At 72.3% G+C, this 113,053-nt stretch carries 104 protein-coding genes, 3 tRNA genes and 3 pseudogenes (2 of these 110 only partly in view); 62 read left to right on the top strand and 48 right to left on the bottom strand.

The window, feature by feature from the left end; all coding sequences use genetic code 11:
* Together BJ965_RS04685 and BJ965_RS04680 are read left to right on the top strand one after the other, a co-directional pair.
* On the top strand, positions 1-545 hold the 3' portion of the coding sequence (locus BJ965_RS04685) for a DUF6250 domain-containing protein (protein ID WP_184907491.1). 172 nt of this gene lie to the left of the window's left edge; the window shows 545 of its 717 coding nt (coding positions 173-717); the start codon falls outside the window, past its left edge; the stop codon is at positions 543-545.
* A gap of 145 nt (positions 546-690) precedes the next feature.
* Complete coding sequence (locus BJ965_RS04680) at positions 691-1,476, top strand: SGNH/GDSL hydrolase family protein (protein ID WP_184916770.1); 786 nt, start codon at positions 691-693, stop codon at positions 1,474-1,476.
* A gap of 139 nt (positions 1,477-1,615) precedes the next feature.
* Here BJ965_RS04680 and BJ965_RS04675 read toward each other — a convergent pair whose 3' ends face one another.
* Both BJ965_RS04675 and BJ965_RS04670 read right to left on the bottom strand, forming a co-directional pair.
* A complete protein-coding gene (locus BJ965_RS04675; protein WP_184907490.1) occupies positions 1,616-2,227 on the bottom strand; it encodes a TetR/AcrR family transcriptional regulator in 612 nt (203 codons plus the stop codon).
* A gap of 96 nt (positions 2,228-2,323) precedes the next feature.
* Positions 2,324-3,502 carry a Glu/Leu/Phe/Val dehydrogenase dimerization domain-containing protein gene (locus tag BJ965_RS04670; RefSeq protein ID WP_184907489.1) on the bottom strand — a complete coding sequence of 393 codons (1,179 nt, stop codon included), beginning with the start codon at positions 3,500-3,502 and terminating at the stop codon, positions 2,324-2,326.
* A gap of 149 nt (positions 3,503-3,651) precedes the next feature.
* On the opposite strand from BJ965_RS04670, the gene BJ965_RS04665 reads away from it, so the two are divergent.
* Positions 3,652-4,917 carry an MBL fold metallo-hydrolase gene (locus tag BJ965_RS04665; protein WP_184907488.1) on the top strand — a complete coding sequence of 422 codons (1,266 nt, stop codon included), beginning with the start codon at positions 3,652-3,654 and terminating at the stop codon, positions 4,915-4,917.
* 255 nt (positions 4,918-5,172) lie between these two features.
* On the opposite strand, the gene BJ965_RS04660 is transcribed toward BJ965_RS04665, so the two are convergent.
* Positions 5,173-5,445, bottom strand: a complete 273-nt coding sequence (locus BJ965_RS04660) for a hypothetical protein (protein WP_184907487.1) — start codon at positions 5,443-5,445, stop codon at positions 5,173-5,175.
* A 165-nt stretch (positions 5,446-5,610) separates the two neighbouring features.
* Between BJ965_RS04660 and BJ965_RS04655 the strand changes: the two genes are divergently transcribed.
* From BJ965_RS04655 to BJ965_RS04605, 11 genes are all read left to right on the top strand, one after another.
* Positions 5,611-7,761, top strand: a complete 2,151-nt coding sequence (locus BJ965_RS04655) for a sensor histidine kinase (protein ID WP_184907486.1) — start codon at positions 5,611-5,613, stop codon at positions 7,759-7,761.
* Between the two features lie 80 nt (positions 7,762-7,841).
* Entirely contained in the window at positions 7,842-8,273 is a 432-nt protein-coding gene (locus BJ965_RS04650; protein ID WP_030840841.1) for a roadblock/LC7 domain-containing protein, read from the top strand.
* A gap of 2 nt (positions 8,274-8,275) precedes the next feature.
* Positions 8,276-8,647 carry a DUF742 domain-containing protein gene (locus tag BJ965_RS04645; RefSeq protein ID WP_184916766.1) on the top strand — a complete coding sequence of 124 codons (372 nt, stop codon included), beginning with the start codon at positions 8,276-8,278 and terminating at the stop codon, positions 8,645-8,647.
* The gene (locus tag BJ965_RS04640; RefSeq protein WP_184907485.1) at positions 8,625-9,260 is read left to right on the top strand and encodes a GTP-binding protein; all 636 of its coding nucleotides are present in this window, start codon (positions 8,625-8,627) and stop codon (positions 9,258-9,260) included. The genes BJ965_RS04645 and BJ965_RS04640 overlap by 23 nt, the downstream gene beginning before the upstream one ends.
* 61 nt (positions 9,261-9,321) lie before the next feature.
* On the top strand, positions 9,322-9,894 hold the full coding sequence (locus BJ965_RS04635) for a GAF domain-containing protein (RefSeq protein ID WP_184907484.1): 573 nt from the start codon (positions 9,322-9,324) through the stop codon (positions 9,892-9,894).
* A 178-nt stretch (positions 9,895-10,072) separates the two neighbouring features.
* A complete protein-coding gene (tdh, locus tag BJ965_RS04630; RefSeq protein ID WP_184907483.1) occupies positions 10,073-11,101 on the top strand; it encodes an L-threonine 3-dehydrogenase in 1,029 nt (342 codons plus the stop codon).
* 36 nt (positions 11,102-11,137) lie between these two features.
* Complete coding sequence (locus tag BJ965_RS04625; protein ID WP_184907482.1) at positions 11,138-12,331, top strand: glycine C-acetyltransferase; 1,194 nt, start codon at positions 11,138-11,140, stop codon at positions 12,329-12,331.
* A 36-nt stretch (positions 12,332-12,367) separates the two neighbouring features.
* Complete coding sequence (locus BJ965_RS04620) at positions 12,368-13,270, top strand: LysR family transcriptional regulator (protein WP_184907481.1); 903 nt, start codon at positions 12,368-12,370, stop codon at positions 13,268-13,270.
* A gap of 46 nt (positions 13,271-13,316) precedes the next feature.
* On the top strand, positions 13,317-13,889 hold the full coding sequence (locus BJ965_RS04615) for a helix-turn-helix domain-containing protein (RefSeq protein ID WP_184907480.1): 573 nt from the start codon (positions 13,317-13,319) through the stop codon (positions 13,887-13,889).
* Positions 13,886-14,413 carry a GNAT family N-acetyltransferase gene (locus BJ965_RS04610; RefSeq protein ID WP_184907479.1) on the top strand — a complete coding sequence of 176 codons (528 nt, stop codon included), beginning with the start codon at positions 13,886-13,888 and terminating at the stop codon, positions 14,411-14,413. The genes BJ965_RS04615 and BJ965_RS04610 overlap by 4 nt, the downstream gene beginning before the upstream one ends.
* 30 nt (positions 14,414-14,443) lie before the next feature.
* Positions 14,444-14,800, top strand: a complete 357-nt coding sequence (locus BJ965_RS04605) for an MmcQ/YjbR family DNA-binding protein (RefSeq protein ID WP_184907478.1) — start codon at positions 14,444-14,446, stop codon at positions 14,798-14,800.
* Between the two features lie 13 nt (positions 14,801-14,813).
* Here BJ965_RS04605 and BJ965_RS04600 read toward each other — a convergent pair whose 3' ends face one another.
* A complete protein-coding gene (locus BJ965_RS04600; protein WP_184907477.1) occupies positions 14,814-15,725 on the bottom strand; it encodes a transketolase family protein in 912 nt (303 codons plus the stop codon).
* A 34-nt stretch (positions 15,726-15,759) separates the two neighbouring features.
* Positions 15,760-16,464 carry a transketolase gene (locus BJ965_RS04595; protein ID WP_184907476.1) on the bottom strand — a complete coding sequence of 235 codons (705 nt, stop codon included), beginning with the start codon at positions 16,462-16,464 and terminating at the stop codon, positions 15,760-15,762.
* A gap of 136 nt (positions 16,465-16,600) precedes the next feature.
* Between BJ965_RS04595 and BJ965_RS04590 the strand changes: the two genes are divergently transcribed.
* Positions 16,601-16,674: transfer RNA gene (locus BJ965_RS04590), tRNA-Pro, on the top strand.
* A gap of 82 nt (positions 16,675-16,756) precedes the next feature.
* Here the strand turns inward: BJ965_RS04590 and BJ965_RS04585 are convergent.
* The 5 genes from BJ965_RS04585 to BJ965_RS04565 form a co-directional block, all read right to left on the bottom strand.
* On the bottom strand, positions 16,757-17,293 hold the full coding sequence (locus tag BJ965_RS04585) for an NUDIX hydrolase family protein (protein WP_142156995.1): 537 nt from the start codon (positions 17,291-17,293) through the stop codon (positions 16,757-16,759).
* 76 nt (positions 17,294-17,369) lie between these two features.
* Positions 17,370-18,509, bottom strand: a complete 1,140-nt coding sequence (locus BJ965_RS04580; protein ID WP_184907475.1) for an amidohydrolase family protein — start codon at positions 18,507-18,509, stop codon at positions 17,370-17,372.
* Position 18,510: 1 nt separating this feature from the next.
* On the bottom strand, positions 18,511-19,914 hold the full coding sequence (locus BJ965_RS04575; protein ID WP_184907474.1) for a glutamine synthetase family protein: 1,404 nt from the start codon (positions 19,912-19,914) through the stop codon (positions 18,511-18,513).
* A 43-nt stretch (positions 19,915-19,957) separates the two neighbouring features.
* Complete coding sequence (locus BJ965_RS04570) at positions 19,958-20,770, bottom strand: SAM-dependent methyltransferase (RefSeq protein ID WP_184907473.1); 813 nt, start codon at positions 20,768-20,770, stop codon at positions 19,958-19,960.
* Positions 20,771-20,922: 152 nt separating this feature from the next.
* Positions 20,923-21,741 (bottom strand): hypothetical protein, encoded by an 819-nt coding sequence (locus BJ965_RS04565; protein WP_184907472.1) that lies wholly within the window; start codon positions 21,739-21,741, stop codon positions 20,923-20,925.
* 305 nt (positions 21,742-22,046) lie between these two features.
* Here BJ965_RS04565 and BJ965_RS39115 point away from each other — a divergent pair.
* The 8 genes and pseudogenes from BJ965_RS39115 to BJ965_RS04530 form a co-directional block, all read left to right on the top strand.
* Positions 22,047-22,238, top strand: a pseudogene (locus BJ965_RS39115) (sensor histidine kinase); the annotation flags it as partial.
* Positions 22,239-22,378: 140 nt separating this feature from the next.
* Complete coding sequence (locus tag BJ965_RS04560; protein WP_184907471.1) at positions 22,379-23,041, top strand: helix-turn-helix domain-containing protein; 663 nt, start codon at positions 22,379-22,381, stop codon at positions 23,039-23,041.
* A 68-nt stretch (positions 23,042-23,109) separates the two neighbouring features.
* Entirely contained in the window at positions 23,110-24,435 is a 1,326-nt protein-coding gene (locus BJ965_RS04555; protein ID WP_184907470.1) for a M24 family metallopeptidase, read from the top strand.
* A complete protein-coding gene (locus tag BJ965_RS04550; RefSeq protein ID WP_184907469.1) occupies positions 24,435-25,412 on the top strand; it encodes a thiamine pyrophosphate-dependent dehydrogenase E1 component subunit alpha in 978 nt (325 codons plus the stop codon). Before BJ965_RS04555 ends, BJ965_RS04550 begins: the two co-directional genes overlap by 1 nt.
* Complete coding sequence (locus BJ965_RS04545; RefSeq protein ID WP_184907468.1) at positions 25,400-26,380, top strand: alpha-ketoacid dehydrogenase subunit beta; 981 nt, start codon at positions 25,400-25,402, stop codon at positions 26,378-26,380. The genes BJ965_RS04550 and BJ965_RS04545 overlap by 13 nt, the downstream gene beginning before the upstream one ends.
* Positions 26,381-26,421: 41 nt before the next feature.
* Positions 26,422-27,783: an amidohydrolase family protein gene (locus BJ965_RS04540; protein ID WP_184907467.1), complete on the top strand. Its 1,362-nt coding sequence runs from the start codon at positions 26,422-26,424 to the stop codon at positions 27,781-27,783.
* Complete coding sequence (locus BJ965_RS04535) at positions 27,780-28,661, top strand: cupin domain-containing protein (protein WP_184907466.1); 882 nt, start codon at positions 27,780-27,782, stop codon at positions 28,659-28,661. The genes BJ965_RS04540 and BJ965_RS04535 overlap by 4 nt, the downstream gene beginning before the upstream one ends.
* Positions 28,658-29,347 carry an SDR family oxidoreductase gene (locus tag BJ965_RS04530; RefSeq protein WP_184907465.1) on the top strand — a complete coding sequence of 230 codons (690 nt, stop codon included), beginning with the start codon at positions 28,658-28,660 and terminating at the stop codon, positions 29,345-29,347. The genes BJ965_RS04535 and BJ965_RS04530 overlap by 4 nt, the downstream gene beginning before the upstream one ends.
* A gap of 66 nt (positions 29,348-29,413) precedes the next feature.
* On the opposite strand, the gene BJ965_RS04525 is transcribed toward BJ965_RS04530, so the two are convergent.
* Genes BJ965_RS04525 through BJ965_RS04510 form a run of 4 tightly spaced genes read right to left on the bottom strand, consistent with a single transcriptional unit; the run spans position 29,414 to position 31,192 of the window.
* Positions 29,414-30,061 (bottom strand): endonuclease, encoded by a 648-nt coding sequence (locus BJ965_RS04525; RefSeq protein WP_184907464.1) that lies wholly within the window; start codon positions 30,059-30,061, stop codon positions 29,414-29,416.
* A 3-nt stretch (positions 30,062-30,064) separates the two neighbouring features.
* Complete coding sequence (locus BJ965_RS04520; RefSeq protein WP_184907463.1) at positions 30,065-30,409, bottom strand: DUF3140 domain-containing protein; 345 nt, start codon at positions 30,407-30,409, stop codon at positions 30,065-30,067.
* A gap of 55 nt (positions 30,410-30,464) precedes the next feature.
* On the bottom strand, positions 30,465-30,941 hold the full coding sequence (locus tag BJ965_RS04515) for a Dps family protein (protein WP_184907462.1): 477 nt from the start codon (positions 30,939-30,941) through the stop codon (positions 30,465-30,467).
* Positions 30,938-31,192 carry a WhiB family transcriptional regulator gene (locus BJ965_RS04510; protein ID WP_184907461.1) on the bottom strand — a complete coding sequence of 85 codons (255 nt, stop codon included), beginning with the start codon at positions 31,190-31,192 and terminating at the stop codon, positions 30,938-30,940. Before BJ965_RS04510 ends, BJ965_RS04515 begins: the two co-directional genes overlap by 4 nt.
* A gap of 184 nt (positions 31,193-31,376) precedes the next feature.
* Between BJ965_RS04510 and BJ965_RS04505 the strand changes: the two genes are divergently transcribed.
* Complete coding sequence (locus BJ965_RS04505; RefSeq protein WP_184907460.1) at positions 31,377-32,564, top strand: thiolase family protein; 1,188 nt, start codon at positions 31,377-31,379, stop codon at positions 32,562-32,564.
* Positions 32,565-32,710: 146 nt separating this feature from the next.
* Positions 32,711-33,484 carry a sulfite exporter TauE/SafE family protein gene (locus BJ965_RS04500; protein WP_184907459.1) on the top strand — a complete coding sequence of 258 codons (774 nt, stop codon included), beginning with the start codon at positions 32,711-32,713 and terminating at the stop codon, positions 33,482-33,484.
* On the opposite strand, the gene BJ965_RS04495 is transcribed toward BJ965_RS04500, so the two are convergent.
* The gene (locus BJ965_RS04495; RefSeq protein ID WP_184907458.1) at positions 33,470-34,270 is read right to left on the bottom strand and encodes an HAD-IIA family hydrolase; all 801 of its coding nucleotides are present in this window, start codon (positions 34,268-34,270) and stop codon (positions 33,470-33,472) included. The genes BJ965_RS04500 and BJ965_RS04495 overlap by 15 nt on opposite strands.
* A 146-nt stretch (positions 34,271-34,416) precedes the next feature.
* Between BJ965_RS04495 and BJ965_RS04490 the strand changes: the two genes are divergently transcribed.
* Positions 34,417-35,157, top strand: coding sequence for a cobalt-precorrin-6A reductase (locus tag BJ965_RS04490; RefSeq protein WP_184907457.1), 741 nt, complete (start codon positions 34,417-34,419; stop codon positions 35,155-35,157).
* Positions 35,158-35,314: 157 nt separating this feature from the next.
* On the opposite strand, the gene cobF is transcribed toward BJ965_RS04490, so the two are convergent.
* A complete protein-coding gene (gene cobF, locus BJ965_RS04485) occupies positions 35,315-36,085 on the bottom strand; it encodes a precorrin-6A synthase (deacetylating) (protein WP_184907456.1) in 771 nt (256 codons plus the stop codon).
* Between the two features lie 128 nt (positions 36,086-36,213).
* Positions 36,214-36,753, bottom strand: coding sequence for a DUF309 domain-containing protein (locus tag BJ965_RS04480; RefSeq protein WP_184907455.1), 540 nt, complete (start codon positions 36,751-36,753; stop codon positions 36,214-36,216).
* A 98-nt stretch (positions 36,754-36,851) separates the two neighbouring features.
* On the opposite strand from BJ965_RS04480, the gene BJ965_RS04475 reads away from it, so the two are divergent.
* From BJ965_RS04475 to BJ965_RS04465, 3 genes are all read left to right on the top strand, one after another.
* A tRNA-Pro gene (locus BJ965_RS04475) sits at positions 36,852-36,925 on the top strand.
* A 134-nt stretch (positions 36,926-37,059) separates the two neighbouring features.
* The gene (locus BJ965_RS04470; RefSeq protein ID WP_184907454.1) at positions 37,060-38,043 is read left to right on the top strand and encodes an aldo/keto reductase; all 984 of its coding nucleotides are present in this window, start codon (positions 37,060-37,062) and stop codon (positions 38,041-38,043) included.
* 55 nt (positions 38,044-38,098) lie between these two features.
* Positions 38,099-38,923, top strand: a complete 825-nt coding sequence (locus BJ965_RS04465; RefSeq protein WP_184907453.1) for a DUF427 domain-containing protein — start codon at positions 38,099-38,101, stop codon at positions 38,921-38,923.
* Here BJ965_RS04465 and BJ965_RS04460 read toward each other — a convergent pair.
* A complete protein-coding gene (locus BJ965_RS04460; RefSeq protein WP_184907452.1) occupies positions 38,889-39,617 on the bottom strand; it encodes a TetR/AcrR family transcriptional regulator in 729 nt (242 codons plus the stop codon). The genes BJ965_RS04465 and BJ965_RS04460 overlap by 35 nt on opposite strands.
* 162 nt (positions 39,618-39,779) lie before the next feature.
* Between BJ965_RS04460 and BJ965_RS04455 the strand changes: the two genes are divergently transcribed.
* Together BJ965_RS04455 and BJ965_RS40090 are read left to right on the top strand one after the other, a co-directional pair.
* The gene (locus BJ965_RS04455) at positions 39,780-40,871 is read left to right on the top strand and encodes a phosphotransferase family protein (RefSeq protein WP_184907451.1); all 1,092 of its coding nucleotides are present in this window, start codon (positions 39,780-39,782) and stop codon (positions 40,869-40,871) included.
* Entirely contained in the window at positions 40,868-41,953 is a 1,086-nt protein-coding gene (locus tag BJ965_RS40090; RefSeq protein ID WP_184907450.1) for a GNAT family N-acetyltransferase, read from the top strand. The genes BJ965_RS04455 and BJ965_RS40090 overlap by 4 nt, the downstream gene beginning before the upstream one ends.
* A 9-nt stretch (positions 41,954-41,962) precedes the next feature.
* On the opposite strand, the gene BJ965_RS04445 is transcribed toward BJ965_RS40090, so the two are convergent.
* Positions 41,963-42,808 (bottom strand): alkaline phosphatase family protein, encoded by an 846-nt coding sequence (locus BJ965_RS04445; protein ID WP_184907449.1) that lies wholly within the window; start codon positions 42,806-42,808, stop codon positions 41,963-41,965.
* A 222-nt stretch (positions 42,809-43,030) separates the two neighbouring features.
* Between BJ965_RS04445 and BJ965_RS04440 the strand changes: the two genes are divergently transcribed.
* From BJ965_RS04440 to BJ965_RS04430, 3 genes are read left to right on the top strand one after another with little or no spacing between them, the layout of a single operon-like run.
* Positions 43,031-44,860: a glycosyltransferase gene (locus BJ965_RS04440; RefSeq protein ID WP_184907448.1), complete on the top strand. Its 1,830-nt coding sequence runs from the start codon at positions 43,031-43,033 to the stop codon at positions 44,858-44,860.
* Complete coding sequence (locus BJ965_RS04435; RefSeq protein ID WP_246545838.1) at positions 44,857-46,593, top strand: NAD(P)-binding domain-containing protein; 1,737 nt, start codon at positions 44,857-44,859, stop codon at positions 46,591-46,593. Before BJ965_RS04440 ends, BJ965_RS04435 begins: the two co-directional genes overlap by 4 nt.
* 4 nt (positions 46,594-46,597) lie before the next feature.
* Positions 46,598-47,413 carry a glycoside hydrolase family 16 protein gene (locus tag BJ965_RS04430; RefSeq protein WP_184907447.1) on the top strand — a complete coding sequence of 272 codons (816 nt, stop codon included), beginning with the start codon at positions 46,598-46,600 and terminating at the stop codon, positions 47,411-47,413.
* Positions 47,414-47,420: 7 nt separating this feature from the next.
* Here BJ965_RS04430 and BJ965_RS04425 read toward each other — a convergent pair whose 3' ends face one another.
* Genes BJ965_RS04425 through BJ965_RS04405 form a run of 5 tightly spaced genes read right to left on the bottom strand, consistent with a single transcriptional unit; the run spans position 47,421 to position 52,679 of the window.
* Complete coding sequence (locus tag BJ965_RS04425; protein ID WP_184907446.1) at positions 47,421-48,245, bottom strand: polysaccharide deacetylase family protein; 825 nt, start codon at positions 48,243-48,245, stop codon at positions 47,421-47,423.
* Entirely contained in the window at positions 48,242-49,222 is a 981-nt protein-coding gene (locus BJ965_RS04420) for a glycosyltransferase family 2 protein (protein WP_184907445.1), read from the bottom strand. Before BJ965_RS04420 ends, BJ965_RS04425 begins: the two co-directional genes overlap by 4 nt.
* Complete coding sequence (locus tag BJ965_RS04415; RefSeq protein WP_184907444.1) at positions 49,219-50,583, bottom strand: lipopolysaccharide biosynthesis protein; 1,365 nt, start codon at positions 50,581-50,583, stop codon at positions 49,219-49,221. Before BJ965_RS04415 ends, BJ965_RS04420 begins: the two co-directional genes overlap by 4 nt.
* Positions 50,584-50,598: 15 nt before the next feature.
* The gene (locus tag BJ965_RS04410; protein ID WP_184907443.1) at positions 50,599-51,885 is read right to left on the bottom strand and encodes a glycosyltransferase; all 1,287 of its coding nucleotides are present in this window, start codon (positions 51,883-51,885) and stop codon (positions 50,599-50,601) included.
* Positions 51,882-52,679, bottom strand: a complete 798-nt coding sequence (locus BJ965_RS04405; protein WP_184907442.1) for a glycosyltransferase family 2 protein — start codon at positions 52,677-52,679, stop codon at positions 51,882-51,884. Before BJ965_RS04405 ends, BJ965_RS04410 begins: the two co-directional genes overlap by 4 nt.
* A gap of 160 nt (positions 52,680-52,839) precedes the next feature.
* Here BJ965_RS04405 and BJ965_RS04400 point away from each other — a divergent pair, with 160 nt between their 5' ends.
* On the top strand, positions 52,840-54,654 hold the full coding sequence (locus tag BJ965_RS04400; RefSeq protein WP_184907441.1) for a glycoside hydrolase family 15 protein: 1,815 nt from the start codon (positions 52,840-52,842) through the stop codon (positions 54,652-54,654).
* Between the two features lie 21 nt (positions 54,655-54,675).
* Here BJ965_RS04400 and BJ965_RS04395 read toward each other — a convergent pair whose 3' ends face one another.
* The 8 genes from BJ965_RS04395 to iolC all read right to left on the bottom strand — a co-directional run bounded on the left by BJ965_RS04395 (position 54,676) and on the right by iolC (position 66,002).
* A complete protein-coding gene (locus BJ965_RS04395) occupies positions 54,676-57,822 on the bottom strand; it encodes an EAL domain-containing protein (RefSeq protein ID WP_313666713.1) in 3,147 nt (1,048 codons plus the stop codon).
* Between the two features lie 6 nt (positions 57,823-57,828).
* Positions 57,829-58,926, bottom strand: coding sequence for a UDP-glucose 4-epimerase GalE (gene galE / locus BJ965_RS04390; RefSeq protein ID WP_184907440.1), 1,098 nt, complete (start codon positions 58,924-58,926; stop codon positions 57,829-57,831).
* Between the two features lie 85 nt (positions 58,927-59,011).
* The gene (locus BJ965_RS04385) at positions 59,012-59,797 is read right to left on the bottom strand and encodes a GntR family transcriptional regulator (protein ID WP_184907439.1); all 786 of its coding nucleotides are present in this window, start codon (positions 59,795-59,797) and stop codon (positions 59,012-59,014) included.
* A 21-nt stretch (positions 59,798-59,818) separates the two neighbouring features.
* On the bottom strand, positions 59,819-61,312 hold the full coding sequence (locus BJ965_RS04380; RefSeq protein WP_184916758.1) for a CoA-acylating methylmalonate-semialdehyde dehydrogenase: 1,494 nt from the start codon (positions 61,310-61,312) through the stop codon (positions 59,819-59,821).
* Between the two features lie 42 nt (positions 61,313-61,354).
* A complete protein-coding gene (iolD, locus tag BJ965_RS04375; protein ID WP_184907438.1) occupies positions 61,355-63,229 on the bottom strand; it encodes a 3D-(3,5/4)-trihydroxycyclohexane-1,2-dione acylhydrolase (decyclizing) in 1,875 nt (624 codons plus the stop codon).
* The gene (gene iolB, locus BJ965_RS04370; protein ID WP_184907437.1) at positions 63,226-64,119 is read right to left on the bottom strand and encodes a 5-deoxy-glucuronate isomerase; all 894 of its coding nucleotides are present in this window, start codon (positions 64,117-64,119) and stop codon (positions 63,226-63,228) included. Before iolB ends, iolD begins: the two co-directional genes overlap by 4 nt.
* 13 nt (positions 64,120-64,132) lie before the next feature.
* Positions 64,133-65,011, bottom strand: a complete 879-nt coding sequence (locus BJ965_RS04365) for a Cgl0159 family (beta/alpha)8-fold protein (protein ID WP_184907436.1) — start codon at positions 65,009-65,011, stop codon at positions 64,133-64,135.
* A 13-nt stretch (positions 65,012-65,024) separates the two neighbouring features.
* Complete coding sequence (gene iolC, locus BJ965_RS04360) at positions 65,025-66,002, bottom strand: 5-dehydro-2-deoxygluconokinase (protein WP_184907435.1); 978 nt, start codon at positions 66,000-66,002, stop codon at positions 65,025-65,027.
* A 322-nt stretch (positions 66,003-66,324) separates the two neighbouring features.
* Here iolC and BJ965_RS04355 point away from each other — a divergent pair, with 322 nt between their 5' ends.
* The 5 genes from BJ965_RS04355 to BJ965_RS04335 are packed head-to-tail and all read left to right on the top strand — an operon-like array spanning position 66,325 to position 71,279.
* The gene (locus BJ965_RS04355; RefSeq protein ID WP_030840685.1) at positions 66,325-67,344 is read left to right on the top strand and encodes a sugar ABC transporter substrate-binding protein; all 1,020 of its coding nucleotides are present in this window, start codon (positions 66,325-66,327) and stop codon (positions 67,342-67,344) included.
* Positions 67,344-68,420 carry an ABC transporter permease gene (locus BJ965_RS04350; RefSeq protein WP_184907434.1) on the top strand — a complete coding sequence of 359 codons (1,077 nt, stop codon included), beginning with the start codon at positions 67,344-67,346 and terminating at the stop codon, positions 68,418-68,420. The genes BJ965_RS04355 and BJ965_RS04350 overlap by 1 nt, the downstream gene beginning before the upstream one ends.
* A gap of 5 nt (positions 68,421-68,425) precedes the next feature.
* Positions 68,426-69,337 carry an ATP-binding cassette domain-containing protein gene (locus tag BJ965_RS04345; RefSeq protein WP_184907433.1) on the top strand — a complete coding sequence of 304 codons (912 nt, stop codon included), beginning with the start codon at positions 68,426-68,428 and terminating at the stop codon, positions 69,335-69,337.
* A 1-nt stretch (position 69,338) separates the two neighbouring features.
* Complete coding sequence (locus BJ965_RS04340; protein WP_184907432.1) at positions 69,339-70,241, top strand: sugar phosphate isomerase/epimerase family protein; 903 nt, start codon at positions 69,339-69,341, stop codon at positions 70,239-70,241.
* Between the two features lie 18 nt (positions 70,242-70,259).
* Positions 70,260-71,279, top strand: a complete 1,020-nt coding sequence (locus BJ965_RS04335) for a Gfo/Idh/MocA family protein (protein WP_184907431.1) — start codon at positions 70,260-70,262, stop codon at positions 71,277-71,279.
* A 39-nt stretch (positions 71,280-71,318) separates the two neighbouring features.
* On the opposite strand, the gene BJ965_RS04330 is transcribed toward BJ965_RS04335, so the two are convergent.
* From BJ965_RS04330 to BJ965_RS04315, 4 genes are read right to left on the bottom strand one after another with little or no spacing between them, the layout of a single operon-like run.
* On the bottom strand, positions 71,319-72,335 hold the full coding sequence (locus BJ965_RS04330) for a Gfo/Idh/MocA family protein (protein WP_184907430.1): 1,017 nt from the start codon (positions 72,333-72,335) through the stop codon (positions 71,319-71,321).
* Positions 72,332-73,336, bottom strand: a complete 1,005-nt coding sequence (locus BJ965_RS04325) for a Gfo/Idh/MocA family protein (RefSeq protein ID WP_184907429.1) — start codon at positions 73,334-73,336, stop codon at positions 72,332-72,334. The genes BJ965_RS04330 and BJ965_RS04325 overlap by 4 nt, the downstream gene beginning before the upstream one ends.
* Before the next feature lie 46 nt (positions 73,337-73,382).
* Positions 73,383-74,159 (bottom strand): SDR family oxidoreductase, encoded by a 777-nt coding sequence (locus BJ965_RS04320; RefSeq protein WP_184907428.1) that lies wholly within the window; start codon positions 74,157-74,159, stop codon positions 73,383-73,385.
* An 8-nt stretch (positions 74,160-74,167) separates the two neighbouring features.
* The gene (locus tag BJ965_RS04315; protein ID WP_184907427.1) at positions 74,168-75,325 is read right to left on the bottom strand and encodes a phytanoyl-CoA dioxygenase family protein; all 1,158 of its coding nucleotides are present in this window, start codon (positions 75,323-75,325) and stop codon (positions 74,168-74,170) included.
* A gap of 108 nt (positions 75,326-75,433) precedes the next feature.
* On the opposite strand from BJ965_RS04315, the gene BJ965_RS04310 reads away from it, so the two are divergent.
* Together BJ965_RS04310 and BJ965_RS04305 are read left to right on the top strand one after the other, a co-directional pair.
* Positions 75,434-76,465 (top strand): LacI family DNA-binding transcriptional regulator, encoded by a 1,032-nt coding sequence (locus BJ965_RS04310; RefSeq protein WP_184907426.1) that lies wholly within the window; start codon positions 75,434-75,436, stop codon positions 76,463-76,465.
* A gap of 63 nt (positions 76,466-76,528) precedes the next feature.
* Positions 76,529-77,140 (top strand): TMEM175 family protein, encoded by a 612-nt coding sequence (locus BJ965_RS04305; protein ID WP_184907425.1) that lies wholly within the window; start codon positions 76,529-76,531, stop codon positions 77,138-77,140.
* Positions 77,141-77,247: 107 nt separating this feature from the next.
* On the opposite strand, the gene BJ965_RS04300 is transcribed toward BJ965_RS04305, so the two are convergent.
* Positions 77,248-78,411: a Gfo/Idh/MocA family protein gene (locus tag BJ965_RS04300; RefSeq protein WP_184907424.1), complete on the bottom strand. Its 1,164-nt coding sequence runs from the start codon at positions 78,409-78,411 to the stop codon at positions 77,248-77,250.
* Positions 78,412-78,522: 111 nt separating this feature from the next.
* Here BJ965_RS04300 and BJ965_RS04295 point away from each other — a divergent pair, with 111 nt between their 5' ends.
* Complete coding sequence (locus BJ965_RS04295) at positions 78,523-79,521, top strand: LacI family DNA-binding transcriptional regulator (RefSeq protein ID WP_184907423.1); 999 nt, start codon at positions 78,523-78,525, stop codon at positions 79,519-79,521.
* A 13-nt stretch (positions 79,522-79,534) separates the two neighbouring features.
* Here the strand turns inward: BJ965_RS04295 and BJ965_RS04290 are convergent, their stop codons facing one another.
* A complete protein-coding gene (locus BJ965_RS04290) occupies positions 79,535-79,879 on the bottom strand; it encodes a cupin domain-containing protein (RefSeq protein ID WP_184907422.1) in 345 nt (114 codons plus the stop codon).
* Positions 79,880-80,146: 267 nt separating this feature from the next.
* Between BJ965_RS04290 and BJ965_RS04285 the strand changes: the two genes are divergently transcribed.
* The 9 genes and pseudogenes from BJ965_RS04285 to BJ965_RS40360 all read left to right on the top strand — a co-directional run bounded on the left by BJ965_RS04285 (position 80,147) and on the right by BJ965_RS40360 (position 87,524).
* The gene (locus BJ965_RS04285; RefSeq protein WP_184907421.1) at positions 80,147-80,368 is read left to right on the top strand and encodes a hypothetical protein; all 222 of its coding nucleotides are present in this window, start codon (positions 80,147-80,149) and stop codon (positions 80,366-80,368) included.
* Positions 80,369-80,411: 43 nt separating this feature from the next.
* Positions 80,412-80,485, top strand: a tRNA-Pro gene (locus tag BJ965_RS04280).
* Between the two features lie 475 nt (positions 80,486-80,960).
* Complete coding sequence (gene fsxC, locus BJ965_RS04275; protein WP_184907420.1) at positions 80,961-82,289, top strand: FxsC protein; 1,329 nt, start codon at positions 80,961-80,963, stop codon at positions 82,287-82,289.
* Positions 82,286-82,744: pseudogene (locus BJ965_RS04270) on the top strand (AAA family ATPase); the annotation flags it as partial. The gene fsxC and the pseudogene BJ965_RS04270, both read left to right, overlap by 4 nt.
* Positions 82,745-82,927: 183 nt before the next feature.
* Positions 82,928-84,208, top strand: a complete 1,281-nt coding sequence (locus BJ965_RS04265) for an ABC transporter substrate-binding protein (RefSeq protein ID WP_376777899.1) — start codon at positions 82,928-82,930, stop codon at positions 84,206-84,208.
* Positions 84,209-84,278: 70 nt separating this feature from the next.
* A complete protein-coding gene (locus tag BJ965_RS04260; RefSeq protein WP_184907419.1) occupies positions 84,279-85,238 on the top strand; it encodes a carbohydrate ABC transporter permease in 960 nt (319 codons plus the stop codon).
* Positions 85,238-86,071, top strand: coding sequence for a carbohydrate ABC transporter permease (locus BJ965_RS04255; protein ID WP_031103669.1), 834 nt, complete (start codon positions 85,238-85,240; stop codon positions 86,069-86,071). The genes BJ965_RS04260 and BJ965_RS04255 overlap by 1 nt, the downstream gene beginning before the upstream one ends.
* Before the next feature lie 26 nt (positions 86,072-86,097).
* On the top strand, positions 86,098-87,285 hold the full coding sequence (locus tag BJ965_RS04250; RefSeq protein ID WP_184907418.1) for an ABC transporter ATP-binding protein: 1,188 nt from the start codon (positions 86,098-86,100) through the stop codon (positions 87,283-87,285).
* 161 nt (positions 87,286-87,446) lie between these two features.
* The gene (locus BJ965_RS40360; RefSeq protein ID WP_370443954.1) at positions 87,447-87,524 is read left to right on the top strand and encodes a 50S ribosomal protein bL37; all 78 of its coding nucleotides are present in this window, start codon (positions 87,447-87,449) and stop codon (positions 87,522-87,524) included.
* Positions 87,525-87,624: 100 nt separating this feature from the next.
* Here BJ965_RS40360 and BJ965_RS04245 read toward each other — a convergent pair whose 3' ends face one another.
* The 4 genes from BJ965_RS04245 to absR1 all read right to left on the bottom strand — a co-directional run bounded on the left by BJ965_RS04245 (position 87,625) and on the right by absR1 (position 92,163).
* Positions 87,625-89,343, bottom strand: a complete 1,719-nt coding sequence (locus tag BJ965_RS04245) for an FAD-dependent monooxygenase (RefSeq protein ID WP_184907417.1) — start codon at positions 89,341-89,343, stop codon at positions 87,625-87,627.
* A gap of 44 nt (positions 89,344-89,387) precedes the next feature.
* Positions 89,388-90,662, bottom strand: a complete 1,275-nt coding sequence (locus BJ965_RS04240) for a cation:proton antiporter (protein WP_184907416.1) — start codon at positions 90,660-90,662, stop codon at positions 89,388-89,390.
* A gap of 186 nt (positions 90,663-90,848) precedes the next feature.
* A complete protein-coding gene (locus BJ965_RS04235; RefSeq protein ID WP_184907415.1) occupies positions 90,849-91,007 on the bottom strand; it encodes a hypothetical protein in 159 nt (52 codons plus the stop codon).
* Positions 91,008-91,077: 70 nt separating this feature from the next.
* On the bottom strand, positions 91,078-92,163 hold the full coding sequence (absR1, locus tag BJ965_RS04230) for a beta-glucuronidase AbsR1 (RefSeq protein WP_184907414.1): 1,086 nt from the start codon (positions 92,161-92,163) through the stop codon (positions 91,078-91,080).
* Between the two features lie 99 nt (positions 92,164-92,262).
* Here absR1 and BJ965_RS04225 point away from each other — a divergent pair, with 99 nt between their 5' ends.
* Entirely contained in the window at positions 92,263-93,990 is a 1,728-nt protein-coding gene (locus BJ965_RS04225) for a LuxR family transcriptional regulator AbsR2 (protein WP_184907413.1), read from the top strand.
* 610 nt (positions 93,991-94,600) lie between these two features.
* Here BJ965_RS04225 and BJ965_RS04220 read toward each other — a convergent pair.
* Positions 94,601-97,168 carry a CHAT domain-containing protein gene (locus tag BJ965_RS04220; protein ID WP_221513451.1) on the bottom strand — a complete coding sequence of 856 codons (2,568 nt, stop codon included), beginning with the start codon at positions 97,166-97,168 and terminating at the stop codon, positions 94,601-94,603.
* A 172-nt stretch (positions 97,169-97,340) separates the two neighbouring features.
* On the opposite strand from BJ965_RS04220, the gene BJ965_RS04215 reads away from it, so the two are divergent.
* The 3 genes from BJ965_RS04215 (at position 97,341) to BJ965_RS04205 (ending at position 99,918) form a co-directional block, all read left to right on the top strand.
* Positions 97,341-98,771: a S8/S53 family peptidase gene (locus BJ965_RS04215; RefSeq protein ID WP_184907411.1), complete on the top strand. Its 1,431-nt coding sequence runs from the start codon at positions 97,341-97,343 to the stop codon at positions 98,769-98,771.
* Between the two features lie 62 nt (positions 98,772-98,833).
* On the top strand, positions 98,834-99,409 hold the full coding sequence (locus tag BJ965_RS04210; RefSeq protein WP_142156926.1) for an RNA polymerase sigma factor: 576 nt from the start codon (positions 98,834-98,836) through the stop codon (positions 99,407-99,409).
* Between the two features lie 5 nt (positions 99,410-99,414).
* On the top strand, positions 99,415-99,918 hold the full coding sequence (locus tag BJ965_RS04205; protein WP_184907410.1) for a hypothetical protein: 504 nt from the start codon (positions 99,415-99,417) through the stop codon (positions 99,916-99,918).
* Positions 99,919-100,069: 151 nt separating this feature from the next.
* Here the strand turns inward: BJ965_RS04205 and BJ965_RS04200 are convergent, their stop codons facing one another.
* Complete coding sequence (locus tag BJ965_RS04200; RefSeq protein WP_184907409.1) at positions 100,070-100,858, bottom strand: N-formylglutamate amidohydrolase; 789 nt, start codon at positions 100,856-100,858, stop codon at positions 100,070-100,072.
* An 81-nt stretch (positions 100,859-100,939) separates the two neighbouring features.
* Here BJ965_RS04200 and BJ965_RS04195 point away from each other — a divergent pair, with 81 nt between their 5' ends.
* Positions 100,940-101,281 (top strand): DUF5713 family protein, encoded by a 342-nt coding sequence (locus tag BJ965_RS04195; protein WP_184916753.1) that lies wholly within the window; start codon positions 100,940-100,942, stop codon positions 101,279-101,281.
* An 88-nt stretch (positions 101,282-101,369) separates the two neighbouring features.
* Here BJ965_RS04195 and BJ965_RS04190 read toward each other — a convergent pair whose 3' ends face one another.
* Positions 101,370-103,589, bottom strand: coding sequence for an NADP-dependent isocitrate dehydrogenase (locus BJ965_RS04190; RefSeq protein WP_184907408.1), 2,220 nt, complete (start codon positions 103,587-103,589; stop codon positions 101,370-101,372).
* A 187-nt stretch (positions 103,590-103,776) separates the two neighbouring features.
* Here BJ965_RS04190 and BJ965_RS04185 point away from each other — a divergent pair, with 187 nt between their 5' ends.
* Positions 103,777-105,321: a M1 family metallopeptidase gene (locus tag BJ965_RS04185; RefSeq protein WP_184907407.1), complete on the top strand. Its 1,545-nt coding sequence runs from the start codon at positions 103,777-103,779 to the stop codon at positions 105,319-105,321.
* Between the two features lie 107 nt (positions 105,322-105,428).
* On the opposite strand, the gene BJ965_RS04180 is transcribed toward BJ965_RS04185, so the two are convergent.
* The 3 genes and pseudogenes from BJ965_RS04180 to BJ965_RS04175 form a co-directional block, all read right to left on the bottom strand.
* Positions 105,429-106,526: a mechanosensitive ion channel family protein gene (locus BJ965_RS04180; RefSeq protein ID WP_184907406.1), complete on the bottom strand. Its 1,098-nt coding sequence runs from the start codon at positions 106,524-106,526 to the stop codon at positions 105,429-105,431.
* A gap of 234 nt (positions 106,527-106,760) precedes the next feature.
* Positions 106,761-106,913, bottom strand: a pseudogene (locus BJ965_RS39105) (crotonase/enoyl-CoA hydratase family protein); the annotation flags it as partial.
* 164 nt (positions 106,914-107,077) lie between these two features.
* Positions 107,078-108,061 carry a lysylphosphatidylglycerol synthase transmembrane domain-containing protein gene (locus BJ965_RS04175; RefSeq protein ID WP_376777898.1) on the bottom strand — a complete coding sequence of 328 codons (984 nt, stop codon included), beginning with the start codon at positions 108,059-108,061 and terminating at the stop codon, positions 107,078-107,080.
* A 215-nt stretch (positions 108,062-108,276) separates the two neighbouring features.
* On the opposite strand from BJ965_RS04175, the gene BJ965_RS04170 reads away from it, so the two are divergent.
* From BJ965_RS04170 to BJ965_RS04155, 4 genes are all read left to right on the top strand, one after another.
* Positions 108,277-110,172 (top strand): ABC transporter ATP-binding protein, encoded by a 1,896-nt coding sequence (locus BJ965_RS04170; protein ID WP_184916747.1) that lies wholly within the window; start codon positions 108,277-108,279, stop codon positions 110,170-110,172.
* Positions 110,173-110,246: 74 nt separating this feature from the next.
* Positions 110,247-110,750, top strand: coding sequence for a hypothetical protein (locus BJ965_RS04165; RefSeq protein ID WP_184907405.1), 504 nt, complete (start codon positions 110,247-110,249; stop codon positions 110,748-110,750).
* A gap of 97 nt (positions 110,751-110,847) precedes the next feature.
* Positions 110,848-112,476, top strand: a complete 1,629-nt coding sequence (locus tag BJ965_RS04160) for a sensor histidine kinase (protein ID WP_184916744.1) — start codon at positions 110,848-110,850, stop codon at positions 112,474-112,476.
* Positions 112,473-113,053, top strand: partial view of a response regulator gene (locus tag BJ965_RS04155; RefSeq protein ID WP_184907404.1) — the 5' portion only. It continues 121 nt past the right edge of the window; 581 of the gene's 702 nt are visible here — the first part of the coding sequence; it begins with the start codon at positions 112,473-112,475; its stop codon lies off the right edge, out of view. The genes BJ965_RS04160 and BJ965_RS04155 overlap by 4 nt, the downstream gene beginning before the upstream one ends.

Raw genomic sequence — 113,053 nt, 5'->3', positions numbered from 1 at the left:
TCACCGCCTCGCGCGGCGTCCTGGAGATCGACGTACCGAGCGGGGCGACCGTCTGGTTCACACGGCGTCTCGACGGCCCGTACGTCCTCGAGTACACCGCCACGCCGGTGTCCGAGGGGGGAGCCAACGACCGCGTCTCCGACCTCAACAACTTCTGGAACGCGACCGACGTCCGCTCCCCGGATGACCTCTTCGCGACGCCGCGCGGCGGGGCGCTCGACGAGTACGACCACCTCACGACGTACTACGCCGGCTACGGCGCCAACCACAACACCACGACCCGGCTGCGCCGCTACGTCGGCCAACCCGGTGTCCGCCCCCTGGTCTTCGACTACACCGAGCCGCTGCTGGTCCCGGGCGAGCCGAACCGCGTCCGGATCGTCTCCGACGGCTCCACGGTCCGGTGGTGGAACAACGGCCGGCTCGTCTTCGACCACACCGACCCGCAGCCGTACACAGGTGGGCACTTCGCCTTCCGGACCGTGTGGAGCCATTTCCGGATCAGCGGATTCCGGGTCTGGCGGCTCACCCCGAAACATCCCTGACAAGCGGTGTATTCCGGAGTTGGTGAACACTTTAGGAGTGGCTTATCTCACCGCCCGTCAACCCTTTCCTACGGTCGCGTAGGTCACATTCGAAGGTGAATCATGGACCGCTGTGGCAGACGATTCGAAGAGTGACAGCAGAGCAGTGATCGGGTCGTACGTGTCGGTGGGGGACAGCTTCACCGAGGGCGTCGGCGACCCCGGCCCCGACGGGGCGTTCGTCGGCTGGGCCGACCGGTTCGCCGTCCTGCTCGCCGACCGCAGGCCCGAGGGCGACTTCCAGTACACCAATCTCGCCGTACGCGGAAAGCTCCTCGACCAGATCGTGGCGGACCAGGTGCCGCGGGCCGTCGAGATGGCCCCGGACCTCGTCTCGTTCTGCGCCGGGGGCAACGACATCATCCGGCCCGGCACCGACCCGGACGAGGTGGCCGAGCGCTTCGAACGGGCCCTGGCCCAGCTCACCGCCGTGTCCGGCACGGTCATGGTGACGACCGGTTTCGACACCCGTGGCGTGCCCGTCCTCAAGCACCTGCGCGGCAAGATCGCCACGTACAACGGACACGTCCGGGCCATCGCCGACCGGTACGGCTGCCCGGTCCTGGACCTGTGGTCCCTGCGCAGTGTGCAGGACCGCAGGGCCTGGGACGCCGACCGGCTGCACCTCTCGCCCGAGGGGCACACACGCGTGGCGCTCCGCGCGGGCCAGGTGCTCGGCCTCGACGTGCCCGCCGACCCCGAGCAGCCGTGGCCCCCGCTGCCCCCGCGCGGCGCTCTCGACATGCGGCGGGACAACGTCGCCTGGGCGCGGGAGTTCCTGGTGCCGTGGATCGGGCGCCGGCTGCGCGGCGAGTCGTCGGGCGACCATGTGACGGCCAAGGGGGCGCTGTCGCCGGACGACATCAGGATGCGGATCGCAGCGGTGGCGTGAGGGAGCGGCTTCCGCGTGTCGGGGTCGGCTCCCGTGCGGGCCGTGCCGGGTGGGACCCCGGCACGGCCCGCACGCGTCGTGGCCCGGGCTTCCGGAGTGTCCGGGGCGCACCGGGACGGGCGCCGCTTTCGGAGCACCCTCAGGGCGCCGGCCGCTCCTGTGCCGGCCCCAACTCGCGGGCCAGTGCCTCCTCCACCCACTCCTGGGCGCGCGTTCGCGGCACCGCGCCGGCGTAGGACGTCAGCTGCACGGCGAGACCGTCGAGGAGGGCGGTGAGCCGGAAGGCCGTGCCGGCCGGGTCCGGACAGCGGAACTCGCCCGCCGCCACGCCCTCCGCGATGACCTCGGCGAGGGCCGCCTTCCACTGCCGGTCGAGGTCCTGGGCGACCTCCCGCAGCACGGGGTCGCGCAGCGCCGCCGCCCAGCCCTCGATCCACAGCCGCCAGCCCTTGGCCTGCCCGGTGGGGGCGTACCACCGTACGGCCGACCGCAGCCGGCGCAGCGCCGGCGAACGGCGGCCGAGCAGCTTGCGCAGATGCGCCAGGTCGCCCTCCGCCGCGTGCCGGAACGCGGCGGCGACCAACTGCTCCTTCGACGAGAAGTGATAGAGGACCAGCGCGTTGCTCACGCCGAGCGCCGAGGCCACGTCGGCGATCCTGACCGCCGCCACACCCCTCGCCTCGATCTGCTCGATGGCGGCCCGCAACAGATCCCCGCGCCGCTGAGCCACACTCAACCGGACTCTCGTCACGCCGTCACCCTACCCACGCGCGTGCGGCCCTCGACGGGGTGTTTCGGCCTGTCCGGCCGGGCCCGCGACGACCGCCGTCGAGGAGGGGCGGGCGCCTCAGCGGAACCAGCCGAAACGCTCCGCGATCACCGGCAGCCGGTCCGCGGCGATGGCGTGGGCGGCGGCGCGCGGTGTCGTCCCGTCGGCCCGCGCGCGGTCCAGCATCCGCTCGACCAGCGCCCGCATCGAGCGGCGGGTGTACACGAACGCCTCCTCGGCGTCGGCACCGATGTCCCCGAACAGCGTCCACCACCACCAGGCGTTCGTCCCCGAGTTGACCACGACGTCCGGCAGTACGGTCACCCCGCGCGCGGCCAGCAGCGGCTCCGCTTCCGGCCGTACGGGCATGTTGGCCGCCTCCACGACCCACCGGGCGGTGATCCGCTCCTGGTTCCCGGCGTCGATCGCGTACGACACGGCCGCCGGCACCAGCACGTCCGCGTCGGCCGACAGCCAGGCGTCGCCCGCCAGTTCGCGATCGCCGGGGCGCAGCGCGGAGCGGTCCACCGTGCCGTGGGCGTCCCGCGCCGCGAGCAGCGCCTCGACGTCGAGGCCCATCGGGTTGGTGATCGTGCCCCTGAGGTCGGCGACGGCCACGACCGTGAGGCCCGCGCGCGTGAGGAAGCGCGCCGTGGCCCCGCCCATGGTGCCAAGCCCCTGGAGGGCGACCCGCGTCCCGGTGTACGGCACACCGGCCCGGTCCAGGGCGGCCAGGGCCGCCTCCGCCACACCGCAGCCGCCGACCAGTTCGTCCAGGCCGATGCCGTCGACCTCGACCGCGAACGCGTCCCGCAGCCGCCGCCGGGCCTCGGCCTCGTCGTCCAGCAGCGGATAGACGGCCTGGATCGAGGAGACCAGCCCCGCCTCGGCCGCGGCCCGGTCGACCAGGTCCTGGGTCAGCCCCAGGTCCTCGCCCGTCGTCCAGCAGCTCTCTATGTACGGCCGCATCGCGCGCAGGTAGCGCACCAGCAGCGGGTACGCCTCCGGATCCCGGGGATCGCAGTCGATGCCGCCCTTGGCACCGCCGAGCGGGACGTAGCGGTTCGCCGGGTCGTAGTGCAGGGCCTCCTTCACGGTCATCCCGCGGGCGAGACCCGCGACCTCGTCGAGGGTGCAGCCGGCGCGCATCCGCAGACCGCCGCTGGAGACTCCGCGCACCAGCCGGTCGACGACCAGGAAGCCCTGCCGGCCCGTGAGGTGATCGGTCCAGGTCAGGGACAGCAGGGGGGTGGCCATACGGGCTCCTTCGCCGCCGGGATACTGAATCGCTGGTCAGTATCTCCCGCGGATCGCTCCGGATCCTCTCCGGTGGGACCCCTGTGATCCGGTGCTGTCGGAGGGGCCGACCATAATGGAAAGCCTGACCGACTCCACCTGGAGGTACCGTGGCCGGTTTCCGTACCCTGAGCTCCGGGCTCCGCGCGCTGCAGCCCGGGGCGTTCGGCGCGGATCCGCGCGGCGAGCGCATGGCACGCATCCGCAGATCGCCCCACTTCGAGGACGGGGTCTTCCAGAACCCCGGCGGCCCCGCGCGGACCCGGCCCTCGGGTTCGACCCTGGACTTCGCGAAGGTCTTCTTCGACAAGGACACCCGGCCCCGCCGCACCCCGAAGGGCACCGTCCCGGTGCACTCCACCACCCTCGCCGACATCGCCCGGCCCCCGGCCACCGGGCTGCGGCTGACCTGGATGGGGCACTCCAGCGTGCTCGCGGAGATCGACGGCCGGCGCGTGCTGTTCGACCCGGTGTGGGGGGAGCGCTGCTCCCCCTTCTCCTTCGCCGGGCCCAAGCGACTGCATCCCGTGCCCCTCCCGCTCGCCGCGCTCGGCCCGGTCGACGTCGTGGTGATCTCGCACGACCACTACGACCACCTGGACATGCCCACCATCAAGGCGCTCGCCGGCACGGACACGCTGTTCGCCGTGCCCCTCGGCGTCGGGGCGCACCTGGAGCACTGGGGCGTGTCCGCCGACCGGCTGCGCGAGCTGGACTGGCACGAGACCGCCAAGATCGGCGGCCTCACCCTGACCGCCACCCCGGCCCGGCACTTCTGCGGCCGCGGGCTGCGCAACACCCAGCACACCCTGTGGGCCTCCTGGGTCGTCGCCGGGGACGAGCACCGGATCTACCACAGCGGCGACACCGGCTACTTCGACGGCTTCCAGGAGATCGGCGCCGAGCACGGGCCGTTCGACGCCACGATGATCCAGATCGGCGCCTACTCCGACTTCTGGCCCGACATCCACATGACTCCCGAGGAGGGCATGCGTGCCCACCTCGACCTCCAGGGCGGGCCGGAGCACGGTCCGATGCTGCCGATCCACTGGGCCACCTTCAACCTGGCGACCCACCCGTGGGCGGACCCGGGCGAGGGGACCCTCGCGGCCGCCCGGGCGGTGGGCGCCGGTGTCGCCCTGCCCCGGCCGGGCGAGCCCTTCGAGCCCACGGCCGAGACGGTGCCGTCGGAGCCGTGGTGGCGTGGGGTGGCGCTCGCCCCGGCGGGCGGTCGCGCGGCTGGGGAGGTCCTCGCGGGAGCCGGTATCAAGGCCGCGTCGGACGCGGCAGCCGTGGCCCAGGCCGACACGGTGAGTGACGGTTCTCGCGAGGCCGGCAAGGGCACCGAGGACCCCGAGACGCTCCCGGCGGGCTGACCCGGGGCGTACGGCAGACCGACGGCGAGGGCCGGGGAGCGAGAGGCTCCCCGGCCCTCGCCGTCTGTGTGTGACCGCTTCTGACCAGGTCGGATCGAACTCTTTTCGTTCATGGCCGGATGTACTGAGGTGTTTTCGGTCTGTCGTGCGAGACCTCATACCAGAGCAGGACGCTCACCGTATGAGTTTGTCAACTGCCCACCGCACATGATGCGCTGGCGACTACTGTCAGTGGCCGTCGGGAAACAGGGCGGATCAGGGAACGGGGGCCGGCACGTGCAGGCGCAGGGCGGACGAGGAAGTCGACGCGGCGGGGATCCCCGCTGCCCACGCGCCACCGACGCCGGTGCCGGCGCGGTCGAGGACCCGGGTGCCGGTGCCGACCGCGCGGGCACCGCGGCCGACCGCGCGGGCGGCGCTCTCGGTGGCGTGGGCGCCTCCGTCGGTGGCGCGGGCACCTCCGCCGCCGACGCGGGTGCGGCCCCGCCCGGTGCGGGAACCGTAGGGCCCTCCGGCCCGGGACGGCACACCGGCCCCCGAGGCGTCAGTGGTGCCGGCGGTGCCGGAGGCGTGCGGAAGCGGGGGGAGGCCGGGCGCACGGCCCGGGGCGCGCGCAAGCGGCCGCGCGAACCCGTTCGCACCCCCACGAGCTCCCCCGGCACCCCTGCCCGACGGACCAGGACGAGGACACCGATGTCTCACCTCCGCGCTCCGGCCACACGCGCAGACCGCCGTGAGGGCGGGCGGCACGGACGGCCCGCCGTCCGCACCGCGCCCGCGCTGCCCGAGACCCACATACGGTCCCAGCTGCTGCGTCTCGCGGTGCTTCCCCCCGTCGCCGTCGCCCTCAGCGGCTGCGCCGCCGTTCTCTTCACCGTCCGGTCCACCGGCACGCGGCCGGGTCCCACCCTCTGGGCCGTGCTCGGCGGCGCGGTCTTCGTGGCCCTCGTCGGCATCGCCGTCGCCGCGATCGCCGCCAACCGGGCCGCCCGGTCCGTGCACGACCGCCTCGGCGTCCTGCGCCGTGCCACCGCTCGGCGCGAGGCCGACCTGCGCACCCTCGTGGAGACACTGCGCCGCGGCGACGGCCCGCCGCAGCTCGCCCCGCAGAGCCGCCACGGGAGCCCCGAGGACGGCGACGACTTCGACCTCCTCGGCGCCGACCTGTCCCGCGCGCACGACGGCGCCGTCACCGCCGTCGTGCAGGCCTCCCAGCTCTCCAGCCAGACCGGCAGCGAACAGAAGCTCGAGGTGTTCGTCAACCTCGCCCGCCGCCTGCAGTCCCTGGTGCACCGCGAGATCTCCATCCTCGACGAGCTGGAGAACGAGATGGAGGACCCCGACCTGCTCAAGGGGCTCTTCCACGTCGACCACCTCGCCACCCGCATCCGCCGCCACGCCGAGAACCTCGCCGTGCTCGGTGGCGCGGTGTCCCGGCGCCAGTGGAGCAACCCGGTCTCCATGACCGAGGTGCTGCGCTCGGCCATCGCCGAGGTCGAGCAGTACTCACGGGTCAAGCTCGTGCCGCCGATCGACGGGCAGCTGCGTGGCCACGCCGTCGCCGACGTCATCCACCTCCTGGCCGAACTCGTCGAGAACGCCACGGTGTTCTCCGCCCCGCACACCCAGGTCCTGCTGCGCGCCAACCTCGTCACCTCCGGGCTCGCCGTCGAGGTCGAGGACCGCGGGCTCGGCATGCCCCTGGAGGAGCAGACGCGGATGAACGCGCTGCTCGCCGACCCCGACCAGGTGAACGTCGCCCGGCTCCTGGCCGACGGCCGTATCGGCCTGTTCGTCGTCTCCCAGCTCGCCCGGCGGCACGGCATCACCGTCCGCCTCCAGACCAACATCTACGGCGGAGTGCAGGCGGTGCTCGTCGTACCGCAGGCGCTGCTGGGAGCGGAGGCGGGGGCGGGAACGCCCGGGGGAGCGGGGCAGCCGGAGGCAGGCGCGCCCGGTGCGGATCGTCCGGGGGTGCCGGTACGGACGGCCGGGCGGCATGGGCAGAACGGGCAGGACGGCAGGCCGGGGCAGGTTGGTGCCGGTGACGGTGGCGCGTCCAGGGGGCGATCCCGTGCCGTCGACGGCGCTGAGGCCGTGACCTCGGCCGGGGCGCTGACCGCGTCCGGAGCGAGGCCGTCGCTCCCGCTCGCCGCACCCGCCGTACCCCGGGGGCACGAGCAGCAAGCCGAACCGGCCCCGGGCGGGAGCGCACCGGAGAGCCGGCCCGCGCCCCTGCCCATGCGCGGGGCCCGCCGGGAGCGTCCCACCCCGGCCGAGGCACGGCCCGGTATCAGTCCCGACGACCGGCGGATCCTCGCCGAGAACGGCACCGAGCCGCCCACCCCTCGCAACGGCGCCGTCCGCGGCACCATGGGCAAACCCCAACTGCCCCGTCGCCGCGCCCAGGAGCACATCGTGCCCCAGCTGCGCGACGGCCCGGCGCCACGCCAGGACCCCGAGTACCTCGTGGGCCACGACCCCGGTCTGATGGCGGCCTTCCAGCGCGGCATCAGCCTCGCGGAGGCCCAGCAGAGCATGGAGGCCGGCGACACGGGCTGGGGCGACACGTCGTCCGCGCACACGGGGTCCGCCCACGTGGACTCCTCCTACCCGGACTCCGCCCACATGGAGGCCGCCCACATGGACTCCTCCTACGCGGACTCCGCCCACACGGACCCGGCATCCGCGGGTTCCACCCACAGGGACCCGATGCCCGTCCGGCCGGTCCACCTCGAGGCGCTCCCCACGGAGCCGTCCCCCTCGAGCAGGCCGGCGCCCGGGTCCCGTTCCGACTACCGCACGACCACCACCCGGCAGGACGGGAGCGCCCCCGCCGGATGACCACCCCCCTTCCCACCCCCCTTCCCACCCCCACCTCCAGCGCTCCCGCAGACCTTCGTACCCCAAGGAGTCGATCCACCATGGCGAGCGATGCGCCGACCGCCCATGTATCCGATCTCGACTGGCTGATGAGCGGCCTCGTGCAGCGCGTACCGCACACGACCGCCGCGGTGCTCCTGTCCTGCGACGGGCTCGTGAAGTCCGTGCACGGACTCGACCCGGACAGCGCCGACCACATGGCAGCGCTGGCCTCCGGCCTGTACTCACTCGGCCGCAGCGCCGGTGTCCGCTTCGGCGACGGCGGCGACGTGCGGCAGGTCGTCGTCGAACTCGCCTCCACCCTGCTGTTCGTCACCACCGCCGGCTCCGGCACCTGCCTGGCCGTGCTGGCCGGCCGCGAGGCCGACGCGGCCGTGCTGGGCTACGAGATGGCGATGCTGGTCAAGAGCGTCCGCCCTTACCTGGTGACCGCTCCCCGGCAGTCCGTCGAATCCCCGGCGATGAGGCCTTGAGCGTGACGGCGGCCGGTGACGGGCCCTGGCTCGACGACGCGGCCGGGCGGCTGGTGCGGCCGTTCACGGTCAGCAACGGCCGCACCCGTCCGACCGTCGCGCTCGACCTCGTGTCACAGGTGATGGCCACCGGGGCGACCCCCCTCGGCTATCTCGGCCCCGAACACACGCAGGCGCTCGAACGGTGCCGGGTGCCCGTCGCCGTCGCCGAGGTCGCCGCCCATCTCACACTGCCGGTGGCCGTCACCAAGGTGCTGCTGGCGGACCTCGTCGACTGCGGGGCGTTGACCACCAAGCCCCCCGCGTTCCACCACAACCCGACGGACCGGGCCCTTCTGGAGGCAGTGCTCGATGGACTACGACGACAGCTCTGACTACACCGACGGACCGGGCCACCGCCACGGCGCCGACCCGTTCCCCACCGCGCTGAAGATCCTGGTGGCGGGCGGGTTCGGCGTGGGCAAGACGACCTTCGTCGGCGCGGTCAGCGAGATCGCGCCGCTCAGCACGGAGGAACTGCTCACCACCGTCAGCGCCGCAACCGACAACCTCGACGGCATCGAGAACAAGGTCGAGACGACCGTGGCCATGGACTTCGGCCGCATCACCCTCGACCCGCGGCACGTGCTGTACCTGTTCGGCACACCAGGACAGGAGCGGTTCTGGTTCATGTGGGACGAGTTGTGCGAGGGCGCGCTCGGCGCGGTCATCCTCGCCGACACCCGCCGGCTGCAGGAGTGCTTCGCCGCCGTGGATTTCTTCGAACAGCGCGGCCTCGGCTTCATCATCGCCGTGAACGAGTTCGACGGCGCCCACCGCTACGACCCCGAGGAGGTGCGCGGCGCCCTGGACCTGTCCGAGGACGTGCCCGTCGTGTGCTGCGACGCGCGGATCTCCAGCTCCGGGGTCCAGACCCTGTTGACCCTGGTGCGCCACCTCATCGCCCATACACCGGCCCCCGCGACGGGGTATGGCGCCCACATGTGACCCCCTCACACCCACCACGGAGGCCATATATGACGCAAGTCCACGACCCAGGAGCATGCCCATGACCTACGACCCGCCGCGCCCGGCCGGTCGTCTGCTGCTCACACCCGAGGACAAGGAGGCCCCCGCCCGCACCCGCCGACTACGCAGACTGGGGCTGGGGGAGCGCCCCGAACCCGCACTCGACTCCTTCGCGTACCGCCTCGCCGGGCTCACCGGTGCGCCGTACGCCATGGTCAACCTCCCCGACGAGCAGGGACAGTTCTTCGCGGGTCTGCACGTGCCGGCCGTCGCGCCGGTGGTGCGCAGCGACGGCACCAGCCCGCGCCTCAGCCGTGCCCTGCCCCGCGACCACGGCTTCTGCCCCCATGTGGTGGCGCGCCGCAAGGCCCTCGCCCTGGAGGACGTCGGCGACTATCCGCGGTTCGCGGGCAATCCGGTGGTCGACGAGTTCGGCATCCGCTCCTATCTGGGGGCGCCGCTCATCGACGGCACGGGCCTGGTGCTGGGCACCATCAGCGTCGCGGACGTCGAGCCGAGGCCGTGGGGGAAGCCGGGCCTGACGGCGATCAAGGAACACGCCGCGCGGCTCGTCGTGGAACTGGAGAGCCGGGACGGCCTGCCGCCCTACTGAAGCCCGTTTCCCGCGGGGCCCCCGGGGTGTGAAGGAAAGCTGAGGCGGCGCTTAAGAAAACCTCGATGGACCGGCGCGCCCGCCGTACGGCAGATTGCAGTGCGATCCCACTCCTCTCCCGGTCCAGGGGTTCCTTCGGCATGCCCGGAGCCGGGACTCACCCTCAGGAGCCGTAGCGGTGAAGGCGCTGGTCAAGCAGAAGGCGGAACCCGGGCTGTGGCTCGCGGACGTCCCCGAGCCCGCCGTCGGGCCCGGCGACGTCCTCATCAAGGTGCTGCGCACCGGAATCTGCGGTACCGACCTGCACATCCGGGCCTGGGACGGCTGGGCCCAGCAGGCGATCAGCACCCCGCTCGTGCTCGGGCACGAGTTCGTCGGCGAGGTCGTCGAGACCGGGCGGGACGTCACCGACATCGGTATCGGCGACCGGGTCAGCGGCGAGGGCCATCTGGTGTGCGGCAAGTGCCGCAACTGCCTGGCCGGGCGCCGGCACCTGTGCCGGGCGACCGTGGGGCTCGGGGTGGGCCGGGACGGGGCGTTCGCCGAGTACGTCGCCCTGCCCGCCGCCAACGTCTGGGTGCACCGGGTGCCCGTCGACCTCGACGTGGCCGCGATCTTCGACCCGTTCGGCAACGCCGTGCACACCGCCCTGTCGTTCCCGCTCGTCGGCGAGGACGTCCTGATCACCGGCGCGGGCCCGATCGGCCTGATGGCCGCCGCCGTGGCCAAGCACGCCGGCGCCCGCAACGTCGTGATCACCGACGTCAGCCCGGAGCGGCTGGAGCTGGCCCGCAAGATCGGTGTCAGCCTCGCGCTCGACGTCTCCGGCTCCACCATCGCCGACGGGCAGCGCACCCTCGGACTGCGCGAGGGCTTCGACATCGGCCTGGAGATGTCCGGCCGCCCCGAGGCCATGCGCGACATGATCGCCAACATGACGCACGGTGGCCGGATCGCGATGCTCGGCCTGCCCGCACAGGAGTTCCCCGTCGACTGGGCCCGCGTCGTCACCTCGATGATCACCATCAAGGGCATCTACGGCCGCGAGATGTTCGAGACCTGGTACGCCATGTCGGTCCTGCTGGAGGCCGGCCTGGACCTCGCACCCGTCATCACCGGCCGCTACGGCCACCGCGACTTCGAGGCGGCGTTCGAGGACGCGGCGAGCGGCCGCGGCGGCAAGGTCATCCTCGACTGGACCGTGTAACTCCCCCTCTCCGCGAGCACCTTAGGAGCTTCCCCCATGTTCGACTCCGTGCGCGACGACCTGCGCGCCACCCTCGACGAGATCCGCGCCGCCGGCCTGCACAAGCCCGAGCGCGTGATCGGCAGCCCGCAGTCCGCCACCGTGAACGTCACAGCGGGCGGCCGCCCCGGCGAGGTCCTCAACTTCTGTGCCAACAACTACCTCGGCCTCGCCGACCACCCCGAGGTCGTCGCCGCCGCCCACGAGGCCCTGGACCGCTGGGGCTACGGCATGGCCTCCGTCCGGTTCATCTGCGGCACCCAGGAGGTGCACAAGGAGCTGGAGGCGCGGCTGTCCGCCTTCCTGGGCCAGGAGGACACGATCCTCTACTCCTCCTGCTTCGACGCCAACGGCGGCGTGTTCGAGACGCTGCTCGGTCCGGAGGACGCGGTCATCTCCGACGCCCTCAACCACGCGTCGATCATCGACGGCATCCGCTTGTCCAAGGCCCGTCGGCTGCGCTACGCCAACCGCGACCTGGCCGAGCTGGAGGCCCGGCTCAAGGAGGCCTCCGACGCGCGCCGCCGTCTGATCGTCACCGACGGCGTCTTCTCCATGGACGGCTACGTCGCCCCGCTGCGCGAGATCTGCGACCTCGCCGACCGCTACGACGCGATGGTCATGGTCGACGACTCGCACGCGGTCGGCTTCGTCGGCCCCGGCGGCCGCGGCACGCCCGAGCTGCACGGCGTCATGGACCGCGTCGACATCATCACCGGCACCCTCGGCAAGGCCCTCGGCGGCGCCTCCGGCGGTTACGTCGCCGCCCGCGCCGAGATCGTCGCCCTGCTGCGCCAGCGTTCCCGGCCGTACCTGTTCTCCAACACCCTCGCCCCGGTCATCGCGGCGGCCTCCCTGAAGGTCCTCGACCTGCTGGAGGCCGCGGACGACCTGCGGATCCGGCTGGCGGAGAACACGGCCCTGTTCCGCGGCCGGATGACCGAGGAGGGCTTCGACGTCCTCCCCGGCGACCACGCCATCGCCCCGGTGATGATCGGCGACGCGGCGGTCGCCGGACGCATGGCCGAGCTGCTGCTGGAGCGCGGCGTCTACGTCATCGGCTTCTCGTACCCGGTGGTGCCGCAGGGCCAGGCCCGGATCCGCGTCCAGCTGTCGGCCGCGCACTCCACGGACGACGTCAACCGGGCGGTCGACGCCTTCGTGGCGGCGCGGGCCGAGCTGGAGGGCTGACCGCCGGCACGGGGCGTATTTGAGACAATCGATCGCATGATCGAAGCGCGGCGGCTCCACATCCTCCGGGCGGTGGCCGACCACCGTACGGTGACGGCGGCTGCCGCCGCGCTGTATCTCACCCCGTCGGCCGTCTCCCAGCAGCTTGCCGCCCTGGAGCAGGAGACCGGCCACCGGCTCGTCGAGCGCGGCGCCAAGGGCGTACGGCTCACCCCCGCCGGCGAGATCCTGCTCAACCACACCAACGCGGTCCTCGCCCAGCTGGAGCGGGCCGAGGCCGAGCTCGCCGCGTACAGCTCCGGCGAGGCCGGCACCGTCACGGTCGCCTCCTTCGCCACCGGCATCGCCCTCGTCGTCGCGCCCGCCGTGGCCGCTCTCGCCCGCTCGGCGCCCGGGATCCGCATCCGCGTCCAGGACGCCGAGGGCGACGCCAGCCTGCCGATGGTGCTGGACCGGCAGGTCGACGTCGCCGTCGCCGTCGAGTACCGCGGGGCCCCGCCCGCCGACGACCCGCGACTGACCCACGTACCGCTGTACGCCGAGCCCTTCGACGCGGTCGTCCCGGTCACCCACCGCCTGGCCGGCGCGGCCGAGGTGCCGCTCGCCCAACTGGCCAAGGACGCGTGGATCGGCCCGTACCCCGGCAACCCCTGCCATGACGTGGTGATCCTGGCCTGCGAGAACGCCGGTTTCCAGCCCCGCATGGAGCACTCCTCGGACGACTTCCGCGCGGTCGTCGCCCTGGCCTCGTCCGACGCGGGCGTCGCCCTGGTGCCGCGCTCGGCGCTGCGCGGCATGGACCTCACCGGGGTGGTCGTACGCCCCGTCGACGCGACGCCCCCCACCCGCCGGGTCTTCGCCGCCGTGCGCAGGGGAGCCGAGGAGCACCCCTTGATCCGCCCCGTGCTGGACGCACTCGGCGCGGCGGCCCGGCTGTGAGCGGCTCGTAACACCGCTGTCTCACATCCGGGATAGCGTCCCGAATGTGAGAAGCGATGAGACGGATCCCGTCGATGCCCGGCTGGGTGCACGCCTGGCCGAGTTGCGGGCCGAACACGGCTGGTCCCTGGGGGAGTTGGCCGACCGCAGCGGGGTGAGCCGGTCCACCCTGTCCCGGGCCGAGCGGGCCGAGACCAGCCCCACGGCCTCCCTCCTGAACCGCCTGTGCGCCGTCTACGGACGCACCATGTCCCAGCTCCTCAGCGAGGTCGAGGCCGAACCGGAGACCGTCGTCCGCTCCGCCGCCCAGCCCGTGTGGCGAGACCGCGCCTCCGGGTTCGTACGGCGGTCCGTCTCACCCCCGCATGCCGCCCTGCGCGGCGAACTGGTCGAGGCCCGCCTCGCCCCCGGCGCCGACCTCGCCTACGACCGCCCGCCCGTGGCCGGACTGGAGCAGCACCTCTGGATCCTGGAAGGCGCCCTGGACGTGACCGCGCAGGACACCGAACACCGCCTGGGCGCCGGTGACTGCCTGCGGATGCGGGTGTGGGGCCCGACCCGGTTCCGGTGCGCGGATCCCGAGGGCGTCCGCTATCTGCTGGCGGTGGTGCGACCGTGAACCGACTGGACGAGAGGCAACTGCTGCACAGGGCGGCGGAGTTGGCGGAGCTGCTGACCGGCACCGTGAACGGGGGTGCCTCCGTCGGCTTCCTCGCCCCGCTGAGCCGGGCGGAGGCCCTTGCCTGGTGGGAGGGCCGGGCCGCCGACGTGGCCGCGGGCCGGCTCGCCGTGTGGGTGGCGTGCGACGGGGAGCGGGTGCTCGGCACCGTCAGCCTGGCCTTCCCCGACAAGCCCAACAGCCGTCACCGCGCCGAGCTCGTGAAGCTGATGGTGCACCCGGAGGCCCGTGGGCGCGGCCTCGGCCGGAGGCTCCTGGCCACGGCGGAGGCCGCGGCCACGGCGGCCGGTGTCAGCCTTCTGCACCTGGACACCGAGACCGGCAGCCCCGCCGAACCTCTGTACCGGTCCAGCGGCTGGTCCCCGATCGGCGCCATTCCCGACTACGCGGCCGACCCCGGCGGCGTGCTCCGGCCGACGACGATCTACTACAAGCGCCTACCGGCAACCGCTCTCACCAGGTGATTGTCAGTGCGAGCCGATACGGTGCCTGCCATGCCGGATGCCGAAGACGTACGACGGATCGCCCTGTCCCTGCCGGACACGACGGAAAAGATCGCCTGGAGCATGCCCACGTTCCGGGTGGCGGGAAAGATGTTCGCCACGCTGCCGGAGGACGAGACCTCCATCGCCGTGCGCTGCCCCAAGGAGGAGCGCGACGAACTGGTGCTCGCCGAGCCGGGGAAGTTCTGGATCGCCGACCACGAGTCCCAGTTCGCCTGGGTGCGGGCCCGGCTCGACGCCATCGAGGACGAGGGCGAGCTGCGGGACGTCCTCGCCGACTCCTGGCGCCAGGCGGCCCCGACCCGGCTCCTGGAGGCCCACCCCCGGCTCGGCCTGCCCGCGCAGTGACGCCCTCCTGATCTCAGACGCGGACCGCCGCCCCGAGGAACCCCGCGATGCGCTCCCGCAGCGACCGGGCGTCGAGACCGTGGGCGGCGACATGCTCCTCCAGCCGCCCGTACCGCCGCAGTTCGCGGCGGCCGACGCCCAGTCCGAGGAGCCGGTGCGGCACATCCGACAGCGCGTCGTTCGCGGCGGCCGTCGACGTGCCCGCCAGGTAGGGCTCGACGAGGACGACGTCCGTCCCGCCCGCCTCGGTGGCCCGGCGCAGGGCGGCCCCGTCGAAGGGGCGGACGGTGGTCGCGTACAGGACGGTGACGTCCAGCCCCTCGGTGGCGGCGAGTACGGCGTCGAGCATCGGCCCGACGGCGACCACCACGCCGGAGCGTCCCTCGCGGACCGTACGGAAGCGCTCCCCGTCGACCGGCAGCGCCTGCCCGTTGGCCTGCACGGACAGCCGTACGTACACCTTGTCGTCGCCCGCGGCGACCGCGTGCCGCAGCAGTGTCTCGGCCTCGTCCGGGTGCCCCGGCACATGCACGGTCCAGCCGTCCAGCGTGTCGAGCAGCGCCACGTCGCCCGGTGCCATGTGCGTGTAGCCCCCGGCCGGCCAGTCGAAGGAGGCGGCGGCACTCACCAGCACCGCGCCCGCCTCCTGGTGTCCGAGGTCCAGCTTCACCTGCTCGAAGGGCCGCTCCACGAGGAAGCTGGCGAAGGTGTGCACGACGGGCCGCAGCCCGGTCAGCGCCAGCCCGGCCGCCGCCCCGATCAGGAGCTGCTCCCGGATGCCGACGTCGACGACGCGGTCGGGATGGCGGCGGGTGGCCCCGGCGAAGCCGTCCGTGCCGATCGCGGCGAGGACCACGGCCACCCGGGGATCCTCGTCGAGCAGACGGGAGACGACAGGGGCGAAACGGTCACGCATGGTGTCCATGGAAGGGAGACTCCTCGGTCTCGGTGGCGGAAGATCAGGCGGACTTCGGCTCGACCCGGGCCACGACCACGTGCGGGCGGCCCGGGTGCGGCGCGGTGAAGGCGGTGTACAGGGCCTCGTGGTCACGGCCGTCGACGGTCAGCGCGGACCAGCCAGCCGCCTCGAAGCGTGCGGCGATCCCGCCGGGGCGGGCGTATCGGGCGGAGGAGTTGTCGACGACGACGGTGTGCAGCCGGTCGAGCCCGGCGGGCCCGGCGAACGCGATCGCCTCGTGGTTGCTGCCCTCGTCCAGCTCCGCGTCCCCGACCAGCGTCCACACCCGCGGCTCGTCGAGCCCCTGGGCACGCAGCCCCAGCGCGGTACCGACGGCGATCGGCAGTCCGTGGCCCAGCGATCCGCTGCCGATCTCGGCCCCCGGCACGAGCGTCCGGTCGGGATGGTGGCCGAGCGGGGAGTCGTACGAGCCGAAGCCCGGCAGCCATTCCACCGGCACGAACCCCTTGGCGGCCAGCACGGCGTAGTACGCCATCGGCCCGTGCCCCTTGGACAGCAGGAACCGGTCCCGCCCCGGGGCGTCCCTGCCCTCCGGGCTCACCCGCAGCACCCGGTCGTACAGCACCCACACCACGTCCAGCGTGGACGTGGCGGCCGGGCCGTGCTTCTCGTCGCCGGTCATCAGGCCCATCAGGCCCGGCAGATCGGCATGCGTGTACGTGGATGTCCGTGTCGCGTCGGTCATGACGACGAGCGTGCAACCTCAACCGAACTTGAGGTCAAGCGGCTGCCGCACGGAAACGGATGCGCGATCACCGGTACGAGTGCGGTATTGTTTCCCTGCGCGTTCGGCCGGGGGAACTCCCAGGTCAGGCGGGCATCGGGACGTGGCGCAGCTTGGTAGCGCACTTGACTGGGGGTCAAGGGGTCGCAGGTTCAAATCCTGTCGTCCCGACTGTGAAGCAGTCACTCAGAGGCCGTATCGGATTCCACGGATACGGCCTCTTGTCGTTCTCCGACGTGAGAGAGCTCAGGCCTCAGATCGCGCAGCCCGCATGCGCCAGCGCCTGCTTCAGCAGCACCCCGTGCCCGCCCGGCATCTCGCTCTGCACGGCTTCCGAGACGGCATCCTGGGGGCTGAACCAGACCAGGTCCAGCGCGTCCTGCCGGGGCCGGCAGTCGCCCGTCACCGGCACGATGTAGGCGAGGGACACCGCGTGCTGGCGCGGGTCGTGGTACGGCGTGATGCCCTGCGTCGGGAAGTACTCCGCGACCGTGAACGGCTGGAGCGACGCCGGGACGCGGGGCAGCGCGACCGGGCCGAGGTCCTTCTCCAGGTGGCGCAGGAGGGCGTCACGGACGCGCTCGTGGTGCAGTACGCGGCCGGAGACCAGCGTCCGGCTGACCGTACCGTCGGGGCCGATGCGCAGCAGCAGGCCGACGCTGGTCACCTCGCCGCTGTCGTCGACGCGGACCGGGACGGCCTCGACGTAGAGGATCGGCAGGCGGGCGCGTGTCATCTCCAGCTCGTCGGAGGACAGCCAGCCGGGCGTGGTTTCGGTCATGTCAGACATTGTTTGATCATACTTTCAGCCGTTCGGACTTCCTGGGTAGCCGCTCCAGGAGAACTGTGACCGGCCACACGCCTGTTCAATCGTCCTCCGGCCCGTCGGCCTCCAGCCGGTAGACCCGCAGGGCGTTGTCCCGCCCGGTCCACCGCGCGATCCGCAGCGCGTCCGGCAAGGAGAGCTCGTCGGCGTCCACGCGACCCTGGAGCAGTTCCGCGAGCCCCTGCCGGAAGGCGAGCGCCCCGAGGTGGAAGAACTCGGCCACACCGTACGCGTCCGAGCTGTACAGCAGTTTGCGGAACGGCGTGATCTCCAGGGCCTCCGCGAGGACCCCACCGGCCCGGGCGGGGCCGACATGGTGGAGGGTGAGTCCGACGTCGAGGTACACCCGCTCGAAGACCGCGGCGAGGTAGGCCGCCTGCCGCTGGTAGGGCCAGCAATGCAGGAGCAGGACCGGGATCGTCCCGGCGGTGAGGTGCAGCCAGTCCGTGAGGCGGGCCGGGTCGGCGCGGTGCAGCCGGATGTCGCTGTCGCCGAACCCGGTGTGCAGCTGGAGCGGCAGACCCAGGTCGACGGCGGTCCACAGCAGGTGCCGTACGAGGACCGGGTCGTCCAGACGTCCGCCCCTGGCGAACCAGCGCCGGGCCGCTTCGGTGACCTCCACCTCCGACGGGCGGGCCGGGTCCAGGTCGAAGCCGGTGCGGTAGGCCGCCACCGACTTCACGGCCACCACGCCGGGCCGCCGCACGGCCTCCAGCGCCGCCGTGCGGAAGGTGTCCGCGTACGCGTCCGGTTCGACCCCCGCGGTCTGCACCGACTCCGCGACGCCCTCCAGCCGAACGACCTCGTACGAGGTCCCGCCCGCGGCCTCGGCGATCTCCCGCGGCGTGGTGAGGGGGTCGGGGGCGTAGCCGGTGTCGACGCAGAAGACGTCCGTGCCCGCGGCGCGCAGGAAGCGGCGCTGCACCTCGCGCCGGCCGAGTTCCGAGCGGCGGGCGAGGTACTCCTCGGCGGGCGTGTGCCGGGGCAGGTCGAGCAGGGGAGCGCAGTGGCGGCGCACGGCCACGCCCGCCGGACTGTCGAAGGGCGAGATCCCCGGCCACGCCTCGCCCTCGGTGAGGAGGGACTCGAAGGCGTCCCGGCCGAGGTCGGCAGCGACCGTGCCGTGGCAGTGGTGGTCGACCAGCCGTACGGCGTCGAGCGTCTCGCGGACCGCACCCATGTCAGTACGTCCAGCGGTACGCCGCCGCCACCTGGTCGTCGTCCAGCCCGGCGACACACTCCTGCTCGCCCCGCCGTACGGCGATGACCGCGTCGGCCAGGACCGGGCCCAGCGCCGTCCGCAGGACGTCGTCGTCGCGGAACTCCTCGACGGCCCGCTCCAGGGAGTCCGGCAGCCGTCGCACGCCCCGGGCCTCCGCCTCCGCCTCGCTCAGGTGGGCCGGGTCGCCGGTGGTCTCGTCGGGCAGGGCGGCGGCCGACGTCAGGCCATCCAGCCCGGCGGCGATCAGGGAGCCGATCGCGAGGTAGGGGTTGGCGGCCAGGTCGACGGGTTTGATCTCCAGGTTGGCCGCCCGGTCGCGCAGCCCCGTGGTGCCGGTGACGACCCGCAGCGCGGTCTCCCGGGTCTCGCGGCCCCAGGCGGTGAACACCCCGGCCCACTGGGAGGGCCTGAGCCTCAGATGGCTGGCGGGGCTCGGGGCGGTGACGGCCGTGAGGGCGGGCAGATGGGCGAGGATGCCGGCCGTGAACGACTCGGCCTCGGCCGTCATGCCGTAGCGGCCCTCGCCCCCGGCATGCAGGTTCGCCCCGGCACGCCAGGCGGACAGGTGGACGTGCCCGCCGTTCCCGACACCCCGGCCCACGACGGCCGGGGCGAACGAGACCCGCAGCCCGTGCCGCTGGGCCACCGCGCGGACGGTCTGCCGGACCAGCACACTGCGGTCGGCCGCCGCCACCGGATCGACGGCACCCACCGAGACCTCGAACTGCCCGGCCGCGTACTCGGGATGGACCTGCTCGACGTCGACGCCCTGGGCCGCGCACGCGGACAGCAGGTCGGCGGTGTAGTCCCCGAGCTCGATCTGCCGGGTCGCCCCGTACGCCGGTCCGGTCGTCGCGGGCACGAACGCGTCGCCGGGGGCATCGCCCCGGGCCACGGTCCACTCGATCTCGATGGCGGCCTTGAAGGTGAGGCCGTGCCGCCCGGCGGCCTCGGTGACGATCCGGCGCAGGAACGTGCGGGTGCAGCCGGGGTGCCGCTCCCCGTCCTGGGTGACGCGGTCCACCGGCGCCCAGGCCCAGCCGGGCTGCCCGGCCAGGACGACGAGCCGGTCGAGGTCCGGGTAGAGGCGCAGATCGCCGTCGGGGGAACCGAGGACGTCGGTGGTGACGATCGAGTCGTTCGCCAGGAACGTGTCGAACACCGGTGACATGCCGACGCCCCAGGCCGCAGCGGACGCGAGCCGGGCCGTCGGGACGGTCTTGACCCGGCCGATGCCCGCGGTGTCGACGTAGGCCAGCACGACGCCGTGCACACCCCGCCCGGCGAGTTCGCCGCTCAGCGCGGTGGCCCGCTCCACGTCGCCGGGGCGGCCACCGGGCACGGGATCGGCCAGGGTGGTCATGCGTCCTCCGCGGTTCTCCGGTGTGCGACGACTGGCGGCGCCGTCAGGGTTTCACGGCCACCGCGCCGTACTGCGGTACCAGCACCGCCGATCCGGGCTCGGCGCGCCACTGCCCGCACGACACCATGCCCGGTTCGAGCACCTCGAGGCCCTCGAAGAACGCGGCGATGTCGGCGCCGCCGCGGGCCGTGATCGGGGGAGTGGCGTTCTCGTTCCAGAACTTCATGGCCGGGATCTGGCCCGCGCCGCCGAGCTCGTCGTCGAAGGTCGGGTGCGTGAGGACCAGGAAGCTGCCGGAGGGGACCGCGGCCATCACACGGCGCACGATGTCCCGGGCCTTCTCCACGTCCAGGACGAAGTTGAGGATGCCCAGCATCATCACGGCGACCGGGCGGCTGAAGTCGAGGGTCTCCCCGGCACGTTCCACGATGGCGTCAGGGTCGTGCACATCGGCGTCGATGTACGCGGTGACGCCGTCTTGGGTGCCGGTGAGCAGGGTGCGGGCGTGCACCAGGACGATCGGGTCGTTGTCGACGTAGACGATGCGCGAGTCGGGTGCGAGCCGCTGGGCGATCTCGTGGGTGTTGTCCGCCGTCGGCAGTCCCGTGCCGATGTCGAGGAACTGCCGCACCCCGCGCTCACCGGCGAGGAACGACACGGCCCGGCCGAGGAAGTCCCGGTCCGCGCGGGCGATGTCCCGGATGATCGGGAACATTCCGGCGACGTGCTCGCCGACCTGCTGGTCGACCTCGTAGTTGTCCTTGCCGCCGATCCAGTAGTTCCACACGCGCGCGTTGTGCGCCACACCGGTGTTCAGCCTCGCCGACCCTCCCGAAGGGGTGTGGCCATCACTCACGACTCGTCCTCTCCTCGCACGCACGACCGAGACCGGTCGCCGCCGCCATTGTGCCGCTCCGATGATCACGCTGTCCCGGGAATCGGTGGAGCGGGCACGGCGGTTGGGAAGGGACGGCGAGCAGGAGTGAGCCGCTTGCCGGGCCGGCCGGTCTAGTCGGTGGGGCTCGCGGCGGGCGACTTCCCGGCCAGGATGTCCTTGAGGCGCTGGGTTCCCTGCTGCACCGCCTGCTTCACGGAGTCGTTCTCGTCCCCGTCGAGCCCGCCCGCCGTGACGGTGATCGCGTCGTCGCCGACGCGTACGGCGGCGACGCCCAGGGTCAGCGTGGCGTCGTCGCCGCCGGCCGAGCCCTGCACCGTCACGCGCAGGCCCTGACGGGCGTCGCCCACCTTGGGCAGCGGGACCTCGATGACCTGGACGGTGCGCTTCTCCTTGCCGTCGGTCACGGTGAACTGGTCGCACTTCTCCGGCAGGGTCGCCATCCAGTTGAGCGAGTCCTGCGGGTCGGTCCGGTCGTAGGAGGCGACCTGGTACAGCAGCCGGGAGTCGCCCTCCTCGAAGCCGCGCAGCTCGGACGCGCCCGACGGCCTGCCCAGCAGATCGTCGTCGAACAGCGAGTCCAGGAGGCGCTGGCAGTCGGACGCCTGGGCCTTGGCGGTGAGGAAGTCGGAGACGTCGACCGTGCCGATGAGCAGGCTGTCGTGCCAGTTCTCGGCCTCCGTGTCCTTGACCTGCGTCCAGTCGTCCTCGATGTCCGCCTCGGTGATCAGCGCGGTGCGGGCGCCGTTCGTGGAGAGGGTGGCGGTGGGGGAGGGGGTCTGCCGCACTTCGGCGACCTGGGACGCGGTGACGCCGGAGAGGCGCGAACCGTCCGTGCCGTCGTCGTCCGAGCAGGCGGCGGTGGAGAGCAGCGTGCCTGCCGCCAGGGCGCAGGAGAGGACGGGGACGAGCCGGGTCGGACGACGGGTCATCGGGAGTGCCTCCTGAGAACGTGGCGCGTGCCCTCAGCGCACCACCGCCGTCGACGGGCCACCACCGGCGCCGGACCGTTCGGGTGAGCACCCGCGGGGCCGTTCCGGGCTCAGGCCGTGGGCCGCACGTGCCCGTTCTGCCAGGCCCGGGCCGCGCGGTCCGGGGCGACCAGCCGCACGACGTCCGGTTCCCGCTCCGTCAGCGGATCCTGCAGCGGGGGCGCGGGCGGGCCGCGGGCGGGGGCGCCGACCAGGGCTGGTCTCGGCGGGTGCCGCGGCGGGAAGGTGCTGGGGCAGCCGGACCGCAGACGCAGGTGGCCCGCGTGATGGCGGAGCGGCAGCAGCCGCAGGACCTGGACCCCGTCCTCGCCGGCATCGAGCGCGCCGCGACGGAGGCGCCGGCGTCCATGCGGCGCACCGTCGGCGTCCTGCGCGGCACCGGGCCGGAGGCCGCCGACCGCCGTCCCGTCGGCGAACGGGCCGGCATCACCGCCCTCGCGGCATCCCGCCCGGTGTTCTCGGCGGGGAAGCAGGCCCGCGCGGCTCCTGGCGCAGGGAACTGTTCGACTCCTGGCGTCAGGGCTCGCGTGCGCTGTTCAATGAAACTGCACAGTCTTCCCGAGCTGAGGAGTCGCCCGTGTCACCCGCCGTCGTGCCGCCCGTGGGCGCGCGCATCCGGCAGGCGCGCCTGGAGCGCGGTACGAGCCTGCGCGCGCTGGCCCGGGAGATCGGCGTGTCGGCGAGTCTCGTGTCGCAGATCGAGACCGGCAAGAGCCAGCCGTCCGTCAGCACCCTCTACGCGATCACCACGGCGTTGGGGATCTCCGTGGAGTCCCTCTTCGACGCCCGGGAGAGTGTCGTCGCGAGCCCGCTCGCCGCGTCCCCCGCCACCGTGCGGCACGTCTCCGTCGCCGTGCCGCACGCCCTCGCCGCCTTCGCCGCCGATCCGGGGCGGCGCATCGGGCCCCTGGTCGGCTCCGGTGCACGCGAGACGCTGGAGCTGGACTCGGGGGTCGTGTGGGAGCGTCTCGGGCGGGTGCCGGGTGTGGAGGCCGACTTCCTGCTGGTGACGTACCGGCCGGGCGGCTCCTCCTCCGGCTCCGGCGGTCTGATGCGGCACGCCGGCACCGAGTACGGCTATCTGACCTCCGGCGAGCTGGTCCTCACCCTCGGTTTCGAGGAGTACACGCTGCGGGCGGGCGACTCCGTCTGCTTCGAGTCGACGACTCCCCACCGGTACCGCAACGATGGAGAGGTACCGGCTGTGGGCGTCTGGTTCGTCTCCGGCGATGTCGGGTGACGGCCTTGTTCAGTGACACTTGACACCCACCGCACTCGGGCGTTCACTCCGAAGTGGGGGTGGTCGCCATGGCGATCCGCACATATGGGCCCAACGCCGTCGACTGGGAAGAGCGCATCGACCTGGACCGGCTGCGCGGGCAGCGGCTGGCCCGGCTGCACGAGTCGCTGAACCGCTCCGGGCTCGGCGCGGTGCTCGCCTTCGACTTCGCCAACATCCGCTACATGACCGCCACCCACATCGGCACCTGGGCGATGGACAAGCTGATCCGCTTCGCCCTGCTGGTGCGCGACGGCGAACCGGTCGTCTGGGACTTCGGCTCCGCCGCCCGTCACCACCAGCTGTACAACCCGTGGCTCGACTACAGCGACGGCAAGGGTGGCCCGCCCACCGGCGCCCGGGCCGGCATCTCCACCCTGCGCGGCGCCTTCCACCCGGACGCCGGGATCGCCGAGGACGTGGCCGCCAAGATCGCCACCGAGCTGCGCGACCACGGGCTCGCGGGCGAACCCCTCGGTGTCGACGTCGCCGAGATGCCGGTCCTCGCCGCGCTGCGCGCCGAGGGCATCGACGTCGTCGACGGGCAGCAGGTCTTCCTGGAGGCCCGCCGCATCAAGACCGGCGACGAGATCGCCCTGCTCACCCAGGCCTGCGCCATGGTCGACGCGGCCTACGAGGAGCTGTACGGGTACCTGCGCCCGGGCGTGCGCGAGAACGAGTGCGTCGGCGTGGTCAGCAAGGTGCTGTACGACCTCGGCAGCGAGTACGTGGAGGGCGTCAACGCCATCTCGGGAGAGCGCTGTTCACCGCATCCGCACGTCTACAGCGACCGGTTGGTCCGCCCCGGCGACCCGGCCTTCTTCGACATCCTGCACAGCCACCTCGGCTACCGCACCTGCTACTACCGCACGTTCGCGGTGGGCAGTGCCTCACGGGCGCAGCGGGACGCGTACGTACGCTGCCGGGAGTACATGGACGAGGCGATCGCCCTGGTCCGGCCGGGCGCCACCACCGCCGACATCGTGCGGGTCTGGCCGCGCGCCGAGGAGTTCGGCTTCGCCGACGAGACCGCCGCCTTCGCCCTGCAGTACGGCCACGGCGTCGGCCTGTCGATCTGGGAGAAGCCGATCTTCAGCCGCCTGGTCTCCCTCGACCACCCCGAAGTCCTGGAAGAGGGCATGGTGTTCGCCCTGGAGACGTACTGGCCGGCCGCCGACGGCTGGTCCGCCGCCCGGATCGAGGAGGAACTCGTCGTCACCGCCGACGGCTGCGAGGTCATCACCAAGTTCCCCGCCGAGGAACTGCTGGTGGCCGGGCGCAAGTACTGGACGGTGGGCGGCGAGCTGAACACCCGCCGCGAAGCGCAGTCCCATCTCAACACCGGGGACCGCTGATGGACGCCGGCGCGCTCCTCGACCGGTACGAGCGGATGGACGTCATCCGCCGGACGGAGAAGGCCGCCCACGACCTGTTCCTCCAGGGTCTCGTGAAAGGCACCACGCATCTGGCCGCCGGGCAGGAGGCGATCGCCGTGGGGGCGAGCGCCGCCCTGCGCCCGGACGACTATGTGTTCGCCACCTACCGGGGCCACCATCACGCCCTCGCCCGGGGCGCCACCCCTGAGGAGTGCCTCGCCGAGCTGATGAGCCGGGCGACCGGGCTGTGCGGGGCCAAGGGCGGCTCCATGCACCTGACCAAGGCGGCCACCGGCATGCTCGGTTCGTACGCCATCGTCGGCTCCCATCTGCCGATGGCGGTGGGCGCGGCGTGGTCGGCCCGGCTGCGCGGCACCGAGCAGCTCGTGGTCGCCTTCTTCGGCGACGGTGCGACCAACATCGGCGCCTTCCACGAGTCCCTCAACCTGGCCGCCGTGTGGAGGCTGCCGGTGCTGTTCGTGTGCGAGAACAACCTGTACATGGAGTACACGCCGATCGCCGACGTCACGGCCGTGCCCCGCCCCGCAGCCGACCGGGCCCCCGCCCACGGCATCCCGGGCGAGGTCGTCGACGGCAACGACGTCGTGGCGGTCGAGGAGGCGGTGGGACGGCTCGCGCGGCGGGCTCGGGCCGGAGAAGGGCCCGCCGTGCTGGAGGCCGAGACCTATCGCCACTTCGGGCACAGCCGCGCCGACCCGGCGGCCTACCGCCCGGCCGAGGAGGTCGAACGCTGGCTGAAGCACGACCCGCTGGACCTCGCGCGGGGGCACCTGGCCGAGCTGGGGGTCGGCGCGGAGACGGTCGCGGAGGCCGACGAGCGGGCCCGGGCCGTCGTGGAGCGGGCCGTGGAGGCGGCGAAGGCGGCGCCGCCACCCGATCCGCGCGAGGCACTGACCGACGTGTGGGCCGACGGAGGTGCCGCATGGCGGACGTGATCACCTACCGGGACGCGGTCGCCGAGGGCATCGCCCGGGAGATGCGGCGGGACGCGTCGGTGGTGTGCCTCGGGGAGGACATCGCCGCGGCCGGCGGGGTGTTCAAGACGACCACGGGGCTGCTGAAGGAGTTCGGACCTGAGCGGGTGTGGGACACGCCCATCTCCGAACAGGCCATCGTGGGGGCGGCGATGGGCGCCGCCATGACGGGGATGCGGCCCGTCGCGGAGATCATGTTCTCCGACTTCCTGGCCTGCTGCTGGGACTACCTCGCCAACGAGATCCCCAAGGTCCGCTACATGACCGGCGGCCAGGTGACCGTGCCCCTGGTCGTGCGCACCGCCAACGGCGGCGGACTCGGCTTCGGTGCCCAGCACTCCCAGGCCACCGAGAACTGGGCGCTGACCGTCCCCGGGCTGAAGATCGCGGCGCCGGCCACACCCGCCGACGTCATCGGCATGCTGGCCGCGGCGATCCGCAGCGACGACCCGGTGGTCTTCTTCGAACACAAGGGGCTGTTCGCGACCAAGGGCCCCCCGCCTCCGCCCGGTCACGTCGTCGAGCTGGGCCGGGCCGCCGTCGTCCGCGAGGGTGACGACATCACACTCGTCGCGCTCGCCTCGATGGTTCCCCTGGCCCTGAAGGCCGCCGACGTCCTGGCCGGGGAAGGCATCGAGGCCGAAGTCGTCGACCTGCGCTGCCTGGTCCCGCTGGACGCCGCGACCGTCCTGGCCTCGCTGCGCAAGACCTCCCGGCTCGTCACCGTCGAGGAGAACCCGTACCAGGGCGGCTGGGGCGCCACCGTCGTCTCGGTCGTCGCCGACGAGGGATTCGGCCTGCTCGACGCGCCCGTACGGCGGGTGGCGGGGGAGTGCGTCCCGCTGCCGTTCGCCGACACGCTGGAGCAGCAGGTCATCCCGACCGTCGACAAGGTCGTCACGGAGGTCCGCAGGCTCGCCGCGTACTGAGCCGCACATCCGCCACCGAACACCCCATGGGAGGAAGCGCGATGACCACAAGGACACTGCTGCGCTCCGGTCACGTGATCTCGATGGACCCGGACATCGGGGACCTGCCCCAGGGGGACGTCCTCGTCGAGGACGGAAGGATCACGGCCGTCGAGCCCGAGATCAGCGCCGACGCCGAAGTCCTCGACATGAGCGGACACATCGTGATCCCCGGCTTCGTCGACACCCACCGCCACACCTGGGAGGCACCCATCCGGGGCGTCGCCCCCGACGCCACCCTCGACGACTACTTCGTCGACATCCTCGACACCTTCGCACCCCTGTACACCCCGCAGGACGTGTACGCGGGCAACCTCGCGGGCGCGCTGGAGTGCCTCAACGCCGGCATCACCACGCTCGTCGACTGGTCGCACATCAACAACACCCCCGAGCACCCGGACGCGGCGATCCAGGGCCTGGCGGAGTCCGGCATCCGGGCGCAGTACGCGTACGGCAGCGCCAACACCTCCCTCGCGGAGTACTGGTTCGAGAGCAGGATCGCCATCCCGGCGGACGACGTACGGCGGATCCGGTCGACGCACTTCGCGTCCGACGACGGCCTGCTGACCATGGGCCTCGCCACCCGAGGCCCCGGTTTCTGCGTCGACGAGGTCGTCGCGGCCGAGTGGGCCATGGCGCGCGAGCTGGGCCTCCCGATCACCGTGCACGTGGCCATGGGACGGCTGGCCGGCCGCTTCGGCATGGTGAAGCAGCTCCACGACCTGGGGCTGCTCGGCCCGGACACCACCTACGTCCACAGCTGCCACCTCAGCGGGGAGGAGTGGCGGATGGTCGCCGACAGCGGCGGCACGGTGTCGGTCGCGCCGCAGGTGGAGCTCCAGATGGGGCACGGCTGGCCGCCCGTGATGCAGGCCATCGAGTACGGCCTGCGGCCCGCGCTCAGCATCGACGTCGTCACCACCGTGCCCGGCGACATGTTCACCCAGATCCGGGCGGCCTTCGGCGCCGAACGCGCCCGCGTCAACGCCGACTGCTGGCAGTCCAACATGCCGGTCCCCAGCACCATGCTGACAGCGCGTCAGATGCTGGAGATCGCCACCCTGAACGGCGCCCATGTCGCCGGTCTCGAGGACCGTACGGGCTCCCTGACCCCCGGCAAGCGCGCCGACATCGTCGCGGTCGACGCCACCGCCCCCAACGTCGCCCCGGTGCACGACGCGGTGGCCGCGGTGACGCTGTGCGCCGACGTCTCCAACGTGGACACCGTCCTCGTCGACGGCGTGATCCACAAACGCGACGGCCGGCTCCTCGGCGACACGGCGCGCGCCCTGCGGCTCGTCGGCGAGGCCCGCGACCGGCTCCTCGCGGCGAAGGAGGCCAAGGGGGCGAAGGCACCGGCATGACGAACCACCTGGTGCGCCACGCCACCGACCTGCCCGAGCCGCCGTACGACGGCCACGGCCACCGGCGCAGGACGCTGGTCGGCGAGGACGACGGCAGCGTCCACACCGGCTTCGGCCTGTGCGAACTGCGGCCCGACGGCCGGGTGCCCGCCCATGTGCACTCCTACGAGGAGGCCGTCTTCGTCCTCGACGGGGCCGTGATCCTCGACCTGCCGGACGGGTCGTACCTGCTGGAGAAGGGCGATTACGGCCTGCTGCCGACCGGCGTCCCGCACGCCTGGCGCGGGGCCGGGAGCACCGGCGGACGCTGGGCGGACATGCTGGCCCCCGTGCCGCGGGCCCGCTACGGACACGACACCCAGGCCGTGCCGGACCTGCCCGCGCGCGAGCCGGCCCGGGTCGACGTCCGCGACCCGCGCACCCGTGCCTTCGGCCACTTCGAGCCGGCCCAGATGGACCCGGGCAAGCAGTCACAGGAGCTGCTGGCGGCCACGGCGAGCATGCGGACCGCGCTGCTGGTATACAGCGGGATCACGGTGAAGATGATGATCGACGGCGACCTGGGCGCGGTCGCCTCGACGATGTTCATGGTGCAGTACGCGTCCGACGGGATCATCGGCACCCACGACCACCCCTTCGAGGAGACGTATCTGATCCTGGAGGGCGTCGCGGAGGCCACCCTCGACGGCGAGCGGTACCGCCTGGAGCCCGGCGATGCGGCATGGGCGGGCACCGGATGCGTACACGGATTCGTCAACGCGGGGCAGGGGCCCCTGCGCTGGCTGGAGACGCAGGCGCCGCAGCCGCCGTCGCGGCACTCGTACCGGTTCACGCGGGACTGGGACTACCTGCGCGCGGCACTGGAGGAGAAGTCATGAGCAGTGTGCTCGTCGTCGGCGGAACGTCCGGGATCGGGCTCGAATTCGCCCGCACATGTGCCGAGCGCGGGGACGACGTGGTGCTCACCAGCCGCGACGCCCAGCGCGCCGACGTGGTTGCGAAGGAGGTGGGCGCGCGCGGACTCGCCGTCGACCTGGAAAGGCCGCTGGAGATCGCGGCGGCCCTGGCCGGCATGGGACGTGTCGACCACCTGGTCATCGCGGGCGTCTCGCGTGACGACAACAAGGTCACCGAGTACGACATCGACGCCGCCCTGCGGCTGGTCACCCTCAAACTCGTCGGCTACACGGAGGTCGTCCACACGCTGCGCGGCCGGCTGCACGACGACAGCGCCATCGTGCTCTTCGGCGGCCAGGCCAAGGAACGCCCCTACCCGGGCGCGACGACGGTGGCGACGGTCAACGCGGGGGTGCGCGGCCTGATGAACTCCCTCGCCGTGGAGCTCGCTCCCGTCCGGGTCAACGCCGTGCATCCCGGTGTCGTGGGCGACAGCCCGTACTGGCAGGCCAAGCCGGAGAAGGTCCTCACCACGCTGCGCACCGAGACACCCACGGGGCGGCTCGCCGGGATGGCCGACGTGGTGGACGCGGTGGACTTCCTGTTGCGGAACCGGTCGGTGAACGCGGTCGAACTGGCGGTGGACGGGGGCTGGTTGCTCGGCTGAGCGCCGGTTGCCCGGGGGAAGGCCGGCTGTTCGGGTGAGGCCCGGCTGCTCGGGTGCCGGGGCCGCTCACCCGGCGCGGCCGAGCGTGTCCCGCACGACCTCCTTGTCCACCGCCGCCCGTACCAGCGCGGCGGCGAGAACGGCCGGGTCGGTGTCCCCGGCCAGTTCGGTGAGGCGCTCGGGGTCCTTCGGCAGATCCAGCCGCTCGGCGCCCTGGAGGGCCTTGGCGTCCAGAAAGGGGGCCGTCTCCGGCCAGACGCCCTGCGCCTCGCGCAGGAAGATGCCGGCACCGGCCGGGCCCATGCCGGGGAACTCCTGGAGCAGGCGGCGCAGTTCGGGTACCTCGCCGTCGGCCTCCCGGCGCAGCCGCCGCAGGTCGCCGCCCCACCGGTCGTTCAGCAGCTCGGCGGCTTCCCCGAGCTGGGTCGCCGTCCGTTCGTCATAGCGCCGGTAGCCGCCGCGGCCCAGCGCGTCGACCCGCTCCTGCCACGAGGCGCGCACCATGCGCCGCGGATCGCGCAGCCCCGCCTCGTGCAGGGCACGGGCGGTGGCCAGCGCGATCGAACCGCGGATGCGGGCACTGAGCAGATGGGACAGCACCAGCAGCCGGTACAGCGGCTGCGGGGTGTCCTTCAGCGTGATGCCCGCCTCCGCGGCGTAGGTCCGGCCGTGCGCGCCGACGAGTTCCCGTACGACGCGCTCCTGGTGGCCCACGGGTCACCCCTTCAGCGGATCGTGCCCGACCGTCATCAGCCGGTGCCGACGGCGGGTGTCCTCCGCCGTGACCTCGGGCTCGGGTTCGTTCTCCAGGTCCACCTGGTCGGTGACCGTCTCCACGACCTTCCGCATCACGCGCAGGTCGTCCTCGGTCAGGTCGGTGCGCCGTTTCTGGAGGATCGCCAGGACGTGCTGCCCGGTCTCGGATCCGGCCTGGTCCGGCAGCGGCTCGGTGGTCTCGTCGGCGTCGCGGACCCGCAGCCAGGCCGCGAGTTCCTGCGAGGTCATGTTCACCACGCGGTGGAAGTCCTCCCACAGCGCGTCGAGTTCGAGGGCGTCGGTCATCGCCTGCCCCTTTCCGTACGTACGTCGGATGATCTGCGCCTCCCCCCCCCGCGGATCAGCGGGGGAAGTTCTCGGCGTCGAACATCCACCGCTGCTTCTCCAGCTCAGCGGTGATGGCGATCAGCAGGTCTTGGGTGACCGGGTCGGCCTTCTCGGTCGCGTCGATGCGCTCGCGCAGCCGGCCCACCGCTTCCTGCAGCGCCTCCACCATCACCTGCACGGCGTCCGAGTCGCGCACCCAGCCCTCCGCGGGGGCGGGCAGCGTGAAGGCCTTGGCGATGGTCTCCGGGCGGCCGTCCGGCGGGACGCCGAGCGCCGCGGACCGCTCCGCGACCGTGTCGGCGAAGTCCCGCGTCGCCGTGACCACCTCGTCCAGCTGGAGGTGAATGGACCGGAACCGCGGTCCGACGACGTTCCAGTGCGCCTGCTTCCCGACCAGCGAGAGCCCGAGCAGTTCCACCAAGGTGTCCTGGAGTGCCTCGCAGGCGACCTTCCGGGCGTCGTCGGGCAGTGTGCTCCTCACAGTCGTCATAGGGCGCTTCTCCTTCTCGCGTCGTTCCTCGTCCGGAGCAGTGCGTCGCGCTCCTCCTCGCCGGTGCCGCCCCACACGCCCGAGGCCCGACCGCTGTCCAGCGCGAAGCTCAGGCACGGGTCGGTCACCGGGCAGCGCGCGCAGACCCGCTTCGCGGCGCTCGCGTCACGCAGGGCGGGGCCGGCGGTGCCGACGGGAAAGAACAACTCGGGGTCCTCGTCCACGCAGGCGGCGCTCCGCAACCACTCCATGAACGCGCGGGTGCCCCGGGCGTCCTGGTGCAAACGCGACGCATGGGGGTCGTCCGGCCTGCGATATGCCACCTGGGGAGGGCAAGGAGGCGCAGAATCTTCACAGGCGGCGGGGTGAGGGTCTATAGTCCGAAACTAGCAGTGCTAATTAATGCGCGTTGTCGCGCGGCGTGAGGAGCCTCTCGTGCGTCCCGTCCACTTCGCGGCCGCCCGCCGCACCCCCATCGGCAAGCTGCGGGGATCCCTGTCCTCGGTACGGCCCGACGACCTCGCGGCGACCGTCGTCCGCGCCCTGGTCACCGGCGTGCCCGAGCTGGACCCAGCCCGGATCGACGACGTCTACTGGGGGGCCGCCAACCAGGCCGGCGAGGACAACCGCAACGTGGCCCGCATGGCCGCGCTGCTCGCCGGCCTCCCCGACTCCGTGCCCGGCGCCACCGTCAACCGCCTCTGCGCCTCGGGCCTGGAGGCCGTGACCACGGCCGCCCGCACCATCGCCGCCGGCGAGGCAGACATCGTGATCGCGGGCGGCTCCGAGTCGATGAGCCGCGCCCCCTTCGTGCTGCCCCGCCCCGACGAGGCCCTGCCGCACCGCATGGAGACCGCCGACACCCGCCTCGGCTGGCGCCTGGTCAACCCCGCGATGCGCGAGCTGCACGGACTGCTGGCCATGGGCGAGACCGCCGAGGAGGTCGCCGCGCGGTACGGCATCCCGCGTGAACGTCAGGACGACTTCGCCCTGCGCAGCCACCAGCGCGCCGCCCTGGCCCGCAAGAACGGCCACTTCGACGACGAACTCCTCCCCGTGGAGCGTCCCGACGGCGTGGTCGTCGACACCGACGAGTGCGTCCGCGAGGACACCTCGGTCGAGAAGCTGTCCCGGCTCAAGCCGGTCTTCCGTGACGGCGGCACGGTCACCGCGGGCAACGCCTCGCCGATGAACGACGGCGCCGCCGGCCTCCTCCTCGTCAGCGAGGAGGCCCTGAACGACCTGGGCCTGGAGTCCCTGGGCCGCTATGTCGCGGGCGCCTCCGCCGGTGTCCACCCCGACGTCATGGGCATCGGCCCCGTCCCCGCCACCCGCAAGGTGCTGACCCGCGCCGGCTGGAGCGTCGGAGACCTGGAGGAGGCCGAGTTCAACGAGGCCTTCGCCGCCCAGGCCCTGGCCTGCGTGGACCAGCTCGGCATCGACCCCGACCTGGTCAACCCCAGCGGCGGCGCCATCGCGCTCGGCCACCCCCTGGGCTGCTCCGGCGCCCGCATCCTGACGACGCTGCTCCACCGGATGCGGCGAACGGGGGCGGGCCGGGGTCTCGCCACGATGTGCGTCGGGGTGGGACAGGGGAGCGCGGTCCTCGTCGAACGGCCCTAGCGGCAGGCGAACGCTCGCTGCGGCAGTCGTCGACGCCCCGCGGGCGGGCGGGCCGGAGTCGCACGCCCCTCGCGGCACAGGCCGCGCCCATCAGGCGAGACAGCGCTTACGGGCACCTGTTCGTTGCACATAGCATCAGTGTTCGCATGAACACCATGACGCTCTGGCACATCACCGGCTGGGAGTTCGCCGCCCTCGCCCTCGCGGCCCTGCTCGTCGGCTTCTCCAAGACCGCCGTGAGCGGGGCCAACACGGTCAGCCTCGCCATCTTCGCCGCCGTGCTGCCCGCCCGCGCCTCCACCGGCGTGCTGCTTCCCATCCTGATCGCCGGGGACCTCCTGGCCGTCGCCACCTACCGGCGGCACGCCCACTGGCCCACGCTGTGGCGGCTGTTCCCGGCGGTCGCCGCGGGCGTCGTCGTGGGCACGGTGTTCCTGCTCTGGGCGGACGACGCGATCGTACGGACCTCGATCGGCGTGATCCTGCTGCTGATGGCCGCCGTGACGGTGTGGCGCCGGCGTACGGCCGACAAGGAGGAGGGACCGGAGTCGGTCACCACCCGCTCGGGCCGCCTCAAGGCCCGCTCCTACGGCGTCCTCGGCGGCTTCACCACCATGGTCGCCAACGCGGGCGGCCCCGTGATGTCGATGTACCTGCTCTCCGCGGGCTTCCGCAAGCTCGGCTTCCTCGGCACCTCGGCCTTCTTCTTCCTGATCGTCAACGTCTCCAAGCTGCCCTTCAGTGCGGGCCTCGGCCTGATCGACGGCCGCTCCCTGCTCCTCGACCTCGCGCTCGTGGCGTTCGTCGTGCCCGGTGCGCTGTTCGGCAAGTGGGCCGTGCACAGGATCAACCAGCGGCTGTTCGAGCAGCTCGTCATCGCGGCGACCGTCGTGGGCGGTCTGCAACTACTGCTGCGCTGACCCCCGCAGCAGCGCCGGAAGGTCCGCGAAGGAGTCGATCACATGGTCGGGCGTGCCGTCGGCGCTCCGCAGCGTCTCCGGCTGGAACTTCCCGGTCCGCACGAGTACGCCGGTGACCCCGGCCCGCTGGGCCGCCAGCACGTCGGACTCGACGTCGTCCCCGACCATCACCGCCTCCTCCGCACCGACGCCCAGCCGGGCGAGTGCCGACGCGAAGAACGCCCGCGCCGGCTTGCCGGTGATCTCGGCCTCCACCCGCGCGGCCCGCTCCAGCCCGGCCAGGAACGCCCCCGAGTCCAGCCGCAGCCCCTCGGCCGTACGCCAGTACAGGTTGCGGTGCATCGCCACCAGCCGGGCCCCTCGCTGCAGATGGCCGAAGGCCCGGTCGAGCGCCGCGTAGCCGAACTCGGGGCCGGCCCCGCCGACCAGGACGACATCCGGCACGGCCCCGGTGTCACCCGCGTCGACGACGGTGACACCGTCGAGGTCCTCCGCGATGTCGCCGCTGTTCAGCAGTGCGCACCGGGCGCCGGGACAGTGCTCGGCGAGATACGCGGCGGTGGCGGCGGGCGCGGTCAGGATGTCCTCGGCGGACACCGGGAACCCCGCCTCCGCCAGCGTCCGGGCGATCGACGCCCGGGTACGGGAGGTGGTGTTGGTGACCAGCAGCACACCGAACCCGGCCTCCCGGACCTCCCGCAACGCCTCGACGGTTCCGGGCAACGGCCGCCACGAGACGGTGAGCACCCCGTCGATGTCGATGAGCACGGCACGCACGGACTCCATGGCAGGACGATAACCACGTGGAGCGGCCTTCGCCGGTCGGCACCGTCGTGCTCCGGTTCTCCGGTCGGCGCCACCCGTCCCGCTGCCGTCAGCCGGTCGGCACCCGTCCCGGCGCCCTCCGCACCCGACCTCGTACGCTCGACGGCGTGTCCCCTCACGTCCTGATCCTCGGCGGCACGGCCGAGGCCCGAGCCCTGGCAGCCGCGCTGTGCGCGCGTCCCGGCGTGCGCGTCACGACGTCCCTCGCGGGGCGCGTGGCCAAGCCGGGGGCGCTCGACGGGGAGGTGCGCGTCGGAGGCTTCGGCGGGGTGCCCGGACTGGCCGGCTGGCTGCGGGAGGAGGGCGTGGACGCGCTCGTCGACGCCACACACCCCTTCGCCGAGTCGATCACGGCCAACGCGGCCCGCGCCGCGGCCGAGACCGGCGTACCCGCGGTGGTGCTCCGCCGCCCCGGGTGGCGTCCCGGCCCCCGGGACCAGTGGCATTCCGTCCCCTCACTGGAGGCGGCCGCGGACCTGCTGCCGCGCCTTGGCCGCCGGGTGCTGCTCACCACCGGGCGCCTCGGCCTGGCCTCCTTCGCCCACCATTCACACCTGCACTTCGTGGTGCGGTCGGTGGATCCCCCCGAGCCGCCGATGCCGACCGACACCCATGTGCTGCTCGCCCGTGGCCCGTTCACCGTCCCCGGCGAGACGGCCCTGCTGCGCGAGCACCGCGTCGACGTCCTGGTGACCAAGGACAGCGGGGGAGCGGCGACGGCGGCCAAACTGACCGCGGCCCGGGACCTCGGACTGCCGGTCGTGGTCGTACGGCGGCCGCCGCTGCCGGACGGCGTGACGGCCGTACCGGACGTGGCGGGCGTGCTGGAACGGCTGGGGCTCGGGTAGGCCGCTCACACCGATCCGGCCGTGAGGGACTTCTCCGGACTGTGCGGCAGCCCCTGGCTCAGGTCATCCACCAGCAGCCGTTTCGCGATCGCGTCGACCGCCACCCGCAGGTCGCTGTCCGCGGAACAGCCGATGTCCCGCCCCAGCCGGTGTCCCGTCAGTCGCGGGGGTTGCGGCGCAGCAGATATGTGTCCATGATCCAGCCCTTGCGCTCGCGGGCCTCGGCGCGCAGCCGCTCGATGCGGGGGGCGGCCTCGGCGATCGGGCCGGAGACGAGGATCTCGTCCGGGGTGCCGATGTAGGCGCCCCAGTAGATGTCGACGTCCTCCTGCGCGTACCGCCGGAAGGTCTGGTGGGCGTCGAGCATCACCACGACGTCGTCCACGCCCTCCGGGAAGCCCTCCGCCAGCCGACGGCCGGTGGTGATCTGCACGGGCCGCGCGACGCGGTTGAGGCCCGTGCGATGCCGGGCGACGAGCGCCGAGACGCTGCTGATGCCGGGCACGACGTCGTACGCGAACGCCACCGCGCCCCGCTCCAGCACCTCCTCCAGGATCCCGAGCGTGCTGTCGTACAGCGACGGGTCCCCCCACACCAGGAACGCGCCGGTCTGCTCCTCGCCGAGCTCCTCGGCGATCAGCCGCTCGTAGATGTCGGCCCGGGCGCTGCGCCAGTCTCCGACGGCGGGGGAGTAGGCCGAGCCGCCGGCGCTCCGGTCCCGCTCCGGGTCACGCGCCTCGACGACGCGGTACGTCCCCTCGGGAACATGCGCGTCGAGCATGTCCCGGCGGAGCCCGGTGAGGTCCGCCTTCACCTCGCCCTTCTCCAGGATGAAGAACACGTCCGTGCTCCGCAGCGCCCTGACCGCCTGGAGGGTGAGCTGGTCGGGGTCGCCCGCGCCGATACCGATGACATGAATCTTTCGCACGCCCCGAGTCTGCCGCACGAGGGTGCGGCCGGGTTCACCGCGGTCGGATCACCGGCCCCCCCCGGCCCGACCGCCGGATGACCGGCCGGGCCCCCGGATGACCGGCCGCCGGATGATCGACCCCCGGCTCAGCGCCCGGGTACCCCGCCCTTCAGCCGAGGCGCTCGCGCCTCCGCGTCCACCGCCCTGCCCTCCCGCTCCACGTCCCCGGCCAGATCCCGTGCCCACGCGGCCACGCTCGCCACGTCGATTCCGTGCGGCCGGGGCTGCCCGGACCCGGACACCCACGCCTCCGCAGCGCCCGCCCCGCGCCGCAGCAGCCGGGCCCCGCCCGTCAGATTGCCCCGGGCCGCATGCGTGAGCCCCACCGCGAGCTGGGCGAGGCCGCGCCACAGCTCGCGCTCCTCGTCGGGCCCCGACTTCCACGCGTCCTCGAAGACCTCGTGCGCGTGGAACGGCTTGCCCTCGTCCAGCAGCCGCTGCGCCTCCACCAGGGTCTCCTCCGGGGTGCGGACGACGCCCTCGGGCTGCCGGGGCACACCGTCCGCGTCGTACGGCAGGGGGCGGCCGAGCCCGTCCCGGGGCCGGGCGTTGCGCGCCCGCCCCTCACTGTCACGGTCCCGTGCGTCGCCCGGCCGGTCCGGGGAGGTCTCTCCAGTGCTGCCCATACGCCGATTGTCCCGCCCGGCCTGTTTTCGGCGCGGCCAGGGGTGTGGGGTAAGGTGCTGTTCGCGCGATCACGCGGTTCACCGCGGGTGGCGCGCACCGGGACGTGGCGCAGCTTGGTAGCGCACTTGACTGGGGGTCAAGGGGTCGCAGGTTCAAATCCTGTCGTCCCGACGGTGTGAAGGGTCTCGCAGGCCGATGTCTGCGGGGCCCTTTTCGTTGTGCGTGCGCCCTTGACCTCGAGAGCGCTCCAAGCCGTTGACTCCCTCCGAGCCCCGGAACCGGGGACCGACTTCGGGGAGCGACCCATGAAGTACCGCACGATCGGCACAAATCCCACGACCCGCCGCGAGGTGAGCGTCCTCGCGCTCGGCGCGATGCTCTTCGGTTCGGTGACGGACGAGGCGACGTCCTTCGCCCTGCTCGACCGCTACGTCGAAGCCGGCGGGAACTTCATCGACACGTCCGACAACTACGCCTTCTGGGCCGACGGCGGCCAGGGCGGCCAGAGCGAGGAACTCCTCGGCCGCTGGCGGCGCAGCCGCGGCGTCGGCGACGAGATCGTCATCGCCACCAAGCTCGGCGCCCGCCCCCTGGCCCCCGGCACCAGCTACGTCGACCACCCCGAGGGCCTGTCCGCGAAGGTGATCCGCGAGTCCGCCGACCGCAGCCGCGAGCGGATCGGCCTCGCGAAACTGGACCTGCTCTACGCGCACATCGAGGACCACGCCGTCCCGCTCCAGGAGACGGTCGAGGCCTTCGCCGCCCTGGTCGCCGACGGCACCGTCGGACTGCTCGGCGTGAGCAACCACGCGGCCTGGCGCGTGGAACGGGCCCGGGCCCTGGCCGCGGCGGCCGGACTGCCCGGCTACGAGGTCCTCCAGTACGCGCACACCCACCTGCGCCCCCGCAGCGACGTCCCCGACGCCCTCTTCCCGGACGGCAGCCTGGGCCACGCCGGCCCCGACCTGCTCGGCTACCTCAGGGCGGAGCCCGGCCTGACCCTGGTCGCGTACTCGCCGCTGCTCAAGGGCGCCTACACCCGGCCGGAGCGGCTGCCCGCGGACTTCGACCACCCCGGCACCCCGGCCCGGCTGGCGGTACTGCGCGACGTGGCCCGGGAGACGGGCGCGACCGTCAACCAGGTCGTGCTGGCCTGGCAGATCGGCGGCGAAACGCCCGTCCTGCCGCTGGCCGGGGTCTCCACGGTGGCCCAGCTGGAGGAGAACCTGGCGGCGGTGGACCTGGAGCTGACCCCGGAGCAGCGCGCCCGGCTGGACGCGGCGCACTGAGACCGTGGGACCGTGGAGGGGAACGGCAACCGGACCTCCGGAAGGAGCACCGGCCATGACCACCCACCCGGCCCACCCCGCCGCCCGCTCGATCCGCACCACCCCGGAAGGCCTGCTGTGGGAGCCCAGTGAGCGCTGGGTGCGCGGCCGCAAGGGCGACGTCACCGTCGTCGACAGCCGGCACCCGGTGCTCGTCTGGGAGCCCCACCTGCCCGTGCCGCAGTACGCCTTCCCCCGCACCGACGTCCGCACCGACCTCCTGCGCCCGGCCAAGAGCCCGCCCACGGGCACCCACACCGGCTCCCGGGTCTTCTACGACCTCGACGCCGAGGGCGAGGTGCGCGAGAACGCGGCCTGGACGTTCCCCGCCGACGATCTGGCCGGCCACATCTCCTTCGAGTGGTTCCTGCGCACCGACACGGGCCTCGACCACTGGTACGAGGAGGACGAGGAGATCTTCATCCACCCCCGTGACCCGCACAAACGCGTCGACGCGCTGCCGAGCAGCCGCCATGTGCGGATCGAGATCGACGGGCAGGTCGTCGCGGACAGCCACGAACCGGTCCTGCTCTTCGAGACCTCCCTGCCCACCCGGTACTACCTGCCGCGCGAGGACGTCCGCCTCGACCTGTTCGACCCCACCGGCCACCACACCGGATGCCCCTACAAGGGCACCGCCTCCTACTGGTCGTGGCGCGGCGGAGCCGACGTGCCGCCCAACCTCGTGTGGACCTACCCCGAGCCGCTGCCCGCGGTGGCGGTGATCCGGGGGCGCGTCGCCTTCTTCAACGAGGTCGTCGACATCACGGTGGACGGTGAGCGCCTGGAGCGGCCCGACACACCGTTCAGCCGGATGCTGCGGAGCCGGAGCCGCGCGTGAAGCTGTCGAGCAGGGCGTCAAGACCGGCCGCGAGGCCCTCCGGACCGCCCTGCTCGGCCAAAGCGGCGGCCGTCTCCCGCAATGTCGGCAGCTCCTTCGCGGACAGCCGGTGCAGTCCGAGGCGGAAGGCCGGGTCGGTCTCCTCCGGGTTGTCCACCATCGGGCGCAGTTCCACGGACACATAGCCCAGCAGCCAGGCCGTGAAGGCGCGGAACACGTCGGCCACGGTCGGCTCGTCGAAGCCGGCCCTCCGCAGCAGGGTCAGCACCCTTTCGTGATCCCGCAGGACCGCGGCGGGCCTGCGGGCCAGCGGGACCGCCAGCAGACGCGTGGCGAGCAGCGGTACCGCCTGCGGATGCGTGAGGCACACGGCGTAGGTCGCACGGGCGATCCGGTGCAGCCCGGCCCGCCAGTCGGAGTCCTTGTCGCCGTCGGCGGCCAGCCGCTCCTCCAGCTCCAGGTACAGCGCCTCGACCAGCCCGTCCAGCAGGGAGTCCTTGCTCGCCGCGTACCGGTAGAGCGCCATGGCCTCCACGCCTAGCTCGGTGCCGAGACGGCGCATGCTCAGGGCGGAGAGGCCCTCACGGTCGACCAGCTCCAGCGCGGTGGCCAGCACCCGCTCCCGGTTCAGCCGGCCGTAGCGGCCGCGGTCGCTGGCGCGGCGTGCTTCGCGTGGCCCACGGCCGTTCGCCATGCTGCCTCCTCGGTGTGCGCAAGGACGGAGCCGGCGAAGCCGGCCCTTGTACGACGTACACATACACGATCCGCGCCGAGTCGCACCTCAGCCGAGCTGCACTGAAGATGAAAGGAGATGATATGGGGCCATTCGTGCGCATCTGGCGGAAAGGAGTGCCGGATGACGTTCACCGAGGAGCTGAGGGGCCTTCTCCCTCTGCGGCCCGCCCCTCTCCTGACGCGTCCCGTAGACGCGCTGGCGGCACGCCGGCTCACGGCCTCCCTCGGCGCAGACGGTGACCCGCACCGGCCCCGGCGGACCTTCTCCGATCTCCTCGTCTTCCGGCTCGACGACGGCGCCACGCAGGCCGCCGTGGTCAAGCACGCCCGCAGCGCCCGCGCGACCGCCTCGCTGGCGCACGAGTGCGAGGCCGTGCGGCAGCTGGCCCGGGACGAGCGCCTCGGCGCGTGGCGGCGGCTGCTTCCCGTGGTGGAGGAACGGCGCCTGGACGGGCCGCTGCCGCTGCTGGTGGAGTCCTGCCTGCCCGGCGTGGAGGCCGACGTGTTGCTGCGGCGCTCGCCGGAGCTGGCCCGCCGGGTCACCCGGTCCGCCCTCGAGACGATCCGTGAGCTGCATCGCGCCACCGGGCGGACCCAGGAGGCGACGGGCCGGGTGGCCGAATGGGTGAAGCCCCGGCTGGCCGTCCTCGCCGAGGAGGTCGGCTGGTGCCGCCACGGGGAGGGTGCGCGGGCCCTGGTGGCCCTGCGCGAACGGGTGGAGCGCGACCTGGCCGGACGCCACCTGCTGGTGGGGTGGACGCACGGCGACTACCACCCCGGCAACGTGCTGCTGTCGGAGCACCGGGGGGACCTGTCCGGGGTGATCGACTGGGCGGGCGCGGTCCCGGACGGTCCCTCCCTGCTCGACTGCCACACCTTCGTGCTGACCATGCGCCACCAGCTCGCGGGGCGGGAGTTCGGCGGCGTCGTCGCCGATGTGGTGCGGCGGGCCTCTCTCCTGCCCGGGGACCGGCGGCTGCTCGCCGACGTGCGGGCCCTGCCCTCAGGGCGCCGGGCGGAAACGGCCGTGACGCTGCTGACCTGGCTGTGGCATGTCGCGGGGAACCTGGAGAAGTCGGCCCGCTACGCGCGCAGCCACCGATGGGTCGCCGACAACGTCGTGGCCGTGCTCGGGGAGGTACTGGCGCGCGAGGGTGAGGAGCCCGCCCGAGAAGCGGCACAGAGCGCACGCTCCCGTGGGAGAAGGTCGTGAACACACCCGCTGAACTGCTGATCGACACAGCCGCCGGTCCCGCGCACGTCACCACCCCGGCCCCCCGCGGGACCTGGTGGGACCTGGCCGCGCGGGACCCGGACACCAGCGTCACCCAGACCCCCACCTGGCTCGACTGCCTGTGCGAGACCGGGCCGTACCGGGACGCCAGCCGGCTCTACGTGTTCCCCGACGGCGGCCGGATCGTCCTGCCCCTCGTCAACAGGGGGCGGCGCCCCCGGCAACTGGACGCGGAGGAGTCCTGGCCGGCCGGCTGGGGCATCGGCGGGCCGCTGACCCCCGGGGATGTGACCCCCGAGCAGGCGCGGGCGCTCTTCGACGACCTGGCACACCGGCCCGCCCTGCGCGTCGGGGTGCGCTTCCGGCCGCAGGGCGCCGAGTTGTGGCAGCGGGCCGCCCCCGCGACCTTCCGGCTGGAACCCCACATGACACAGGCGGTGGACCTCGACGGCGGCTTCGGCACCCTGTGGCAGGACCGTTTCCACTCCCGGGTGCGGCGGGACGTCAGACGTGCCGAGAAGGCGCACGTCGACGTGGAGGTGGACCGCACCGGCCGGCTCGTTCCCGTCTTCCAGGAGCTGTACGAGCAGTCCATCGAGCGCTGGGCCGCACAGCAGCACGAGCCGCTGGCGCTGGCCCGGTGGCGCAGGAGACGGGAGTTCCCCACCGGGCGGCTGGCGGCGGTGGCCGCGCGGTTCGGCGCGTCCTGCGCGGTCTGGGTGGCCTGGAACGCCGGGGAGCCCGCCGCGTCCATCGTCGTCCTGCGGCACGGCCCGCACGCCAAGTTCTGGCGGGCCGCGATGAACCGCGACGTGGCCCATCCGGTCCGGGCGACCCCGCTGCTGTACCGGCTGGCCATCGAGGAGGCATGCGAGCAGGGCTGCCGGATCTTCGACTTGGGGGAGTCCGCCCCCGGCTCCTCGCTGGAGCACTTCAAGGCGGGCTTCGGGGCCGAGAGCCGCCCCTCCCCCCGGTACTGGCGGGAACGGCTGCCCGTCTCCACGGTCGAGCGCGTCCTGCGCACGGCCGTCAAGCGGGCGATCCGGTTCCAGGACGCCTGACGGGGCCGGTCAGCCGCCGCCCTTGAAGATGTCCAGGGGCTCGGCCTCGGAGCTGTGGCCGAGCGGACCGAGGTCGTAGGCGTCCAGGATCGTGCGCAACAGCCCGTACAGGTTGTTGGGCTGGTCGTGGTCGCCCGGCTCCACCTGCTCGCCCACGACGACGGTCGGGATGTGGTTGTCCTCGTCCTCGCCGCCCTCGTCCTCGTCCCAGGTGACCACCAGCAGGCTGTTGTTGGTCATCGCCCAGTCCGCGTAGTCCCCGAGGTTCTCCCGCAGCCAGGCGTCGCCCCGCTTGATACCGCCGTCGTGCATGTCGTTGTCGAGGTTCGGGATGACGAAGGAGACCTCCGGCAGATCCGAGAAGTCCTCCGGGAAGTCCGTCCACGGGCGGTTGACGGAGTTCGGCAGGTTGGTGAAGTTCACCCACGGTGTGTGCCGGCGCACGTAGGGGCCGCTCGTGCAGCCCTTGAAGCCGACGCTCGGCAGGCTCTCCGCGTAGCCGGTGAACCTCAGGTCGGCCTGCAGCAGCTGGGAGGCGAGGTTGCGGGAGGAGAAGTCGTTCGGGCAGTCGTTGTCGACGCCCTGCGTGGAACCGGAGAACAGGGCCAGGTAGTTCGGCTGGCTCGGATAGGTGATGGCGAAGAACTGGGTGAGATTGGCGCCCTTGCGGGCCAGTTCGTTGAGGAACGGGGCCTCGGGCGAGCCGATGATGTCCTCGTAGCCCCGGTTCTCCTCGACGACGATCACGATGTGGTCCGGCCGGGGGACGCCGCCGCCCCGGTCCGATGAGTTGCAGGCCGCCAGCGGGAGGAGCACCGCCAGAGCGGCGCAGGCAGCGACGAGCGACTTCCGCATGCGGTGCACCGGCCGGAACGGCGTCCTCACTCGTGATGTCACTGCTCTCCCCTGACGCTCGGTTCAGCCGCGCTGCCGGTCGCCACAAACGGCAGTAACGTAATTTTTAGCACTTATGCCGCATATTGGTCGGCATGGATCGCTGGTGTGTGCCGATGGAGGAAGCGCCGCGGATGGCGCTCTTGGCCCGGTCGTCGCACCCGCTGTGCGGGAGGCATATCCATGGGCAAGCGTTCGCCGCTGACGATCGGTCAGTGGCCGCCGCGTGCTCCCCTGGAGACGCGGCGACCCGATGGAACGACGGTCGGGCCGTCGGGCCGGCGGCGCACGACGGCACTGCAGTGGGCGGCCCGGGCCGCCCTGCCCGTCGCGCTCGTCCTGTGGCTGCTCTCCCTGCGCCACGTGAATCTGAACGCCATGACCGACCTGGGCCTGCTCCAGGTGCTTCCGGTGCTCTTCTGGGCCGCCCTCGGGCTGCTCGCCGTCGGCTTCTGCGTGGCTCTGTCCGACCGGCGGACCCGGGGCGGCTGGTTCGCCGCCTACGTCCTCGGTCTGATCGCGATCCTGCACGCCACCCCCGCGCTGCTGTACCCGACCCTGCGCTACGGATGGGCGTGGAAGCACGTCGCCGTCGTGGACGCCATGATCCGCAACGGCGGCAGCGTGCCCGGTGCGGAGAAACTCGACGTCTACGACCAGTGGCCGGGCTTCTTCCACCTCAACGCCCTGGTGGTGCAGGCCACCGGCCTGGAGTCGTCACTCGGCTACGCGGTGTGGGCTCCGCCCGTCAACAACGTGCTGCTGCTCGCCCCGCTGCTGCTGATCTACCGGGCCGTGACCACGAACCGGAGGCTGATCTGGGGAGCCGTCTGGATCTTCTACTCCTGCTCGTGGGTCGGGCAGGACTACTTCGCGCCGCAGGCGTTCGCGTTCCTGCTCTTCGTCACCCTGATCGCCCTCCTGACGGGACAGCTGCGGGCCTTCGCCGAGCGGCCACCGGGCGACAAGGCCAGAGCCTGGCCCGTCGGCAGATTCCTGCTCGTCGTGCTGATCATGGGCGTGATCGTCTGCTCGCACCCGCTGACTCCGCTGATGATGGTCAGCGCCCTGGTCGCCCTGTCCCTGCCGCGCCGCAACCGACGGGTGCTGCTGCCGGTACTGGGGGCCGGGGTGCTGCTGACCGTGATCTGGGACGCCACCGTCGCGCGACCGTTCGTCTCGGCCAACCTGAGCGAGTTCGTCGGCGCGCTGCTGAAGCCGGACTCCAACGTGGTCTCCGGGCTGGCGACCCTGGGTACGGCCGCGCCCGGGCAGGTGATGGTCTCCTGGATCGACCGCGGCCTGTCCGCCGCGGTGTTCCTGCTGGCGGCCCTCGCCTTCGTCAGGCGCCGCTGGACCCGCCGTACCGGCATGCCGCTGCTCGTCCTGGCCCCCATGCCGGTCCTGATCGCGAACTCCTACGGCGGCGAGATGATCTTCCGCGCCTACCTGTTCGCGCTGCCCGCCGCCGCCCTGCTCATCTCGGCCCTGCTGTTCGAGTCCCGAAGACACCCACGGCTGCGCGTGTTCCTGGTCGCCCCGCTGCTGCTGGCGATGCTCGGCGGGCTGCTCTTCGGCTACTACGGCAAGGAGTCGGCCAACTACTTCACCAAGGAGGAGGTGGCGGCCACCCACTTCGTCACGGCCACCACGCCTCCCGGGTCCCTCATCGTCTCCCTCACGTCGGACGTGCCCGGCCTGGAGATGAACTACGACAAGCATCCGCGGATCCAGCTCAACGAACAGGACCTCAAGGTCCGTCAGCGGCTCGTCGAGAACCCGATCGAAGGGCTGGACCCGTTCATCGACGGTGCCACCGTGCGCGAACCGGCCTACATCGTGCTGAGCCGCGCCCAGGCCGCCGAGTGCTACCTCAACGGGTCCCTGCCCGCCGACACCATGCGGCGCATGGACAAGGCCATGTCGGAGACCTGGGGCTTCGTGCGGGTGTTCCGCAACGAGGACGCCGTGGTGTTCCGCTACCAGAACCCCGACGCGGGAGAGGCGCCATGACCACGCTCCCCATGAGCCTCCCCGGACGCTGGAGATGGCCGTCGCGCATCGCGCTCGCGCTGTCCGGCTGGCTCGCGCTCGCCGCGACCCTGGCCCTGCCCGACGCGGGCGTCGTGCGCATGCTGGTCGTCTGTGTGTTCCTGCTGCTGTGCCCGGGAGCGGCGGCCACCCGGTGGGCCAAGCCCACGCCCTGGCACGGGAAGGGCTGGCCCCTCGTCGTGGAGACCGCGTTCCTCGCCGTGCTGCTCAGCCTGTGCCTGGCGGTCCTCGCGGTGGAGCCGTTCTACCTCACCGGAACCTTCACCAGCACGCGCGTGATCATCACCCTCGCGGCCTTGACGTCGCTCCTGGCGCTGCTGCCCCCACCGGGCGGTCGCCGGCCCGGCGCGCGGCCCACCGACCCCGACGACGCGCCGCCGGTCCCCGGCACTCGGCCCGCCCCGACGACGGACATCCGGCACGAGCCGGGCACCAGGGCAGGGACGGCACCCCGCACCCCGCACGCGCGGCCACGGAGCCCCGGCCCGCCGAGCGACCGGGTCACCATCGCCGTCGTCGGAGCCGGGCCCTACGGCCTGGCCTCCGCCTGCCACTTGCAAGCAGCCCGAGTCCCCCTACGGGTCTTCGGGCAGACGATGGAGTCGTGGCGGGCCCACATGCCCGAGGGCATGTTCCTGCAGACCGTCCCGGCCGCCTCGGCGATCGCGACACCGCGGCATGGTCACGCCCTCGCGGACTTCCGTGCGGCCCGAGGGCTGGCCGGGGCCGACGACCACCGCCCGGTTCCGCTGGCCGAGTACATCGACTACGGGCGCTGGTTCCAGGAGCACCTGGTGCCCGAACTGGAGCCGTGCCGGGTGCGCCGGATCAGTTCCGCGGAGGGCGGTTTCCGGCTGCTCCTCGACACGGGTGAGGAACTCCTCGCCGCCTCCGTGGTGCTCGCCACCGGTGCGGTGCCCTACGCCTACGTCCCCCGGGCGTTGCGGGCGTGCGTCGAGGAAGGGCTCGCCTCGCACACCAGCCGTCACCGGGATCTGCGTCGTTTCGCCGGTGAGCGCGTGGCCGTCCTCGGGGCCGGGCAGTCCGCCCTCGAGTGCGCGACCCTGCTGCACGAGACCCGGGCCCGGCCCACCGTGGTGGCCCGCACCTCGGCTGTGCTCTTCGACCCCCCGCCGCCGAACGGCTCGGGTGAGCGCTCCCGGCGGCCGGGACCCGGCTCGCCGCTCGGGCGTGGACGCCCGCTGCTGGGCGCCGTCAGCCGGAGCGGGGCGGCCTGCCACCGCCTCCCCGCGCCGCTGCGCATGGAGTTGCTGCGCGCCGTCCCGCGGCCGTCCGGCGCCTGGTGGCTGAAAGAGAGGGCGGCCGGCCGGTTCCCGGTGCTGTGCGGCCGCACGCTGGTCGCCGCCGAGCCGGGGTACGGGGTGGTCCGGCTGCGGCTGCTCGACGAGCACGGCTGGCCGGAGGACATCGTGGTCGACCACGTCCTGGCCGCCACCGGCTACCGGGTCGACATCCGTCGCCTGGACGTCCTCGATCCGGGCCTGCGGCAGTCGCTGCGGGTCTTCGCCGGAGCACCGGTGCTGACCCCCGGGTTCGAGTCGTCGGCGCCCGGCCTGTACTTCACCGGGCTCGCGGCCGCCCCGAGTTTCGGGCCGCTGCTGCGGTTCGTCACCGGCACCGGCTTCGCCGCCCGCCGTCTCACCGCCGCCGTGACGGCCGGGAAGCGGCGGTAGCCCCGTGCGCGCGCGACGGCTGCGCCCCGCCCTGGCCGCCTTGGCACTGGTGCTGGCGGTGGGCTGCGGCGCCACCGAGCCGGACGGGCCGCCGCCCCGACCGGTGCCGCAGGGCTGGAAGATGACGTTCCACGACGAGTTCGACGGCTCGGAACTCGACACCGACCGATGGGCCACCTGTTACGACTGGAACCAGGACGGCTGCACCAACAGCGGCAACGACGAGGAGCAGTGGTACCTGCCCGGCCAGGTGTCCGTCCGCGACGGCCTGCTCAGCCTGAACGCCGAGCGGCGCGAGACACGGGGCAGCGACGACAAGACCTACCCCTGGCGGTCCGGCATGATCTCGACCGGCCGGGACGACTGGTACGGCGACCCCCGGCACGTCTTCACCTACGGATACTTCGAGGCGTCGATCCGCATCCCCGAACAGGCGGGCATGTTCCCGGCGTTCTGGATGATGCCGGCGTCCAAATTCACGCCCCCGGAGCTCGACATCATGGAGTTCCTCGGAGGCACCGACCGGGTCTTCATGTACACGCACTGGCGTGGCCCGGACGGTGACCAGCGGGCCCGCGGCACCTACGGCCCCGTCCCGTTCGCCGAGGAACAGCACGTCTACGGCATGCTCTGGACCCCCGACGAGGTGAGCTGGTACGTCGACGGGGTCGAGCGCTTCCGGGTCACCGAGCCCGAGCGTGTGCCGCATGTGCCCATGGAGATCCTGGTCAATCTGGCCGTCGGGGTTCCGGAATCGCCGCCCACGTCGGTGGACTCGGCCCGGATGACGGTGGACTGGGTGCGCGTCTGGCAGGAGTGACGGGCCGTCAGCGGGCGGATGTGGGCAGAGACGGGTAGGGGTGGTCGATGCCGGCCCGCAGCCGCCGGTAGCCTCGCCAAGCCCTGGTCCTGGCCCGCTCGGGGAACGGGGCCACGGGTGCGCCCGAGCCCTGTGCCCAGGCCAGGAAGCGACCGCGGGTGGTGTCGGCGCGCACCATCAGCCGGGCGATGCGCAGAGGCTCGTCCGCGCCGGAGCTGAAGCCGTACCGTACGGCCGTCGCAGAGGTCCAGCCCGCCTCGTCCACCAGCCGGCGGACCGTGCGGCTGGAGTAGCCGTGGGGATAGGCGAATGCGTCGACCCGGTGTCCGAGGGCGTCCTCCAGACGGATCTTGCAGCCCCGGATCTCCTCGCGGGCGGACTGCCGGGGGAGGGCGTCCAGTTGGGGATGGGTCCGGGTGTGGCCGCCGATCTCGACGAACGGGTCCAGCTCCCGGACCTGACGCCAGGTCAGCATCGGGGCGGGAGGGAGGAGGCTGCCGTGTTCCGGTGGCCAGGACAGGCCGCCCAGCGCGCCCGTGGTGACGTAGAGGGTCGAGGGAAGGCCCCGGGCGGCGAGCAGTGGCATCACGGTGGAGTGGAAGTCGGCGAAACCGTCGTCGAAGGTCAGCACCGCCGACCGGGGCGGCAGCGGCGGTCCGCCCCGCAACGAGGCGACCAGACGCCGCAGCGGGACGACGTCGAGCCCGTTCTCCGCGAGCAGGTCGAGCTGCTCGGCGAAGACCCGCGGGCTCACCGTGAAGGGGGCGATCCAGGGGGGCGGGTCCGCGGACACCGAGTGGTACAGGAACACGGGGACGGGCTGGTACGTCATGCCGGGCGCTCCCTCGCAGGTGTGCGCTGGGCCGATGCCGTGCCGGCGGGGGACGTGGTGCGCCGGGCCCGCACGGAGCCCACGGCGTAGCCCGCGGCGGTGGCGCCGACCCCGAGGGTCAGGGCGAGGACCGTGTGAGCCGGGGCGGGACGGCCGCGCCGCAGGGCCTCGCGGTAGGCGTGCGGGATGGTCGAGGTGAGGTACGTACGCTCGCTGGACAACGCTGCCGCGCCCTCGCTGTAGCGGGCGACCAGCGCTTTGGAGAGTCCCTCGGCGTAGCAGCGCGAGCGGAAGTACGACCAGGTGGCGCGCGCGGCGGGGACGTGGTGCCGGACGGCGGCCGAGGGGTCGTGGAGCAGCAGGGCGTCCGGGCGGCGGGACCTGATGCGCAGGCACAGTTCGGTCTCCTCGCAGCCCAGGGGCCGGGTGCCCACCCGCCCCAGGTCGGTGCGGAAACCGCCGGCTGCCTGGAGCTCCTCCCTACGGAAGGACATGTTGGCACCGATGAAGTTGCGGATCGGCGCGAGCTCCTCCGGCAGACCGCGGTACGAGCAGCCGACCACCCAGTCGAACTCCGGTGGGAACCAGGCCGGCCGATCCGTTTCCCACCAGGGGACGACGAGCCCGCCGACACCGGCGACCCGCGGGTCGCGGTAGTGGGCCAGGAGGCGGGCCGCCCACGACGGATGGGCCGTCGCGTCGTCGTCGAGGAACGCCACCACGTCCCCGACGGCCGCCTCTACTCCGGTGTTCCGGGCACCGGACAGGCCCTTGCGATGGCGGTTGGGCAGCACGCGGACGCCGTGCAGCAGGCGGGGGGCGAGCCGCTGGAGCTCCGGGCAGTGGTCGACGACCAGTACGACCTCGTCGGGCGGACGGCGCTGGGCGTGGACCGAGGTGATGGCGGCCTGGATGTCCTCCCAGCGGTCCATCGTGTAGGCACACACGACGACCGACAGGCTCGGTGTGGTGTTCATGAGGTCCTCCCGGAGCCGGTGACGTCCTCCGCGGAAGCGGAAGTGAGCCAGCCGGAGCGCCATATCAGCAGGGGCGTTGCGATCAGGCACTCCGCCGCCAGCCAGGCGATTCCCGCGCCCGTCACCCCGAACACCGGCAGCAGCAGGTGCACCAGGCCCAGCACCAGCACGCACAGAGCGATCTGCAACCCGACCACCAGGCGCATGCGGCGGCGGGCCCGCAGCACGTCCACGGCCACGCTGAACACCAGGTTGGGCAGTGCGGACAGGGCCAGCAGACGCAACAGGGTGGTGCCGTGCTCGGCGTAGCCGGGTCCGAAGAGCCGCAGGATCCACGGGGCCCCGGCGACGATCACGATGACACCCGCGACCAGCAGCATCCCGGAGTGGCGCAGCACCCGCACCCCGTGCTCGGTGAGCCGTTCGGGCCGGCGCACCACCTCGACGACCAGCGAGCTGCCCATGTTGCGCACCACCAGGAACAGCACGTAGCCGATGATCCAGGCGAGCGAGAAGTAGGCGCTCTGCTTTGCCCCGAGGACGTTCAGCACCATCAGGGGCACGAGGGTGTAGGCGGCCATCCGGAACAGCGAGCCCGTGTAGTCGGCCGCCGCGTAGCTCTTCAGCCGAGGCGGGCGCACGGTCTCGGGGTTCTCCCGCTCGTGGCGCGGCACCGCCCGCCTCAGCAGCAGGTAGTTGGCGACGAGGAGGGAGACCAGCAGGGCTCCCGCCCAGGACAGCAGGATCCCGGTCTTCAGGGCCAGGACGGCACCGCCGGCCAGCAGCGCGATCTTGACGAAGGCGAAGACCATGTTCTCCGCCACCACCCAGCCCGGGCGGCGCATCGCCGTGAGCGCGCCGTCCTGGAGGACGAAGATGGTGTACGCGGCCGTCGCCGCCACGAACCAGGCCGCGACCAGGGGGTCCCGCAGGAAGGCCAGGTCGGGTGACAGGGCGGGCACGACGAGGACGAAGAGGAGGCAGACCAGGGCGCTCCACGAGGCGGTCACCGCGTAGCAGGTGAGCAGCAGTTTGCGGGTCTGGCGCCCCGAGCACGGCAGGAACCGGATCAGGAAGTCGTTGAGGTTGAGCTGGCCGATGTTGGCCAGCAGCAGGGACGCGGACAGGGCGGAGTAACTCACGCCCACGACCTCGTCGTCGTACCAATGGGTGGCGAACAGCCAGAAGATCGCGCCGACTCCCGCGTTGACCAGGGAACTGATCGCCAGCAGATGGCCGTTGCGGACAAGGGGCTCGCTGGGCAGGACACGGGCGATCCCGGTGCGTACCGCCGCGGTCAGCGAACGACCCCGGCCGGATGGGCCCGTGGCCTGCGGCGCTTCGGCTGTTTCCTGGGACACGAACACGGTCTCTCCTCAGCCCGGGCCGCGGACGGCGTGGTTCCGGCGGCGGCTGCGCAGATATCCGAACGGCCCGTACAGCAGCCCGCGCAGCTCCAGGCGCGCGAGCCGTCGGGACCGCGCGCTGTCCGCCTGCGCCTTGCGGTGGGTCTGGGCGACGGCGTACCGGATGCCCCGGGGCAGCCTGCGCAGCAGGGCCGGGATCATGCGCGGATCGCGTGCCAGGGCGCCGGTGAGATAGGCACCCAGCCCTGCCCCATAGCCGAACGCCTGGGCGTCCAGGGCGTCCTGGGTGCGGCGGTGGCGGTGCCAGACGATCGCGCCGGGCTGGTAGGCCAGGGTGTGACCGGTTGTCAGGACCCGGAAGAAGGCGAGCAGGTCGTCGCCACCGCGGGCCGGTGTCCCGGTGCCGGTGGCCGGGTCGAATCCGCCCAGCTCGCGCAGCGTGCCGGTCCGGAACGCCATGTTGGTGCCGGAGCCGAAGCGTCCCGCCGTGAAGGGGAACAGTGGGTCCTGCGGGGGGTGGCGCAGGGACCAGGTGCGCGGCGCGAAGCCCTTGGCGAAGCCGCCGTGCCGCTCCAGTGCCGCCTGGGCCGCGGTCTCCAGCTCGGCCGGGACGATGAGCCCCGTCACACAGCCGACGCCGGGGTCCTGGGCGAAACCCTCGGCGAGCGCGGCGAGCCAGCCCGGGTCGACCAGGGTGTCGTCGTCGGTGAAGGCGGCGATCTCGCCGCGGGCGGCGGCCAGACCCCGGTTGTGCGCGTGGGCCAGGCCCGCCATCGGCTCGAGGACGTAGCGGACCCGGTCCCCGTACGCGTCGCGGACCAGCCGCTCGGCGGTGTCGTCCGCCGGGGCGTTGTCCACGACGATCACCTCGAAGTCCTGGTACTCCACCCGCAGCAGGGTGTCCAGGCACCTTCGGAGCATGTCCGGCCGGTTGTGCGTCGCGATGATCACGCTGATGGACGGCGGGACGACCGAGGTGCCCCGGGCGGGGGTTCCCGCGCGCGGAAGCAGGAACCGCCGCCGGGCCGTGCCGGCCACGGACCGCCACAGATCCTCGGGCGTGCCGTCCGGCCGGCCGCCCGCCGTGACCAGACCCACGGGGCGGCCGCGCAGCCGCACCAGGGCCAGCACCGGCGCGGCCGGACGAACCGGGCCCGGGCCTGCGGGCGGACGGAACTCGTACGGCCGCGTCAGATCGATGTCGACGACCCGGATCGGTGTGTACACGGGCCCGGCCGGACCTGGATCCACCGCCGGAGGGCGGGGTGCGAACGCCGGACGCCGGGTGACGCTCATGCCGCGCTCCCGCCGGTGCGCGCGGCGGTGCGGGCCCCGGGCCGTTCGGACAGCAGCGTGCGCAGCACCCGGCGGCCGTCGGAGACGGCGTGCAGGTTGGAACGCCCGCTGCGCCGGGGCAGTTCGAGGCTCGGGACCTCGGCGATGCGCAGGCCCGAACGCAGGGCGTGGGCGATCATCTCGGTCTCGATCTCGAACCCCGTGGAGTGCAGGTCGAGGTCGTCCAGGAAGTCGCGGCGGAAGGCGCAGAACCCGTAGCAGAGGTCCGTCAGCTTGGCGTCGTAGAGGCGGTTCACGGCGGCCAGCAGTACCTGGTTGCCGAGCCGCCGGATGCGGGTGATGTCCAGTGAGCCGCCGCCCGCGATGAACCTCGAACCCTTGACGAAGTCGAAGCCGTTGTCGAGGAAGTGCAGGTAGTGCGGGATTTCCCCGGGAAGCATGCTGCCGTCGGCGTCCATCATCACGATGTGGTCGCCGGTCGCCGAAAGGAAGCCGGTGCGCAGGGCGTTGCCCTTGCCCGGGCCGTTCTGCTCGACATGACGGACGGTCGGCAGGCACCGGGTCGCCATGTGCACCGTGGCGTCGACGGAGTCCCCGTCGACCAGGATGACCTCGTCGACGCAGTCCGGTATCTGCTCGAAGACCCAAGGGATGTTGCGGGCCTCGTTGCGGGCGGGGACGACCAGGCTCACGGTGGCGCGGGGCGGTGGGCGGTCCCCGGCCCGGCGCATGGGGTGCACGGAGCCGTTGACGTGGGAGGTGGGGAGCTCGGGGAGCTGATGAGTGTGGTTCATGATGCCGATATCTCCGCGTGCGGCGCCTTGAGGATGACGCCATATATTTACGGTGTATACGTACATCTTGCCCCATTTGTTCCTGAGGTCAAGGGTGGTCCTGGTTCGACCGGCGTATCGTGAGAAGTGGCAAAGTGCATGACGGCGTAGTCCCGAGATCATGAATGCACCCATCGAGGATTACGCCCTCATCAGCGATCTGGAGACGGCCGCCATGGTCGGCCGGGACGGGTCGGTCGACTGGCTCTGCCTGCCCCGTTTCGACTCCCCCGCCTGCCTGGCGGCCCTGCTGGGCACCGAGGACAACGGGCGCTGGCTTCTCGCCCCCGTGTCCGGCGGCCGGTGCACCCGCCGCTCCTACCGGCCCGACACGCTGGTCCTGGACTCCGTCTGGGAGACACCCACGGGCACGGTGCGGGTCACGGACCTCATGCCGCCGCGTGCCGACGTGCCGTGCATCGTCCGCCTGGTCGAGGGTCTGTCCGGCACGGTGGACCTGCGCAGCGAACTGCGCCTGCGCTTCCATCAGGGCCGCGTCGTGCCCTGGGTCCGGGAGGTCGGCCACTGCACCGTCGCGGTCGCCGGCCCGGACGCCGTCTGGCTCGGCTGCGACGGGCACGTGCGCGACCGGGGCGACGAGGATGCCAGCGTCTGGGAGTTCACCGTGACGGCGGGGCGCCGACTGGGCCTCACCCTCGGGTGGACGCCGTCCTACCGGTCCGTGCCCCCCTCGCCCATGTCCGTCCCGGCGGAGACCGCGGTGAAGGAGACCGCCGACTTCTGGCGGCGCTGGGCCGCCCGGTGCCGCTACCAGGGGCCGTGGCGGGACGCCGTGACGCGGTCCCTCATCACCCTCAAGGCCCTCACCTACGCCCCCACGGGCGCCATCGTCGCCGCCCCCACCACCTCCCTGCCCGGCCGCATCGGCGGCGGGAACAACTGGGACTACCGCTTCTGCTGGCTGCGCGACTCCTCCCGGACCCTGTCCTGTCTGCTGCGCAGCGGCTACCGCGACGAGGCCACCGCCTGGCTGGACTGGCTGGTGCGAGCCGTCGCCGGCGACCCCGCCGATCTCCAGACGGTCTACGGCCTCAAGGGGCAGCGGCTGCTGCCGGAGACCGAGGCGCCCTGGCTGCCGGGCTACGAGGACTCACAGCCCGTGCGGTTCGGCACCTCGGCGGTGAGCACCTTCCAGCTGGACGTCTACGGCGAGATCATGGACACCCTGTGGCTCTCGCTGCGCGCCGGGATCCCGATGCCCGCCCATGTGTGGGACCTGGTCGAGTCGCTCATGGGGTTTTTGCTGCGGCACTGGCGCGAACCGGACCAGGGGCTGTGGCAGGAGCACGGGGCACGGCGGCAGTTCGTGCACTCCAAGGTCATGACGTGGGTGGCCGCCGATCGTGCCGTGCGCATGGGCGAGCTGCTCGGGCGCAACGGCTCCTCCGGGGAATGGCGGGCGATGCGGGACGAGGTGCACCGGCAGGTGTGCCGGGAGGGCTGGGACACCGCCCAGCGCACCTTCGTGCAGTCCTACGGTGCGCCCGGCCTCGACGCCGCCTCGCTCCTCATCCCCCGGGTCGGGTTCCTGCCCGCCCACGACGAGCGGGTGCGCGGTACCGTGCGGGCCCTGGCCCGCCTCGGGCACGGCGGGTTCGTCCGCCGCTTCACGCCGGACGACACCCGGCCCGAGGCCGCGGACGGCGCCGAGGGCACGTTCGTGTCCTGCTCCCTGTGGTACGCCGACGCCCTCGCCGCCACGGGGCACCGGCTACAGGCCCGGGAGGCCTTCGAACGGGTCCTCGCCGTCCGTAACGACGTCGGGCTGCTGGCCGAGCAGTGGGACCCGGACGCGGGCCGCCAGCTGGGCAACGCGCCCAAGGCGTTCAGCCATATCGCGCTGGTGGAGACGGCGTTCGGCCTGTCGGCGGCCTCCGATTGGAACCGCCCCGGGCCCGGAGCCGGCCGGCGCTGAGGCCGGTGCCCGGGCCGGCCCTCAGCCGTTCTTCCGGCCGCCGTTGTTGCGTTCCCACAGCACCGCCTCGCCCTGCTCCAGAGTCATCGGCCGGGCGAAGAGGAAGCCCTGTCCGTACCGGCAGCCGATGTCCGCCAGCAGTTCCCGCTGCGGCTGGTTCTCGATGCCCTCGGCGATCACCTGGAGGCCGAGCGTGTCGGCGAGATGCACGATGCCCTCGACCAGGGCGACCTGCTGGGGGTCGTGCGGGATGCCGTCGATGAAGGACTTGTCGATCTTGAGGACGTCGATGGGGAAGTCCCGGAGGTAGCGCAGCGAGGAGAACCCGGTGCCGAAGTCGTCGACCGCGATGCGCACCCCGCGCTCCTTCAGGGCGTGCAGCTGTGCGTCGATCTGGTCGGTCCGCTGCATGAGCACCGACTCGGTGAGCTCCAGCTGCAGCGTGCCCGCGGCGAGACCGGTGGCGTCCAGAGCGGTGCACACCTCGTCCAGGAAGTTCGTGTCCCGCCACTGGCGCGTGGACACGTTCACGCTGAGGTACGGCGGGTCGAGCTGCGGTGTGCGGTGCTGGAGCCGGGCGATGTCGGCCGTGGACGTGCGCAGCACCCAGGCGCCGAGCGCCGAGATGTGCCCGGTCTCCTCGGCGAGCGGGATGAACTGGCCCGGCGGGACCGGATCGGGCCCCAGCTCGGGCCATCTGGCCAGGGCCTCGAAGCCCACGACGCGGCCCGCGGCGATGTCCACGACCGGCTGGTACCGCAGTCCGAACTCTTCCCTGCTGACCGCCCGGTCCAGCCGCACCTGCAAGGCGTGGCGCTCCACGACACGGATCCGCTGCTGGGGCTGGAACCGACGCCAGGTGCGCTTGCCGGACGCCTTCGCGGCGTAGAGGGCGAGGTCGGCGAGCGCGAGCAGTTCCCCCGCGTCCGTGCTGTCCTTGGCGGTGGCCACGCCCACGCTGGCCGAGACGCTCACCGACTCCACCGCCAGGTGGAACGGCCGGCTCAGCGTCCGGACCACGTGCGCGGCCAGCACTTCGGCGTCCATGGGCTGCTCCGCGTCCTCGATCAGCACGGCGAACTCGTCGCCGCCGAGCCGGGCGGCGGTGTCGGTGCGCCGCAACGTCCCCGACAGTCGCTCGGCAACGGCGCACAGCAGCCGGTCGCCCACCGAGTGACCGAGCGTGTCGTTGACGATCTTGAAGTCGTCCAGGTCGATGAAGAGCAGGCAGGTGGTCGTCGACTCCCGGTGGCCGCGGCGCAGCGCGCGTTCGGTCCGCTCCAGCAGCAGCGTGCGGTTGGGCAGGCCGGTCAGGGAGTCGTGGAAGGCCCGCTGGGTGAGTTCGTGCTCCAGCTGCCGTTGCTCGGTGACGTCCCGCAGGGTGACGACCAGGCCGCCCACGGTCGGGTCCTGCCGCAGGTCCCGGCAGCGCACCTCCACCTCGATGTCGGCCGTGTCCCGGGACACCCGCCAGTGGTCGTGCGCTTCCTGCCACCCGTCGCCGCGCAGGGCCGTCAACGTGTGGACGACCCGGTCCCGCTCCCGGGCGTCCACCAGATCGGGCAGCCGCGTCCCCGTGAGTTCGGTGCGGCCGAACACGGTCGGCGCGGACGGGCTGGCATAGCGGACGGTGGTGTCGTCGTTGACGATGAGGATGACGTCCGAGGCGTTGTGCACCAGGGTGCGGAAGTAGGCCTCGCTCTCCTTGCGGATGACCTCCCGCCGCAGCACGATGCGTTCCGTCGTGAGCCCCGCGTGCGAGGTGAGCAGCTCCAAAGCACCGCGCATCTCGGCGAGTTGCCGCTCGGAGCCGGCCGCCAGCAGTGCTCCCGGAAGCTCGCCGCCGGCCGGCTGCTCGGAGTGGACCATGGGGCAGAGCAGGGCGGCCGGCAGCTTGCCGAGCCGGGCGGCGAGCTCTGGTCCCAGCGCGGCGGACGGGACGATGACCGTCTGGCCGCGGGCCGCCGCGGGATCCCCGCGTCCCGCGGGACCCCCGTCCCCGGTCCAGGCGAGGCAGCGCTCCAGCCGGGCGTACAGCTCCCGGGCCTCGCCGGCCGACAGCAGAAGGGTCACGTGCCGGCCCTGCGGTCCGAACAGGGACGTGACCGCGGTGTCACAGGCCCGCGCGATCTCCTCCGGCCAGACGGCCCCCATCAAGGAGGCGGCCGCGGTGCGCAGGGCCAGCTCCCGGGTTATGGCCCGGCGATGCGCGACGACCATCAGGGCGAGCCGGAAGATCACCAGCAGGAACAGCGCGCCGGAGAACGCGGCCAGCACCGTCGCGTCGTAGTCCAGGCCGTCGCTCTCCTCGTGAGCGAGGATCACGGGCGGTACCAGGGTCGCGGTGGCGAGCAGCAGCAGCCGCCGCCGGGGCGGCAGCAGGGACTGGGGCGGCGAGTCCGGGGCGGTCAGCCGGGCCATCGAGGGGTGCAGCGCGGCCAGGCCCCAGGCGGTGCAGAAGGCGATGCCCCCGATGGCCGGCAGGGTGCCCGCCTGCCAGGAGCCGTTGAGCCGGAGGACGCCGAGGGCGATGTCGAAGCCGAGCAGGGTGAGCGCGCCCAGGACGAGCAACCGGGCAGCCCGGTTGGTGCCCGGGGAGGGGCACCGCGAGAGCAGCCGGATCAGCAGGGCCAGCACCAGGATGCTCCCGAGCGGACAGGCGACACTGATCGCGCGCTGCTGCCAGGTCAGCCCCTCCGCCCGGGCCAGCGGCTGCACCAGGTAGACCCACACCGGCAGCGCGAGCCCGCCGGTGATGACCAGGCCGTCGAGCAGTCCGGGCAGGTCACGGCCCGTCCAGCGGTAGTGCAGCAGACCGGACAGGCCCAGGGCGAACAACGGGTACACGGCGAGGTGGCAGGCGTCCGCCCAGGACGGGAACGGGTGCGGCGCGGAGAAGTACGTCTCCTGCGCCTGGGCGAAGGTTCCGCCCGCGGTGAAGGCCAGCAGCCCGGCGGCGAGGAACAGCCACGGGCCGGGCCGAGGGGGGTGGTGGACCCGCACTCCGGTCAGGACGGCCGCGACTCCCGCCAGCCCGACGAGGGCCCACAGCGGCGTGCGCAGGACGGGAACGGACAGGTACACGACGGTCAGGATCCCGGCCGACGCGAGGTAACCGGCCGCCAGGCGCCGGGCCGGGCCGCCTCTGCCGCTCGGCGGGGGCCGCACGGCGGCCTACTCCTCGGTCTCCGGCGGCCGCGCGGTGTCCGTGTAACCGTGCGGGTTGTGCCGCTGGAAGCGCCAGGCGTCCCGGCACACGTCTGCGAGATCCCTGGTGGGGCGCCAGCCCCAGGCACGGTTCACGGCCGTCGCGTCGGCGACGAGCTCGGCGACGTCCCCGGGGCGGCGGGGCCCGACCTCGTACGGGATGGGCCTGCCGGAGGCCCGGGAGAACAAGTCGACCACGTCGAGGACCGAACGGCCCGCGCCCGCACCCAGGTTGAACACCTGCATGCCCGGCGCGTCGATCAGATGGTCCAGTGCCACACGGTGTGCTTCCACGACGTCCATCACATGCAGGTAGTCCCGGATCCCGGTGCCGTCGCGGGTCGGGTAGTCGTCGCCGTGGACGGTGAGCTTCTCGCGCCGGCCGACCGCCACCTGGGCGACGTACGGCATCAGGTTCTGCGGTGTGTGGCGCGGCTCCTCGCCGAGGAGTCCGCTCGGGTGGGCCCCGGCCGGGATGGGATAGCGCAGGCACAGCACGGCGTACTCGGGGTGACGGCGGCAGACGTCCGCGAGGATCTGCTCGCAGATCCACTTGGAGGCCGCGTACGGGGTGCCGGGGCGGACGGGGGTGGTCTCGTCGAGCGGTCCCCCGCCCGCGTCGCCGTAGACCCAGCAGGAGGACGGGTAGACCAGCCGGTGCACCCCGTGCTCGTGCATGGTCCGCAGCAGGGCGGTGGTGCCGCCCACGTTGGTGTCGTAGTACGCAACGGGCATCCGTGTCGACAGGCCCCCCGCCTTGTGCGCGGCAAAGTGCACGACGGCGTCCACAGAGTGTCGGTCGAAGACGGCCGAGAGGGCGTGCCGATCACGGATGTCCAGCTCGTACACGGCGCCGACGAAGCGGCCGGCGATCCGTTCCACCCGGGCGAACACCTGGGGTGTGCTGTTGGAGTAGTCGTCGACCACGATCACCTCGTAACCGTGGTCCAGCAGTTCCACGCAGGTGTGGCTGCCGATGAAACCGGCTCCGCCGGTCACAAGGACGGTCGAGGGGGCCCATGAGGGTCCTCCTCGAGCGGTCGGCAACTGGTTCTTGCGGGCCATGCCATGACTCCCGCTTCGGGTGCGGTCGAAGCACCGTATGTTTACGGTGTATATGTACGACTCTGCACCCGACCCTCGAGTCCGGTCAAGGCCGGACCAGCAACTGGAAGTCGAACGTGTACAGCGAGGCCCGGTAGATGTGCGTTCCGTACTCGACCGGGCGCCCCGTGTCGTCGTACGCCGTCCGCTGCATCGTCAGCAGTGCCGCCCCCTCCCGCTCGTCCAGGCGGAACGCCTCCTCGGCGGTGGCCGCCCGGGCGCCGATCGTCTGGCGGGCGCTGTGCAGGGTGATGCCCGCCGAGCGCATCATGCGGTACAGGCCGGTCGACTCCAGGCGGGCGCCGTCCAGATCCAGCAGGGACACCGGCAGGTGGTTGCGGAGCAGCGCCACCGGCCGGCCGTGGGTGCGGCGCAGCCGGTCCAGGACGGTCACCTCGCCGCCCTCCGGCACACCGAGCGCGGCGGCCACGTCGCAGGAGGCAGGGACGACCTCGTTGCGCACGACCTCGGTGGTCGGCGCCTGCCCGGCCGTCTCCAGGTCGTCGTAGAGGCTGCTCAGCTCCAGCGGTCGTCTGACCTGGCTGTGCACCACCTGCGTGCCCACCCCGCGCCGCCGGACCAGCAGCCCCTTGTCGACGAGGGACTGGATGGCCTGGCGGACGGTGGGGCGGGACAGGCCGAGGCGCACGGACAGGTCGACCTCGTTGCCCAGGAGGTTCCCCGGGGCGAGGATCCCGTGCTCGATCGCCGCCTCCAGCTGCTGCGCGAGCTGGTGGTAGAGCGGCACGGGGCTGCCCCGGTCCAGGGCGAAGTCCAGCGAGCCGAGTGCGGCGGTGGCCGTGGGTCGGGCCCGGTCACCTGTCTTCGCCATGGACGAACCCCCCTTCGGGTGTCAGGAGTTGCTCGGGAAACCGAGGTTGATGCCGCCGTCGGACGGGTCCGGCCAGCGGGTGGTGATGACCTTGCCCTGCGTGTAGAAGGCGATGCCGTCGTTGCCGTAGATGTGCAGGTCGCCGAAGAGGGAGTCCTTCCAGCCGCCGAAGGAGTGGTAGCCGACGGGGACCGGGATCGGGACGTTGACGCCGACCATGCCGGCCTTGACCTCCAGCTGGAAGCGCCGGGCCGCGCCGCCGTCCCGGGTGAAGATCGCGGTGCCGTTGCCCCAGCGGGAGGAGTTGATCAGCTGGATGGCCTCCTCGTACGTCTCCGCCCGGACGACCGCCAGCACCGGGCCGAAGATCTCGTCCCGGTACGCGTCCGCCGTGAGCGGCACCCGGTCCAGCAGCGAGACACCGAGGAAGAAACCGTCCTCGTGGCCGTCGACCGAGAAGCCCGTGCCGTCGACCACGACCTCGGCGCCCTGCTCGGCGGCCGACGCCACGTACGACGCCACCTTGTCGCGGTGTTCGCGCGTGATCAGCGGGCCCATCTCGGAGGCCGGGTCGTTGCCGGGGCCGATCTTCAGGTTCTTCGCCCGCGCGGCGATCTTGCCGACCAGCTCGTCGCCGATGTCGCCGACGGCCACGACCACCGACACGGCCATGCAGCGCTCGCCCGCCGAGCCGTACGCGGCGTTGATCGCCTGGTCGGCGGCGAGTTCGAGATCGGCGTCGGGCAGCACCAGCATGTGGTTCTTGGCGCCGCCGAGGGCCTGCACCCGCTTGCCGTGCTCGACGGCCTTGAGCTGGATGTACTTGGCGATCGGCGTCGAGCCGACGAAGGACACCGCCTCGACGTCCGGGTGCTCCAGGAGGCGGTCCACGGCCGTCTTGTCGCCCTGCACGATGTTCAGGACGCCCTCCGGCAGGCCCGCCTCGGTGGCCAGCTCGGCCAGCCGGAAGGAGGCCGACGGGTCCTTCTCCGACGGCTTCAGCACGAAGGTGTTGCCGCAGGCGATCGCCAGCGGGAACATCCACATCGGCACCATCGCCGGGAAGTTGAACGGCGTGATGCCCGCGACCACGCCCAGCGGCTGGCGGATCGAGGCGACGTCGACCCGGGTGGAGACCTGGGTGGACAGCTCGCCCTTGAGCTGGACGGAGATCCCGCAGGCCAGCTCCACGATCTCCATGCCGCGCGCGACCTCACCGAGCGCGTCGGAGTGCACCTTGCCGTGCTCGGCGGTGATCAGCTCGGCGATCTCGTCGCGGTGGGCGTCGAGCAGCTCGCGGTACTTGAACAGGATCGCCGTGCGCTTGGCCAGGGAGGACTCGCCCCAGCTCGCGAAGGCGGCCTTGGCGGAGGCGACCGCGGCATCGACCTCGTCGACGGACGCGAACGCGACCTGCTTCTCCTGGGCACCGGTCGCCGGGTCGTAGACGGGGCCGAAGCGGCCGGAGGTGCCCTCGACGGGCTTGCCGTCGATCCAGTGGGTGATGGTCTTCATGGTGCGCACGGGCCTTTCGTGGAGCCTGGGTTCAGGGGGAGTTCAGAGGTGGCGGCGGCGGTCCGCGACCTGGCGGTCGTAGCGCTCGCGGGCCTCGACGGCCGCCTCGCGCGAGGCGGTCTCGGCCACCGGCACGTCCCACCAGGCCTCGGCCGGGGGAGCGGTGGCCGCCGGGTCGGTCTCGACGTACACACACGTCGGCCGGTCGGAGGCGCGGGCCGCGGCCAGCGCCTCGCGCAGCTCGCGCACCGTCTTGGCGCGCAGCACGTCCATGCCGAGGCTGGCCGCGTTGGCGGCGAGGTCGACGGGCAGCGGGGCGCCGGTGAACGTGCCGTCGGCGGCCCGGAAGCGGTAGGCGGTGCCGAACCGCTCGCCGCCGGTCTCCTCCGACAGGCCCCCGATGGAGGCGTAGCCGTGGTTCTGGAGGAGGACGATGTTGACCGGAAGGCCCTCCTGGACGGCGGTGACGATCTCCGTCGGCATCATCAGGTAGGTGCCGTCGCCGACCAGCGCCCACACCGGGGTGCCCGGAGCGGCCTGCTGGACGCCGATGCCGGCCGGGATCTCGTAGCCCATGCAGGAGTAGCCGTACTCCAGGTGGTACTGGCGCGGGCTGCGGGAGCGCCACAGCTTGTGCAGGTCGCCGGGGAGCGAACCGGCCGCGTTGATCACCACGTCGTCGTCGTCGACGACCGCGTCCAGCGCGCCGAGCACCTGCGTCTGGGTCGGCGCCGCGTTCTCGTCGCCGGCCCGGTAGGCGGCCTCGACGACCTCGTCCCAGCGGTCCTTGCCGGCGCGGTACTCGGCCTCGTACGCGCCGGACACGCGGTGCCCGGCCAGCGCCTCGGCCAGCCTCTCCAGACCGGACCGCGCGTCGCACACCAGCGTCCGCGCGGCCAGCTTGTGCGCGTCGAAGCCGGTGATGTTGAGGTTGAGGAACCGCACGTCCGGGTGCTGGAAGAGAGTGCCGGAGGCGGTGGTGAAGTCGGTGTGGCGGGTGCCGACGCCGATCACCAGGTCGGCGGTGCGGGCGAGCGCGTCGCTGACCGCGGTGCCGGTGTGGCCGATGCCGCCGAGGTCGGCGGGGTGGTCGTGGCGCAGCGAGCCCTTTCCGGCCTGGGTGGAGGCGACCGGGATGCCGGTGGCCTCCACGAACGCCTTCAGGGCCTCCTCCGCCTCGCTGTGGTGCACGCCGCCGCCCGCCACGATCAGCGGCCGCTCGGCCGACCTGATCGCCTCGACGGCGGCCGCCAGTTCCACCGGGTCCGGCTCGGGACGCCGTACGTACCAGACCCGCTCGGCGAAGAACTCCTCCGGCCAGTCGTACGCCTCCGCCTGCACGTCCTGCGGCAGGGCGAGGGTGACGGCGCCGGTCTCGGCCGGGTCGGCCAGCACCCGCATGGCCTGGAGCGCCGCGGGGATCAGCGCCTCGGGGCGGGTGATCCGGTCGAAGTACCTCGACACCGGGCGCAGTGTGTCGTTGACCGACACATCGGCCTCGACGGGGTGCTCCAGCTGCTGGAGCAGCGGGTCGGGGGCGTGCGAGGCGAAGTAGTCGCCGGGCAGGAGGAGCACCGGCAGCCGGTTGATCGTCGCCAGGGCGGCACCGGTGACCAGGTTGGTGGCGCCCGGGCCGATCGAGGTCGTCACCGCCTGCGCGGACAGACGGTCGAGCTGCCGGGCGTAACCGACGGCCGCGTGCACCATGGACTGCTCGTTGCGGCCCTGGTGGAACGGCATGACGTGCTCGCCGGCCTCCAGGAGCGCCTGGCCGACCCCGGCGACGTTGCCATGGCCGAAGATGCCCCAGGTCCCGGCGATCAGCCGGCGGCGCACGCCGTCGCGCTCGGTGTACTGGACGGACAGGAACCGGACCAGCGCCTGGGCGGTCGTCAGTCTGCGGGTGGGGGCGCTCATACGGAGGTCTCCGGGGCGGTGTAGAGGGGGAGCCGGGGGTCGACCGGCTGGTCCGGCCAGGTGTCGCGGACCCAGGCGTGGTCGGGGTGGTCGCAGATCAGCCAGGCGCGCTCGGCCTCCGGGCCCGCCATGACGTTGAGGTAGTACATGTGGTGGCCGGGCGTGGCCATGGACGGCCCGTGCCAGCCGTCCGGGATGAGGACGACGTCGCCGTCGCGCACCTCCGCCAGCACGTCGGTGTCCCGGCCCGGTCCGGACGGGGAGACGCGCTGGTAGCCGAGGCCGGGGATGCCGTCGTGGCCGGCGAACTCGAAGTAGTAGATCTCCTCCAGCACGGACTCCTCGCCGGGCCGGTGCTCGTCGTGCTTGTGCGGCGGGAACGACGACCAGTTGCCGCCCGGGGTGATCACCTCGACCGCGATGAGCTTGTCGCACTCGAAGACCCCGGCGGCGCCGAAGTTGTTGACCTGCCGGGAGCAGTTCCCGGTGCCCCGCAGCTCGACGGGCACCTCGGACGCCGGGCCGTAGCGGGCGGGCAGCCGGCGGGTGCAGCGCGCGCCGGTCAGCGCGAAGCGGCCGCCGCCGGCCGACGTCACCGTCGCGCGGGCGTCGCGCGGCACGTACGCGAAGTCGCTGACGCCGCTGAACACGTCGGGGCGGCCGTTCAGCTCGAAGGTCTCCTGGCCGAAGTCGTCCGCGGCGGCGACCGTGCAGCCGCCGCTCAGCGGGACGACGATCCACTCGCTGTCACCGGTGGCGAAGGAGTGCGTGCCGCCGGGCGGCAGTTCCAGGACCCGCAGGCCGGCGTGGCCCCAGCCGGCCTTCTCGGGCGTGACGTCGACGGTGTAGGGGCCGCCGAGCGTCTTGCCGACGGGAAGGTGGTACGTCATTGCATCCTCCGGATCACAGCAGACCGACGGCCGTGTCCACGGCCTCTTCCACGCTGCCCCCGGCCGGGTAGAGCAGCGACCGCCCGACGACCATGCCCTGGACGGTGGGCAGCCGCAGGGCCTTGCGCCAGCGTTCGTAGGCGCCCTCCTGGTCCTCGCCCACCTCGCCGCCGAGCAGCACGACCGGGAGGGTGGAGGTCTCCAGCACCTCGGCCATGTCGTCCGGGTCGTCGGTGACGGGCAGCTTCAGCCAGGTGTAGGCGGAGGTGCCGCCGAGGCCGGAGGCTATGGCGACGGACCGGGTGACGGCCTCGGCGGACAGGTCGTTGCGGACCGTGCCGTCGACCCGCCGGGAGATGAACGGCTCGACGAACAGGGGCAGTCGCCGCTCCGCCATGGCGTCGATCGCCCGCGCGGTGGACTCCAGCGTGGTCAGCGAGCCCGGGTCGTCGTAGTCGATGCGGAGCAGGAGCTTGCCCGCGTCGAAGCGGAGCCGGGCGATGTCCTCGGCGCGGTGGCCGGTGAAGCGGTCGTCCATCTCGAAGGACGCTCCGGCCAGGCCGCCGCGGTTCATGGAGCCCATGACAACCTTGTCGTCGAGGACGCCGAGGAGCAGGAGGTCCTCCAGGATGTCGGCGGTGGCGAGCACCCCGTCGACGCCGGGTCGCGACAGCGCGGTGCACAGCCGCTCCAGCAGGTCCGCGCGGTTGGCCATGGCCAGGCGCCGGTCGCCGATCCCGAGGGCGCCGCGCGCCGGGTGGTCGGCGGCCACGATCATCATCCGGCCGCTGTCGCCGATCAGCGGGCGGCGCACCCGGCGGGCGGCCGCTTCGGCGACCGCCTCGGGGTTCCGGGCTCTGACCGTGGTGAGGTCGGGGATGCCGATGTTCAAGGAAGGCTCCGTTTCAGTGGCTCGTGCTCGGCGACGGCACCCCGGCGAGGAGGTCCGCGACCTCGGACTCGGTGGGCATCGCGGAGGAGCAGGCGAGGCGCGAGGCGACGAGGGCGCCGGCGGCGTTGGCGTGGCGCATGGTCCGCTCCAGGTCCCAGCCGGCGAGCAGACCGTGGCAGAGCGAGCCGCCGAAGGCGTCCCCCGCGCCCAGGCCGTTGACCACCTCGACGGGCACCGGCGGCACCTCGGCCCGGGTGCCGTCGCGGTGCACGGCCAGGACGCCCTTGGGCCCCTGCTTGACGACGGCCAGCTCCACGCCGGCCTCCAGCAGCGCGTCCGCGCAGGCCTGCGGCTCGCGTACACCGGTGGCGATCTCGCACTCGTCGAGGTTGCCGACGGCGACCGTGGCGTGGCGCAGGGCCTCGCGGTAGTACGGGCGGGCCTCCTCGGGGTCGCGCCAGAACATCGGGCGCCAGTCGAGGTCGAAGACGGTGGTGCCGGCCTTGTCGCGGGCCTTGAGGGCGGCGAGCGTGGCGGAGCGGCTGGGCTCCTCGCTCAGGCCGGTGCCGGTGATCCAGAAGATCCGGGCCCCGCGGATGGCGAAGAAGTCCAGCTCGTCGGTGTGGATCTCCAGGTCCGGGGCCTTGGGGCGGCGGTAGAAGTACAGCGGGAAGTCGTCCGGCGGGAAGATCTCGCAGAACGTGACCGGCGTCGGGTACGCGCCGACCGGGGTGACCCAGCGGTCGTCGACGCCGAAGCCCTTCAGCTCCTCGTGCAGGTAGGTGCCGAAGGGGTCGTCGCCGGTGCGTGTGATCACCGCCGTACGGCGTCCCAGGCGGGCCGCGGCGACCGCCACATTGGCCGCCGAACCTCCCAGGAATTTCCCGAAGGTCTCCACTTCGGCCAGGGGGACCCCGGTCTGCAGGGGGTAGAGGTCGACCCCGATGCGGCCCATCGTGATCACATCGAAATACTGGGCTGGCTCGGCCATGCGCGACCTCCTCGGGAAGCTGGGGATGCGGGTCCTGGGCCGCCCTGCCACGGTGGGGGCGTGGATCCACGGGACCTGCCGCCTCCCAGGTGTAGGTCTCGGAGGGCGGTGCTGTCAATAGTTTGTACTTACATTCGGACCTGCTCGTGAAATGATGTCTTGACAAAGTATTGACAGCGGGCGCGGCAGGGACTTGTATCCCGTGCCATCGCAACAGTCGGTTTGCGGCATCATGATCCGGACTCCGTAAGGCTCCGGGACCACGGATCCCTTCGTGATCCCTTCCTTTCCCCCGCAGTAGCACAGTGAGGTGCCAGGAAAGATGGACCGCTCTTCTCACCCCCGCTCTCGCAGGTTCGCGCCCGTCGTCGCCGTGGCCGCGGCAGCGGCCCTGACCCTCGCCGGCTGCTCCAGCAGTTCCGGAGGCAAGAAGTCCGAGGAAGGCGCGGCGGACGCCTCGGCGGGCAAGGCGACCACGCCGCGCATGACCGTCGCCCTGGTCACGCACCAGGCGCCCGGCGACACCTTCTGGGACACCGTCCGCAAGGGCGCCGAGGCCGCGGCCGCCAAGGACAACATCAAGCTCGTCTACTCCGCCGACCCGAACGCGGGCAACCAGGCCAACCTGGTCCAGAACGCCATCGATCAGAAGGTCGACGGCATCGCCGTCACCCTCGCCAAGCCGGACGCCCTCAAGGGCGTCATAGGCAAGGCCGAGAAGTCCGGCATACCCGTGGTCGGACTCAACTCCGGCCTGAGCGACTGGAAGAACCTCAACCTGCTGGAGTTCTTCGGCCAGGACGAGTCCGTCGCGGGCGAGGCCTTCGGCAAGAAGCTCAACGAGGTCGGCGCCAAGCACGCGCTCTGCGTCGTGCAGGAGCAGGGCAACGTGGGTCTCACCCAGCGCTGCGACGGCGTGGAGAAGACCTTCGACGGCAAGCTCGACACCCAGAACGTCAACGGCACCGACATGCCGTCCGTGAAGTCGACGATCACCGCCAAGCTGAAGCAGGACCCGTCCATCGACTACGTCGTCACGCTCGGCGCGCCCTTCGCGCTGACCGCCGTGCAGTCGATCGGCGACGCCGGCAGCAAGGCGAAGGTCGCCACCTTCGACCTCAACAAGGACCTCATCAAGGCCGTCAAGAGCGGCGACATCCAGTTCGCGGTGGACCAGCAGCCCTACCTCCAGGGGTACCTGGCCGTCGACGGCCTGTGGCTCTACAAGAACAACGGCAACTACAGCGGTGGCGGTGAGCAGCCCGTGCTGACCGGTCCGGCCTTCGTCGACAAGTCCAACGTCGACAAGATCGGGGAGTTCGCCGCGAAGGGCACCCGGTGATGAGCATGACCCAGCATGCCGAGCCGGCGGTGGACACACCGCCGGCCCCCGGCCGCAAGCAGTCCGACGGCCGGACGCGGCAGCGCCCGCTGGCGCTGCGGCTGCTCGCCCGGCCCGAGGTCGGTGTCTTCCTCGGCGCCGTCGCGGTGCTCGTGTTCTTCCTGTTCGCGGCACCGCCGGTGCGCGACGGCAGCTCGATGGCGAACATCCTGTACCAGTCGTCGACCATCGGGATCATGGCGCTGCCCGTGGCCCTGCTGATGATCGGCGGCGAGTTCGACCTGTCCGCCGGTGTCGCCGTGATCACCTCGGCGCTGACCGCGTCGATGCTCAGCTACCAGCTGACCATGAACGTCTGGGTCGGCGTGATCGTCGCCCTGCTGGTGTCGCTCGCGATCGGCGCGTTCAACGGCTGGCTGCTGGTGAAGACCGGCCTGCCGAGCTTCCTGGTCACCCTGGGCACCTTCCTGATCCTCCAAGGCGTGAACCTCGCGATCACCAAGCTGGTCACGGGCAACGTGGCCACCGACGACATCAGCGACATGGACGGCTTCACGCAGGCGCAGAAGCTCTTCGCCTCGACGTTCACCGTCGGCGGGGTCAACGTCAAGATCACCGTGGTGTGGTGGCTGGCCTTCGCGGCCCTGGCGACCTGGGTGCTGCTGCGCACCAAGTACGGCAACTGGATCTTCGCCGTCGGCGGCAACAAGGACTCGGCGCGTGCCGTCGGTGTCCCGGTGACCTTCACCAAGATCTCGCTGTTCATGCTGGTCGGCTTCGGCGCCTGGTTCGTCGGCATGCACCAGCTGTTCTCCTTCAACACGGTGCAGTCCGGCGAGGGTGTGGGCCAGGAGCTCATCTACATCGCCGCGGCCGTCATCGGCGGCTGTCTGCTCACCGGTGGCTACGGTTCCGCGATCGGCCCGGTCTTCGGTGCCTTCATGTTCGGCATGGTGCAGCAGGGCATCGTCTACGCCGGCTGGAACCCGGACTGGTTCAAGGCCTTCCTCGGCGTGATGCTTCTCGGCGCCGTCCTCATCAATCTGTGGGTCCAGCGCACGGCGACCCGGAGGTGACCGCGATGACCAGCAAAGAAACGGGCACCCACGGTGCCGTCCTGAAGGACACCCCGCCCGCCGACGAGCGTCCCCTGGTGGAACTGCGGGACGCGGGCAAGTCCTACGGCAACATCCGCGCCCTGCACGGCGTGAGCCTCGAAGTGCACCCCGGCAGGGTGACCTGCGTCCTCGGTGACAACGGCGCCGGCAAGTCCACCCTCATCAAGATCATCTCCGGGCTGCACCAGCACACCGAGGGCGAGTTCCTCGTCGACGGCGAACCGGTGCGCTTCTCCACCCCGCGCGAGGCCCTCGACAAGGGCATCGCCACCGTCTACCAGGACCTCGCGGTCGTCCCGCTGATGCCGGTGTGGCGCAACTTCTTCCTCGGCTCCGAGATGACCAAGGGCCCCTGGCCCGTGCGCCGTCTCGACATCGAGACGATGAAGAGGACCGCGGACGAGGAACTGCGCAACATGGGCATCGTCCTGGACGACCTGGAGCAGCCCATCGGCACGCTCTCCGGCGGCCAGCGCCAGTGTGTCGCCATCGCCCGCGCCGTCTACTTCGGCGCCCGCGTCCTCATCCTGGACGAGCCGACCGCCGCCCTCGGCGTCAAGCAGTCCGGTGTGGTGCTCAAGTACATCGCCGCCGCCCGCGAGAAGGGCCTCGGCGTCATCTTCATCACCCACAACCCCCACCACGCCTACATGGTCGGCGACCATTTCAGCGTGCTGCGCCTCGGCACCATGGAACTGTCCGCCTCCCGCAGCGACGTCAGCCTCGAAGAACTGACCAACCACATGGCCGGCGGAACCGAACTGGCCTCCCTCAAGCACGAGTTGGCGCAGGTCCGCGGCGTCGACGTCGAGGAGCTCCCCGAAGAGGGGGACCTCACCGCTCCCGTAGCCACGTCCTCGGAAGGAAAGTCCTGACATGGCCCACGCGCTCGACCGCATCCGGGTCGGCTCCGCCCCCGACTCCTGGGGCGTCTGGTTCCCCGACGACCCCCAGCAGGTGCCCTGGGAACGCTTCCTCGACGAGGTCGCCGAGGCCGGCTACTCCTGGATCGAACTCGGCCCGTACGGCTACCTCCCGACGGACCCGGCCCGGCTCACCGACGAGGTGGCCAAGCGGAACCTGAAGGTCTCCGCCGGCACCATCTTCTGCGGACTGCACCGCGGCCCCTCCGAGTGGGACTCCACCTGGGAGCAGGTCAGCAACGTCGCCGCGCTCACCCAGGCCATGGACGCGGGGCACCTCGTCGTCATCCCGTCCTTCTGGCGCGACGACAAGACCGCGGAGATCCTGGAGGCGCCGGAGCTCACCACCGAGCAGTGGCGCAACCTCACCACGGGCATGGAGCGTCTCGGCCGCGAGGTGAAGGACAAGTACGGCCTGGACATCGTCGTCCACCCGCACGCCGACACCCACATCGACACCGAGGCGCACGTCGAGCGGTTCCTCGACTCGACCGACTCCGACGCCGTCAACCTCTGCCTGGACACCGGGCACTACGCCTACTGCGGCGGCGACAGCGTCAAGCTGATCGAGACCTACGGCGAGCGCATCGGCTATCTGCACCTCAAGCAGGTCGACCCGGAGATCCTCGCCGACGTCGTCAAGAACGAGGTCCCGTTCGGCCCCGCCGTCGCCCGCGGCGTGATGTGCGAACCGCCCGCCGGTGTCCCGGAGCTGGGCCCCGTCCTCACGGCCGCCCAGAAGCTCGGCGTGGACCTCTTCGCCATCGTCGAGCAGGACATGTACCCCTGTGAGCCGGACAAGCCGCTGCCGATCGCGGTGCGCACCCGCAAGTTCCTGAGGTCCTGCGGCGCCTGACGACCCGAAAGGACGGCCATGACGGAGCGTGCCCCTCTGGGAGTCGCGGTCATCGGTACCGGAAGGATGGGCGCCGACCATGTGCGCCGCATCCACGAAGTCACCAGCGGAGCACGGGTGGCGGCCGTCGTGGACGTCGACGCGGAGCGCGCGAAGGCCGTCGCCGCCCGTGTCGACGGCTGCACCGCCCACACCGACCCGGCTGCCGCGATGGCTGCGCCCGGCGTGGACGCCGTCCTGATCGCCTCCCCGGGCCCGGCCCACGAGGCCGCCCTCCTCGCCGCCTTCGAGCACGATCTGCCCGTCCTGTGCGAGAAGCCGCTCACCCCCGACGCGGCCTCCGCGCTGCGCGTCCTCGAAGCCGAACAGCGACTCGGCCACCGCCGGGTCCAGGTCGGCTTCATGCGCCGCTACGACCCCGAGTACGCCAAGCTGAAGGCCCTGCTGGCGACGGGTCAGCTGGGCCGTCCGCTCATGCTGCACAACCGGCACCGCAACGTCGCCAGCCCGCCCTTCTTCACCAGCTCCATGCTGATCAGCGACTCCGTCGCCCACGAGGCCGACGTGACCCGCTGGCTGCTCGGCCACGAGATCACCGCCGTCACGGTGCTGCGCCCCACCCCCTCGGCCAGCGCCCCGGACGCTCTGCAGGACCCCCAGTTCGTCGTCTTCGAGACCGACGGCGGTGCCCTCAGCGACGTCGAGATCTTCGTCAACTGCGGGTTCGGCTACCAGGTCCAGGCCGAGGTCGTCTGCGAACGCGGCACCGCCCGCATCGGCGACGGCCACGCCCTGGTCACCAACATGGCCGGCCGCTGGGGCGGCACCATCGCCCAGGACTGGACCGAACGCTTCGAGACGGCCTACGACCAGGAGATCCAGACCTGGGTCGACGCCACCCGCCGCGGTGAGGTCACTGGCCCGAGCACCTGGGACGGCTACGCCGCGGCGGCGGTGTGCGAGGCGGGGGTACGGGCGCTGGAGGACGGCGGCCGGGTCGAGGTCGAACTCGTCGAGAGACCCGCTCTGTACGCGTGAAAGGGCCCGGGGGCGACCCCCGGGCCCTTTCGGCGTGCCTCAGATCCTGGTACGCGGCCGGGTCTCGAAGCCGGCCTTCAGGTAACAGGCGTCGATCAGCTCCATCGTCGTCACCGCGTCGTCCGCGTCCAGCGGCAGCGGCGCACCGCCGCGCACCCGGGCGGCGAACGCCTCCAACTGGTACGTGTACGACGAGCGGGGGCCGAGGTGCTCCGTCCGTTCGCCCCGCGCGGTGCGGATCACGATGCGGTCGTCCAACTGGGGCAGGACGAAGTTCGGGGCCGTCGCCTCGCCCCGCGAGCCGATGATCCGGATGCCCATGTCCAGGCCGTCGTGGGCCATGTGGCAGCGGGCCGAGCCCGTCGCGCCGCCCGGATACTCCAGATCGGCGTCCAGCCACTCGTCGACCCCGGCCGCGCCCGCGCGCTCTCCGGCCCGGGCCGCGGCCAGGCGCGGGGCGCCGCCCGCCCAGGGGGCGAGCATCCGCAGCGCGTGCAGGCCGTAGCAGCCGAGGTCCATCAGGGCGCCGCCGGCCAGCGGCAGCGACCAGCGCGGGTCGGTGTCCGGCGGCGCGGCGATGGCGACCACGGCCTCGACATGGCGCAGTTCGCCGAGTTCGCCCGAGGCCAGCAGCTCGTGGAGGCGCCGGGTGACCGGGTGGAAGAGGTAGTGGAAGGCCTCCATGAAGACCGTCCCGGCCCGCTCGGCGGCCTGCCGTACCTCGGCCGCCTCCGCGGCGTTGCTCGCCGACGGCTTCTCCGACAGCACGTGCTTGCCGGCCGCGAGGGCGGCCAGGTTCCACGGGCCGTGCAGGCCGTTGGCGAGCGGGTTGTAGACGACCTCGACCTCGGGGTCGGCGATGAGGTCGGCGTACGACGACGCCACCCGCTCCACACCGTGCCCGGCGGCGAACGCCTCGGCGCGGTCGCGGTCGCGGGCGGCCACCGCGACGAGGCGGTGGCCGGTCGCCCGGGCCGGGGCGATCAGGGAGCGTTCGGTGATCCGCGCGGCTCCCAGCACACCTATGCGCAGGGGTTCCCGGCCCGTCTCGCTCATGCCTGCCGTACCTCCTCGATCGTCACGGGACGGTGCTCGTGCAGGGACAGGGTGCACGCGTCGGCGATCCAGCCCGCCTCCAGGGCGTCCTCGATCGTGCAGGGGGAGGGGCGGGTGCCGGCGACGACCTCGGTGAACGCGGTCAGTTCGGCGCGGTAGGCGTCGGTGAAGCGGTCCATGAAGAAGTCGTGCGGCGTGCCCGCCGGGAAGGTCACCCCGGGCTCGACGGAGCGCAGCGGCAGCTTGTCCTCCAGGCCGACGGCGATGGAGTCCTGGAAGCCGTGGATCTCCATGCGGACGTCGTAACCCCGGGCGTTGTGGCGGGAGTTGGACACGACCGCGAGGGTGCCGTCGTCCAGGGTGAGGATCGCGCCGGTGGTGTCGGCGTCGCCGGCCTCCTCGATGAAGTCGGCGCCCCGGTTGCCGCCGACGGCGTACACCTCCCTGACCTCGCGGCCGGTCACCCAGCGGATGATGTCGAAGTCGTGCACCGAGCAGTCGCGGAAGATGCCCCCGGAGGCGGCGATGTACGCGGCCGGCGGGGGCGCCGGGTCCAGAGTGGTCGAGCGGACCGTGTGCAGCGTGCCGAGCTCACCGCTCTGCACGGCGGCCCGGGCGTTGACGAACCCGGCGTCGAAACGGCGGTTGTAGCCGATCTGGATCGGCACGTCCCGGCCGCGGACGGCCTTGAGCACCTCGACACCCTCGGCCATGGTCCGGGCGACGGGCTTCTCGCAGAAGACGGGGACACCGGCCTCGACACCGGCCAGGATCAGCGCCGGGTGGGCGTCCGTGGCGGCCGCGACGACGATGCCGTCCACTCCGGCGGCCAGCAGCGCCTCCGGCGAGTCCACGACGTCCGCCCCGAACCGCTCGGCGGCGGCCTTGGCGGCGTCCGCGAACGGGTCGGTGACGACGAGGGAGTCGACGGCGTCGAGTCCGGAGAGGGTCTCGGCGTGGAAGGCGCCGATGCGGCCGAGGCCGAGGATTCCGATACGCATGGGGGTGTTGCTCCTAGATGGGGGGAGGGTTTCTTGCGGAGAGTTGTCAGTCCAGTCCACCGAGGACGTTCTGGTCCCAGTCGATCACCGACCCGGTGACCACCCCGGACCGGTCCGACAGCAGGAAGACCACGAAGTCGGCGATCTCGTCCGGCTGCCCCAGCTTGCCCATCGGCAGCTTCGCGGCGGCCTCCTCGCGCCAGTCGTCCCCCGCCCCGTGGAAGGCCTTCTGCGTGGCGTCCTCGCCCTCCGTCGCGGTCCAGCCGATGTTCAGGCCGTTGATCCGGACCCGGTCCCACCGGTGGGCGTGCGCGGCGTTGCGGGTCAGGCCGATCAGCCCGGCCTTGGCGGCGACGTACGGCGCCAGGAACGGCTGCCCGCCGTGCGCCGACGACGTGATGATGTTGACGATCGTGCCGGGCGCCTCGCGCCCCACCATGTCCGCGACCACCGCCTGCATCGCGAAGAACGGGCCCTTGAGGTTGATCCCGATGTGCTGGTCGAACAGCTCGGGCGTGGTGTCCAGCAGCGTCCCCCGGGACGTCAGGCCGGCGGAGTTCACCAGGCAGTCGACCCGGCCGTACGTCTGCACGACCCGGGCCACGGAGGCCTTGGCCTGCTCGGCGTCCGACAGGTCGGCCCGGACGTACAACGCCTTGCCGCCGACGGCGGTCAGCTCCTCCACCAGCGCCTCGCCGGGTTCCGGGCGCCGCCCGGTGACGGCCACGACCGCCCCCTCGCGGACCGCGGCCCGCGCGATGGCCGCGCCGACCCCCTGACTGCCGCCGTTGACCAGGACGACCTTGTCGTCGAGAAGTCCCATCGAGTTCCTCAGCTCTCTCGCCGTTCGGCACCGGCCCGCAGCTCCGCCCGGAGCGCCTCCGGCGTCCATTCCTCGCGCAGCGCGCGCCGCATCAGATCCGCCTGCGAGGGCGGGGCCAGGCCCTCGACCGGCGGGTCGCTGTCGAGGTTGGTGGGGAAGGGGTAGCCCTCGGCGCTCGCCGCGATCACGTGCTCCAGCCACGCCTGGTCGGCGCCTTCGGCCTTGCGCTTGAGCAGAGCCGGATACACCGCGTTGGCCACCGCCTCCCGGTCCACCGTCTCCATGGCACGCCCGAACGCGGACGACACCTGCAGCAGGTTGGCCATACGCCGGATGTCCGCGGAGCGGTTGGTGCCGGCCGCGTGGAAGAGGGCCGGGTTGAAGAACACCGCGTCGCCCTTGGCGAGCGGCAGCTGCACCTGGTGCGCCTCGAAGTACGCCCGGAACTCCGGGAGCCGCCAGGCGAGGTAGCCCGGCTCGTACTTCTGCGAGTGCGGCAGGTACATCGTCGGCCCGGACTCCACGGGCATGTCGCAGTGTGCGACCGCGCCCTGGAGCGTCAGCACGGGGGAGAGGCGGTGCACCTGCGCCGGGTAGGCGGCGGCGGCCTCGTTCGACAGGAAGCCAAGGTGGTAGTCCCGGTGCGCGGTCTGGGCGGCGCCGCCCGGGTTGACCACGTTGAGCTGGGAGGTCACCTGGTAGCCGGGTCCGAGCCAGGCGGTCGCCATCAGGGCCAGGATGTCGTTCGCGTAGTAGTCGGCGAACGCCTCCGGGTCGTAGAGGGCCGCCTTCTCCAGCGCGTTCCAGACCCGGTCGTTGGCGCCCGGTCTGGCGAAGTGGTCACCGGCCTCGGCACCCGAGGCGCGCTGCTCGGCGATCAGCGCCTCGAACACCTCGGTGGCCCGGTCCACGACCTCCGGGTCGGGGAAGGCACCGCGGAAGACCACGATGCCGGGCCCGTCGGCGAGCGCCCGCACCAGCTCGGCCTGGATCACCCGGTCGCCCTCGAGCAGGCCGCAGTCGTAGACGAGCACGTTCCGCTCCACGGCACTGGCGTGCGGATAGTCGGCGGGGTCGGTGGCCTGCTCGACCAGCGCGCGGAACGCGTCGAGATCGCAGTCCTGTTCGGACAGCCAGGCACGGCGGTGGACGGAAGTGAAGGACATCGTCGTCCCTTCGGGGTCACGGAGCGACGCAGCCCTGTCATTCTTGTCAGTACAAACCCCTCGAACAACCAGCAGCGAGCCATCAAAAACCCCTCAAGGAGCCGGCGCATGGGCCACCCGTTCCCGATCCGGGAGATCGCACGTCAGGCGGGCCTGAGCGAGGCGACCGTCGACCGGGTGCTGAACGGCAGGGGAGGCGTGCGTGAGAGCACCGCACGCGAGGTCCGCCAGGCCATCGCCGACCTCGACCGGCAGCGCACCCAGGTGCGCCTCGTCGGCCGGACCTTCATGGTCGACATCGTGATGCAGGCACCCGAGCGGTTCACCACGGCGATCCGCTCCGCCCTGGAGGCCGAGCTGCCGTCGCTGCGTCCGGCGGTGCTCCGTTCCCGCTTCCACTTCCGCGAGACGGGCCCGGCGGGGGAACTGGTGCGGATCCTGGACCGGATCGCCCGGCGCGGCTCGCAGGGCGTGATCCTCAAGGCCCCGGACGTCCCCGAGGTCACCGCCGCGGTCGGCCGGCTCGAAGCCGCCGGCGTCCCGGTCGTGACGCTGGTGACCGACCTGCCCGCCAGCGCCCGCCGCGCCTACGTCGGCATAGACGACCGGGCGGCGGGTGCGACGGCCGCGTACCTGATGGGCCAGTGGCTGGGGGAGCGCCCGGGCAACATCCTCACCAGCCTCAGCAGCGGCTTCTTCCGCAACGAGGAGGAGCGCGAGATGGGCTTCCGCAGCGCCATGCGCGCCCGGCACCCCGAGCGCACGCTGGTCGAGATCGCCGAGGGGCAGGGGCTGGACGCCACCCAGTACGACCTCGTCCGGGCCGCGCTGGAACGCGACCCCGGCATCCGCGCGGTGTACTCGATCGGCGGCGGCAACATCGCCACGCTGCGCGCCTTCGACGACCTCGGCCGCGACTGCGCGGTGTTCGTCGCGCACGACCTCGACCACGACAACACCCGTCTGCTGCGCGAGCACCGGCTGTCCGCCGTGCTCCACCACGACCTGCGCCAGGACGTGCGCGAGGCCTGCCACACCGTCATGCGCGCCCACGACGCGCTGCCGCCGGCGGGCCCGACCCTGCCGTCGGCGATCCAGGTGGTGACGCCGTACAACATGCCCCCGCAGGCGGCCGTGTGATCCGTGGGGGATGCCGGGCGTGGGTCCGGGGGGAGACCCGCGCCTCCCCCTACCGTCGGGCGCATGTGGACCTCGCGCCCGGACGGCGGCCCCGAGCGGTTGGTGACCCTGGTCGACGGTGTGTTCGCCATCGCCATCACCCTGCTCGTCCTGGACCTCTCCGTGCCCCGGGAGCTGGACCCCGACGCCTACCGCAGGGCCTTGGGGGAGCTGATCCCGGACCTCGGGGCCTACGCGTTGAGCGTCGCGGTGCTGGGGAGTTTCTGGCGTGACCACCGGCGGATCTTCCAGGACGTCCGGGAGATCGACGGCCAGGTGATCGGCATCTCGATGGTCGGGCTCGGTGTCGCGGCCCTCGTGCCCTTTCCGACCCGGCTGCTCGCCGAGTACGGGGCGCAGTCCGTGTCGGTCGCCGTCTACGCGGGCGCCGTCGCCGCGCTGGGCGCCTGCCATCTCGGGGTGGCAGCCGTCCTGGCGAGGCGCCCCTGGCTGCGCCACGACCGGCCCTCCGAGGCGGCGACCACGCTCTACCTCATCGACAGCGCCACCTCGGTGGTGGTCTTCCTCGCCACCGTCCCGCTGGTCATGGTGACGGGCCCAAGGATCATGTGGCTGTGGCTCGTCCTCGTGCCGGTGAAGGTCTATCTGGGCCGAAGGCTCCATCGCCCGGGCTGAGGGCGGGGGCCGGGCCCGAGACCGAGCCCGAACCGTGCAGGGCCCCAGGCCGAGCCCGGGCCGGTGCCGGCCCGAGACCGGGCCGGGGCCGGGGCCGGGGGCGGGTGTCAGGCCCGCCCCGTCACCTCCGCCCAGCTCCCGCTCTGCGCCGACCGCGCCATGGCGTCCAGCGCGGCCGCGCTGTGCACGGCGTCCTTGAGCGTCGCTCCGTGCGGCGTGCCCTCGGCGACCGACCTGAGGAAGCGGTACGCCTCGATGACCTTCAGGTCGTCGTATCCCATGGCGTTCGCGGCGCCCGGCTGGAACGCCGCGAACTCCCCGTGACCCGGGCCGGCATACACCGTGGTCACGGACTGGTCCTGGTAGGTGGTCCCGCGGCTGATCCCCAGCTCGTTCATGCGGCGGAAGTCCCAGAACACGGCGCCCTTGCTGCCGTGCACCTCGAAGCCGTAGTTGTTCTGCTCACCGACCGAGACCCGGCAGGCCTCCAGGACACCGCGGGCACCGGAGGCGAAGCGCAGCAGGCAGCTGACGTAGTCCTCGTTCTCGACCGGACCGAGTTCGCCCCCGGCGGCGCGGATGTGACCGGCCGTGGCGCCCGTCGGGCGGGCCCGCTCCGGGAGGAAGATCGCCGTGTCGGCCGTCAGGGACGTGATGTCGCCGAGCAGATGACGGGCCAGGTCCACGCCGTGCGACGCCAGGTCGCCCAATACCCCGCTGCCGCCCCGCTCCCGCTCGTAGCGCCAGGTCAGCGCGGACTCGGGATGGGCCGCGTAGTCGCTGAACAGCCGGACGCGGACATGGGTGACCGTGCCGATCTCCCCGGAGGCGATCAGCTCGCGGGCCGCCTCGACGGCGGGCGCGTTGCGGTAGTTGAAGCCCACGGCGCCCTGCACGCCCGCCTTGGCGACCGCGTCCGCGACCGCGCCGGCGTCCTCGGCGGTCAGACCGACCGGCTTCTCGATCCAGATGTGCTTGCCCGCCTCGGCCATGGCGACACCGATCTCGCGGTGCAAAAAGTTCGGCGCGGTGATGCTGACCGCCCGCACCCGGGGGTCGGCGGCCACCTCGCGCCAGTCCCGGGTCGTCGAGGCGAACCCGAACTGCGCGGCGGCCTCCTCCGCCCGGCCCGGCACCTCCTCCGCGACCGTCACCAGCTCCGGTACGAGGGGCAGCTGCGGATAGTGGTGCCGCACGCGCGCGTACGCCTGGGTGTGCACCCGCCCCATCCAGCCGAATCCGATGACGGCGACGCCGAGCGTGTCCACCATGAGAGCCCCTCTTTGGACCGTTCCAGAACCTGTCCAGGCCACCCTGGGCGGGGTTCACCGACGCTGTCAACCCTTTGACAAGCCGTGGCGCAGCATGGAACGGTCCATCCCATGAGAGCGCCGACCATCCGGGACGTGGCCGAACGGGCCGGTGTCTCCAAGTCGCTGGTCTCCCTCGCGCTGCGCGGCTCCGACCAGGTGCGCCCCGAGAAGCGGGACGCCGTGCTCCGGGCCGCCCGGGAGCTCGGCTACCGGCCCAACACCGCCGCACGCAGCCTGAGCGAGCAGCGCACCCGCACGGTCGGTGTCCTCCTGAACGACCTGCGCAACCCCTGGTTCGTCGACCTCCTCGAGGGTTTGAACTCCCTGCTGCACGCCAACGGCCTGCACATGCTGCTGGCCGACGCCCGCCTCAACCGCCGCACCGGCCAGGACCCGGCCGACCCGCTGCTCGACCTGCGCGTCGACGGCCTGGTCGTGGTCGGCACGCTGCCCGACCCGGCGGCCCTCGGCGGGGTGGCCGAGAGGATCCCGGTCGTGCTGGCGGGCTCCCGCGAACCGGCCCCGCCGGGCGTGGACGTCGTGGCCGGCGACGACGAGCGCGGCGCCCGGCTGGTCGCCGAGCACCTGATCGGCCTCGGGCACCGCCGGATCGCGCACATCGCGGGCTACGGAGCGGTGGGCGAGCTGCGGCGCCGCAGCTTCGAGGCGACGATGCGCCGCCACGGCCTCGGGGAGCAGGCGGTGGTCGAGCCGAGCGACATGACCGAGGAGGGCGGCTACCGCACGACCGTGCGGCTGCTCAGCCGCCCCGACCGGCCCACGGCCGTCTTCGCCGTCAACGACATCGCCGCCATCGGTGTGCTCTCGGCGGCGGAGGAACTCGGGCTGCGCGTCCCGCGCGACCTGTCCGTCGTCGGCTACGACAACACCAGCATCGCCCGGCTGCGGCACGTGTGGCTCACGACGGCCGACAACTCCAGTCACGAGGTCGGCCGGCGTGCGGCCCGCTGCCTCCTGGAGCGCTTCGAGGGCGCCGGCGGAGCGGGCCGGGTCCAACTGGCCACGCCCACCCTGGAGATCCGGGGCTCGACGGCCCCGTCGCCCTGACCGTCCCCCTCGCTCAGAGGTTGATCGCGTACGCCTTGCGCAGGGTCTCGTGCACCGTCCACGTCGTGCGGTCGCCCTCGCGCAGGACGGCCATGTCGCCGGGCCCGACCGTGAGCGTCGGCCCGCCCTCGACCTCGATCGTCGCCGAGCCGCTGATGACGACGAACAGTTCGTCGGCCTCGGTGTCGGTGACCACGCCGGGCGTGATCTGCCAGACGCCCCGCACCTGATGGCCGTCCTCCGACTCCCAGACCACCTTCCCGGTCACCTCGGGCGTCCCGGAGACGATCTGCTCGGGCGCGAGGGGCTCGGGTTCGAGCTCGGCGTCGGGGATGTGGAGTACGAAGCTGTGCGTCATGCGGCGACCTTAGCCCTGGTGAGCGGGGGAGAGGCCTGGACAGAGTGTGGGGTGCCGACCGGGCCGGGCGGACACTCCGTCGCACCTGTTTCCGGGGCCGCGGGGCGCGGCCGGGACCGGAGCGGTACCCCATCCCACCGCCTATGTCCGTCTCAACCCCTATGCCCTGGTCGGGAGTTCCCGTCGACTCGCGTATTGTTTGCGGCATATGCCCGGGCGTTGAGATGTCCAGGGGCGCGCGAGTGCGTGGGTGAAGGGGAGCAGGACGTGGACGAGACGGGGCGACGACCCGCCCGGCGGACCGGGCTGCCCGGAGGCGCTGTCACGGCACTCCTGGCTGTGGCGGCCTGCGCCGGTCACGCGACCAAGGCGGACCTCCCCTGGTGGGCCGTCCTCGCCGTCGCCGTCTCGGCGGTGGGTCTCGCCGGCTGGACCCGGCGCCCGGAACGGCCGTCGGCACGGGCCGGGGGACGGCTCCCCATGCGGTAGGGTTGACCTGCGTGATCACGCGGTTCACCCGCGCGATGCGCATCGGGACGTGGCGCAGCTTGGTAGCGCACTTGACTGGGGGTCAAGGGGTCGCAGGTTCAAATCCTGTCGTCCCGACTTTACGAAGTCGCAGTTCAGGGGCCGTTTCAGAGGAGATCTGAAACGGCCCCTTGATCATTCTCGGGGACCGGTGGGGGACCAGCGCACTCGACTGAGCTGGGGCGCACCTTGACCCGGTCAAGGTGCGCCGTGCGGCCCGCTGAAGGTTCTTCGTCCGCTGGTGAGCTGCTGCGTCGGGTAGTGCAAGGCGGCGAGTGGCTCGTCGCGGAGGAGCAGGTGGTGCGGGTGGTCAGCGCACGGGTGAGGGTGATGTGCTGCGACTGACCACCGGGAAGTTCGGCGGGGGTTTGTAAGGACTACCTGCAGTCCGGTCTCTACGGACTACGGCAGGCGGGCCGCCACGTCAAGCACCGCAGTACCGTATGGGCCCTCGCGCGGACAATTGTCGAAGTGGCTCAGCAGACCAGCCTCGAACCGTGCGACGTGGAGCTGTTCCGCGACCTCCGGAACGTCTTCGAGGAGGAATAGCGGGATGCCGGTGTTCTTCATGAGCTATGCGCGCATTCCTGTTCCCCGGTACCTGGACGCCTCGCAGGATCCCCATCGGCTGGTTCTCCAGTTCTTCGACGAACTCTGCGGGAACGTGGCGCGCCAGGCGCGAGTTCCCAGGGAGGAGGCGGGTTTCGTCGAGCGGCCGGGCATGCCGGGCGAGGAATCGATCAAGGCCCTCTTCGAGTCCCAAGTCTTCGTTCCCCTGTACTCGAAGCGGTACTTCAGCAGCCCTCGGTGCGGGCGCGAGTGGACCGTCGCCACTCACAGGGTCGCTCAAGGGAGCCGCCCGAGCATCGTCCCGGTGCTCTGGACGCCGCATTCGCCAACGTCACTCCCCACGAGGGTCAAGGAGCAATACCCCGAAGTGCCGGAAGGCATCGGTGAAGCTGCCGCAAACTACGCCTCCATGGGAATGCGCCAGTTGCTCCGGTTGGCCGAACGGCCGGACCCAGAGAACGAGCATGCGACGGCCCAGGTCTCCGCCCAGGTCGCCCAGGTGACCGACTGGCTCGCCAAGCACATCGTCGACCAGGCGGCCACGGTGCCCAGACAGTCGCGGACGTCCTCCGGCGGGGGGCGGGCGACGGCGCCGACGACACTGGCCGGACTGGACGACGCCTTCGCCGACCCGCCCTTCGCCTCCCCGCTGCACATCACCGTGCTCGCCCCGACCGAGGAGCAGTTACCGGTCGGCCGGGACAACACGCGCTACGGTTCACGCGTCGACGGCTGGCGGCCCTATGGCCAGGCGGTGGGGCCGCTGGTCGAGCAGATGGAGGCCCTGGCGCGCCATCTCGGTTTCGAGCCCACTGTGCTGCCCTTCCACAAGCATCAGACGGAGCTGAGGAGCACGGAGATCCCGACAGCTCCCTGGATTCTGGTGGTGGACCCCTGGGCCTTGGAAGATCCCCGCATTGCGAGTCAGGCACGGGAGTTCGACAGAGTCCGGCGGCCGTGGACGGCGGTGCTGAGTATCTTGGCAGGGGACGATCTGCAGACCATGGAACAGTCCGATCGGTTGCGCGGGCTACTGCGGACACACTTTCCCCGCTTCCACAGCGAGGGCCGTGCGGGGGAGCAGGAGGCGGTACGCGGTCTGGCCGGGGCGGACGTGTTCGTCCGCTGGTTCGGTGAGCTGGTTGAGGCAACCTGGATGCGCTATTTGCGGTACATCCATTCGCAATTGTCCCGGAGCAGTACTGACGCCCGGGATGTTCCGGACGCCGGTGCGCACCTCCCCCAACGGCCCGGCCTCGGCAGGGACAACGGGGCGCCGAGCGACGGACGTCTCGTGGAGGGCAGGCCATGACCGGCGACGACGCGGGCAGGATCATCACGTTCTACTCGTACAAAGGCGGTGCGGGACGGACGATGGCACTGGCCAACACGGCCTGGATCCTCGCCTCCTCGGGCAAGAGCGTGCTGGTGGTCGACTGGGACCTCGACGCACCGGGGCTGGACGGCTTCCTGCACCCCTTCCTGAGCGAGAGCCGGCTGCGCTCCACACCCGGTGTGCTCGAACTGGTCAGCCGGTCCACCCAGTTCATGCTCCAAGCGCTGGACATGGCCAAGCAGATGCGCCCGATCGAACGGGATTCCGAACTGTCGGCCGCGGCCGACGCCTGGACGAGCGGCGGAATCGCTCTCAACAGCTGCCTCATCCAGGTCGACTGGGCATTCCCCGCGGGCGGCCAGCTCTACTACCTCCCGGCCGGCACAAAGAACAAGGGCTACCTCTCGGCGTTCTCACAGTTCGACTGGAAGGCCGGCCCGAGGTCCTTGGGGCGCGGATCTTTGCCGGCGCCGTGTATGCCTCAGATCTGGCTAATGAGTCGTTTAGTGTCATATGTCCTTGATGTCGTGTCGGGTGATCCTTAGTGTTCGCCGGGAGGTAAGCACTGCGAGGCCCGAGCCCGTGCCACCGTCCGGAAGTGAGGTGTGGAGCGCGTGCACGCGAGGGGACATCCCAGAGGGACGCGATGGCTGCGTGCGTTCGCCGTACTGCCGTTGCTGGCGTCGGCGCTCGCGGCCTGTGGCAGTGACGAAGGCTCCGGCAGGCCCACCCTCAACTGGTACAACTTCCCCGACGACTCCGGTGCGCTCCAGAAAGCTGCCGACCGGTGCAGCCAGGCGTCGGGCGGCCGCTACAGGATCAGTTACAACAAGCTCCCGCGTGCCGCCGACGGCCAGCGTCAGCAGATGGTCCGCAGGCTCGCGGCCGAGGACGACTCCCTCGACATCCTGGGCCTGGACGTCACCTGGGCGGCGGAGTTCGCCGAGGCGCGCTGGATCCGGGAATGGACAGGAGCGGCGAAGCGGCAGGCCGTCGAGGGCACTCTGCGCGTACCGCTCCAGACCTCGACCTGGAAGGGCAAGCTGTACGCCGTCCCGTACAACACCAACACCCAGCTCCTGTGGTACCGCAAGGACCTGGTGCCCACACCGCCGAGGACCTGGGCCGAGATGCTGGACATGGCCGGCGCCCTCGCCCGGCAGGGCAAACCGCACTTCGTCGAGATCCAGGGCGCCCAGTACGAGGGTCTGACCGCCTGGTTCAACACCCTGATCAACAGTGCGGGCGGCTCCATCCTCAACGCGAGCGCGACCGAGCCTTCCCTCGGTCCTCCCGCTGTGCGGGCTGCGGGGATCATGCGGGAGCTGGCGACGTCCCCGGCCGCGGACCCCTCCCTGCCCAACCAGATGGAGGACCAGAACCGCCTCGCCATGGAGTCGGGGGTGGCGGCGTTCGAGCTCAACTACCCCTTCGTCTATCCGTCGATGAAGGCGAACAACCCCGAGCTGTTCAAGAACTTCCGCTGGGCGCCGTACCCCCGGGTCGACGCGAACCGCCCGGCACGGCCCACCATCGGCGGCATCGACCTGGCGGTGAGCGCCTACTCGCGCCACCCGGACCTGGCCTTCGAGGCGGCACTGTGCCTGCGCAACAGGGAGAACCAGCTCACCGCCGCGCTCGAGGGCGGCCTGCCGCCCACCCTGCGCGCCCTGTACGACGAGCCCGCGTTCATGAAGGAGTACCCCTTCTCCGCGGAGGTGCTGGCCGCGCTGGAGTCGGCGAGCGTGCGCCCGATCACTCCGGTCTACCAGAACGTGTCGATCGCGGTCTCCCACACGCTGTCTCCGCCGTCCGGGATCAAACCGGAGAGCTCCGTCAACACCATCAGGGAGCAGATCGACGATGCCCTGCGATCCGAGGGTGTGATCCCGTGAACCACCACCTCCCGCACCACGTCGTCGCCCGGCGCAGCAGCGCGCGGGCCTCGTCCCCGGGCGGCCCGAGATGAGCACGCGGGCGCAACCCGCCGGAACCCCGCCGCCCCCCGAAGCGGAGACGGAGCAGAGGGGGCCGGACCGGGCGGCACTCTCGGCGGGCGCCCGGCAGGAGCGGCGGCTCGGCTGGCTGCTCTGTGCGCCCGCCGTCGTCGTCATGATCGCCGTGACCGCCTACCCCATCGGGTACGCCGTCTATCTGTCCCTCCAGCGGTACGACCTGCGCTTTCCCGGACGGGCGGAGTTCGTGGGCCTGAGCAACTACGGAGCCGTGCTGTCCTCCCCGTTCTGGTGGGACGCGTTCTGGGTGACGCTGTTCATCACCGCGGTGTCCGTGGCGATCGAACTGGTCCTCGGAATGGGGCTCGCCCTGGTGATGCACCGCACGATCTTCTGGCGCGGCGTCATCCGCACGTCGGTCCTCGTTCCCTATGGGATCGTCACCGTGGTCGCCGCCTTCTCCTGGCAGTACGCCTGGACACCGGACCTCGGATACCTCGCCGAGTTGCTGCCCAGCGGAGAGGCTCCGCTGACCGAGCAGTGGCCCGCGCTCTGGCTGATCATCCTCGCCGAGGTGTGGAAGACGACGCCGTTCATGGCCCTGCTGCTGCTCGCGGGCCTCGCACTGGTCCCCGAGGAGACCCTCAAGGCGGCCATGGTGGACGGTGCCACCGCCTGGCAGCGCTTCACCAAGATCATGCTGCCGCTGATGAAGCCGGCCATCTTGGTGGCCCTGCTCTTCCGCACACTGGACGCGTTCCGGATCTTCGACAACATCTACGTCCTGACCGCGGGCGCCCAGGGGACCGGCTCGCTGTCGATCCTCGGGTACGACAACCTGTTCACCGCGCTGAACCTGGGCATCGGGTCGGCGATCTCGGTCCTGATCTTCATCTGCGTCGGGATCATCGCCTTCACCTTCGTCAAACTGTTCGGCGCCGCCGCACCCGGCGCGGAGGTGAAGCGCTGATGGCCGCCGTGGGAAAGACGCATGCCGCCCGATGGGGCGTCCTGAACGTGGTGGTGGTGCTCTACGCCCTGTTCCCGGTGTGGTGGATCGCCGCGCTGTCGTTCAAGGACCCCGGCACGCTGACGGACGGTGACTACATCCCCAGGGACTGGACCTGGGAGAACTACCGGGGCATCTTCGAGACCGCCGAGTTCACCCGTGCGCTGATCAACTCGATCGGCATCGCCCTGATCGCCACGGTGATCGCGGTGGCACTGGGCACCATGGCCGCCTACGCGGTGGCCCGGCTGCGGTTCCCCGGCAAGCGGGTACTCATCGGCATGTCCCTGCTGATCGCCATGTTCCCGCCGATCTCCCTGGTGTCACCGCTGTTCAACATCGAGCGGATCATCGGGATCTTCGACACCTGGATCGGGCTGATCATCCCGTACATGACCTTCTCCCTGCCGCTGGCGATCTACACCCTGTCGGCGTTCTTCCGGGAGATCCCCTGGGATCTGGAGAAGGCCGCCAAGGTCGACGGGGCGACGCCCGTGCAGGCCTTCCGGCTGGTCATCGCGCCGCTGGCCGCGCCGGGCGTGTTCACCACGGCCATTCTCGTGTTCATCTTCTGCTGGAACGACTTCCTGTTCGCGATCTCGCTGACGTCCACCGAGTCCGCGCGCACCGTGCCCGCCGCGATCGCGTTCTTCACCGGGAGTTCCCAGTTCCAGCAGCCCACAGGGTCGATCGCCGCCGCCGCTGTCGTCATCACCATCCCGATCATCGTTTTCGTCCTGCTCTTCCAGCGGCGGATCGTCGCCGGACTGACCTCCGGGGCAGTCAAGGGCTGAACGGGGAAGGCAAGGAGGCACCATCCATGGCCGAGATCATCCTTGAGGGAGTCACCAAGCGCTTTCCCGACGGGTCCCTCGCCGTGAAGGACGTGGACCTCGAGATCGCCGACGGCGAGTTCGTGATCCTGGTCGGTCCGTCGGGATGCGGCAAGTCCACCACCCTGAACATGATCGCCGGACTCGAGGACATCACGGAAGGCACCCTGCGCATCGGAGACCGAGTCGTCAACGACCTGGCTCCCAAGGATCGAGACGTGGCCATGGTGTTCCAGAGCTACGCCCTGTATCCGCACATGAGCGTCCGGGAGAACATGGGCTTCCCGCTGCGCCTGGCCAAGGTGGACAAGGACACCATCGACGCCAAGGTGACGGACGCCGCCCGGATCCTCGACCTCACCGAGCACTTGGACCGCAAGCCCGCCAACCTCTCAGGCGGTCAGCGCCAGCGGGTGGCCATGGGGCGGGCGATCGTCCGTGATCCCAAGGCGTTCCTGATGGACGAGCCGCTGTCCAACCTGGACGCCAAACTCCGGGTCCAGATGCGCACTCAGATCTCCCGGCTGCAGCGGAGCCTCGGCACGACCACCGTGTACGTCACCCACGACCAGACCGAGGCGATGACGCTGGGCGACCGTGTCGTGGTCATGAGACAGGGCCTGGTGCAGCAGATCGGCACCCCTGCCGAGCTGTACGACCTGCCGCGCAACATCTTCGTCGCGGGCTTCATCGGCTCCCCGGCGATGAACTTCGTGAACGCCACTCTGGAGGCAGGTGCCCTGCGCTCGCCCCTGGGCGACCTGACCCTCGACGACCGTACGAGGCAGGCGCTGGAACGCCAGAACGCGCCCCGCGAGGTCATCGTCGGGCTGCGACCGGAGGCATTCGAGGACGTGGCCCTGTCACGCGACCGGGACCGGACGGGCCCGGTCTTCACCGTCACCGTGGAGGTGCTGGAGTCCCTGGGCTCCGATGCGTATGTCTACTTCGCCGCGGAGGGCGGGCCCGTGCAGACCACCGAACTGGAGGAGCTCGCCAAGGACTCGGGCCTGCGCGACACCGGCGCCGACACCAGTCACCTCGTGGCCCGGCTGGACGCCGCCACGCGTGCCCGCGAGGGAGAACCGCTGGAGCTGCGGGTCGACATGGCCAAGGCCCACGTGTTCGACCCGGCGACCGGAGCGAACCTCACGCATCCGGTGCGGGCGGACTGACGAGGCACCACGGGGCCAGGCCGGGCCGCCACCGTGACATAGGCCACCCGGGTGCATCTTCATCGTGTGCGTTTGCGTACGCGTCGGATGGAAAGTGGCTCTGTAGTCACCGGACGCGCAATCCGGTGGATGGTGACCGAAAGCCGGAAAGAGGAGGTCCGATGTCCTCGAAGCGACGTCGCAAGAAGAAGGCCCGCCGCAAGAACGGCGCGAACCACGGCAGCCGTCCGCAGTCCTGAGAAGTCCTGCGGGCGCGCCGACGCACACGGGTGAGTGGCAGCCGCCACTCACCCGTGTGCGTTCGCAGGCGCGTCACGGCCCCCCGGCCATCCGGTGCTGTCAGAGGCGGAAGACCCGTCCGAGTGCGTCGGTCAGCGCGGGCTCCGTCTCCGCGGCCGCGAGCCCGGTCAGGCGGGCGGCGAGATAGCCGTCCGGGCGGATGAGGAAGGCCATCGCACCCTTCACGCCGTACAGTCGCGCGAACTCTCCCGCCTCGTCCCGGAACACGGGCAGGTGCCTGCCGTTCGCGCCGACCGGGACGTGCACGGCCTGCGCCGCGTCCGAGTCGCCGGCGGCGACGAGGAACGCGGGCAGGGTGCCGCCCGTCAGCCGGTCGGCGGTGGCGGCGGTGTCGCGGCAGGCGGTGAGCGCGTCGGCCGAGTCGGCGTGGAGGACCAGGACGTGTCCGCGGTCGCGCAGCAGGTCGTAGAGGCGCAGGGGCGTCATGGCCAGGCTGGTGGTGAGGCCGCGGCAGTCGGGAGCCCGGTCGCCCGGGCCGGGGCAGTCCGCGTCCGTGGGGCCCGCCCCGTTCGTCGCGGTCAGGGGACCGTCCGGGTAGGCGACGAGCAGTTGCGCCTCGCGCAGCATCACCGTCGTCCTGTCGTCCGTCGCGGTCTGGACGCCGCCCGCCGTGGCATGGCGGACCGTGCGTCCGACCACTTCCTCGCCGACGGGTCGGCGTTCGGCGTCGTAGCTGTCGAGGAGCCGGGGGTGGGCGCCGCCGTCCAGGACGATGGCCAGCTTCCAGGCCAGGTTGCAGGCGTCCTGGATACCGGTGTTCATGCCCTGCGCGCCGGTCGGCGGGTGGATGTGCGCCGCGTCCCCGGCGACGAAGACCCGGCCCACGGAGTACCGGTCGACGAGGCGGTGACTGATGCGGAACACCGACGACCAGCGCATGGCGGACGCGTTGGCGGGCTCCGGTGACAGCCGGTCGACGACCGCCTGGATGTGCTCGAGGCGGGGCGCCCGTCCGCCCTCCAGGCCGTGGGCCGTCTCTCCCGGCGCGGCGTTCTCGGCCTTCGTCGAGAGCTCGGGCGGCACCAGCATCGACATGCGGTACCGGCGCTCTCCGGGCAGCGGGACGCAGACCAGGGCGTCGTCGATGCGGCCGTCGGCGCCGTGGTGCATGGACCGCACCCCGTAGCCCTCCGGAAGGTTCCAGTCCACCTCCACGTCGGCGAGCATGTACTCCTCCGGGAAAGCGCCCCCCTCGAAGGTGAGCCCGAGCCCTTTGCGGACGCTGCTGTGCGCCCCGTCGCAGCCGACCAGGAAGCGTGACCGCACCTCCTCCCGTGCGCCGGACGCCGTGACGATCCGGCTCACGACCCCGTCCTCGTCCTGTGTGAACCCCAGCAGTTCCGTGCCCCGCTCGATCCCGGTGCCGAAGCGGGCGAGGTGCTCCTCGATGATCCGCTCCGTGTCGTACTGCGGGAGGGCCGCGAAGCCGTAGGGGACCTCCGGCGGCAGCCGCATCTCGAAGCGCGCCTGCTCGACGCCGTCGGCGTACGTCAGCTGCCCGCGCAGCGGCACGGCGGCCTCCAGGGCGGCGCGCACCATGCCCATCCGGTCCCAGACCTCCAGCGTGCGCGGCTGCACGCCCACGGCCTTGGCGTAGGGCAGCCGGGCCGGCAGTCTGTCGATGATCCGGCAGGTGACCCCTTGCCGCCGCAGCTCGGCCGCCGCGGTGAGCCCGACCGGTCCCGCGCCCACGATCAGTACGTCTGTGTCCACCACCGGCGTCTCCTGCCGAGAGCCCCCCTTCCGCTCCGCCTCCATGCTCCACCGCCGGGGGACCGTCAGCTACTCCACGGAGTCTGCCGTCAGGGACCACCGCATCCGTGCGGGTACGCGGAGGACCGCAGTCCGTCGGTCGAGGCCGGCGCCACGCCCGGCGTGCCGTCGCCGGGCGCCGGATGCCGGGGGAGAGGCTTCGGCACCACCGCGGGGTCCGGCTTCTTCCCGGCTCGGTGGCGCGACCAGCAGCCGAACGCGATCTGCGCCCCGTAGTGCAGCAGATTGACCGTCACCACCGCCGGGGCGACGATGCCGACCGTCTTCGGGAAGTCGCGTTCGAGAGTGAGGGCGAGCAGCACGGCCGTGAGCCCGTTCTGCTGGCCGATTCCCAGCAGGATCCGGTCCCTTCGGGACAGACCGCGGACGAAGAGCGGCATCAGCAACACGGCCACCACCGCCTGCGCCGCGAACGCCGAGGCGCCGAGCAGCAGCCCCGGCGCGAGCGAGACCCCCTGGGCGACGAACAGGCCCAGCAGCACCGTGGCGAGCAGGAAGGCACTGGTGACCGCCCGCGCGAGAGGCCGGGTGAACGCCCGCGTGCGCAGGAACAGTCCGGCCACCGCCACGGCCAGCATGAGCATGTTCGCCGCGGCGAGCAGCAGCATGGCCACGACCAGGAGGACGGCGAGCGGTGTCGCCGGGCGCGGGGGGCGCTCGGGCCGCTCCCCGGCCCGCCGCGCCGGCCACAGCCTGCCGCCCGCCCACCACGCCAGCAGGGCGACGGCCAGCAGCAGCGCGTTGAGGACCAGGTCGAGGGCGTAACCCCCGGCGCCGCCGCCCATCACCGAGGGCGTGCCGGTGTGCCCGGCGGCCGTGTAGGCGTAACCGGCGACGTACAGCGTCAGCAGGACCGTCATCGGATCGTCGAAGGAGGCCCACGCCGTGAGCAGGGAGCGGGCGCGCTGCGACATGTGCCCGTCCTCGCTGAGGGCGGCCACCGACAGCGGGTCGATCTGCGCGACGACGATGCCGAGGACCAGGTACTCCGGGCGGTCGAAGGCCAGGACCATGACGCCCGAGATCATCCCCGCCTTGAGGACGACCCCCAGCGTGACCGCGGCCACCACACCCCGCAGGTCATGGCGCAGGTCCGCGAGATCGATGCCGTACGTGCTGCCGTACAGCCCCACGGCGAGCAGCAGCCCCGTGGCGACGACGTATCCGGTGGTGCCGACCAGGGGCGACGGGTCCGCCGCCAGGCCGATCAGAGTGCCCAGAGCCAGCGCACCCAGCGCGCCGAGCAGAACGGCCGGAACCGCCGCCAGCCTCCGCCGGCCGCGGTCGCGTCGGGACGTCTCCACTCGCTTCCCCCCATCCCCCGGTGTCGCGCCGCGAGCGCAGCCGGGCCACAGGCACCTCGTGCGCTTGTCGATACGGATATGCAACCGCGGGAGCAATCAAGCGTAGAGGTCGGTACTCGGACGGCGTAACACCATTGCCGGCCGTTCCTTGCACCGTGCCCGGTGGCGAATGCCGCTGAACTTCCTTCACCCCTGGGGTGGATCCACGGCGCCCCGGCCGGTGCGCCCCCGTCCGGCCGCCGCCCCCGGCGGGTGGCGGCGCACGCGCCGGTGGGCCGTACGCGGCGCCCGGAAGCCGGTGCCCTCCCGGCACATGGCGTGGTCGAGGACGTCACCCACCCCCATGGGCGACGTCCTCGACCGCTCCCCCGGTGCCGGACTGTGGCTCAGGTGTCCGCGCGGTGGATGTGTGCCGTCACCAGCACATCACCGCCGCCTCCCCGCTCCCCCAGGCGGAGTACAGACGTATGCGGACGACATAGCGGCGGCCCTTGACGAGCCGGGCGCCGATCGTGGCGTTGTGCTCGGTTCCCCCGTCGTCCCGGCCGGCGAGGTAGCGGGGCTCCCCGTCCCGCTCCTCGAAGAGCACCACGACGGCGTCGCAGTCGCCGAAGGTCCCCAGCGTGTACGTGCGGGTCTCAGGCGGGTCGATCGCGAAGTCCGCCTGTTCGCCCGGGCCGAGCCCGAGCGGCGCCGAGCGGAACGGCACCAGCGCGGGCGAGCCCTGCGGATGCGCCGGCGGATACCAGCGCAGCACGGACTCCTTGTCGGCGGCCGACAGGGTGCCGGGCGGGTTGAGGCCCCCGCGATACTGCTCCGGCTCCAGGATCAGCCCCGGCGCGAACGGGAACTCCATGATCGACTGCGGGTCCCAGAAGGAACCGTTGGTCTCGTCCGGGCCCAGCTTGCGCAGGATGTTGTAATGCGTCCGCTCCCGGCTCCAGTGGTGGGGCGGGCCCGCCAGTTCGGCGTGGACGGCCTCGTCGTCCCAGTGGATGCCCGCGAACGGGCTCTGGTGCTCGTGCAGCATGCCGAGCGCGTGCCCGATCTGGTGCAGGGCCGTCCCGCGCTCCCCGGGCGCGGTCAGGTCCCAGCCGAAGTTCATGGTGCGTTCCTGCCGCCCGGCGAGCAGCGCGTCCCGGCCCACCGTCGACCAGGAGCCGTCGCCGGCCTGGAACCCGATGCGCAGTTCGGCCTCGGAGCGGTCGTCGACCTCGGCGAAGGCGATCCCGATGCCGAGGTCCTGCCACTCCCGGAAGCATGACCGCACGACGTCGCGCTGCTCCTCGGCACCGGCCCACGACACCCGTCGCGTCATCCCCCTCCCCGGCACGGGGATGACGGACGCGTCGGTGTCACCGTCGAAGAACCAGTAGTGCAGGACGGTGCCGTTGACCCACCTCCGCCGCCCGCCCGCGAGCGCGCTCAGCCGCTCGGCCGCCAGCCCCGGTGCGAAGGCGGGCGCCGGCGTCTGAGCCAGCGAGCAGTAGCGTGCGGTCATGGGCCACAGACTGCCCTGCGGCCCGCCCCGGGCGCCTGAGTCGGGGGCTACTCAAGTCACCCTGTATCAAAGGTGAGTAGCCGCGCTCTTGTCTGTGTGATGACTTACGAGAGGGACGCGACGACGCTGGAGCCGCGCTGGCCGTTCGCCGGGCGGGAGGACGAACTGGAGCTGGTGAGGCGGTCGTTGACCGGCGCGCGGCGCGGCATCGTGGTGACGGGTCCGGCGGGCTGCGGCAAGACCCGCCTCGTCTCCGAGGCGATCCGAGGCACCGACTGCGCCCGGGCGGCCGGAACGCCCGGGAGCCGGACCATCCCCTTTGCGGCGTTCGCCCATCTGCTGCCGGAGTCGGTCACGTTGCCCGGCGCGGTCCGGTCGCTGTCCGGTGTCCGCACGCTGCTGGTGGACGACGCACACCTGCTCGACGATGCCTCCGCCGCCCTCGTCCACCAGCTCGCCGTGCACGGGCGCACCCGGCTGCTGGTCGTCGCCACGGACGGCGCCCCGGTGCCCGGCGCGGTCTCCCGGCTGTGGACCGGCGAACTCCTGCCGCGCCTCGCGCTGGAGCCGCTGCCCGAGGAGGAGACCGGCCGGCTGCTCACGGCCGGGGCCGGCCCGCTCGACGCGCTCACCGCGAACCGGCTGCGCCGATTGAGCCGGGGCGACCTGCGGCTGCTGCGGGACCTGCTGGGGGCGGTGCGCGGGCTGCTGACCCCCGTCCCGGGCACCGATGAGCGGGCCTGGCGCGGCCCGGTCCCGCTGACCACGGCCGTCCGTGAACGCACCGCCCCGGTCCTCGGCCGGACCTGCCCGCTCGAACGCGCGACCCTGGACCGCCTCGCCTTCGCCGAGCCCCTGTCCCCGGACCTGGACGGCCTGGACCTCGGCGCCCTCGAAGCGCTGGAGTCCGACGGCCTGATCGAGGTCGACGACCACGGTGCCGTCCGTCTCGCCCACCCCCTGTACGGGCCGGTGCTCCGGGCCGCGGCGGGCCGGCTGCGGGCCCGCCGGCTGGCCCCGACGGCTGACGTGTACGCCACCGCCCTCGACGCCGAGTCGGCCGCCCTGGCCGGCCGGATCGACCGGGCCGACGTACGGGCGGCGGCCACGCCGTTGGGGGAGTGGCTGGTCGCCGAGGGCGGAGTGCTGCCGTGCGGGTACGCGGCGGTGCGCGCCCGGTTCGCGCGGTTGCGCGGGGAGGTGCGGGAGGCGGCCGCCTGGGCGCGGGAAGGCCTGCGGGGCGAGCCCGGGGACGTGTCCTGCCGGGTCGAACTCGACCGTGCCTCGGCGGCGCTGGACAGCCGGGGCGATCTGGATCCGGACCTGGAGGCCCTCACCGACCCCTACGACGCCGTGCGCCTCGGAGCCCCGGAGAAGGTCATCGACCGACTCGGCGGCGTCTTCGCCCGGCACGCCGACGCACTCACCCGTGCCGACGGCCCGGATCTGGACGAGGTGGCCGGGGAACTGGAGCGGCGGGGCTTCCTGCTGTTCGCCGCCGAGGCGTACGCCCAGGCCGTAGGCGTCCACCGGGACCCGCGCGCCGCCCGGCACTCCCGCACCCGGGCCGTCGCCCTGGCCCGGCGCTGCCAGGGCGCCCGCACCCCCGCACTGTCCGGGCTGGTCCTCGGCGAACTCACCGCCCGGCAGCGGCAGATCGTCACCCTGGCGGCGGCAGGCCTCACCAACCGGCAGATCGCCGAGCGCCTCACGCTGTCCGTCCGCACCGTCGGCAACCACCTGTACAGCGCCTACGCCCGGCTCGGCGCGAGCGACCGCGGCGCCCTGCCGTGGCTGGACCGGACACCGGAGGCCCAGCCGGCCTGAGCCGGCCCAGGACCGGCGGCCCGACCCGAACAGGGGACGGGTCAGGCCGCCACGAAGACGGGACCGGGGCGGGCCCTCTCGAACAGTGGGGCCGGGCAGCGCAGCCCGCGCCGAACGGCGGGGCCGGGTCGAGCCCACGGAGCGACCGGGGCCGGCCGCCCTGGGCAGCGGGACCGGGGCGGCCATCCCGAACCGCGAGGCCAGGCTCCCAGGCAGCGGGAGCGGGTCGGGCTGCTCCCGCCCCACGGGCAGTGGGGCGGGGTCAGGCTCCCCCCCCGGGGAGTGGGGCCGGGCAGCGCAGCCCGCGCCGAACGGCGGGGCCGGGTCGAGCCCACGGAGGGACCGGGGCCGGCCGCCCTGGGCAGCGGGACCGGGGCGGCCATCCCGAACCGTGAGGCCAGGCTCCCAGGCAGCGGGAGCGGGTCGGGCTGCTCCTGCCGGGGAGTGGGAGCGGGTCAGACTGCCCCCCATCGAGCAGTGGGAGCGGGTCAGGCTGCCCCTCCACGGGCAGCGGGAGCGGGTCAGACCGCCCCCGCCGAGCAGTGGGGCCGGGCCGGGTCACCCCCACGGGTCGGGCCGGGGCGGGCCGGCCGATCTACTGGATCCCCGGTCAGGCCGCCCCGAACGCCGAGAACGCCCACCCCGTCGCCTGGTGCAGCGCGTCGCCCGGCAGGGCGGCCCGGGCGTCACGTAGCGCCTCCGCCAGGGACAGGCCGGCGTCGAGGCCTTTGTGCAACGCGAGCATCAGCGGTACCACCGCGGCGTCGTTGACGGGTGCGCTGCACGCCACCACCCCGGCCGTGCCGAGCGGCAGCAACGCCGTGACCAGGCCGAGCAGTTCGTCGGCGCCGACGGAGGCGAGCCGGGCGGTGTCGCAGCAGGACAGGATGATCCGGTACGGGCTGCGGGCCAGCCGCTCGAAGTCGTGCACGACGATCGGCCCGTCGGCCATCCGCAGCGACGAGAACAGCGGGCTGTCCGCGCGGAACGTGCCGTGCGCGGCGATGTGCGCCAGCGCAGCCCCGTCCAGCTCCTCCAGCACCCGCGGCACCCGCGCCCCGTCCTCCTCCAGGACCGTCGCACAGCCGTACCGGGCGGCCAGCTCGGGTACCTCGGCACCGCCGGTCGCCAGGCCCGGGCCGCGCACCAGGACAGGGCGGCCCTCCGGCGGCGGCGCGGTCTCCCGGGCCCGCAGCCAGCTGCCCGCCGACGGCGACACGCTGAGCACCCGTTCCCGCAGCGACGGCAGCAGCGCCCACGGCACCCGGTGCAGCCGCCCCGGCGGCACGATCACCACCGGCCCCCCGCCCAGCTGCGCCGCCGCCGGTCCGAGGAGCAGTTCCTCCAGCCGCCGCCCCGCCGCCTCCACCACCGGAAGCCGGGCCTCCGCCCCGGGGTGGGCCAGCCGCCGCAGCCCCGCCTGCACATGCTCGGCCTCGGTCTCGGCCTCGGCGAGCAGCCCGGCCTCGAACCGGCGCACCCGCCCCCGCCCGCACAGCAGGACCTGCACCCGCCCGTCGAGGACGGCCAGCTCCACCAACAGGACCTCGTCGCCCAGCCGCTCCAGCAGCCTGCCCACGTCGAACCGGTCCCCGCTCCCGGGCGCCTCGCCCCTCATGTGCAGCGTGCGGGAACGGATCTCCCGCTCAAGGCGCCGCTGTTCGCGCTCCAGCGCCGGGACCGGCCGCCCCTCCATCCGGGCGGCCTCCGCACGCGAGGCGATCTCACGGAAGGCCGTCATACCGCTCAGCAGCTCCGGGTCGGCGGGCGGCCGGGTCGGCGGCGTGGACAGCACCGTCGCACGCCAGCGCTCGCTCCACACCAGCAGCCGCCGCGGCCCGCCGGAGACCAGACTGGCCCGCTGGGCCAAGGCCGCGAGCTCCGCGCCCTGTTCGGTGGCGCGGGCCCGGAGCTCCGAGGCGCCCAGCGTCATGCGGTGGTCGTCCAGGACGTCCAGGCCCCGTCGGCAGGCCTCCAGCACGCCCCGGGCCGACCCGGCGGCCTGCGCCCGCAGCGCCTGCGCCGCCCAGCCCGTCATCCGGGCCAGGGGCGGACCACTGCGCCGACTGCGCGCGGCCACGGCCAAGTGCCGCTCCGCGTCCGCCGTCCAGCCCAGGTCCAGCGCGATCCGGCCCGCGAGCAGCGACGCCTCCGGCGCGGCCGGGGAGCCGAAGGACGCCAGCTTCGCGGCCACCGCGGCGGCGTCGGCGACCAGCCGCCCCGAGCCGCGTCCGGCCGCGTGCCGGGCCTCGATCAGTACCAGCCGGGCGTGCGTCTCCCACCAGGTGCGCCGCTGCCCGGCGAACAGCCGTACCGCGAGGGCCGCACGGGCGATCGCCGTGTGCGGATCGCCCGCCGGCCGGGCGGCCCGCGCGGCCGCCAGCAGCAGCTCCGCCTTGCGGGTGGACTGCCCGCCGAGCCCGTCCAGCTTCCCGATCGCCGCGTCCGCCTCGGCCAGCGCCTCCGGCGCGAGACCGGCCGCCATCAGCACCTCGCAGCGCCGGATGTTCAGCATGAACGTCGGCGTGCCGAGCCGGGCGTACCGCTCCTCCGCCTCGTCCAGCAGCCGCAGCGCCGCCGGTACGTCCCCCGACCGGAACGCGGCCAGGCCCCGGCTCTCCACCGCGTCGGCCTTGTCGTGCTCCTGGCCGGTGGTGTCCCACAGCGCCTCGGCCGCGGTGAAGTCCGCCTCCGCCCGCTCCACCGATCCCAGCGCCAGATGCACCGTGGCCCGCAGGGTCAGCGCCCGCGCCATCCAGATCACGTCGTCCGCCTGCCGCAGCACGGGCACCGCCCGGCGCACGTCCTCCAGCGCCTCGCGATGGTGACCGAGCACCCACCACACGTACGCCCGCCGGTACAGCACCCGCGCCCTGGTGTGCCCCGCGCCCCGCGCGACACCCCGCTCGAAGGCCGCAAGGCCCTCCCGGGTGCGGCCGGCGTGCACCAGCGCCACGCCCAGCGTGGCCAGTACGTCCGCCTCCCGGTCGGCCGAGTCGGCGCGCGCCGCGCACTCCCGAGCCCGCCGCAGGTGGTGCAGCGCGAGCCGCAGATCGCCGAAGTCCCGCTGCCAGATACCGATCACCTGGTGGGCGACCGAGGCGTCCAGCGGGGAGGGGACGGCGTCGAGCAGCGCCCGGGCCCTCGCGAGAGCCTCACCCGGGTCGGCGAACACCATCGGCAGCAGTTTCGTCACCGAGTCGCTGCTTCCCGCTGTCACTCCTCGGATGGTAGTGGTCCCGGAGCGCACCACACAGGTGTCGAGCTGTATCAGGAGACGGCGAGGCGGCTCATGCTGACGACCGCTCAGCGGCACCGGCCGACGCCGTCGCACCAACGGGAGGACCCGCATGGCACCTCAGCGATTCCACGAGCAGTTCGACCAGATCCAGCGCTCGATGCCGGACGTCCCCCTGGCGATGGGCCCGGACGACTCGGCGGAGTTCATGTACGAGAAGGGCGTGGTCCTCGTCCGCGACGGCGAGGAGGCCCGGATCGTCGAGGACACGGTACGGGCGCACTTCACGGCCGCACCCGACCTCGACCAGGAGCAGATCCGCCGGTCGGGCCCGCAGGCCAACCGCAGCGGCATCACCCGCATCCGTGTCGGCGACCCCGGTGAGGGCGCCCGGGGCGCCGACCGGGCCGTCGCCCACGCCCTGCGCTCCGTACGGGAACAGGAGTCCCGGGCCGGGCGCCGGATGGTCGCCCGCAACCACGTGGTGCACATCGCGGTCAACGCCTGCCCCGGCGACGAACCCGTCCCCGCCCCGCTCAGCGAACCCCCCAACCCGGCCGCCGCCGGCACGCCCCACGATCCGGACACCGCCGTCGGCGTGCTCGTCGTCGACACCGGCCTCATGCACGACTACCGCTCCTGCGGCCTGCTGGCCCACGCCGGCGGCGACGCCCAGCTGAAGGAGTGCGACGACCAGGGCGTCCTCCGGCAGTACGTCGGCCACGGCACGTTCATCGCCGGGCTCGTCGCCGCCGTCGCACCCAACACCGACATCACCGTGCGCGGCACCCTCAACGACGCCGGCGCCATCCTGGAGTCCGAGTTCGGCGACAAGCTCTTCGAGGCCGTCGACGCCGGCGGCTGGCCCGACGTCCTCAGCCTCTCCGCCGGCACCTCCAACGGCCGTACCGACGGTCTGCTCGGCGTCGAGAACTTCATGCGGGAACTGCGCGAGCAGCGCACCCTGCTGGTCGCCGCCGCCGGCAACAACGCCAGCGCCGCGCCCTTCTGGCCCGCCGCCTACGCCGATCTGCCCGGCTGGGAGGATTCGGTGCTGTCGGTCGGCGCCCTGCGCAGCGACGGCGAGTTCGGCGCCTGCTTCACCAACCACGGCCCGTGGGTGAAGGTCTACGCCCCCGGAGAGCGCCTCACCAGCGCCCTCACCGGCTTCGACTCGCCCGTCCCGTACGTGTACCAGCACTCCACCTACGATGCCTGCCGCTACGGCTTCTCCTACGGCTGCACCTGCCAGCACCCCCGCCACAGTGGTGTGTTGAGCGACGAGGGCGACGCCGCCAAGCCGGACCAGGTGATGTTCGAGGGGTACGCGCAGTGGAGCGGCACCTCTTTCGCCACTCCCGTCACCGCCGGCCTGGTCGCCGCCCACATGACGGCGCACAAGGAGACCGACCCGCGCACGGCCCGGCAGCAACTCCTGGACGGCAACGCGGAGTTCGCGGAGGTGCGCGGCGCGCACGTCCCGGCACTGCGTCCGCCCACCTGGCGCCCGGTCCCGGTCGTGCGCCTCGGCCCCGGGCTGTGAGGACCGGAGCCGCCCCCTCCACGGCGTACGATGACGTGCCGTATTCGAGGGGTGGGGCTGCCGTGGACCGTACTGATGCCGGCGCGCTAGTCCAGGCGGCCGCCGACGGCGACGCGGCGGCCTGGAAGGCGCTCGTGGAGGGGCTGAGCCCCCTGGTGTGGTCCGTCGTCCGGGCCCACCGGCTCTCCGACGCCGACGCCCACGAGGTGTACCAGACGGCCTGGTTCCGCTTCGCCCAGCATCTCGGGCGGATCCGTGAACCCGGCAAGGCGGGCGCGTGGCTGGCGAGCACCGCACGTCACGAGTGTCTCAAGGTGATCAGGAACTCCCAGCGGCTGACCCTGACGGACGATCCACGGCTGCTGGACCGGGTCAGCGAGGACGGCACCCCGGAGCAGTCGCTGCTCGACTCCGAGGAGGCCGCCGCGCAGAGCGAACGCGTACGGCGGCTGTGGCAGGAGTTCGAGGAACTGGGCGAGCGGTGCAGGCAGTTGCTGCGCGTACTGATGGCCACGCCGCCGCCCAGCTACCAGGACGTGTCCGCCGCGCTGGGGATCGCGGTGGGCAGCATCGGGCCGCTGCGCCAGCGCTGTCTGCGCCGCCTGCGGGCCCGGCTCGAGGCGCGGGGGGCGATGTGAGCGGCATGAACGACGACCTGGACGGCGGCCTGGACGACGGCGGCCTGCCGGGCGAAGAGGACTGGGGCGACGAGGAGTTCGACGCCGGGTTCCTGGAGGAGGAGCTGCGGCAGGCCGCCGCCGTCCTCGACCCGGTGCCGGCGGAGCTCCAGCAGATCGCGGTGGACGCCTACGCGCTGCACGACCTGGACGCGCGCGTGGCCGAGCTGACCTTCGACTCGCTGGTCGACGCCCTCCCGGTCCGGGGCGTCGGCGACGCGCCCCGGATGCTGACCTTCCGGGCGGGCGAGGTGACCGTCGACGTCGAGGTGAGCGCGCGAGGGCTGATGGGGCAGGTGCTGCCGCCGCAGCCGGCCCGGATCGAGGTCCTGGGCGGACCGCGTCCCGGCTCCGCGCTCACGGCGGACGACCTGGGCCGTTTCACCGGCGACGTGCGCCTGTCCGGCCCGTTCGCCCTGCGGTTGCGGACGGGCGGGGACGTGGTGGTCACGGAGTGGCTGCGGGCCTAGCCACCGGGCCGGGGCCTGGCCACCGGACAGGGGCCTGGCCACCGGACAGGGGCCTAGCCACCGGACAGGGGCCTAGCCACCGGACAGGGGCCTGGCCACCGGACAGGGGCCCAGTCGCCGGGCCGGCGCCCCGGATCACCGTCCGGGCGGTTCAGCGGGACACGGCGTCGACCAGCCGGGCCAGTGCCCCGCCGAGCCGCTCCAGCCCGGGCCCGGCGGGGCCGCCCGGCTCGGTCATGTAGGTGTCCCGGCGGATCTCCACCATGAGCGCGCTCACCTCGGGCCGCTTCCCGTAGAACTCCAGGGGGACGTAGGTCCCGCTGAACGGGGTGTCGAGCTCCGTCTCCCCGAACGCCTCCCGGGCGGCGGCCGCAAGCTCGGGAGGCGTGTGGAAGGAGTCGGTGCCGAGACAGACCGCCGGGCGGGGCCCCTCCCCGTGCAGCTCGTAGGGCAGCCTGCGGCTCGGGTAGGAGTGCACGTCGATGATCACGGCCCGCCCGGTGACTGCCAGCCGGTCCGCCACGGCCTCGGTCATCGCCCGCGCGTAGGGCAGGAAGTACCGCTCGACGAGCGGCCCGGCATCGACACCCCCGGACCGCAGCGCGGCGCCGTGCGTGGTCCGCGTGTACACCGCCCCCATCCCGACGGCGAGCATCTCCTCCCGCTCGTCCGGGAACCGCTCCGGATCGACGACCAGCCGCGACAGCCGATTGACGAACCGCCACGGTGTGACGGCCGCCCGCCCGGCCGCCACGTCGGCGATCCGGTCCGTGTGCGCGTCGGTGATGTGGTCCAGCTCCCGCGCCAGTTCCTCGTCGCCGAGCGCGATTCCCGCACGCACCGTCCGCGGTATCTCGCGTGCGGCGTGCGGCACATGGAGGATCACCGGAGACTGCCCGGCCCCGGGCAGCAGCTCGAAGGGCGGCGGGGCGTCGGTCACGAGGCGGCTCCGGGGGCGTTGTCAGTGGTGTCCGGCAGGATCAAGGTGCCACATCGCCGGACCATCGAGGCCGAGGACGTCATGCCGATCAGCAACGAGCAGGTGAGCACCCATCCGTTCCTCCGGGCGCTGTACGAGGACGACTACTACCCGGACCACGTGGTGGACCGCGGCCGCGCGATCCTGCTCGCCCTGTGCGAGCGCATCGAGCGGGAGCGGCCCGCCGGCCTCGACGCGCTGTACGTCCTGACCCACGCGGCCACCGAGGAGTTCAACGACCTGGAGGCCGCGTTCGAGGCGGCGGACAGCGAGATCGAGACGGTGGCCCGGGAGGAGATAGCCGAGGACTTCGCTTTCCTCGCGCGTGCGTACGACTTCCCGGACGCGGACGTGGAGGAGCTGATCGCCACGCGGGAGTGGTGAGGGCCGGGGGAGGGGCGCACACGGCTCCGCCCCGGCCGGGCGCTGTGCCGGCCGGGGCGGAGTCAGCGGGCCGAAGGGGCCCGGGGCGTCAGCTCAGGGACGCCAGGGCCTCGTTCCACGTGGTGGACGGGCGCATGGCCGCCGCGGCCTTCGCCGGGTCGGGCTGGTAGTAGCCGCCGATGTCGACCGGCTTGCCCTGCACGGCGCTCAGCTCGTCGACGATCTTCTGCTCGTTCGCGGCGAGCGTCTCGGCGAGCGGGGCGAAGGCCTTCGCCAGGTCCGCGTCATCGCTCTGCCCGGCCAGCTCCTGCGCCCAGTACAGGGACAGGTAGAAGTGGCTGCCGCGGTTGTCGATGCCGCCGACGCGCCGGGTCGGGGACTTGTCCTCGTTGAGGAAGGTCGCCGTGGCGCGGTCGAGGGTGTCGGCCAGGATCTGGGCGCGGGCGTTGCCCGCCACCTTCGCGAGCTGCTCGAAGGACGGCACCAGGGCGAAGAACTCACCCAGGGAGTCCCAGCGCAGGTAGTTCTCCTTGACCAGCTGCTGCACGTGCTTCGGCGCCGAGCCGCCCGCACCCGTCTCGAACAGGCCGCCGCCCGCCATCAGCGGGACGACCGACAGCATCTTGGCGCTGGTGCCCAGCTCCAGGATCGGGAACAGGTCCGTCAGGTAGTCGCGCAGCACGTTGCCCGTGACCGAGATCGTGTTCTCGCCGCGGCGGATGCGCTCCACCGACAGCTTCGTCGCCTCGACCGGGTTGAGGATCCGGATGTCCAGGCCCTCGGTGTCGTGCTCGGCGAGGTAGGTGTTGACCTTCGCGATCAGGTTGGCGTCGTGCGCGCGGGTCTCGTCCAGCCAGAACACCGCCGGATCGCCCGTGGCGCGGGCGCGGGTGACGGCCAGCTTCACCCAGTCCTTGATCGGCGCGTCCTTGGTCTGGCAGGCGCGGAAGATGTCGCCGGCCGAGACGGTCTGCTCGATGAGCGCGGTGCCGTGCTGGTCGACCAGGCGGACGGTGCCCGTGGTGGGGACCTCGAAGGTCTTGTCGTGGCTGCCGTACTCCTCGGCCTTCTGCGCCATGAGGCCGACGTTCGGCACCGTGCCCATGGTCGACGGGTCGAAGGCGCCGTTGGCCCGGCAGTCCTCGATCACGGCCTGGTAGACGCCCGCGTAGGAGGAGTCCGGCAGGACCGCGAGGGTGTCGTGCTCATTGCCGTCCGGGCCCCACATGTGGCCGGAGGTGCGGATCATGGCGGGCATGGAGGCGTCCACGATGACGTCCGAGGGGACGTGCAGGTTCGTGATGCCCTTGTCGGAGTCGACCATGGCCAGCTCCGGGCCCTCGGCGAGCTCGGCGTCGAAGGAGGCCTTGATCTCGGCGCCCTCGGGCAGGGAGTCCAGGCCCTTCCAGATGCCGCCCAGACCGTCGTTCGGCGTGAGGCCGGCTGCGGCGAGCTTGTCGCCGTACTGCGCGAACGTCTTCGGGAAGAAGGCACGCACCACGTGGCCGAAGACGATCGGGTCGGAGACCTTCATCATCGTGGCCTTCAGGTGCACGGAGAACAGCACGCCCTGGGCCTTGGCCTCGGCGACCTGCGCGGTCAGGAACTCGCGCAGCGCGGCGACGCGCATCACGGAGGCGTCGACGACCTCACCGGCGAGCACGGGTACCGACTCGCGCAGCACCGTGGTGGTGCCGTCGTCGCCGACCAGCTCGATGCGCAGCGCGCCGTCCTCGGCGATCACGACGGACTTCTCGGTGGAGCGGAAGTCGTTCTGGCCCATGGTCGCCACGTTGGTCTTGGACTCGGGGGTCCAGGCGCCCATGCGGTGCGGGTGGGACTTGGCGTAGTTCTTGACCGAGGCGGGGGCGCGACGGTCGGAGTTGCCCTCACGCAGGACCGGGTTCACCGCGGAGCCCTTGACCTTGTCGTAGCGGGCGCGGATCTCCCGTTCCTCGTCGGTCTTCGGGTCGTCCGGGTAGTCCGGCAGCGCGTAGCCCTGGCCCTGCAGCTCGGCGACGGCGGCCTTGAGCTGCGGGATGGACGCCGAGATGTTCGGCAGCTTGATGATGTTGGCGGCGGGCGTCTTGGCCAGCTCACCGAGCTCCGCGAGGGCGTCCGGGATGCGCTGGTCCTCGGTCAGGTACTCCGGGAACAGGGCGATGATGCGTCCGGCCAGCGAGATGTCGCGGGTCTCCACGGCGACACCCGCCTGCGACGCGTACGCCCGCACCACCGGCAGGAAGGAATACGTCGCCAGGGCGGGGGCCTCGTCAGTGTGCGTATAGATGATGGTCGAGTCAGTCACCGGGTGCTCCGCTCCACGTCTGCAACATTGCTCGACATCAAGATATCTCGTGATCGACCTCGTCTCGACAGGGGTCCGCGACCAGTTTCGTGCAACCGATCGCCCCGCTCCCGTGTCTGGGAGAGAGATCACTCACTCCAAGCCACGGCCGGACCTGACCACCCGGCCGCCCGAGCGAAAGCGGACCATGAGATATCGCACCAGAGTGACGGCCCCGGCGGTTGCCCTTCTCGGCACGGCGGCGGCACTGACCACGGGGATCCCGGCCCAGGCGGCCGGCAGGACCGGCGCCGTCCCGGGCCCCGAGACCCTCGGTGACCCCGTCTACCCCGCCCTCGGCAATGACGGATACCGCGTGTCGGCGTACCACCTCGACGTCGCGTACGACGCCACGACCAGGCTCGTCGAGGCCACCGTGACCCTGACCATCCGCACCACCCAGGCCCTGAGCCGCCTCTCCCTGGACGCGCGCGGCCTGGACATACGCTCCGTCCGGATCAACGGCCGCACGGCCGCCTTCGAGCAGGTGGCCGAGAAACTGCGGATCACCCCCGCCCGCCCGCTCGCGGCGAAGACGCGGGCCACGGTGTGCGTGGCCTACGGCGCCGACCCGCGCCGGACCCCGCCGCCCGCCGGCGGCTGGGTGGCCACGCCGGACGGATTCGCGGTGTGCTGCCAGCCGGACCTGGCGCACACCGTCTTCCCCTGCAACGATCACCCCTCCGACAAGGCCGACTTCACCTTCCGCCTGACCGTGCCCGCCGGGCTGCGGGGCGTCGCCAGCGGCACACTGGTGCGCACCGAGCAGCTGTCCGGCGACCGGACCGCGTACACGTACCGCTCCCGCTCGCCGATCGCCACCGAGGTGGTGCAGATCACCGTCGGCGACTACGTGATCAAGGACCGGCAGGGCCCGCACGGGCTGCCGCTGCGGGACGTCGTCCCCGTCGCCCGGGCCGCCGCGCTGGAGCCGGCCCTGGCACTCACCCCGGCGCTGGTGTCGTGGGTCGAGCAGCGGCTCGGGGCGTACCCCTTCGAGACGTACGGCCTGCTGCCCTGCAACAACGACGCCCCGGACGCCTTCGACTTCACCGGTCTGGAGACCCAGACCCTCACGCTGTACAAGCCGAACTACCTCCTCCAGGAGGAGAGCAAGATCGGCTCGCACATGATGCACGAGCTGGTCCACTCCTACTTCGGCAACAGCGTCAGCCCCGCCACCTGGGCCGATCTGTGGCTGAACGAGGGCCACGCCGACTTCTACGGGCTGCTGTACCGCTACGAGCGCGGCTGGGCGGACTCGCTGGGCCTGACCACGCTGGAAGCCCGCATGAAGCACACCTACGCCCAGGGCGACCAGTGGCGCCGCGACTCCGGGCCGGTCGCGGCCCCGAACGCGGCAAACCTGTTCGACAGCCAGCGCTACCTGGGCGGCGTGCTCGTGCTGTACGCGCTGCGGCAGCAGGTCGGCGAGGAGGCCTTCACGGCCCTGGAGCGCGCGTTCCTGGAGCGGTACCGCGACTCCACCGCCTCCACGCAGGACTACATCGCCGTCGCCTCGGAGGTCTCCGGCCAGGACCTCGACGGCTTCCTGCGGGACTGGCTGTACGGCACGAAGACGCCGCGCATGCCGGGGCACCCCGACTGGACCGTGACGCCGGTGAAGGCGTCCCTCTCGGCGCCGCGCGACCGGAGGGACAGCCACCACCACGAGAACTCCGCGACGCTGTAACAGCCGGGGCGTCCCTGCCGGGCCCGCGTGCCTCGGCCGAGACGCCCCTCAGCCGCGCCCGCGCCCGTCAGCCGCGCCCGCGCGCACCTCGGTCGGACCGGCGCACCTCAGTCGAACCGGGCGGAACTCAGCCCGCCCGGCTCGACCTCGCCGGTCCGCTGCTGCGGGATGGCGACCCCGCCCTGCTGGAGCGCCACCGTGCGGGCCGGTGCGGGGATGCGGATGCCCTCCGCGCGGTAGCGCTTGTGCAGGCGCTTGATGAACTCGTGCTTGATCCGGTACTGGTCGCTGAACTCGCCGACGCCCAGGATGACGGTGAAACCGATGCGGGAGTCGCCGAAGGTGTGGAACCGGATGATCGGCTCGTGGTCCGGCACCGCGCCCTCGACCTCGGTCATGGTCTGGGCGATGACTTCGTTGGTCACGCGCTCCACGTGCTCCAGATCGCTGTCGTAGGCCACCCCGACCTGGACCAGGATGGTCAGCTGCTCCTCGGGGCGCATGAAGTTGGTCATGTTTGCCTGCGCGAGCTGGCCGTTGGGGAGCACGATGAGGTTGTTGGACAGATTGCGGATGGTCGTCTGCCGCCAGTTGATGTCCTCGACGTAGCCCTCCTCGCCGCTGCTGAGCTTGATGTAGTCACCGGGCTGGACGGTCTTGGAGGCGAGGATGTGAATGCCCGCGAAGAGGTTGGCGAGGGTGTCCTGGAGCGCCAGCGCGACCGCCAGACCGCCGACACCCAGGGCGGTGAGCAGCGGGGCTATGGAGATGCCCAGGGTCTGGAGCACCACCAGGAAGCCGATCGCCAGGACCAGGATCCGGGTGATGTTGACGAAGATCGTGGCCGATCCGGCGACCCCGGAGCGGGACTGGGTGACCGTGCGCACCAGCCCGGTCACCACCCGGGCCGCCGACACCGTCGCGACGAAGATGAGCAGCACGGTGAGCGCCTGGTTGGTGGTGTGCTGCACGGTGCGGGTCAGCGGCAGCACGGCCGCCGCGCCCGCCACGCCACCCACGATCGCGGCCCAGGGCACCACGGCCCTCAGCGCGTGCACGATGACGTCGTCGCCGGTCCAGCGGGTGCGGTCGGCGTGCCCGCCCAGCCAGCGCAGCAGGATGCGCAGCGCGAACGCCGCCAGCAGGCCCGAGGCGAGGGCGATGCCGGCGAACAGCAGATCGTCCACGGTGAGTGCCCGGTTCACCGGTCACCTCCGGGGCGGGGAGCTGCCGCGAACGCCGTCACCGGCGGCCGGATGTGAAGTCTCGTCACGTCGTCACCTGCTCGTCTTCCGGGATGTCCGAAGGTGCCAGACCACCCTGACCTGCGGTCGGCACGATCGTTCATCCTGCCGTATCCCGTACGGGGTTCCGTACCGGAGACGGGGGTGGGCGGAGGGTGAGTTACTGCACATGACGCACCGTCACGCCCGGCTCGCTCACAGGTCCGTGAACGACCCGTGCCGACCCGCGCCGGAGGCGAACCGGGCGGCTCCTTCCAGGCTCTCGGTCAGGACGCCCGCGCCGTGCCGGAACTCGGCGCGCAGCGCGGCCGGTTCGTCCAGGCCCTCCTGGTCCAGGACTGCGTGCCTCCGGGCGGGAGAGGACGACGGTGGTCACATGGCCCTGACGCTCGATCCGCACCGGCATGGTGACGTCCCTTCTGCGTGACGGAACCGGCACGCTACCCGGGGCGGATCACCGTCGGACCGAGTCGGCACCCTCCCCGTCAGCTCACCTTCAGCCGGAACCCGGATCAGATCACCTTCAGCCGGACCAGCGCCGCCAGCGTCAACGCGCCCGGCACCAGCGGCAGCCAGACGGTGATGACCCGGAAGGCCAGGACCACCGCGGTGGCCACCGCGGCCGGTCCGCCCGCGGCCACCAGCGCCATCACGAGCGCCGCCTCCACCGAGCCGATGCCGCCCGGGGTGGGCACCAGCGCGACGGCGACCGTCGCCGCCAGGTAGGCCACCGCCATGTGCGCGGCCGGGACGTCCAGCCCCAGCGCCCGCCCCACCAGCACCAGCACGGACGCCTGCAGGGCCGGGAAGGCGAACGACCCGCCCCACAGCGCCAGCGCCCGCGCCGGACGGGTGTGCACCGTACGCGCCTCGCCGAGCGCCGTCCGCAGGAAGGACACCAGGGCCGAGCGCAGCCGCCGCACGAGGGCGAGCACCGTCACGGCGATCACGAGCACCACCGCGACGCCGGCCAGCAAGGGGCCGAACGCCGCCTCCGGCACCAGCGCGCCGAGCCGCAGCGCGCCCGGGAACGCGACGAGCAGGACACCCAGCAGCGCCACCCGGCCGACGCTCTCGGCGAGCAGATACAGGCCGAGGGCCGCCGAGGAGCGGGCGAGCGGCAGCCCGCACACGGTCATGAACCGCAGGTTGACCGCGCTCGCGCCCAGCCCGGTCGGCAGCAGGTGGTTGGCCGCGCCGGCCGCGAACTGCGTGGCCAGCAGCCGTCGTCGGGGCAGCCGCTCGACGACCGCGCCCTGCCGGGTGAAGGAGGCGGCGACCCAGGTCAGGCAGGTCGTGCCGGCCGCGGCCAGCAGCCAGGGCCACTCGGCGGTGCCCAGATGCGCGAAACCGGCGGCCAGTACCGACCGGTGCTGCACCGCGACCACGGTGACGAGCAGGAGCGGGAGCAGACACAGGATCTGCCGCAGGCGGCGGACCGGGACGCGACGGGGGAGTCGTCCCGGGCTCAGTTCGGGGAGGTGTACCGCTGTCACGTCTCCAGAGGCTGTCCAGGCCGTGCCAACTGCGGGTTGCGGAAGCGGGGACTGGGGATTGCGCGCGGGAAGCGGCTGGGTGGGGAGCGTCATCGGGGCCTTTGCGCGGAGGGACGGGGACGGGGGGGATCGGGCTGATTGTGCGGGATGTCGGGGAAATGTGCGAGCTCCTTGACCTCAAGATTGCTTGAGGTTCTACTGTCGCTCTCATGAGCATGGAGACCACGGCGTGGACGCAGTTGCACAGCGTCATCAACGCCGAACAGGACCGCCGCCCCTTCGCCTTGACGACCCTGCGCCGCATCGGCGCGTTCGCCCGCCCGCACCGGCGCCGCATCGCCCTCTTCGTCCTGCTCGGCGTGGGCACCGCCCTGCTGGCCGTGGCGACCCCCGTCCTGGCCGGGTGGGTCGTGGACACGATCGTGTCGGACGGGGACGAGGACAGGGTCGTACGCCTCGCCCTGCTCATCGCGCTGATCGCAGTGGCGGAGGCGGCGCTGGGCATCCTCGGCCGCAGACTGTCGGCGACGCTCGGGGAGCACCTCATCCTCGATCTGCGGACCGCCGTCTTCGACCATGTGCAGCGCATGCCGGTCGCGTTCTTCACACGCACTCGTACGGGCGCCCTCGTCTCCCGGCTCAACAACGACGTCATCGGCGCGCAGCGCGCGTTCAGCAACACCCTCTCCGGAGTGGTCAGCAACCTCGTGACGCTGCTGCTCACGCTCGCGGTGATGCTCACGCTGTCCTGGCAGATCACCCTGCTCGCCCTGGTGCTGCTGCCGGTGTTCGTGATCCCGGCCCGGCGGATGGGCAGCCGGATGGCCCGGATGCAGCGGGAGGCCGCCACGCTGAACGCGGCGATGGGCACCCGCATGACCGAGCGGTTCTCCGCCCCCGGCGCCACCCTGGTCAAGCTCTTCGGCCGGCCCGAGGAGGAGTCGCGGGAGTTCGCCGAACGCGCCCGCCGGGTCGCGGACATCGGCATCCGGACGGCGACCGCCCAGGCCGCCTTCATCACCGCCCTCACCCTGGTCTCCGCCCTCGCCCTGGCCCTCGTCTACGGCCTCGGCGGCTGGTTCGCCCTGCGCGGCTCCCTGGAACCCGGCGCGGTCGTGTCGCTCGCCCTGCTCCTGACCCGGCTCTACGCGCCGCTGACGGCGCTCGCGGGGGCACGCGTCGAGGTGATGAGCGCCCTGGTCAGCTTCGAGCGGGTCTTCGAGGTGCTCGACCTCCGGCCCCTCATCGAGGAGAAGCCGGACGCGCGTCCGGTGCCCGACGGGCCCGTGGCGGTCGAGTTCGACAACGTCCGCTTCGGGTACCCCGCCGCCGACAAGGTCTCCCTGGCCTCCCTCGAGGAAGTCGCCTCCCTGGACAAGCGGGGCGGCGACGAGGTCCTGCACGGCCTGTCCTTCCGCGCCGAACCCGGCCGGACCGTGGCGCTCGTCGGCTCCTCCGGCGCGGGCAAGTCGACCATCGCGCAGCTGATGCCGCGTCTGTACGACACCGACGAGGGCGCCGTGCGCATCGGCGGCGTCGACGTCCGCGACCTCACGGCGCAGTCGCTGCGGCAGACCCTGGGCATGGTCACCCAGGACGGTCACCTCTTCCACGACACCGTCCGCGCCAACCTCCTGCTCGCCCGCCCCGAGGCCACGGAGGACGACCTGTGGGACGCCCTGCGCCGGGCCCGCCTGGACGACCTCGTACGGTCCCTGCCCGACGGCCTCGACACCGTGGTCGGCGAACGCGGCTACCGCCTCTCCGGAGGTGAACGCCAGCGCATGACCATCGCCCGGCTGCTGCTGGCCCGCCAGCGCGTCGTCATCCTCGACGAGGCCACCGCCCATCTCGACAACACCTCCGAGGCCGCCGTCCAAGAAGCCCTCTCCGAAGCGCTCGAGGGCCGTACCGCCGTCGTGATCGCCCACCGCCTCTCCACCGTCCGCGCGGCCGACCAGATCCTGGTCGTCGAGGCGGGCCGCATCGTCGAACGGGGCACGCACGAGGAACTCCTGGCGGCGGGGCAGCGGTACGCGGAGCTGTACCGCACCCAGTTCGCGGGACCGGCCGACGGGACGCGGGGCGAGGCGGTGGAGGAGGCCGCGTGAGGCGTGAACGCCCGCCCGGACCTGTGCGTACTCCTGTCGAACACCTGCCGAGAGCCCGCACCCGGAGAGGCGACGTGTCCCAGCAGCAACCGACCGCACGATCCCCCCGCCGCACACCCTCCCGCGCCCACCGGCCGCGCGCCCTCGCGGCGGCCGGCGCCCTGGTCGCCCTCCCCCTGGTCACGGCCTGCGGCGGCGGTGACGACGGCAAGGGCGCCGACGGCGGCAAGGCGGCGCCGAGCGTGACCGCCGCTCCCGCCGCCGGAGTCGTCGCACCGGCCAAGGTGGAGGTGATCGCTGCACTGACCGGCTGCAAGGCGAAGATCCGCATCGACGCCGACGAGCTGCGCCAGGGCCTGTGCCACACCAAGAAGGCCGACTACCTCATCACCACCTTCCCCGAGGAGCGGTTCAAGGAGACCTGGCTGGAGGAGGCGCGCGTCTACGGTGGCAAGTACCTCGTCGGCACGCGCTGGGTGGTCAGCGTGAAACCGGCGCTGCTGGAGTCCTTCCGCGCGAAGCTCGGCGGCACGATCAGGGAGTTGCGGGGCATCGGCCCCAAGCCGGGCGGTCGGTGACAGCTCTCTTTCGATTTCGGCTGGTGGGCGTCATGATGGTGCGGCTCGGCACATGAGCCGCCCCCCCCCGGCGGCGGCATCGGAGATTGAGTTCGTCGTGGTCGCCACCTTTCGTCGCCATTCGCTCGCGGGCGAGATGCTGGTGCTCCAGCTCGCCATCGTCGTGGTGGTGCTGCTGGCTGTCGCCGCGGTCTCCCTCGCCCAGTCGCAGGCCACCTTCAACCGCGTCGAGGGGCGCCGGGTGAGCGCGCTAGCCGAGCAGCTGGCCGCCAACCCGCTGGTGCGCAGCCAGCTGGTGCGCCCCGCGCCGGGCGAGGCGCTCGCCCCACTGGTGCTCGCCACACAGGCCCAGTCGGGGGTCACGTCGGTGTCGGTGGCCGACGGGGCCGGGCGGATCGTCAGCTCCACGAACCCCACGCTCGTCGGCGAGCGCATGCGGCTCGGGCCGGGGACCGCCCGGGGGCGCGGCTGGTCCGGGCAGCTGACCCTGGACGGCGAGCGCGAGCTGGCCGCCCAGGTGCCCGTCCTCGGGGCCACGGAGGAGAACCTGGGCCGGATCCTCGGCACGGTGATGATCGGCGAGGCCGACCCGACGGTGTGGCAGCGGCTCAGCGGCGCCTCCTCCTATCTGCTCGCCTACCTGGGCATCGCCAGCGGACTCGGCGTCGCCGGCTCCTGGCTGCTGGCCCGAAGGGTGAAACGCCAGACCCTCGGACTGGAGCCGGGCGAGATCGCCGGGCTCGCCGAGCACCGGGAGGCGATGCTGTACGGGATCGCCGAGGGGGTGATCGCCCTGGACCCGCAGCACCGGCTCACCCTCGTCAACGACATGGGGCGCCGGCTGCTCGGCCTGCCCGAGGACTGCGTAGGACAGAGCCTGGAAGGCCTCGGCATCGACGGCCGGCTGCGCGACGTGCTGTCCGGCACGGCCGCGGGCGAGCGCGACGAGGTCGTCGTGCGCCACGGCCGGGTCCTGGTGATGAACCGGATGACCGTCACCAAGGACGACCGGCCCCTCGGCTCGGTCACCACCCTGCGCGACCGCACCGAACTCGCCCGGCTGGAGCGGGAGATCGGATCCTTCCGCAGCTCCTCCGAACTGCTGCGCGCACAGGCGCACGAGTTCGCCAACCAGCTGCACACCATCTCCGGGCTGATCCAGATCGGTGAGCAGGACGAAGTCGTCAGCTACATCCGCGCGTTGAGCCGGCACCGCCAGTCCCTGGACGTCACCCTCAGCCGCCGTGTCCGGGACACCGCGGTGGCCGCGCTGCTGATGGCCAAGGCGTCCCTCGCCGCCGAGCGGAAGGTCAGCCTGCGGATCTCGGACGACACCGCGCTGGAGCGCCTCGCCCCGGAGGACGCCGCCGATGTGGCGACCGTGGTGGGCAATCTGGTGGACAACGCCGTCGACGCCGCCGCGGCCCGGGACGACGCCTGGGTGGAGGTCGCGCTGCGGCAGGACGCCTCCAGCGTGGAGATCGCGGTCCGCGACTCCGGGCCCGGGGTCGCTCCCGAGCTGGCCCGCGAGGTGTTCTCCCACGGTTTCACCACCAAGGCCGCCCGCGAGGGCGAGCGCGGCATCGGACTGGCCCTGACCAAGCTGGTCTGCGAACGGCACGGGGGAGAGATCTCGGTGGCCAACACCCCCGAAGGGGCCGTGTTCACCGCACGCATGACCGTCGGCCACCGCACCGGCACGGTGGCGGAAGGAGCGGCCCCATGACCGAGGCGAGCGACAAGGCGGGCGCGATCGACGTCCTCGTGGTCGACGACGACTTCATGGTGGCCCGCGTCCACCGCGCGTTCGTCGAACGCGTCGAGCCGTTCCGCGTCGTCGGCACGGCCCACACGGGGGAGCAGGCCGTCGAGGCGGTCGACGAACTGCGCCCCGATCTCGTCCTGCTCGACCTGTACCTGCCCGACCTCTTCGGACTCGACGTCATTCCCAGGCTGCGCGCCGCGGGCCATGACTGCGACGTCATGGTCATCAGCGCGGCGACGGAGGCCGACACCGTACGCGGCGCGGTCCGCCGCGGCGTGGTCGACTACCTCCTCAAGCCCTTCGACTTCGAGGATCTGCGTCTGCGCCTGGAGAGATACGCCGCCCAGCGGGGCAGGCTGCTCACCGCGGTGGTCCGGGGGCAGGCGGACGTGGACCGCGTCCTGGCCGGCGCGTTCGTCCCCGCCCCGGCACACATCCTGCCCAAGGGCATGAGCGTGGAGACCGCCGAACTCGTCGAACGGGCCCTGCGCGAGGCGGACGGCACCCTGTCCGCCACCGAGTGCGCGGCCCTGACCGG

This window comes from Streptomyces luteogriseus, assembly GCF_014205055.1.
GTDB classification, from domain to species: domain Bacteria; phylum Actinomycetota; class Actinomycetes; order Streptomycetales; family Streptomycetaceae; genus Streptomyces; species Streptomyces luteogriseus.
This window is presented reverse-complemented; position numbering and strand designations above follow the sequence as displayed.

Bases quoted from the DNA above. Each gene is read 5' to 3' on its own strand.
- BJ965_RS04670 (WP_184907489.1), bottom strand. From the start codon at position 3,502: ATGGCCACCCCCCTGCTGTCCCTGACCTGGACCGATCACCTCACGGGC.
- BJ965_RS04655 (WP_184907486.1), top strand. From the start codon at position 5,611: ATGTCTCACCTCCGCGCTCCGGCCACACGCGCAGACCGCCGTGAGGGC.
- BJ965_RS04650 (WP_030840841.1), top strand. From the start codon at position 7,842: ATGGCGAGCGATGCGCCGACCGCCCATGTATCCGATCTCGACTGGCTG.
- BJ965_RS04640 (WP_184907485.1), top strand. From the start codon at position 8,625: ATGGACTACGACGACAGCTCTGACTACACCGACGGACCGGGCCACCGC.
- BJ965_RS04635 (WP_184907484.1), top strand. From the start codon at position 9,322: ATGACCTACGACCCGCCGCGCCCGGCCGGTCGTCTGCTGCTCACACCC.
- BJ965_RS04625 (WP_184907482.1), top strand. From the start codon at position 11,138: ATGTTCGACTCCGTGCGCGACGACCTGCGCGCCACCCTCGACGAGATC.
- BJ965_RS04620 (WP_184907481.1), top strand. From the start codon at position 12,368: ATGATCGAAGCGCGGCGGCTCCACATCCTCCGGGCGGTGGCCGACCAC.
- BJ965_RS04605 (WP_184907478.1), top strand. From the start codon at position 14,444: ATGCCGGATGCCGAAGACGTACGACGGATCGCCCTGTCCCTGCCGGAC.
- BJ965_RS04600 (WP_184907477.1), bottom strand. From the start codon at position 15,725: ATGGACACCATGCGTGACCGTTTCGCCCCTGTCGTCTCCCGTCTGCTC.
- BJ965_RS04595 (WP_184907476.1), bottom strand. From the start codon at position 16,464: ATGACCGACGCGACACGGACATCCACGTACACGCATGCCGATCTGCCG.
- BJ965_RS04585 (WP_142156995.1), bottom strand. From the start codon at position 17,293: ATGTCTGACATGACCGAAACCACGCCCGGCTGGCTGTCCTCCGACGAG.
- BJ965_RS04580 (WP_184907475.1), bottom strand. From the start codon at position 18,509: ATGGGTGCGGTCCGCGAGACGCTCGACGCCGTACGGCTGGTCGACCAC.
- BJ965_RS04575 (WP_184907474.1), bottom strand. From the start codon at position 19,914: ATGACCACCCTGGCCGATCCCGTGCCCGGTGGCCGCCCCGGCGACGTG.
- BJ965_RS04565 (WP_184907472.1), bottom strand. From the start codon at position 21,741: ATGACCCGTCGTCCGACCCGGCTCGTCCCCGTCCTCTCCTGCGCCCTG.
- BJ965_RS04555 (WP_184907470.1), top strand. From the start codon at position 23,110: ATGGCGATCCGCACATATGGGCCCAACGCCGTCGACTGGGAAGAGCGC.
- BJ965_RS04550 (WP_184907469.1), top strand. From the start codon at position 24,435: ATGGACGCCGGCGCGCTCCTCGACCGGTACGAGCGGATGGACGTCATC.
- BJ965_RS04545 (WP_184907468.1), top strand. From the start codon at position 25,400: ATGGCGGACGTGATCACCTACCGGGACGCGGTCGCCGAGGGCATCGCC.
- BJ965_RS04540 (WP_184907467.1), top strand. From the start codon at position 26,422: ATGACCACAAGGACACTGCTGCGCTCCGGTCACGTGATCTCGATGGAC.
- BJ965_RS04535 (WP_184907466.1), top strand. From the start codon at position 27,780: ATGACGAACCACCTGGTGCGCCACGCCACCGACCTGCCCGAGCCGCCG.
- BJ965_RS04530 (WP_184907465.1), top strand. From the start codon at position 28,658: ATGAGCAGTGTGCTCGTCGTCGGCGGAACGTCCGGGATCGGGCTCGAA.
- BJ965_RS04520 (WP_184907463.1), bottom strand. From the start codon at position 30,409: ATGACCGACGCCCTCGAACTCGACGCGCTGTGGGAGGACTTCCACCGC.
- BJ965_RS04515 (WP_184907462.1), bottom strand. From the start codon at position 30,941: ATGACGACTGTGAGGAGCACACTGCCCGACGACGCCCGGAAGGTCGCC.
- BJ965_RS04510 (WP_184907461.1), bottom strand. From the start codon at position 31,192: ATGGAGTGGTTGCGGAGCGCCGCCTGCGTGGACGAGGACCCCGAGTTG.
- BJ965_RS04500 (WP_184907459.1), top strand. From the start codon at position 32,711: ATGAACACCATGACGCTCTGGCACATCACCGGCTGGGAGTTCGCCGCC.
- BJ965_RS04495 (WP_184907458.1), bottom strand. From the start codon at position 34,270: ATGGAGTCCGTGCGTGCCGTGCTCATCGACATCGACGGGGTGCTCACC.
- BJ965_RS04480 (WP_184907455.1), bottom strand. From the start codon at position 36,753: ATGGGCAGCACTGGAGAGACCTCCCCGGACCGGCCGGGCGACGCACGG.
- BJ965_RS04470 (WP_184907454.1), top strand. From the start codon at position 37,060: ATGAAGTACCGCACGATCGGCACAAATCCCACGACCCGCCGCGAGGTG.
- BJ965_RS04465 (WP_184907453.1), top strand. From the start codon at position 38,099: ATGACCACCCACCCGGCCCACCCCGCCGCCCGCTCGATCCGCACCACC.
- BJ965_RS04460 (WP_184907452.1), bottom strand. From the start codon at position 39,617: ATGGCGAACGGCCGTGGGCCACGCGAAGCACGCCGCGCCAGCGACCGC.
- BJ965_RS04455 (WP_184907451.1), top strand. From the start codon at position 39,780: ATGACGTTCACCGAGGAGCTGAGGGGCCTTCTCCCTCTGCGGCCCGCC.
- BJ965_RS04445 (WP_184907449.1), bottom strand. From the start codon at position 42,808: ATGCGGAAGTCGCTCGTCGCTGCCTGCGCCGCTCTGGCGGTGCTCCTC.
- BJ965_RS04440 (WP_184907448.1), top strand. From the start codon at position 43,031: ATGGGCAAGCGTTCGCCGCTGACGATCGGTCAGTGGCCGCCGCGTGCT.
- BJ965_RS04435 (WP_246545838.1), top strand. From the start codon at position 44,857: ATGACCACGCTCCCCATGAGCCTCCCCGGACGCTGGAGATGGCCGTCG.
- BJ965_RS04425 (WP_184907446.1), bottom strand. From the start codon at position 48,245: ATGACGTACCAGCCCGTCCCCGTGTTCCTGTACCACTCGGTGTCCGCG.
- BJ965_RS04420 (WP_184907445.1), bottom strand. From the start codon at position 49,222: ATGAACACCACACCGAGCCTGTCGGTCGTCGTGTGTGCCTACACGATG.
- BJ965_RS04410 (WP_184907443.1), bottom strand. From the start codon at position 51,885: ATGAGCGTCACCCGGCGTCCGGCGTTCGCACCCCGCCCTCCGGCGGTG.
- BJ965_RS04405 (WP_184907442.1), bottom strand. From the start codon at position 52,679: ATGAACCACACTCATCAGCTCCCCGAGCTCCCCACCTCCCACGTCAAC.
- BJ965_RS04400 (WP_184907441.1), top strand. From the start codon at position 52,840: ATGAATGCACCCATCGAGGATTACGCCCTCATCAGCGATCTGGAGACG.
- galE (WP_184907440.1), bottom strand. From the start codon at position 58,926: ATGGCCCGCAAGAACCAGTTGCCGACCGCTCGAGGAGGACCCTCATGG.
- BJ965_RS04385 (WP_184907439.1), bottom strand. From the start codon at position 59,797: ATGGCGAAGACAGGTGACCGGGCCCGACCCACGGCCACCGCCGCACTC.
- BJ965_RS04380 (WP_184916758.1), bottom strand. From the start codon at position 61,312: ATGAAGACCATCACCCACTGGATCGACGGCAAGCCCGTCGAGGGCACC.
- iolD (WP_184907438.1), bottom strand. From the start codon at position 63,229: ATGAGCGCCCCCACCCGCAGACTGACGACCGCCCAGGCGCTGGTCCGG.
- iolB (WP_184907437.1), bottom strand. From the start codon at position 64,119: ATGACGTACCACCTTCCCGTCGGCAAGACGCTCGGCGGCCCCTACACC.
- iolC (WP_184907435.1), bottom strand. From the start codon at position 66,002: ATGGCCGAGCCAGCCCAGTATTTCGATGTGATCACGATGGGCCGCATC.
- BJ965_RS04355 (WP_030840685.1), top strand. From the start codon at position 66,325: ATGGACCGCTCTTCTCACCCCCGCTCTCGCAGGTTCGCGCCCGTCGTC.
- BJ965_RS04350 (WP_184907434.1), top strand. From the start codon at position 67,344: ATGAGCATGACCCAGCATGCCGAGCCGGCGGTGGACACACCGCCGGCC.
- BJ965_RS04345 (WP_184907433.1), top strand. From the start codon at position 68,426: ATGACCAGCAAAGAAACGGGCACCCACGGTGCCGTCCTGAAGGACACC.
- BJ965_RS04340 (WP_184907432.1), top strand. From the start codon at position 69,339: ATGGCCCACGCGCTCGACCGCATCCGGGTCGGCTCCGCCCCCGACTCC.
- BJ965_RS04335 (WP_184907431.1), top strand. From the start codon at position 70,260: ATGACGGAGCGTGCCCCTCTGGGAGTCGCGGTCATCGGTACCGGAAGG.
- BJ965_RS04330 (WP_184907430.1), bottom strand. From the start codon at position 72,335: ATGAGCGAGACGGGCCGGGAACCCCTGCGCATAGGTGTGCTGGGAGCC.
- BJ965_RS04325 (WP_184907429.1), bottom strand. From the start codon at position 73,336: ATGCGTATCGGAATCCTCGGCCTCGGCCGCATCGGCGCCTTCCACGCC.
- BJ965_RS04320 (WP_184907428.1), bottom strand. From the start codon at position 74,159: ATGGGACTTCTCGACGACAAGGTCGTCCTGGTCAACGGCGGCAGTCAG.
- BJ965_RS04315 (WP_184907427.1), bottom strand. From the start codon at position 75,325: ATGTCCTTCACTTCCGTCCACCGCCGTGCCTGGCTGTCCGAACAGGAC.
- BJ965_RS04310 (WP_184907426.1), top strand. From the start codon at position 75,434: ATGGGCCACCCGTTCCCGATCCGGGAGATCGCACGTCAGGCGGGCCTG.
- BJ965_RS04305 (WP_184907425.1), top strand. From the start codon at position 76,529: ATGTGGACCTCGCGCCCGGACGGCGGCCCCGAGCGGTTGGTGACCCTG.
- BJ965_RS04300 (WP_184907424.1), bottom strand. From the start codon at position 78,411: ATGGTGGACACGCTCGGCGTCGCCGTCATCGGATTCGGCTGGATGGGG.
- BJ965_RS04295 (WP_184907423.1), top strand. From the start codon at position 78,523: ATGAGAGCGCCGACCATCCGGGACGTGGCCGAACGGGCCGGTGTCTCC.
- BJ965_RS04290 (WP_184907422.1), bottom strand. From the start codon at position 79,879: ATGACGCACAGCTTCGTACTCCACATCCCCGACGCCGAGCTCGAACCC.
- fsxC (WP_184907420.1), top strand. From the start codon at position 80,961: ATGCCGGTGTTCTTCATGAGCTATGCGCGCATTCCTGTTCCCCGGTAC.
- BJ965_RS04260 (WP_184907419.1), top strand. From the start codon at position 84,279: ATGAGCACGCGGGCGCAACCCGCCGGAACCCCGCCGCCCCCCGAAGCG.
- BJ965_RS04255 (WP_031103669.1), top strand. From the start codon at position 85,238: ATGGCCGCCGTGGGAAAGACGCATGCCGCCCGATGGGGCGTCCTGAAC.
- BJ965_RS04250 (WP_184907418.1), top strand. From the start codon at position 86,098: ATGGCCGAGATCATCCTTGAGGGAGTCACCAAGCGCTTTCCCGACGGG.
- BJ965_RS40360 (WP_370443954.1), top strand. From the start codon at position 87,447: ATGTCCTCGAAGCGACGTCGCAAGAAGAAGGCCCGCCGCAAGAACGGC.
- BJ965_RS04245 (WP_184907417.1), bottom strand. From the start codon at position 89,343: ATGGAGGCGGAGCGGAAGGGGGGCTCTCGGCAGGAGACGCCGGTGGTG.
- BJ965_RS04235 (WP_184907415.1), bottom strand. From the start codon at position 91,007: ATGGGGGTGGGTGACGTCCTCGACCACGCCATGTGCCGGGAGGGCACC.
- absR1 (WP_184907414.1), bottom strand. From the start codon at position 92,163: ATGACCGCACGCTACTGCTCGCTGGCTCAGACGCCGGCGCCCGCCTTC.
- BJ965_RS04225 (WP_184907413.1), top strand. From the start codon at position 92,263: ATGACTTACGAGAGGGACGCGACGACGCTGGAGCCGCGCTGGCCGTTC.
- BJ965_RS04220 (WP_221513451.1), bottom strand. From the start codon at position 97,168: ATGGTGTTCGCCGACCCGGGTGAGGCTCTCGCGAGGGCCCGGGCGCTG.
- BJ965_RS04215 (WP_184907411.1), top strand. From the start codon at position 97,341: ATGGCACCTCAGCGATTCCACGAGCAGTTCGACCAGATCCAGCGCTCG.
- BJ965_RS04205 (WP_184907410.1), top strand. From the start codon at position 99,415: ATGAACGACGACCTGGACGGCGGCCTGGACGACGGCGGCCTGCCGGGC.
- BJ965_RS04195 (WP_184916753.1), top strand. From the start codon at position 100,940: ATGCCGATCAGCAACGAGCAGGTGAGCACCCATCCGTTCCTCCGGGCG.
- BJ965_RS04185 (WP_184907407.1), top strand. From the start codon at position 103,777: ATGAGATATCGCACCAGAGTGACGGCCCCGGCGGTTGCCCTTCTCGGC.
- BJ965_RS04170 (WP_184916747.1), top strand. From the start codon at position 108,277: ATGGAGACCACGGCGTGGACGCAGTTGCACAGCGTCATCAACGCCGAA.